Source organism: Paenibacillus wynnii, from assembly GCF_030812855.1.
Taxonomy (GTDB): Bacteria; Bacillota; Bacilli; order Paenibacillales; family Paenibacillaceae; genus Paenibacillus_AQ; species Paenibacillus_AQ wynnii_A.
Genome location: NZ_JAUSTK010000010.1, coordinates 57,672 through 155,773 on the forward strand (window position 1 = coordinate 57,672; position 98,102 = coordinate 155,773).

83 protein-coding genes, 1 pseudogene and 2 riboswitches (1 of these 86 only partly in view) are annotated in these 98,102 nt (G+C 46.6%); of the genes and pseudogenes, 29 read left to right on the top strand and 55 right to left on the bottom strand.

The genetic code is table 11. From position 1 onward, the window contains the following. The 11 genes from thiC to htpG all read right to left on the bottom strand — a co-directional run. Window positions 1-913, bottom strand: the 5' portion of a protein-coding gene (gene thiC, locus J2T20_RS12165) for a phosphomethylpyrimidine synthase ThiC (RefSeq protein ID WP_307588649.1). The gene continues 881 nt to the left of window position 1, outside the view; 913 of the gene's 1,794 nt are visible here — the first part of the coding sequence; it begins with the start codon at window positions 911-913; its stop codon lies off the left edge, out of view. Between the two features lie 108 nt (window positions 914-1,021). Next, window positions 1,022-1,128: riboswitch (TPP riboswitch) on the bottom strand. A 454-nt stretch (window positions 1,129-1,582) separates the two neighbouring features. Continuing rightward, entirely contained in the window at window positions 1,583-3,028 is a 1,446-nt protein-coding gene (locus tag J2T20_RS12170; RefSeq protein ID WP_307588651.1) for an S-layer homology domain-containing protein, read from the bottom strand. Between the two features lie 108 nt (window positions 3,029-3,136). After that, entirely contained in the window at window positions 3,137-3,400 is a 264-nt protein-coding gene (locus tag J2T20_RS12175) for a zinc ribbon domain-containing protein (RefSeq protein ID WP_307588653.1), read from the bottom strand. A 24-nt stretch (window positions 3,401-3,424) separates the two neighbouring features. After that, window positions 3,425-4,132: a DUF554 domain-containing protein gene (locus J2T20_RS12180; protein ID WP_307588655.1), complete on the bottom strand. Its 708-nt coding sequence runs from the start codon at window positions 4,130-4,132 to the stop codon at window positions 3,425-3,427. A 21-nt stretch (window positions 4,133-4,153) separates the two neighbouring features. Further along, a complete protein-coding gene (locus J2T20_RS12185) occupies window positions 4,154-5,563 on the bottom strand; it encodes an NAD-dependent malic enzyme (RefSeq protein WP_307588656.1) in 1,410 nt (469 codons plus the stop codon). 14 nt (window positions 5,564-5,577) lie between these two features. Continuing rightward, on the bottom strand, window positions 5,578-6,516 hold the full coding sequence (locus J2T20_RS12190) for an aminoglycoside phosphotransferase family protein (RefSeq protein ID WP_307588658.1): 939 nt from the start codon (window positions 6,514-6,516) through the stop codon (window positions 5,578-5,580). Further along, window positions 6,513-7,754 (bottom strand): MFS transporter, encoded by a 1,242-nt coding sequence (locus J2T20_RS12195; RefSeq protein ID WP_307588659.1) that lies wholly within the window; start codon window positions 7,752-7,754, stop codon window positions 6,513-6,515. The genes J2T20_RS12190 and J2T20_RS12195 overlap by 4 nt, the downstream gene beginning before the upstream one ends. A gap of 177 nt (window positions 7,755-7,931) precedes the next feature. Then, window positions 7,932-9,050: an ABC transporter permease gene (locus J2T20_RS12200; protein ID WP_307588661.1), complete on the bottom strand. Its 1,119-nt coding sequence runs from the start codon at window positions 9,048-9,050 to the stop codon at window positions 7,932-7,934. Between the two features lie 2 nt (window positions 9,051-9,052). After that, window positions 9,053-9,982: an ABC transporter ATP-binding protein gene (locus J2T20_RS12205; RefSeq protein ID WP_307588663.1), complete on the bottom strand. Its 930-nt coding sequence runs from the start codon at window positions 9,980-9,982 to the stop codon at window positions 9,053-9,055. An 89-nt stretch (window positions 9,983-10,071) separates the two neighbouring features. After that, complete coding sequence (locus tag J2T20_RS12210; protein WP_307588665.1) at window positions 10,072-11,121, bottom strand: DUF116 domain-containing protein; 1,050 nt, start codon at window positions 11,119-11,121, stop codon at window positions 10,072-10,074. 156 nt (window positions 11,122-11,277) lie between these two features. Then, window positions 11,278-13,158 carry a molecular chaperone HtpG gene (htpG, locus tag J2T20_RS12215; protein ID WP_307588666.1) on the bottom strand — a complete coding sequence of 627 codons (1,881 nt, stop codon included), beginning with the start codon at window positions 13,156-13,158 and terminating at the stop codon, window positions 11,278-11,280. Window positions 13,159-13,795: 637 nt separating this feature from the next. On the opposite strand from htpG, the gene J2T20_RS12220 reads away from it, so the two are divergent. Further along, a complete protein-coding gene (locus tag J2T20_RS12220) occupies window positions 13,796-13,936 on the top strand; it encodes a hypothetical protein (RefSeq protein ID WP_307588668.1) in 141 nt (46 codons plus the stop codon). Between the two features lie 162 nt (window positions 13,937-14,098). Here the strand turns inward: J2T20_RS12220 and J2T20_RS12225 are convergent, their stop codons facing one another. Together J2T20_RS12225 and J2T20_RS12230 are read right to left on the bottom strand one after the other, a co-directional pair. Next, on the bottom strand, window positions 14,099-14,551 hold the full coding sequence (locus J2T20_RS12225) for a HEAT repeat domain-containing protein (protein WP_307588670.1): 453 nt from the start codon (window positions 14,549-14,551) through the stop codon (window positions 14,099-14,101). A gap of 196 nt (window positions 14,552-14,747) precedes the next feature. After that, window positions 14,748-17,036: a nitric-oxide reductase large subunit gene (locus J2T20_RS12230; RefSeq protein WP_307588672.1), complete on the bottom strand. Its 2,289-nt coding sequence runs from the start codon at window positions 17,034-17,036 to the stop codon at window positions 14,748-14,750. 428 nt (window positions 17,037-17,464) lie between these two features. On the opposite strand from J2T20_RS12230, the gene J2T20_RS12235 reads away from it, so the two are divergent. Continuing rightward, window positions 17,465-19,186, top strand: a complete 1,722-nt coding sequence (locus tag J2T20_RS12235; protein ID WP_307588673.1) for a cellulase family glycosylhydrolase — start codon at window positions 17,465-17,467, stop codon at window positions 19,184-19,186. A gap of 142 nt (window positions 19,187-19,328) precedes the next feature. After that, window positions 19,329-19,841 (top strand): hypothetical protein, encoded by a 513-nt coding sequence (locus J2T20_RS12240; RefSeq protein ID WP_307588675.1) that lies wholly within the window; start codon window positions 19,329-19,331, stop codon window positions 19,839-19,841. Between the two features lie 51 nt (window positions 19,842-19,892). Here the strand turns inward: J2T20_RS12240 and J2T20_RS12245 are convergent, their stop codons facing one another. The 14 genes from J2T20_RS12245 to J2T20_RS12310 all read right to left on the bottom strand — a co-directional run bounded on the left by J2T20_RS12245 (window position 19,893) and on the right by J2T20_RS12310 (window position 36,452). Beyond that, window positions 19,893-20,690 carry an ABC transporter permease subunit gene (locus J2T20_RS12245; RefSeq protein ID WP_307588676.1) on the bottom strand — a complete coding sequence of 266 codons (798 nt, stop codon included), beginning with the start codon at window positions 20,688-20,690 and terminating at the stop codon, window positions 19,893-19,895. A gap of 15 nt (window positions 20,691-20,705) precedes the next feature. After that, window positions 20,706-21,503, bottom strand: a complete 798-nt coding sequence (locus J2T20_RS12250; RefSeq protein WP_307588678.1) for an ABC transporter permease subunit — start codon at window positions 21,501-21,503, stop codon at window positions 20,706-20,708. A 6-nt stretch (window positions 21,504-21,509) separates the two neighbouring features. Continuing rightward, window positions 21,510-22,397 (bottom strand): ABC transporter ATP-binding protein, encoded by an 888-nt coding sequence (locus J2T20_RS12255; RefSeq protein ID WP_307588680.1) that lies wholly within the window; start codon window positions 22,395-22,397, stop codon window positions 21,510-21,512. 20 nt (window positions 22,398-22,417) lie between these two features. Beyond that, window positions 22,418-23,041, bottom strand: coding sequence for a TetR/AcrR family transcriptional regulator (locus tag J2T20_RS12260; RefSeq protein ID WP_373457789.1), 624 nt, complete (start codon window positions 23,039-23,041; stop codon window positions 22,418-22,420). Window positions 23,042-23,757: 716 nt separating this feature from the next. Further along, window positions 23,758-24,516 (bottom strand): ABC transporter ATP-binding protein, encoded by a 759-nt coding sequence (locus J2T20_RS12265; protein WP_307588684.1) that lies wholly within the window; start codon window positions 24,514-24,516, stop codon window positions 23,758-23,760. A 50-nt stretch (window positions 24,517-24,566) separates the two neighbouring features. Next, a complete protein-coding gene (locus J2T20_RS12270; protein ID WP_307588685.1) occupies window positions 24,567-25,367 on the bottom strand; it encodes an ABC transporter permease in 801 nt (266 codons plus the stop codon). 6 nt (window positions 25,368-25,373) lie between these two features. Then, window positions 25,374-26,387 (bottom strand): ABC transporter substrate-binding protein, encoded by a 1,014-nt coding sequence (locus tag J2T20_RS12275; RefSeq protein ID WP_307588686.1) that lies wholly within the window; start codon window positions 26,385-26,387, stop codon window positions 25,374-25,376. 411 nt (window positions 26,388-26,798) lie between these two features. Continuing rightward, window positions 26,799-28,589: an allophanate hydrolase gene (atzF, locus tag J2T20_RS12280; RefSeq protein WP_307588687.1), complete on the bottom strand. Its 1,791-nt coding sequence runs from the start codon at window positions 28,587-28,589 to the stop codon at window positions 26,799-26,801. Next, the gene (gene uca / locus J2T20_RS12285) at window positions 28,589-32,257 is read right to left on the bottom strand and encodes an urea carboxylase (RefSeq protein WP_307588689.1); all 3,669 of its coding nucleotides are present in this window, start codon (window positions 32,255-32,257) and stop codon (window positions 28,589-28,591) included. The genes atzF and uca overlap by 1 nt, the downstream gene beginning before the upstream one ends. 38 nt (window positions 32,258-32,295) lie before the next feature. After that, window positions 32,296-32,946, bottom strand: coding sequence for an urea amidolyase associated protein UAAP2 (locus J2T20_RS12290; protein WP_307588691.1), 651 nt, complete (start codon window positions 32,944-32,946; stop codon window positions 32,296-32,298). Window positions 32,947-32,976: 30 nt separating this feature from the next. Continuing rightward, complete coding sequence (locus J2T20_RS12295; protein ID WP_307588784.1) at window positions 32,977-33,693, bottom strand: urea amidolyase associated protein UAAP1; 717 nt, start codon at window positions 33,691-33,693, stop codon at window positions 32,977-32,979. Between the two features lie 69 nt (window positions 33,694-33,762). Further along, window positions 33,763-33,916: riboswitch (guanidine-I (ykkC/yxkD leader) on the bottom strand. 130 nt (window positions 33,917-34,046) lie between these two features. Continuing rightward, complete coding sequence (locus tag J2T20_RS12300; protein WP_307588692.1) at window positions 34,047-34,739, bottom strand: aspartate/glutamate racemase family protein; 693 nt, start codon at window positions 34,737-34,739, stop codon at window positions 34,047-34,049. A gap of 475 nt (window positions 34,740-35,214) precedes the next feature. Continuing rightward, window positions 35,215-35,907, bottom strand: a complete 693-nt coding sequence (locus J2T20_RS12305) for a DUF4386 domain-containing protein (protein ID WP_307588695.1) — start codon at window positions 35,905-35,907, stop codon at window positions 35,215-35,217. 29 nt (window positions 35,908-35,936) lie between these two features. Then, window positions 35,937-36,452, bottom strand: coding sequence for a hypothetical protein (locus tag J2T20_RS12310; RefSeq protein WP_307588697.1), 516 nt, complete (start codon window positions 36,450-36,452; stop codon window positions 35,937-35,939). Between the two features lie 215 nt (window positions 36,453-36,667). Between J2T20_RS12310 and J2T20_RS12315 the strand changes: the two genes are divergently transcribed. Together J2T20_RS12315 and J2T20_RS12320 are read left to right on the top strand one after the other, a co-directional pair. Next, the gene (locus J2T20_RS12315; protein WP_307588699.1) at window positions 36,668-37,672 is read left to right on the top strand and encodes an AraC family transcriptional regulator; all 1,005 of its coding nucleotides are present in this window, start codon (window positions 36,668-36,670) and stop codon (window positions 37,670-37,672) included. 121 nt (window positions 37,673-37,793) lie between these two features. Further along, window positions 37,794-38,732 (top strand): NAD-dependent epimerase/dehydratase family protein, encoded by a 939-nt coding sequence (locus J2T20_RS12320; RefSeq protein ID WP_307588786.1) that lies wholly within the window; start codon window positions 37,794-37,796, stop codon window positions 38,730-38,732. 100 nt (window positions 38,733-38,832) lie between these two features. On the opposite strand, the gene J2T20_RS12325 is transcribed toward J2T20_RS12320, so the two are convergent. Beyond that, entirely contained in the window at window positions 38,833-39,486 is a 654-nt protein-coding gene (locus J2T20_RS12325) for a M48 family metallopeptidase (RefSeq protein WP_307588788.1), read from the bottom strand. Between the two features lie 189 nt (window positions 39,487-39,675). Here J2T20_RS12325 and J2T20_RS12330 point away from each other — a divergent pair, with 189 nt between their 5' ends. From J2T20_RS12330 to J2T20_RS12340, 3 genes are all read left to right on the top strand, one after another. After that, window positions 39,676-39,981 carry a hypothetical protein gene (locus tag J2T20_RS12330; protein ID WP_307588702.1) on the top strand — a complete coding sequence of 102 codons (306 nt, stop codon included), beginning with the start codon at window positions 39,676-39,678 and terminating at the stop codon, window positions 39,979-39,981. Further along, window positions 39,941-40,546, top strand: a complete 606-nt coding sequence (locus tag J2T20_RS12335; RefSeq protein ID WP_307588704.1) for a GerAB/ArcD/ProY family transporter — start codon at window positions 39,941-39,943, stop codon at window positions 40,544-40,546. Before J2T20_RS12330 ends, J2T20_RS12335 begins: the two co-directional genes overlap by 41 nt. 66 nt (window positions 40,547-40,612) lie before the next feature. Beyond that, window positions 40,613-41,239 (top strand): LysE family translocator, encoded by a 627-nt coding sequence (locus J2T20_RS12340; protein WP_307588706.1) that lies wholly within the window; start codon window positions 40,613-40,615, stop codon window positions 41,237-41,239. A 59-nt stretch (window positions 41,240-41,298) separates the two neighbouring features. On the opposite strand, the gene J2T20_RS12345 is transcribed toward J2T20_RS12340, so the two are convergent. From J2T20_RS12345 to J2T20_RS12360, 4 genes are all read right to left on the bottom strand, one after another. Then, the gene (locus J2T20_RS12345; protein WP_307588708.1) at window positions 41,299-41,685 is read right to left on the bottom strand and encodes an iron chaperone; all 387 of its coding nucleotides are present in this window, start codon (window positions 41,683-41,685) and stop codon (window positions 41,299-41,301) included. Between the two features lie 14 nt (window positions 41,686-41,699). Next, entirely contained in the window at window positions 41,700-42,356 is a 657-nt protein-coding gene (gene bshB2, locus J2T20_RS12350) for a bacillithiol biosynthesis deacetylase BshB2 (protein ID WP_307588790.1), read from the bottom strand. 23 nt (window positions 42,357-42,379) lie between these two features. Then, a complete protein-coding gene (locus tag J2T20_RS12355; protein WP_307588710.1) occupies window positions 42,380-42,724 on the bottom strand; it encodes a YojF family protein in 345 nt (114 codons plus the stop codon). Between the two features lie 124 nt (window positions 42,725-42,848). After that, on the bottom strand, window positions 42,849-43,253 hold the full coding sequence (locus J2T20_RS12360) for an S-layer homology domain-containing protein (RefSeq protein WP_307588711.1): 405 nt from the start codon (window positions 43,251-43,253) through the stop codon (window positions 42,849-42,851). A gap of 88 nt (window positions 43,254-43,341) precedes the next feature. Between J2T20_RS12360 and J2T20_RS12365 the strand changes: the two genes are divergently transcribed. The 7 genes from J2T20_RS12365 (at window position 43,342) to J2T20_RS12395 (ending at window position 50,261) form a co-directional block, all read left to right on the top strand. Next, window positions 43,342-44,856: a spore germination protein gene (locus tag J2T20_RS12365; RefSeq protein ID WP_307588712.1), complete on the top strand. Its 1,515-nt coding sequence runs from the start codon at window positions 43,342-43,344 to the stop codon at window positions 44,854-44,856. Between the two features lie 5 nt (window positions 44,857-44,861). Continuing rightward, window positions 44,862-46,022, top strand: a complete 1,161-nt coding sequence (locus J2T20_RS12370; RefSeq protein ID WP_307588713.1) for a Ger(x)C family spore germination protein — start codon at window positions 44,862-44,864, stop codon at window positions 46,020-46,022. Between the two features lie 27 nt (window positions 46,023-46,049). Then, complete coding sequence (locus J2T20_RS12375; RefSeq protein WP_307588715.1) at window positions 46,050-46,289, top strand: hypothetical protein; 240 nt, start codon at window positions 46,050-46,052, stop codon at window positions 46,287-46,289. A 10-nt stretch (window positions 46,290-46,299) separates the two neighbouring features. Continuing rightward, window positions 46,300-47,394 carry a GerAB/ArcD/ProY family transporter gene (locus tag J2T20_RS12380; protein ID WP_307588717.1) on the top strand — a complete coding sequence of 365 codons (1,095 nt, stop codon included), beginning with the start codon at window positions 46,300-46,302 and terminating at the stop codon, window positions 47,392-47,394. A gap of 90 nt (window positions 47,395-47,484) precedes the next feature. Continuing rightward, window positions 47,485-49,128, top strand: coding sequence for a GMC oxidoreductase (locus J2T20_RS12385; protein ID WP_307588719.1), 1,644 nt, complete (start codon window positions 47,485-47,487; stop codon window positions 49,126-49,128). Window positions 49,129-49,151: 23 nt separating this feature from the next. Continuing rightward, a complete protein-coding gene (locus J2T20_RS12390; RefSeq protein ID WP_307588720.1) occupies window positions 49,152-49,937 on the top strand; it encodes a sugar phosphate isomerase/epimerase family protein in 786 nt (261 codons plus the stop codon). Window positions 49,938-50,015: 78 nt separating this feature from the next. Further along, complete coding sequence (locus J2T20_RS12395; protein WP_307588722.1) at window positions 50,016-50,261, top strand: hypothetical protein; 246 nt, start codon at window positions 50,016-50,018, stop codon at window positions 50,259-50,261. 59 nt (window positions 50,262-50,320) lie between these two features. Here the strand turns inward: J2T20_RS12395 and J2T20_RS12400 are convergent, their stop codons facing one another. The 4 genes from J2T20_RS12400 to J2T20_RS12415 form a co-directional block, all read right to left on the bottom strand. After that, window positions 50,321-51,040 carry a PIG-L family deacetylase gene (locus tag J2T20_RS12400; RefSeq protein WP_307588724.1) on the bottom strand — a complete coding sequence of 240 codons (720 nt, stop codon included), beginning with the start codon at window positions 51,038-51,040 and terminating at the stop codon, window positions 50,321-50,323. Further along, window positions 51,037-51,348, bottom strand: a complete 312-nt coding sequence (locus J2T20_RS12405) for a DUF1806 family protein (RefSeq protein ID WP_307588726.1) — start codon at window positions 51,346-51,348, stop codon at window positions 51,037-51,039. Before J2T20_RS12405 ends, J2T20_RS12400 begins: the two co-directional genes overlap by 4 nt. Window positions 51,349-51,868: 520 nt before the next feature. Beyond that, the gene (locus J2T20_RS12410) at window positions 51,869-53,017 is read right to left on the bottom strand and encodes an RNA-guided endonuclease InsQ/TnpB family protein (RefSeq protein WP_307588728.1); all 1,149 of its coding nucleotides are present in this window, start codon (window positions 53,015-53,017) and stop codon (window positions 51,869-51,871) included. Window positions 53,018-53,132: 115 nt separating this feature from the next. Beyond that, window positions 53,133-55,187, bottom strand: coding sequence for a GH36-type glycosyl hydrolase domain-containing protein (locus J2T20_RS12415; protein ID WP_307588730.1), 2,055 nt, complete (start codon window positions 55,185-55,187; stop codon window positions 53,133-53,135). A 260-nt stretch (window positions 55,188-55,447) separates the two neighbouring features. On the opposite strand from J2T20_RS12415, the gene J2T20_RS12420 reads away from it, so the two are divergent. Both J2T20_RS12420 and sstT read left to right on the top strand, forming a co-directional pair. Next, window positions 55,448-55,771 carry a LysM peptidoglycan-binding domain-containing protein gene (locus J2T20_RS12420; RefSeq protein WP_307588732.1) on the top strand — a complete coding sequence of 108 codons (324 nt, stop codon included), beginning with the start codon at window positions 55,448-55,450 and terminating at the stop codon, window positions 55,769-55,771. Between the two features lie 772 nt (window positions 55,772-56,543). Further along, window positions 56,544-57,773: a serine/threonine transporter SstT gene (gene sstT / locus J2T20_RS12425; protein ID WP_307588734.1), complete on the top strand. Its 1,230-nt coding sequence runs from the start codon at window positions 56,544-56,546 to the stop codon at window positions 57,771-57,773. A 79-nt stretch (window positions 57,774-57,852) separates the two neighbouring features. Here the strand turns inward: sstT and J2T20_RS12430 are convergent, their stop codons facing one another. Both J2T20_RS12430 and J2T20_RS12435 read right to left on the bottom strand, forming a co-directional pair. Next, the gene (locus tag J2T20_RS12430; protein WP_307588736.1) at window positions 57,853-58,635 is read right to left on the bottom strand and encodes a nucleotidyltransferase domain-containing protein; all 783 of its coding nucleotides are present in this window, start codon (window positions 58,633-58,635) and stop codon (window positions 57,853-57,855) included. Between the two features lie 30 nt (window positions 58,636-58,665). After that, entirely contained in the window at window positions 58,666-60,021 is a 1,356-nt protein-coding gene (locus J2T20_RS12435) for an aminotransferase-like domain-containing protein (protein ID WP_307588737.1), read from the bottom strand. Between the two features lie 173 nt (window positions 60,022-60,194). On the opposite strand from J2T20_RS12435, the gene J2T20_RS12440 reads away from it, so the two are divergent. The 3 genes and pseudogenes from J2T20_RS12440 to J2T20_RS12450 all read left to right on the top strand — a co-directional run bounded on the left by J2T20_RS12440 (window position 60,195) and on the right by J2T20_RS12450 (window position 62,507). Next, window positions 60,195-61,145 carry a DMT family transporter gene (locus J2T20_RS12440; protein ID WP_307588792.1) on the top strand — a complete coding sequence of 317 codons (951 nt, stop codon included), beginning with the start codon at window positions 60,195-60,197 and terminating at the stop codon, window positions 61,143-61,145. A 287-nt stretch (window positions 61,146-61,432) separates the two neighbouring features. Then, a pseudogene (locus J2T20_RS12445) lies at window positions 61,433-61,876 on the top strand (RpiB/LacA/LacB family sugar-phosphate isomerase); the annotation flags it as partial. Window positions 61,877-62,222: 346 nt separating this feature from the next. Then, a complete protein-coding gene (locus J2T20_RS12450; RefSeq protein WP_307588740.1) occupies window positions 62,223-62,507 on the top strand; it encodes a PQ-loop domain-containing transporter in 285 nt (94 codons plus the stop codon). 991 nt (window positions 62,508-63,498) lie between these two features. Here J2T20_RS12450 and J2T20_RS12455 read toward each other — a convergent pair. From J2T20_RS12455 to J2T20_RS12465, 3 genes are all read right to left on the bottom strand, one after another. Then, the gene (locus J2T20_RS12455) at window positions 63,499-64,125 is read right to left on the bottom strand and encodes a type 1 glutamine amidotransferase family protein (RefSeq protein WP_307588742.1); all 627 of its coding nucleotides are present in this window, start codon (window positions 64,123-64,125) and stop codon (window positions 63,499-63,501) included. A 113-nt stretch (window positions 64,126-64,238) separates the two neighbouring features. After that, window positions 64,239-65,201, bottom strand: a complete 963-nt coding sequence (locus J2T20_RS12460) for a helix-turn-helix transcriptional regulator (RefSeq protein ID WP_307588744.1) — start codon at window positions 65,199-65,201, stop codon at window positions 64,239-64,241. A 461-nt stretch (window positions 65,202-65,662) separates the two neighbouring features. Then, window positions 65,663-66,082, bottom strand: a complete 420-nt coding sequence (locus J2T20_RS12465; RefSeq protein WP_307588793.1) for a GNAT family N-acetyltransferase — start codon at window positions 66,080-66,082, stop codon at window positions 65,663-65,665. 392 nt (window positions 66,083-66,474) lie between these two features. Here J2T20_RS12465 and J2T20_RS12470 point away from each other — a divergent pair, with 392 nt between their 5' ends. The 3 genes from J2T20_RS12470 to J2T20_RS12480 all read left to right on the top strand — a co-directional run bounded on the left by J2T20_RS12470 (window position 66,475) and on the right by J2T20_RS12480 (window position 69,850). Beyond that, the gene (locus J2T20_RS12470) at window positions 66,475-67,269 is read left to right on the top strand and encodes a hypothetical protein (RefSeq protein ID WP_307588746.1); all 795 of its coding nucleotides are present in this window, start codon (window positions 66,475-66,477) and stop codon (window positions 67,267-67,269) included. Beyond that, window positions 67,208-69,352, top strand: a complete 2,145-nt coding sequence (locus J2T20_RS12475; protein WP_307588748.1) for a hypothetical protein — start codon at window positions 67,208-67,210, stop codon at window positions 69,350-69,352. The genes J2T20_RS12470 and J2T20_RS12475 overlap by 62 nt, the downstream gene beginning before the upstream one ends. Before the next feature lie 156 nt (window positions 69,353-69,508). Then, on the top strand, window positions 69,509-69,850 hold the full coding sequence (locus tag J2T20_RS12480) for a fibronectin type III domain-containing protein (protein ID WP_307588749.1): 342 nt from the start codon (window positions 69,509-69,511) through the stop codon (window positions 69,848-69,850). 387 nt (window positions 69,851-70,237) lie between these two features. On the opposite strand, the gene J2T20_RS12485 is transcribed toward J2T20_RS12480, so the two are convergent. The 10 genes from J2T20_RS12485 to J2T20_RS12530 form a co-directional block, all read right to left on the bottom strand. Continuing rightward, window positions 70,238-71,236: an HAD family hydrolase gene (locus tag J2T20_RS12485; protein ID WP_307588751.1), complete on the bottom strand. Its 999-nt coding sequence runs from the start codon at window positions 71,234-71,236 to the stop codon at window positions 70,238-70,240. Continuing rightward, complete coding sequence (locus J2T20_RS12490) at window positions 71,229-74,024, bottom strand: glycoside hydrolase family 38 N-terminal domain-containing protein (RefSeq protein ID WP_307588752.1); 2,796 nt, start codon at window positions 74,022-74,024, stop codon at window positions 71,229-71,231. The genes J2T20_RS12485 and J2T20_RS12490 overlap by 8 nt, the downstream gene beginning before the upstream one ends. A 29-nt stretch (window positions 74,025-74,053) precedes the next feature. After that, window positions 74,054-75,742, bottom strand: a complete 1,689-nt coding sequence (locus J2T20_RS12495; protein ID WP_307588753.1) for a hypothetical protein — start codon at window positions 75,740-75,742, stop codon at window positions 74,054-74,056. Continuing rightward, complete coding sequence (locus tag J2T20_RS12500; RefSeq protein ID WP_307588755.1) at window positions 75,739-76,881, bottom strand: glycoside hydrolase family 88/105 protein; 1,143 nt, start codon at window positions 76,879-76,881, stop codon at window positions 75,739-75,741. The genes J2T20_RS12495 and J2T20_RS12500 overlap by 4 nt, the downstream gene beginning before the upstream one ends. A gap of 36 nt (window positions 76,882-76,917) precedes the next feature. Beyond that, window positions 76,918-78,606 (bottom strand): glycoside hydrolase family 3 protein, encoded by a 1,689-nt coding sequence (locus J2T20_RS12505; protein WP_307588757.1) that lies wholly within the window; start codon window positions 78,604-78,606, stop codon window positions 76,918-76,920. A 158-nt stretch (window positions 78,607-78,764) separates the two neighbouring features. Further along, window positions 78,765-82,232: a carbohydrate-binding domain-containing protein gene (locus J2T20_RS12510; RefSeq protein ID WP_307588759.1), complete on the bottom strand. Its 3,468-nt coding sequence runs from the start codon at window positions 82,230-82,232 to the stop codon at window positions 78,765-78,767. Window positions 82,233-82,272: 40 nt separating this feature from the next. Beyond that, window positions 82,273-83,775: an ABC transporter substrate-binding protein gene (locus J2T20_RS12515; RefSeq protein WP_307588761.1), complete on the bottom strand. Its 1,503-nt coding sequence runs from the start codon at window positions 83,773-83,775 to the stop codon at window positions 82,273-82,275. A 53-nt stretch (window positions 83,776-83,828) separates the two neighbouring features. Beyond that, on the bottom strand, window positions 83,829-84,719 hold the full coding sequence (locus tag J2T20_RS12520; protein WP_307588763.1) for a carbohydrate ABC transporter permease: 891 nt from the start codon (window positions 84,717-84,719) through the stop codon (window positions 83,829-83,831). A gap of 12 nt (window positions 84,720-84,731) precedes the next feature. After that, entirely contained in the window at window positions 84,732-85,718 is a 987-nt protein-coding gene (locus tag J2T20_RS12525; protein ID WP_373457790.1) for an ABC transporter permease, read from the bottom strand. A gap of 212 nt (window positions 85,719-85,930) precedes the next feature. After that, on the bottom strand, window positions 85,931-87,367 hold the full coding sequence (locus J2T20_RS12530) for an ABC transporter substrate-binding protein (RefSeq protein WP_307588765.1): 1,437 nt from the start codon (window positions 87,365-87,367) through the stop codon (window positions 85,931-85,933). Window positions 87,368-87,503: 136 nt separating this feature from the next. Between J2T20_RS12530 and J2T20_RS12535 the strand changes: the two genes are divergently transcribed. Together J2T20_RS12535 and J2T20_RS12540 are read left to right on the top strand one after the other, a co-directional pair. Next, window positions 87,504-89,360, top strand: a complete 1,857-nt coding sequence (locus J2T20_RS12535) for a sensor histidine kinase (protein WP_307588766.1) — start codon at window positions 87,504-87,506, stop codon at window positions 89,358-89,360. Beyond that, window positions 89,335-90,963: a response regulator gene (locus J2T20_RS12540; protein WP_307588768.1), complete on the top strand. Its 1,629-nt coding sequence runs from the start codon at window positions 89,335-89,337 to the stop codon at window positions 90,961-90,963. The genes J2T20_RS12535 and J2T20_RS12540 overlap by 26 nt, the downstream gene beginning before the upstream one ends. Before the next feature lie 190 nt (window positions 90,964-91,153). On the opposite strand, the gene J2T20_RS12545 is transcribed toward J2T20_RS12540, so the two are convergent. Continuing rightward, on the bottom strand, window positions 91,154-91,861 hold the full coding sequence (locus J2T20_RS12545) for a DNA alkylation repair protein (RefSeq protein ID WP_307588770.1): 708 nt from the start codon (window positions 91,859-91,861) through the stop codon (window positions 91,154-91,156). A gap of 337 nt (window positions 91,862-92,198) precedes the next feature. On the opposite strand from J2T20_RS12545, the gene J2T20_RS12550 reads away from it, so the two are divergent. Further along, window positions 92,199-92,516: a LysM peptidoglycan-binding domain-containing protein gene (locus J2T20_RS12550; protein WP_307588772.1), complete on the top strand. Its 318-nt coding sequence runs from the start codon at window positions 92,199-92,201 to the stop codon at window positions 92,514-92,516. A 78-nt stretch (window positions 92,517-92,594) separates the two neighbouring features. On the opposite strand, the gene J2T20_RS12555 is transcribed toward J2T20_RS12550, so the two are convergent. After that, window positions 92,595-93,500: a GNAT family N-acetyltransferase gene (locus J2T20_RS12555; protein WP_307588774.1), complete on the bottom strand. Its 906-nt coding sequence runs from the start codon at window positions 93,498-93,500 to the stop codon at window positions 92,595-92,597. A 182-nt stretch (window positions 93,501-93,682) separates the two neighbouring features. On the opposite strand from J2T20_RS12555, the gene J2T20_RS12560 reads away from it, so the two are divergent. The 3 genes from J2T20_RS12560 to J2T20_RS12570 are packed head-to-tail and all read left to right on the top strand — an operon-like array spanning window position 93,683 to window position 95,257. Beyond that, entirely contained in the window at window positions 93,683-94,222 is a 540-nt protein-coding gene (locus J2T20_RS12560) for a ClbS/DfsB family four-helix bundle protein (protein WP_307588775.1), read from the top strand. 46 nt (window positions 94,223-94,268) lie between these two features. Continuing rightward, window positions 94,269-94,811: a DUF4003 family protein gene (locus J2T20_RS12565; protein ID WP_307588777.1), complete on the top strand. Its 543-nt coding sequence runs from the start codon at window positions 94,269-94,271 to the stop codon at window positions 94,809-94,811. Continuing rightward, window positions 94,787-95,257 (top strand): DUF4003 family protein, encoded by a 471-nt coding sequence (locus J2T20_RS12570; RefSeq protein ID WP_307588779.1) that lies wholly within the window; start codon window positions 94,787-94,789, stop codon window positions 95,255-95,257. Before J2T20_RS12565 ends, J2T20_RS12570 begins: the two co-directional genes overlap by 25 nt. A 77-nt stretch (window positions 95,258-95,334) precedes the next feature. Here the strand turns inward: J2T20_RS12570 and J2T20_RS12575 are convergent, their stop codons facing one another. Both J2T20_RS12575 and J2T20_RS12580 read right to left on the bottom strand, forming a co-directional pair. Continuing rightward, a complete protein-coding gene (locus J2T20_RS12575; protein ID WP_307588781.1) occupies window positions 95,335-96,639 on the bottom strand; it encodes an alkaline phosphatase family protein in 1,305 nt (434 codons plus the stop codon). Window positions 96,640-96,643: 4 nt separating this feature from the next. Then, a complete protein-coding gene (locus tag J2T20_RS12580; RefSeq protein ID WP_307588783.1) occupies window positions 96,644-97,867 on the bottom strand; it encodes an MFS transporter in 1,224 nt (407 codons plus the stop codon). Window positions 97,868-98,102: the final 235 nt, after the last annotated feature.

A 98,102-nucleotide genomic window follows, 5' to 3' on the forward strand; every position in this document is an offset into this window, starting at 1 on the left:
TCCGTCCTGCGGTAAGTGGAATATAACGAAGCAGCACTCCGGCATGAATTGTAAAATAGTCTACTCCCTGCTCCGCTTGCTCGATGAGCGTATCCCGGTAAACCTCCCAAGTTAGATCTTCAGCCTTCCCGTTCACCTTTTCTAAAGCCTGATAGATTGGCACCGTTCCGATAGGTACAGGGGAGTTGCGGATAATCCACTCGCGGGTAGTGTGAATATTTTTGCCTGTCGATAGATCCATAATATTATCTGCTCCCCAGCGGGTGGCCCATCTCATCTTCTCTACTTCTTCCTCGATAGACGAGGATACGGCGGAGTTGCCGATATTGGCGTTGATCTTCACCAGAAAATTTCGCCCGATAATCATAGGTTCACTCTCAGGATGATTAATATTGGCTGGAATAATTGCGCGACCGCTGGCTACCTCATCTCTAACAAACTCAGGTGTAACATTCTCACGGATGGCTATAAACTCCATCTCAGACGTAATGATCCCTTGGCGTGCGTAATACAACTGGCTGACATTCCGGCCTTTTTTGGCTCTCAGCGGACGCCGCTGCAATCCCGGAAATATCTCCACATCCGACTTACCTGAGGCAATTCCATTATCCTCCGGTTTGATAGCTCTTCCCTCATAGGCTTCCGCGTCCCCACGACTTCCAATCCATAAAAAACGATGAGGCGTTAAGCCCTGACGGATATCGCTATGTGCTTCGTCGTTAGTATAAGCCCCGCTAGTATCATAGACACGAACAGGAGCATTCTCTTCTTCTCCGGCAGTTCCCGATGTTCGGCTTAACGTAATCTCGCGCATCGGCACTTGAATATCAGGGCGCGATCCCTCCACATACACCTTACGGCTTCCTGGAAAAGCCGATAAATCAACCGTATCCTTCTTCTCTTGGCTAGACATTTACATTCCTCCTAAATGTTGTGTAAGCAATAAATAAGAGTGCGCGCAAAAAAGCCGCTCCACAATGGAGCGGCTTTATCCATAAACGGCCAAGGCCAACAATGAAAAAAGAATCCGACTCCACTTTCCTACGCTGGTATAATCCAGATCAGGTTCAAGGGTCCAGGAATTCAATTTTCCCGTCTCAGCCCATTCAGGCTCCCCTAGTGGTTTCTTATTTAAGTTAGTTATAAGTTACAGAGAAAACCATCATTTGTCAACTTGGGTCTTATCGAATCATCTTGAATTCTTAATTTAAGCAGGTGAGATTATACTTTTAAATTGGGTAGGTAGAAATGAGTTACGGAGGCGAAATAAGTCTCAAAAGTATGGCTGGGCCTGGGGGTGATCTTGATTTAGTTGTACTTTATACATCTACTTGGTGCAAAAACATTTCTCGCAGGACCTTAGTTGTATTAAGTGCAATTAAAATTGGGCAAAGGAGGCATTATCGTGGAGTATCAAAGATATAATTGCACATTGTGCAACTATACTAAGTGATTGGGGTAAGTTAGCTGTTTTAGTTGTACGAAGTACACTTAAACGCTTAAACTGTTCTCTCCGATGAATTGATAATCCTGTATGTCCCACGCCAAAAAAAGCCACTCCTACGGAGCGGCCTTTCACTGCCTAACGATATTCCAATTTAAGCGAAAGCGACATGCCATTATATGAATATGAATAACCGGATAACACTTGGCTCGTGGCCATTGCAGCAGTAAGATCAGCCAGCGCATCTCCCTCGTAAGCAGGTTTGATGTCCAACTCCGTCTCATGGGCTGCAATGGTCTTGGCAATCCTATCCTTTAGCTCCCCGGCGCTGTGCACAGCAAGACCTTTATACTCATAATAATTTTTTGATATCGCCGTTGCTTCAGGCCACTTCGCTGTTTCCCAGATATGATCCTTCATCAGCTCCTTATCCGTAACGTTGAAGTAACTGTATATTAATCTTCCCTTTTCATCTGGAACCGGATCATCCCAAGTAACGTCCAAATTATAATACTCATTGTCAATTTTCACTTTATTCCACGCATGGCTTATACCGTCCGCCGTTCCAATCACAATCTCTGAGTCTATACCGGCCAGCTCCAGCAGCAGATGTGCTGTATAGGCGTAACCTTGGCATACGGCACTTCCGTTGAACAGGACACCATAGGCGCTGAACACGTCGTCCGGCAAGGTATCCTTCAGATAGTTGTCGTAATCGTAAGCGGTGTGAAGAATAATATAGTCATGGATGGCGATCTCCTTCTCCATATCACTCATGCCCGGCTTGATAATATCTGCAGCTACCCGTGCCGATTCCTCATAGATCTTTTTCGTACGGTCATCCTGAAAGAGCAGGGGTTTGACTGATTGCTCGACGGCCTCCAGCAGCTCATGTTCATTTCTGACAAAGACCGGCCCATAGAGATCATAGATCCGAAAAGCCAACACGAAGATTTGCTCACGCGATGCTTTAGCCTTCGGTTGGAACGCTATCCCTCCCTTGGACTCCGTCCCTTGTAAAATACCGCTGGAGGACAGCTTGTTCACAGCACTACCCGCCCAGCTTGCCACAGCACTTGCGTCCGTGAATGCAGGTGGACTGCTACTCTTCAATCTATCAGCTATACCCGCCTTTTGAAGCGTGTTATATAACATGACCGCAATTTGCTCACGGGTGACAGGCTCATTCGGCGCAAAGCTATTGTTGCCCATTCCTCCGACTATGTTAAGCGCGTACGCCTTTAAGACATTGTCATCTTTCGTATCCTTAAACGGATTCGAGGCAGGCATGACTGCCTTGAGTCCCGTCATATTCTCATATAAACGAACAGCAATCTGGCTTAGCTCCGCTCTTGTAATTGCGTTCTGAAAATTACTCATAAGACCATAAGGAACAAGGTTCTGTGCATAGGCTTTGGTAACCTCTTCGGTCGCCCATCCGCTTGGCTCATTTCGACCGGCAGCCGAGGTACTCACAGGATGGATCAGCAATATATTCGAGGAGAGCAGCAGGCCTGCTGTGAAGGCTACCAGCTTATGAAGCTTCGGGTATTTTCTAGCGTTGTCCCTTATCATGAATGTCATATCCCCATTCTCCTATTCCATAGATATTCTGATCATTATATCGACAGAATTTCTAGATTAGTTGAGAGGACACTCGCAGGAACAGGTTCTACCACCTCGTACAAGCAGTTATTTTGTCCACCGCTCAAGCTTTGGAATATTACGTGTAAAGAATCCGGTCATGAACTTAGGAAAACCGAATTCAACCAGTTTCTGCTGAACTCTTGCTTTCATCATTTCCGGGGTAAGATCGGGCTGGGTGAACTCACCACTTTGGTAGCAGTGACTGCAATATTTCTTACTTTTACTGCCATCTTCCTCAGTCCCGCCGCGTTGTTCGTCACGAGCAAGCGGCATGCCGCAGCTCTGGCAATTCTTATATTCTTTTTCCATTTAGACTAAAGCTCCCTTTCGCTTCTATTGTTGGAATGCAAACAGTACAGTAACTAATAATACGGCTATTATTATTCCCGGAAGAAGATTAGCTACTTTGATTTTGGTGATTCCGAGCAAATTCAAGCCTATAGCAGCAATCATGATACCACCGGTAGCCGTCAATTCACTGATACAATTACCCAGTAAAGCCTCGGGAACAAACCGGGTAATCTGTGTGGCTAACATTGCAATAGAGCCCTCATAGACAAGAATAGGAATGGCTGAGAATAACACGCCGACTCCCAAGGTAGTCGTTAATATAATCGCTATGAATCCATCCATAATCGCCTTCGTGTACAGAATGTCATGATTACCTTTGATGCCGCTATCTAAAGCACCCAGAATACCCATCGCCCCTACCACAAAAACCAAGCTGGCGGTTATAAATCCCTGCGAGATACTTCCCGGTTCATTGGAACCGATTCGATTCTCCAGCCACTGACCTGCAGAGGTGAATTTATCCTCTAGAGTAATGAGTTCCCCGATAACAGCACCAATTACCAGACTAAGGATAACAATAAGGAAATTCTCGCTCTTAAAACCCATCTGTATACCTAGAACGACAATGGCTAGGCCGATTCCGTTCATGACCGTTTCTTTCATGCTTTCCGGAATACGGCGCAGCAGCCGTCCTAATAAGGTACCAACAATTACAGTGATTCCATTCACTAACGCCCCTAGCAAAACCATTCCTTCACCCTACATTTCTATCTATGATATTAAATCCTTTGGTATACGCCGTGCCATATCTGTTGCAATCGCCGCTTTAATTACGGCTATTCTTACTTGCTCCACAACCTTCTCGTTAAAAATACTCGGAATGATATACTGCTCATTCAATTCATCCTCATGAACAACTGAAGCAATAGCCTTGGCTGCAGCCAGCTTCATTTCCAGATTCACGGTTCGGGCCCTGCAATCCAGCGCCCCGCGAAAAATCCCCGGGAAACACAGAACATTATTGATCTGATTCGGGAAATCACTTCTGCCGGTCGCCAGAACCCGGACATACGGTTCCGCTAATTCAGGCTCAATCTCCGGATTCGGGTTAGCCATCGCGAACACGATGCTGCCCTTAGCCATACTTTTCACATGATCGACTGTCAGAACACCACCGCCGGATACTCCGATGAACACATCTGCACCCTTGATTGCTTCCGTCAAACCGCCAACCAATCCTTCCGGATTGGTCACCTCTGCCAGCCGAAGCCATTCTGCATGGGAATACTCTACCCCTCGCCGAAGTATGCCTTCCCGATCCACAGCCACGATATGGCTGGCACCCGCCGCCAGCAGCAAATTGCAGATAGACACTCCCGCTGCTCCGATACCGACAACTACAATTCGGACTGTAGCTATAGACTTGCCAACCACCTTAAGGGCATTCAGCAGACCCGCCAAAGCAACGATAGCGGTACCATGCTGGTCGTCATGAAAGACAGGGATGTCCAGCTCAGCGGCAAGCCGCCGTTCAATTTCAAAGCAGCGCGGGGAAGAAATATCCTCCAGGTTAATGCCGCCAAATCCAGGCGAAACAGCTTTAATGATGCTCACAATTTCATCCGGGTCCTTCGTATTCAGGCACAGTGGAAAAGCATCGATGCCTGCCAGTTGTTTGAACAACATCGCCTTTCCCTCCATCACCGGCATCGCCGCCTCCGGTCCGATATCACCCAGACCCAACACGGCCGTACCGTCCGTTACAACCGCTACCGTATTCCGTTTCATGGTCAGCGAGTAGGCTTTGCTCGGGTCCTCAGCGATAGCCGTACAGACACGGGCCACACCAGGCGTATACACCAGGGATAGATCCTCCCGGTTCTTAATCGGCATCTTGGGGGTAACCTCAATCTTGCCGCCGAGATGTGCCAGAAAGGTACGGTCAGAGACGTTAATCACTTTAATCCCGGCCATCTCAGCCAATTCGCTTACCACATCTTCATTCCCCGCATCCAGCACATTCACCGTAATATCCCGAGTCGTCACATCCTTGCCTGCACGAATGACGTCAATGGCCACTATATCTCCGCCGGCGGTGGCAATTTTGGAGGCAACATGCCCGAAGGACGTTATGGATTTGCGTATTTCGAGCCGGATAATTATTGTTGTTGAGATCGACATGATGAACAGCCCCCTTAGTGGTTGTATGGATCCTCTGAACCTTCTGAACCCTCTGCATACCAGCGTGGAATGACTCTTTTAAAATGTTCATAATCTTCAAAGGCTACTTTGCATCTGTCTATCATACCCTCTACTTCAGAAGCTCCGAACGGAATCGCCCATACGATGGAAAAGAGCGAAGCATACGCCACATAAAGCGCTTGTCTGGTCCAGAACTCGTCAGGGGGAGCGCCTTCGAAATACCCGTCGATTTTACCTCTCGCCAAAGGAATACTCCACTCCCGGTCAAAGGACTGCAGCTTATAGAACTCCTCTACATAATCACCACTGTCACAGCGGTTGAAATCAATGACTCCAATTTGCCCTTGATCGGTGTACAGCAAGTTCCCTATGTGGTAATCCCCATGGCGGTAGACCTCCCCCATATGGCTGAGCCGTCCTATATTCTCTTTGACAAAAGCAATGGCAGTCTCATCCCCCGTTACCCGGTACGGACAGCCTTCGTACTCCTCTACACGGGAGAGAACTTTGGTGCGCAATTGCTGCTCCCAACCGGGATTTTTAGCCGGGGTCGGTATGGAATGTATTCGTTTTAAAATCTGACCAGCCTGAATCCCCAACTGATACTGCTCTGTTACAGGTAAGGACAACAGGCATTCCTCTAGCGGAAGTCCTTCTACCCAAGTAAGCAGCATATACGTATTCTTGCCCTCGTTGCATATACCAAAATCAATAGCCCGCGACATCGCAAAATCTAGCTGATTGATAACCTTAACCCTGTTATACTCCGCCTGCTTTGCGTCAAATTGTTCTATGCCGGACAGCCTCAAGAGCAGCCTTTGGCCATCCTCGCTCTCGACATCATATTTCAAATCACTTGACCAGCCTTTAAGCACCGGTTCGAGCTTCTTCCATGTTTCTTGATGGGGAATCCCCGTTACGTGGTTGCTCAAGATTCAGCACCCTCTCTTTCCAGCTTGGAAGCGGGTTTTCCAGCCTCTATAAGTACCTTGCTTCCCAATAGAAAAAATCCTTGTATGAAGAGCAGGGCTCCTGTTCCGATAAGCATCCATTCGATCTTGATAAAGTCGGCCATAGGTCCAAACACCAGCATACCCAGCGGCATCATTGAGCTAGAAATCATCCCTAGCACCCCGAATACTCTGCCCAGAAAGTCAGGATCAACCTTCTCTTGCAGCATAACCGTAGAGGGAGTATTGAACATCGGCATCACCAGACCCACTAAACCCATGACCAACAGATAAATCCAGAAGACAGGAATAAGCCCAAGCGCAAAAGTCCCTGCCCCAATAGCCAGACTGGAAAGTGTCATGGTATGTACTTTATTGCGGAATCCACCCCAAGAGGCCATAATCAGCCCGCCGCTCATCATCCCTATGGAAAAAGCTATCTCAATGGCCGTAAGCCGCCAAATATCATTCCCAAATGATCGTGTAACCTGCAGCGGAGTTAGAAAAGCAACAGGTGCAGCGAGAATAAAGAAAAATGCACAGAAGATAAAGAAGGTTCTGATAAAAGGATGACTCTTAATATAGGCAAAGCCTTGCCGCAGGTCACTTATATAACTTAAAGCCTGCTTCTGAGCTGCCTTAGCATGAACCGGTACATGAAGGAATAATATCAGAGTCACTATGGCAATGATTGCTGTAATCACATCGATAAAAAATATGGCCTCAATGGATGCCACCGTAAGCAATGCGCCGCTCAGCATAGGGGATAACAGCATCACCAACGCCTGAATACTACCGTTGGCACCGCTTACCTTCGTTAGTTTGTCCTCTGGGACAAGCTGCGGAATAAATGCGCCTACAGCCGGCGTTTGGACTCCGGCACCGAGCGCGCGCAAGGCAGAAGCTGCAAAAAGAAGCCACATGGCATCGAAGCCCATGAGGAACAATATCGCCAGAATTAACGTGGAGACGGCAATAATAGAATCCGATAAAATAATGAGCATTTTACGGTTGTAGCGGTCCGCCCAAACTCCCGCAAACGGAGATAGGAAAAACGTCGGTAAAAATCCGCATATAATGGAAATCGTCATCATAACACCGGATTGCGTATTTAAGGTAATATACCAAAGAATGGCATACTGAACCAGCGAGGAGCCAAATAAGGATATCGTCTGGCTGGCGAGAAATAGCACAATGTTCTTTTTCCAATTCGGATTCATGTTCGGACAACCACTCCCTTAACACCGTTTTCAGTATCGTATCACAGATTGAATTGAAATCGGAAACGGAATACTGCTCTATGTACGTCAAAAGACCGCCATCTCATAATAGGTAGCGGTCCCTTCACTCTTCATTCCCCAGTTCATCTAACAATCACTATAACGTCACCTGCAAAATCAACGAGCCTCCACCTTGCCTTTTCGGTAAATAAACGCACCTAGTGCAAAGGCGCCTGCACCCCACAGTGCTAATATTCCCATTCCGCTCCAGAAGGTAGAGGTGAGAAATCCGGATCCGTATACCATTCCGTCCCGCATGCCTTCCACGAAATAGGTAAGCGGAATCACTTGAGTAACAGGCTTGAGCCAATCCGGTAATCCGCTGGTTGCGAAGAAGATCCCGCTTAGGAACATCATCAAAAAGCTAGTGATATTGGCCAGCCCCATGTAGGACTCGATGGATTTACTGAAGGAAGAGAATAAGTACCCCAGTGCATTAAACGCAAGCACCCCTACAAAGAAAGCCACAATTAACGTTGGAAGGTCCATATGCAGGTTCGCTCCGAATCCGAATACCCCAATCAAGCTTAAGAGTACAATTTGTACAAAGCTCAGAATAAAACGGACCATCATCCCTCCAACTCCGTACAGTCCCATGCGCATCGGAGTCAGACGAAGGCGTTTAAGCAGACCCGTTCTGCGCAGCTCAACCATATCAACCATACCGAACAGCCCCGCTTGGGCAACCGACAGGGCAATCATTCCGGTTAATAAAAAGTCTGCGCTGCTTAGGTCCTCATCCCCTCCGGATACTACAGAAGACTGTAGTTGAAAGGCAGGTTCAACCCCTGCGGCAGCAAAGCTGGCTTGCTGGACATATTGCTGCAATATTCCCCTGACGGCCTGAGATGTGGCATTATTCTCATTCTCGGTATTAACGATTAACTGAATATCACCGGCCTCTTCACTCTCAGGAAGAATGATGACAGCATCCACATCTTTATCCTTAATCCATGTATCTGCTTGTTCACTGCTGACGGCTTGCTCCGTCTTCCATTCGAACACGGGTACTTTTCTAAGTCCCGCTTCGAACGAGTCGGCAGCGGCATTCGACTGCGGCTTCACCAACGCCACCTTTGCCTTGAAGTCGCTGCTGTCTCCACCTCCAAAAATAACCATGAATATCACCATCAGAATAACCGGAAAAAATAAATTCCAGAACCAAACCTGCTTCTCCCGAAACATCGTTTTCAATTGTGCCAGGAACAGCTTCATTAGCTGGTTGCCAATCTTCATTCTCAGTCCCTCCATTCTTTGCCTGTAAAGGCAATAAAGACGTCTTCAAGGCTCATCTCGCGAATGGATACATGTTCTACTCGGTAGCCCTGCTCCTTGGTAAACCCGAGTAAATCATATAATGATTGCTCCGGCTTCACCGACCATAACGTCAAATTGGCTCCATCCCGCTCCATACGAACGATATCGGGTTGACTTTGGATAGCCTTCTCGGTTTGGCTGGCTGCTTCCTCTCCATCGTGGAACGACAGCCGCATCTCACGTTCCTGAGTCAATCTACTGATTAAGGCAGCTGGTGTGTCCAGGCTGATAATATGACCTTGGTCTACAATGCAGACGCGATCACTCAGCTTCTCAGCCTCTTCCATGTAATGCGTGGTCAATATAATGGTGGTGCCAAGTGCCTTCAGCTTCATGATGATGTCCCATATATTGCGGCGTGCTTGGGGGTCGAGGCCTGTTGTAGGCTCATCCAGAAAAATAACCCGCGGATCATTAATCATCGCCAGACCAATAGCCAATCGCTGCCGTTGTCCGCCAGAGAGCGACTTCACACGTTTACCGCGATGCTCCGTCAGGTTAATCATCTCCAGCACTTCACTGGTTTTCCTTGACCGAGGATAAAAGGAAGCGAATAAGTCCAGATTTTCTTCAGCGGTCAGCAATTCGAATAATGCGCCCGATTGCGGCTGTACACCAATCAAGGTTTTGATCTCACTCTCATCCTTCTTCCAGGTCAGCCCGTTTATGGAGATAGCACCTGCATCCGGCTCCTGCAATCCTTCAATCATCTCCAGCGTTGTTGTTTTTCCCGCTCCATTCGGCCCAATAATAGTAAAAACCTCTCCAGCTTCTACCGTAAAGTTGATATCCTCCACGGCCTTCACTGTCCCGTACGATTTCCTTAAATTTGTTACTGTTAGCACAGACATAATATCCCTCCCGCACATCCGCTAATTCTTCAAATCTAGCTTCATTATATTCTGAACTGTTGAACAGCCTGAACCGTCTGGAAGCCGATTTAACATCCGCCTTCAGATGTAGATGTTTGATCTGATTGAGAAACTGTAGGGTCAGTCAGTAGCAGAATTTGCAATCGTTCCAGATCAAGACTTGTCACGATCCCTGTCTTATGCCAATGCTTGATGCAGCCTGCATAATTCAGCAGCACACATTGGGGCTCGTAACCTAATTCCTTGGCTTTATAACCTCCGGAGATCAGATTCAGCACACAAGCAACCCCAATAATCCCTACCTCTCCGTCTGCCATATGCTGCTGTCCAAACGCCGTGGAAGCATGCGGAATGATCAATACTTTATAACCCTGTTCCCTCCCCATTTTCGTGATCGTGTTCACCTGACAGTCATTCGAACAGCCTCTGCATACAAGGCCTTGCTCCATCGGAACAGCTCTGCAGGCTTCATTAGATTTCAGTCTCATACAAATCGGAAGAAACACTCTTTTTTCCTTGGTTTCTAAAAATGCGCTCCTGAACGTCCGATTCATGATCTCTGCACCCACCATATTTAAATGATATTCGACCCGCTCGCGCGTGCAGAAAATCAGGTTTTTCTTCCCTGTCAGGCTTAGGCGATGGCTATCAATAAACGAATTCACATGGAGCGTGTAACGGCCTATTGTCTCCTCGCTTCTCTTATCGAACCAGTTCGCCAGCTTCATTGCTTTTGACAGTCTGTGTTCAACTTCTCTCCGAGGCTTGCCTTTCAAAAAATCATACCAGATCGTCATTCTTTGACTCTCTTGCTCGAACTCCCCGGAGGCCCGTAGCCATCCGATCAGCTTCCCAAATGAGTCCAGATTAAATTCGATGTTGCCATAGACCCTCCACAACACACCGATCATTAATAACTCCAACTTATATATTTCGGCTCCCATAGGCTTCAGATTTCTGTCAGCCATATAACGGCTAAATTCTTCGATCCCATCTTCTTCGCTCATTTGATTCAATACTTCTTCAGTAAATGCGGCTGCATCGTCATAATATCTATGGCTGTCTGGGCTATCTCCATATAAGGAGTAGGTTACCGTCTCCATTCCACCAGTCTCCATCCCACCAATCCACCTCCCACACTTTACCAGTAAGGTATCATATCCTTATCTGGGTGGCAGTGACCTTTTATTACGGATTTACAAAAAAACAAATAACCCGCATGGGCACGAGGCCATACGGGTTATTTATGCTTGCGATCTTTTCGCTAGTTTAGTTTACACCATGATTTTGCAAATATCATTCGTGAATTCTACAGGATCGCCTACAGGCAAGCCTTCGATCAGGAGCGCCTGATTGTACAACAGGTTCGTGTACAAGCCCAACTTTTCTTTATCGTTCGCTTGTGCATTTTTCAGGGACTGGAACACCTCATGATTAATGTTGATTTCCAGCACCTTATCCGCTTTTACATCCTGAGCGTTAGGCATAGCCTTGAGGATTTTCTCCATCTCGATGGACAGCTCACCCTCAGTGGAGAGGCATACCGGATGGGTTTTCAGGCGTTTAGATGCCTTAACGTTCGTCACCTTGCCGGACAGGATGCTTTTCATGGATTCAAAAAGATCCTTGTTCTCATTTTCTTCCGCTTCAGTAGGCTTATCCTTCTCATCGGTTTCAATGCCAAGGTCGCCGCTGGATACGGATTTGAACTCTTTTTCCTTATAATTCATGATGATGTTGATCGCGAATTCGTCGATATCGTCCGTGAAGTACAGAATCTCAAATCCTTTATCCAACACCATTTCGGTCTGCGGTAGCTTCTCGATTCTTTCGATTGACTCCCCGGATGCATAGTAGATATACTTCTGATCTTCCGGCATTCTTGATACGTATTCGTCCAAAGTAACCAGTTTCTTCTCCTTGGATGAATAGAACATCAGCAAATCCTGCAGAGTTTCTTTATTAACGCCATAGTCGCTATACACGCCAAATTTCAACTGTCTGCCGAAGGATTTATAGAATTGCTCGTATTTCTCTCTCTCATCCTTCAACAAGCTTTGCAATTGACCTTTAACCTTGTTCTTGATGTTCTTGGCGATCAACGTTAATTGTCTGTCATGCTGGAGCATCTCACGCGAGATATTCAGGGACAGATCCTCGGAATCCACCATACCTTTAACAAAGCTGAAGTAATCAGGCAGTAGGTCGGAACATTTGTCCATGATGAGCACACCGTTGGAGTACAACTCTAGCCCTTTTTCGTATTCCTTTGTGTAATAATCGTATGGAGTATTCTCCGGGATGAACAGGATTGCATTGTAAACTACGGCACCATCAGCACTGATATGAATATGCTTAAGTGGCTTGTCGAAGCCGTAACGCTTCTCCATATAGAAGTTATTGTAGTCTTCGGGAGTCAGCTCACTTTTATTTTTACGCCAGATCGGCACCATGCTGTTGACGGTTTGTTCTTCGGTAACTTCTACGAATTCATCTTCGCTGCCTTCTTTCGGCTGCTGGCTTTTTACGTCCATTTTGATCGGGAAGCGGATGAAATCGGAGTATTTTTTGATAATCGACTTCAGGCGGTATTCTTCGAGGTACTCATCATATTGATCGTCTTCGGTGTTTTCCTTGATTGTCAGTACGATCTCGGTTCCCACGGAAGCTTTCTCAGTCGGCTCAATGGTGTAACCGTCTGCACCTTGGGATTCCCATTTGAAGGCCTCATCACTACCCAAAGCTTTACTTGTTACAGTAACGGTGTCCGCCACCATAAAAGCAGCATAAAAACCCACTCCGAATTGACCAATGATATTATGTCCGTCTTTGGCTTCATTTTCTTTCTTGAAGGCCAGGGAGCCGCTCTTGGCGATAATTCCGAGGTTATTGTCCAGATCTTCCTTAGTCATCCCGATACCTGTGTCGGAGATTGTTAAAGTTCTGTTGGCCTTATCTACAGTGACTTTAATGTAATAATCCTCTTTATTGAACACCAGTTGCTCATCGGATAATGCCTTGTAGTAGATTTTGTCGATGGCATCGCTGGCATTGGAAATAAGCTCTCTCAGGAAAATCTCCTTATGGGTATAGATGGAGTTAATCATCATTTCCAGCATTCGTTTCGATTCGGCTTTGAACTCTTTTTTTACCATGGATCGGTTAATTCTCCTTTCAATATAGGGAAATAAGATGGTGGCTGAGAAAAAGTTATGTAGCTGCGCTTATTAGGCAGCTTGTCCAGGAATTAGCACTCAAGTAATCAGAGTGCTAATTCCTCTTTTTATATAACATATACAGAATTGGGAGTCAAGATTTCGATGGAAAAAGGTGGGGAATTCGGCGCAAGGTAGCGTATGTTGGCTCGTATAGAATCTAGCCTCGTTGCTGCAATTACGACTATTCTGATGCCTTACGAGGCTACCTACGTATGCCGCCAACACGCCAATTTAGTGGGAAAACTTCCCTCTAATTCATCGATTTAGCCTCTTTCATGAGGATTAGAGGGAAAAATTCCCTCTAATTTCTTTCAAAACCTACTATTCTGGTACCTTACGCCGATTTAGTGGGAGTATTTCCCTCAAAATCATCAATGTGGCCTCTTTCGTGAGGATTAGAGGGAGAAAATCCCTCTAATTTCTATAGATCATCTATTTGGGTACCATACGCAACTACAACGCCAATCAAATGAAAAATTCTAATTAAATCGATGGCCACGGGACGACCTGCGGTGGTCATTGGACAGTAGTTGGTTGGGGCGGTTGGGGCGGTAATTAGGTGTTGATATGCTAGTTGCGTGGGGGACTTCGGACAGCGGTTGGGCTGGAAATGTTGGCGGTTGTTGACATTTTTGTAGAGACGTTTGTTCAGAAGGTTATTGAGTTGGTTGAATATTTGAAATGCTTGTTTCCCGGCGGTTGGGGCGGTGATTGAAACACTTGTTTCATCGGTGATTCAGTCGGTGGTTCGGGCGGTGGTTGTAGCGGTTATTCTTTACTGTAACCAGCAAAAAAACCTCTCTAGTTAAAGAGAGGTTCTAATTGCTTCACATGCCATCCAGCATTTGTGATCTCTAATTACTTGGCTGATCTGGATTTATCTTCTGCCGGTTGCCGGAGCGTCTTCCCAGATCTTTTGCAGCCACTTGTCAAAATCAGCGCCCTTTTCGCCTTCGTAGATGTCGTATACGTCCACACGCATCTTCTTCAGCTTCTCTTTGAACTCTTCATACGTATGATCTTTTGGGAGACTCTTCTTAATTCTCAATACGATTTTGGATACGCCTTTAACCAATTCAGGTTTGTTCTTCGACGGTGCTGCGATCTCTTCGCCAAATGCTTTCAGCTTAAGGTACGCTGCCTCTTGAACGGTATATACAGGATCGCTCGTCACTAAGCGCGTCAGGATATCAATAGTTTGTTTGTTCTTCCACTGGCCCAACTCTTCAACTGCAGCCAAACGTGCTTTCCAATCCGCAGTGCGGTTGGCGGCTTTTTTTAGTTCCTCATAATTTTCCGGCAGTTCGTATCTTGATTCTTCGTTTTCCATTCTTTTCAATCCCCTTCTATTTCACATCCAATACCTAACAGTAACAGTATAACCCTCAGTTGCGCAAGTGATAAGGTAGAAATTATAGTAGTTTAGGCCCGGCGTTTCTTGATTCGGAGACTGCTTATCGGCATAGACTGAAACCCAAGAGAAAAGAAGCAGGGTTACTTTCCGCCTACTTCTTATTTTTCGAACTCTATTGTCTATTCTTATGAACGGAGTCCGAAGGAGTATCCTTAACATACGATTTCCCTGTCTTCAGCCCAATGATGAACCAGACTAAACCGGCAACGCCTACTGAGAAAATCGTATCCCCAATCACACGCATCCAGACGAGCTTCTGCATATAGCCAAGATGAAGGAACTCTGTCGAACGAGCATACCACATGCCATGTTCCATACTTGCTAAAGTCTGCAGTATTCCAACAGGCAGCAGGCTTAGCAAGCCCATGGTTAACAAACCAATATTTAAAGACCAGAAGGAAAAGCTAAGCAGCTTTGTTTTCCAAGGTTTTGTCCCGGTTAAACCTCGCAGACAGAACAGCAGCAATCCTATACCCAGCATACCGTACACTCCGAAAAGTGCCATGTGTGCATGTAACGCGGTTAAGTTCAGTCCTTGCATATAGTAAAGAGCAATAGGCGGGTTGATTAAAAATCCGAAAATGCCCGCACCTAACAGGTTCCAAAAAGATACTGCAACGAAGAAATATATGGGCCACTTGTAACGTGCAACCCATACTCTGGCTCGTCCCAGCTTCAAGTTCTCATAAGCCTCCATGCCGATCAACAATAGCGGCACAACCTCCAGCGCGCTGAAAACAGCCCCGAATGCAAGTACGCCCTCCGGTGTACCCGCAAAGTAAAGGTGATGAAATGTGCCAATAATACCTCCCGCTAAATAAATAACAGTCGAGAATAAAACAGTTGAGGTAGCTGTTGAGGTACGAATAAGACCCATTCTCGAGAATAAGAAGGAAATGACAACGGCAGCGAATACTTCAAAGAATCCTTCCACCCAAAGATGAACGACCCACCATTGCCAATAACTCACAATACTCATGTGCGTGTTCTGTCCCCACATTAAACCCGGCATATAAAAGATAGGTATGGCTACGGAAGCAATGAGGAATAAACCCAGCATATGTCTGTCTTCACTTTTTTTCCGGATCGCAGGCCAAATGGCTCTCGCTATAAGAATGAACCAGAGGAATAATCCGACGGCTAAGAAGATCTGCCATACTCTACCTAAATCTATATATTCATACCCCTGATGCCCAAAATAGAAGTTATGCGATAAGCTGCCGATATACCCTTTTACAGCTAACCATTCACCAGCCATGGAACCAACAACAATGATCAATAAACAAACGAACAAGAAATTCACACCAAAACGTTGATATTTGGGTTCATAGCCTGAAATGGCTGGGCCGATATAAAGACCTGTAGCAAGCCATGCCGTAGCAATCCAGAAAATCCCCAGCTGCTGATGCCACGTCCGAGTAACCGCATAAGGGAACCACTCTGCTATAGGAATTCCATAAAAGGAACCTCCTTCTACCGCATAATGTGCAGTAATGATTCCTAAGCCGACCTGGACAACGATGAGCGCAGCAACTACCCAGAAATACTTAAGTGTAGCTCTCATAGATGGAGTAGATTTAATATTTAATAAAGGATCCTTCTCGGGGGCAATCCCCTCATCCTCATGATTTTCTTTACCACGCAGCGCGGCATAATACCAGACCATTCCACCAACACCCGCAAGAAGCAGAATCACACTTAAGATCGACCAAATAAGCAGTGAATGGGAGGGTTCGTTATCGATTAACTCTTCTCCCGGCCAATTGTTCGTATAGGTGACATCCATTCCTTCCCGATTCGTTGATGTTGACCAAGTTGCCCAAAAGAAAAAAGCTGCAATTTTGCGGCGATCTTCCAGACTTTCTATAGAATTCGCCGGCAGAGCGATTTGTTCTCGATAAGTCGCTAGACTAGGGTCATCGCCAAAAACTTTGTTATAATGGTCACTAACGTTATTTATCGCTTCCGCTCGGGTGGCGGAAACTACAATTTCATCCTTTGATTTATCGTATGTGTTGGTACGGATTTCTTTCTTCAACTGCAGTTTAAGCAATAGCTGCTGTTCTTCGGATATTTTGTCATACACAGCGCCATACTTCTCCATAGCCCATTTATCCAAAATAAATACCAGTTCACGATGAAGACCATCCGCAGTCCAGTCAGGTGCAACATAAGCGCCATGCCCCCATACACTCCCGACCTCTTGACCGCCCATTCGCTTCCAGATATTCTGCCCTTCCTGGATATCACTCTTGGTATAAATCACCTCTCCGGCATCCGTAACGATTTGAGTCGGAATGGGCGGCTTTTCCTGGTAGATACGTCCCCCAAAATATAAAAGTACCGCGAAAGAACCGATAAAGACAACTGCTAACCAAGCCCACAGCTTTTTATATTGCATGTGTTCACCTTCCCCCTCAGGTTTCTATTTCTCGACAAAAAAAGAGCGCCGCTATGTTTGGTAAGAGGAATTTTTCAAAAAATTCAACACCAATCCAAAGAGACGCCCTATCAAGACAAATTTAAAAATCAAACTACAAAAATTACCATGTCACCTATTACCCTCTAGTAAGAAACTCCAAACTTTCAATATCACATTTTAATTAAAATCACTGATTTATACCTGTTTTTCCCACCAATTTTTAAGGTATTCTCCATCAAAAACCTATGTTAGCCTATATTAGGAAAGCGCTTTCAACTCAAGGGATGCGGGAGGTGAACACGTAAAGCAAGTAAGCCGTACACAATTTGTACTGCATTATATCACTGTGGAACGGCTCAGCATTCGCAAGGTTTTAGTATTCAAAACTACCCAAAAAGGAGAATACAATGACTAAGCGTACAACCAAATCTTTTATACTTACTGTAGTTACCACCCTTCTTCTCTCTCTGTTCTCAACCGTTGCCTCAGCCGCTCCAGGAGACGATCAAAAAGCCAGCAGCACTCCACAAAGCAAACTTCAATCCTATGTGGACGACATGCAACCAGGTTGGAATCTTGGGAATACTTTGGACGCCGTAGGAGCAGATGAAACCGCCTGGGGAAATCCACGGGTAACCAAAGAGTTGATCCAACAGATCGCCAAACAAGGCTACAAGAGTATTCGAATTCCAATCACTTGGGATCAACATATAGGCCCTGCCCCTGGCTACACCATTGACCCCGCCTACCTCGACCGTGTACAGGAAGTTGTCGGCTGGGCGCTCGATTCCAATCTTTACGTAATGATCAATCTCCACCATGACTCCTGGTTGTGGGTAAGCTCCATGGAGAAGAATCACGACATCGTATTTGCGCGTTATAAATCAGCCTGGACCCAGATTGCCGACCGCTTCAAGAATTACCCCGACAAGCTAATGTTCGAGAGCATTAACGAGCCTCGCTTCAGTGAAGGCGGAACCGTTGATGAATCCAAGATGACCCAGATGCTGGGGGAGCTTAATGTTTCTTTTCATGAAATCGTTAGAAAATCGGGTGGATTAAATGCGGTTCGGCCGTTAGTCCTCCCAACGTTATATACATCTCCTGAACAAGCCAGATTAGATGAGCTTTACAAAAGCATAACCATGCTGAACGATCCGAATCTGATTGCCACTGTGCATTATTACGGCTTCTGGCCTTTTAGTGTGAATATTGCCGGCTACACCACGTTTGAAAAAGACACCAAAAACGATATCATTCAAACGTTCGATAAGGTCTACAATACTTTTGTCGCTAGAGGAATTCCAGTTATCGTGGGTGAATACGGCTTACTTGGATTCGACAGAAATACCGGGGTTATTGAACAAGGAGAAAAGCTGAAATTTTTCGAGTTCTTATCCCAATACCTTGAATCGAAGGACATTACCTCCATGCTGTGGGATAACGGCCAGCACTTTAACCGGACCACCTACAAGTGGTCTGACCCAGAGTTGTACAATGTTCTGATGGCAAGCTTGAAAGGCCGTTCGGCAAACGCAGAATCCGATCTCATCTACCTGACTAAAGGAGCAGAGATACAGAATACTAACGTCAATCTAAACCTGAATGGCAATAAGCTGACCGTCCTTCGATTGAAAGATGGAAAGACTCTTCATAAGGGCAAAGACTATGAATTGAACGGTGAGGTTCTGACCCTCAAGGCGAGTCTGCTTAACCAACTTACTACATCAGGTCAACTAGGCGTGAATGCCGTATTAACTGCCGAATTCAATAAGGGTACGGACTGGAACTTCAAAGTCATCGTATCAGATACACCTGCGATGAGTAACACAACAGGCACAACTGCTTCCTTCGCGGTTCCAACGACCTTTAACGGAGATCAGCTCGCCACTATGGAGGCTGTATATGCATCGGGAGGAAATGCGGGTCCACAAAACTGGACGGCCTTTAAGGAATTCGGGTACACCTTCGAGCCTTCCTATGCTACGAATGAAATCAAACTGTTTCCAAACTTCTGGAGCGAGGTTCACGACGGTGAAGTCATTCTGAAGTTCCATTTCTGGAGCGGTAAGGTTGTAACGTATTCCATTACGAAGAGCGGTACAAGTATTGTGGGTAAAGCTTTGTAATAATTTCGCAGCATAAAAAGCGTTCTTTTGAGGCCCCCACCTTGAAAGAGCGCTTTTTTCGATATTCGCCAAAGCACATACATTCCACACAATTAACTTATAAAATATATTTATAGATGACCTAAAGGAGCTAATAACACATATGAAAAACATGATTTACAAGTATTTGGTCTATGTAATCTACTTTTTAGGAATTGGGATGACCTCCAGCGGAATTGTACTGATGCCTTTTAACGCCGTAAGATATTCCATTATTCTGATCATTGGTTTAAGTTTGTTTCTAGCAGGGTCCATATTTAATGAAATTGTTATTAATCACCACAAAATGAACGCGGCTGAAAGCGTTAAGCTTATTACCTTATCTCTCACTCTAGCACTGGGGATAGGGATGATCAGCGGAGGCATATCACATTTTAAAGAAAGTCCAATGTATGTAGCTTATCTAATCCCGATGGGTATCGTGATTTCATTTATTAGTTTTATCCTCAAAAATAATCTCAAGCTGCCTAAAAAGGAACAAATGTTGATGTATTCAGGAGTAGTTGCAGTAGCATCGGTTCTCTTTATCATCCTGTTTTTTTCAGCCAGCAGTTCAAGTATGAATATGACCCCAGGCGGAGATATCTTCAAAAAAATGGATATGGGACAACATTAGAAATACGAAAGGGTGCATTCCCCTCACCGGGACAGGCACCCTGTTTTTTATTTACACATTCAAATCTCTTTTTTTGAAGAACACATAGGTTACAAAGAAAAGTGCCACAATCATCCCTACCGACAACACAACGAATACAGGATCCAGCCCTCCGCCATACATCACATTTTTAGGTTCAAAGTATTTGAACGGCGTGATGTACTTCAGACCTTCAATCTGCTCATTTAAATCAATGGCCACCGATAGGATAAACGTAAGCAGAAGAATCCCCGTTGATAACGATCCCGCTGTTTTCGGTTTTCTTTTAACCGCGGCAATACCAGTCCCGATACTCATGAATAAAAGCTGGGAGAGGAACAGTCCGACCATTGTAATGGCAATATCCCCGTTAATTGCTTCCCCTTTACTGTACTGCCCGACTATGAGGATGGATGAAATGAGCGTCACCAAATTAAAAATAACGATATTCGTAAGTGCCGCAAGTAGCTTGGAGGTTATGATGCTATTTCTGGAGACCGGCTTTACAAATAAAAACTCCGAGGTTTTATCTCTCTCTTCCTTAGAAATGATATTGGCTCCCAGCATAGCCGCATGAATCGTAGCCATTAACAACAAATAAAGATACAGCAGCCCATAGTAACCGCTAGCCGAATTTAAATCCAAGTCTCCAACGCCCACTATGGCTTTCAAGGCTTTAGGCATATCTGCCATCAAATCATTCATGGATTGACCTGATGACGACAAACCCGCATATTTACTCATCCCGGAGACAACCATTAACAATATACCTATACTCCAAAAGATCAGAGATTTTCGGTACGTTTTCATTTCTTTCCAATATATATTCACGAACGAACCCCTCCTTTACACTGCATGGATATCCTTTTTGGAATACACGTAATAACTAGTACCGATCGCAACTGCAATAAGAACAGCACCCACAATCAAATACGAGACCTCATACCCTGAATTCTTAAGGATATAAGCTGTATCCACATATTTAAAAGGTGAGAAATAGCGTATGGTTTGTTCGTCGGCAATTCCCCCAAGCGTCCCAATGAAATAGAAGGAGAAAACCGTCGCAAGGGACACCGTCAACACCGATTTGATTTTGCGAGCCATTACTGAGATTACGATTCCCAAGGCCAAGAACATCAGTTGAACTATAAATAACGTAAGACTAAGCAATAGAAACGTGGTTACATTGAAATCTTCTACCTGAACCTGCGTCGCCATCATAACTGCTGCTGCACCATAAATGATATTCGTAAGAAGCAATGATGCGAACGCGGCCGCGAGCTTTGCACTTACAATTGCCGTGCGGGTAACAGGCTTTGTTAATAAAAAATCGGCTGTTTTCTCACGCACCTCTTTTGACACAATCGAAACCCCAATATTCATGGCCTGAATGGCCCCTGCCAGCACAATAAAACTCAAAGCATAGCTATAAAATCCTAGAATCGTGAAGAAATTGGCTAAATCAAGGGAAAGAGCTTTTCGGAGGGCCTCGGGGTACCCTTTAAGCAATGTTGTCATTTGCTCAGCATCTTTAGAGAAAGAAGGGAACATCGACATGAACATGACCATAATGGCAGTCAAAGAGACTAACCAAATCATTGTAGACTTTCGGTAGGCCTTCAATTCGTGCAGAAATATATTCATAACGTTCTAGGCCTCCTTTACATAATAGTGCATAAAGATCTCCTCAAGATCCGGCTCATCGATCCACACATTCGCAATTTCGACGTCTGAAATCTTCTTCATCACGGAATTGAGATTGCCTCTAAATAGGAAGCTGACCGTATCGTTGTTGACGACTAAATTGCTTACACCCGCCAAATTAAAATAATCCGCATCCAAATTAGCTTTCGTATGAATTTTGAATTTCTTATAGTTGTTTTCCTGCAAGGTGCTGATCTTCTCTACTGCAACGATCTCCCCTTCTTTAATGATCGCCACCCGGTCACATAAGCGCTGAACCTCAGTGAGAATATGCGATGAGAAGAGTACCGTTGCTCCTTTTTTATGCTCTGCTTCAAGCAGTTCAAAGAATCTTTGCTGCATAAGCGGGTCTAATCCGCTGGTAGGTTCATCGAGGATAATCAACTTGGGCTCATGAAGGAGACCTTGAACAATCCCTACCTTCTTTTTATTGCCCAGCGATAAATCATCAATTTTCTTCGTGAGATCCAAATCCATGATTTCTGCGAGTTCCTTGATTCTTTTCGTGCAATCTTTTTTATAGAAGCTGGCTGAATACTTTAAAAGCTCGATCACCTTCATATTGTCGTAATAGAACACCTCGGAAGGTAAATAGCCGATCTCTTTCTTGATTTCAGGAGCAAACTCAATACAATCCTTGCCAAAGATCTTGGCACTTCCGCTAGTCGGGTAAATCAATGACAATAACGTTCTGATGGTAGTGGACTTTCCCGCACCATTTGGGCCAATAAAGCCGAAAATCTCTCCCTCTTCCACATTAAAGCTAATGTTCGTAATCCCTCTAGCCTTACCGTAGGTTTTGGTTAAATGATCGATTTCTATTACATTCTTCATGATAAAACCTCCCTTTGTCTCTACTTATAAAAGCCTTGTCTGAGGACCTCACTATACATGTCTAATTCCGCTAGTAATTCCTCTATGTTGATTTGTTCCAGCTGGATATCTGTCACCTTATCTTGGTACCGATAAGCAAATCCCTCCATGGTCCAAAAGATAATGTTTTTTGTTTTTTCAACATCGATTCCCTCTTTAAATTTAGAAAGATCAACATCGCCAAATAAATCCTTGTAGCCCTCACTAAGGATCTCCTTTTTCCTGCGCTCTAACTCTGACCTCACATCATTGGAGTCTTCCGAATAGACAGCTCTAATGAAGTTAAACATTTCGGGATACTTTTGATATAACTCGAACTTCAACCGGGCGATATTTCGATATCGATCAAAAATATCTTTTTCATTCCAGGCGACCTTCGCATGTATCTCCTCCAAAAAAATGTCCATGAAATGATCATGCAGAAATAGGTACAAATCCTTTTTATTATTAAAATAGTGAAACAATAAGCCTTTGGAGATCTCCGCTTCTTTAACGATTTCGTTGGTAGAGGCATTCTGATAACCCTTTTGCGCGAACTCTTTCAGGGCGGCATTTAGGACTCGATCCTGCTTCTCCGGATTCAGATTTAGAAACTTCGCAAACAAGACATTCACCCCGCGATATATAGATTGACTACTTTGGTCAATCTCATTGTAGGCCTATTGACCAGGGTAGTCAATAATTAAAATAATAACTATATAGACTTAGAATAAAGAAGAAACTAAACGAGATGTTTGAAGCACGGTACCCGGTGCAGGAAGGGCAGGAAGGGCAAGAAACACCTAATTCCCTTATAGTTAGGGCCGGATTCCCCCGCCCCTAACTACAACCACACCTACAAATAACGCCTGAGAAACTACTTTTTACTCTCTTATACAAACTTCTTGACGCTACCGAAAACTCGGAGGTAGTCAGTGAAATAGATGTATTTTATACATTTATTTCTAGCCTTTAGCGATCTGATGTATGGATAGATGTACTCTGTGCAACTAAAAACACGAATATGCCGGTTAAACCCCGGAATACCCAAAAATAAGTGTATAAAGTGCAATTAAACACCCTAAAGTGTGCTAAGGGAGAAATATAAGTGTATTTTGTGCAACTATATATAATGAAACCCATGTAGGTAGGCAGATGATTTGCCGTATTTGTCGCGGATACCCGAGGAGATACTTCTACTCTCATACACAAACTTCTTGACGCTACCAATATAGATAATTTCATTAAATTTATAGAGGGTTTTTCTCTATATATGTTGATTAAACCAAAGAATGCTCCGCAAGCCAAATGACTCGCGGAGCATTCTTGTAAGCAGTCTAGCTCAATGTTTCAACAGCTGCACAATCTCATGCTTAAGGGCCAGGAAGTCCGGATGCTCACGCACCTCAGACGTTCTTTCCGCAGGCAAGGATACCTCGAACTGCTGCAGGAAGCGACCTGGTGCCGCTCCCATAACAATAATGCGCTGGGATAGAAAGATAGCTTCATCAATATCATGGGTTATGAACATGACGGTTGTCTTTTCCCGCTCCCATACCTCCAACAGCATTTCCTGCATTTCCAACTTCGTCTGCGCATCCAAGGCGCCAAAGGGCTCATCCATGAGCAGCACCTTAGGCCGATTGGCTAAGGCCCGGGCAATGGCCACGCGCTGCTTCATTCCGCCGGACAACTGCTTGGGGTAGGATTTGGCGAAGCTCTCCAGACGAATAACCTTCAGAAAGTGATTGGAGATCCGGCGCCGCTCCAGAATAGGCACCCCCTTAAGCTTAGGGCCATATTCAATATTTTCACGCACCGTAAGCCACGGGAAAAGGGTATAACCCTGAAATACCATCCCCCTATCCGCTCCAGGGCCAATAATCTCCTCACCATCAACAGAGAGGACTCCACCAGAGGGATCCTCAAGGCCGGCAACGATTCGCAGCAGCGTGGATTTACCACAACCGGAAGGCCCTATAATGGTCAGGAACTCATTCTCGCTCACTGTTAGATCAATATTGCGCAGTGCCTCAAAGGTTTTATTGTTCGACTCGTAGACTTTATTCAGCTCTTTAACCTCAATGATTCCCCGGCTCATCTTCATCCCCCCAATGTACACTTCTCTTATCTACTCTGTCCGTTCAGCCCTTAAGCCCATGGAAACCATCTGCGGTTCAGAAAAGCGAATATGCGGTCGCTGATCAAGCCCAACATGCCGATAACAATAATTCCTACAAAGATCTGGTCAGTATTCAAAAAGCGCTGTGCCTTCATAATGGCATACCCAAGACCGCTATTAACAGCAACCAGCTCAGCCACAACAAGATAGGTCCAAGCCCATCCAAGGATGAGACGAAGCGTATTCATCAGCTGCGGCTTGATTGCCGGAATAAGTACCGTTTCTATCGCTTTCCAACGACTTGCACCCAGCGTGAAGGACGCCTGAACGAGATCCAACGATACGCGTCTGGTATTATCAGCTACCATCAGTACCAGCTGGAAGAAGCAGCCGATGAAGATCAGGAGGATTTTGGCCCACTCGCCAATCCCTGCCCACAGCATAATCAAAGGAATGAAAGCAACAGCAGGCATATAACGAATGAATTCCATTGGCGGCTCGATAAGAGCCTCTCCATACTTGAACGTACCTGCAAAAATACCTAACGGAATTCCAATCACACAGGCAAGCACAAACCCGGCACTTACCCGAAACACGCTAATCCCAATATGATGCCAATATTCACCTGTACCCAGCAGCCTGAAGAGCTCGAACAATACTTGATGCGGTGTTGGTAGGAATGTCCGGCTGACCGCTTCGCTGTAACTCAGCACCGACCATACGGCTAAAAGCACTAGAAAACCACAAGCCGCCGTTAAGGTGAAAGACCGGGGACCGATCTCTTTAAAGATTTGCAATCTCTGAGGCTTACGTCGTTTCTCCGGCTTCATGCTTCATCACTTCCCCGCTGCTTTTTGTACGAATTGCGGATCAAATAGAATAGTTACATCATCAATGGAATCAACCATATCAAGGCCTTGAAGGAACTTTGCTGTTTTTTCTGCAGTGAATTTCAATGAGGTATAATCGCTGCCCGCCGTAAAAGCCTGAACATTCTCCTCGGGGGTAAAGAGCTTGATGCTATCCATGCCCAACTTGAAATCCTCCGGTGTCGTTTCCGCTTGTTTTGCCAGCAGTTCTATCGCTTCCTCCGGATGATTCTGGAAGTAGGTTAGAGCTTCAAACCAAGCATCCACAATCTTTTGTATATCCTCGGGGCGATCCTTTACAACACTTTCCTTAAACACCAGCAGATCCGGGATCAGCCCCGGTGTATCTTTTGAGGAGAAGAGCACTTTCCCTTTACCTTCCTTAACCGCTTTGGTCTGGAATGGCTCCCACAGCACCGAAGCGTCACTTTGTCCGCCGATAAAGGCGGGGCCTGCATCATTCACCGTCATATTGACGTAATTTATATCGCTCTCTTTCATGCCATTCTCAGCTAATGCCGTCAACAGAAGCAAGTGGTCTACGGTTCCCAGCTCGGTCGCAACGGTCTTGCCCTTTAAATCCTTAACACTCGCAATATCCATTTTACTGACAATGGCATCGCCGCCAAAAGAGTTATCGTTGACCAGTACGGCCTTTAATTTAATGCCTTTGGAGAGAGGAGCCAGCGTATCGCTGAGTGTCTGGCTGTTCGCATCCACTTTGCCGGTTGCAAGAGCCTGTAGCGAATCACTGTACACGGGGAAAAACTGTAGTTTGACATCGACTCCGTGTTTTTCAAAGAACCCCTTTTCCTCTACCAGATACCACATATACCAACCCGGCCAAGGACTGAGAGCAATGGTAACAGGATCCTTTTTTCCGTCCCCCGCAGCAGAGCTACTATTGTCCCCACAGCCTGCAAGGGCAATTAACGGCATCAGCATGAGCACGGTCAAACACATTTTCATAAACTTAGTCATAATCTCCCACTCCTGTCCTTAAGCTCCAAAGGCGTCATCCTTATGGGCATTTTAATACTTTCTTCAAAAAAAAGAAGGACAAAAGCCAAGGAGAGTATCTCCCTGGCTTTTATCCTTCCGTGTTATACAAAGACGTGCAACACTTCCGCAGCCTTCATACGCTAGTCTCTCGGACCAGACTTGAACCTTGATCTTGGTCGGTAATAAGCGACGAAGATAGGAACAACGGAACCCTAGACAGCTGGTTGTTCCCAGTGATGAGGCTACGGGAACCGCTATTCACTTGTTATAATACCTAACATTTATCCGTAGTATAAAGGGTATTGTGCGGAATTGTCAATCCTATTTGTAATATAATCTGACATGAAGATCAACGGACAGGCTAAAAGCATATATTCTCTCCACCCAACTCTAACCTCGTACCGCTTGCCGCCAGCCTCCCGAAGACGTGATATCTTCAGCACTTTCAGCTGCATAAGACTCACATAGGAACCCAGATACTTCAGACCCATCCATTAGCGTGATCCTCCCTATTCCGAGCGGCGCTGGAATCGAAGCTACGAATGTACCAAAGCTCGTAGAAGGCATGGTCCATACCTCCAAGGACAGGGAGTCCCCGCCACGAAGCACCTTTAGCAGCCCCGGCTTCGGAGTTGCTCCCTCAAGCCTAACCATCCTATATTGAGCTGCCGTTGTAACCTCGCGCAGGAAAGAAGCTCCACAGGAGAGCATCTGTGCCTCCAGCGGGAAACCTCGCATATGCAGGCCACACACGGCTAACAGCACGTTACCTTCTCCCACAGTTTGATTAGACGGAGGAGGAGCAGGAGCAGGAACAGAAGCTGGCTGTGTAGATTTAGGGTTCAGCAGTTCAGCCGCACCGCAGATCAGCTCTTCACTGTCAGCAAGGGCGAAGAAGGTAATACCAAACGGAAGGTCGGACCCCGCCTCTCCAGCCGGAACCGCCACCGCGCTCAAGTCGAGCAGGTTGCAGTGGTTCGTATATCGACCCATGTCGCTGTTAGTAGCAATGGGGTTCTCACGGACCTGATCACGACTCCATGTTCCACCACAGGTTGGCATGACTAGTACCGCATTCTTCATCAACCCACCCACTTCAAGCTTCAATTGTTGAAGCTTATGCATCGCTTGAAACACGGAGCTTGCAGTATATTTGGGCGAAGCCCCGGATCGCAGAATAGTCTCCGTCACCGGAAATACCGTGTCCGGATGGGACTCCACAAATCCTCCCAAATCAGCCCAGCGCTCCGCTACCATAGGTCCGTCATACAGAACCGCAGCAGCTTCAGCAAAAAGGGTTGTATCGATATATCTCACTGGGATACCCAGCTTCTCTAAGGAAAAAACAGCCTTCTTCCAAGCCTGTTCATATAGATCTGCATAAGGACCGTAAAATTCCGGAGTCCGTTTGGGAAGAAGCAGGGCCTCCGGGAGCCTATTATTCGAACGTTGAATATCGCGGGACCACGGATCTTCATAATCTATCCCTCTAGCTACACGATCCACCGCCAGCGCATCTTCAAGTCCGGTTGCAAACACCGTGACGCAATCCAGACTTGCACAGGCTGGGACTACTCCACGTGTAGGCCAAGCGCCCAGACTCGGCTTATAGCCAACCAGCCGATTGAGCGCTGCAGGCACACGACCTGAGCCTGCCGTATCCGTGCCCAGCGAAAAAGCCGCCTGACCACGGGCAACTGCCACCGCCGAACCACCGCTTGAACCGCCGCTAATCAGTTCTGGCTTCAGTGAATTATGTGTCTCCCCATGAGGGCTGCGCGTACCTACTAGACCCGTGGCAAACTGGTCTAGGTTGCTTTTACCAACAGGGATGCCTCCAGCCGCTATCAACCTCCCTACGACAGATGCATGCTCATCGGGGGTATAGGCATATTCTGGACACGCGGCTGTAGTTGGAGTCCCAGCCAAGTCTATATTATCCTTGATCGCAAAGGGCACCCCCCAGAGCGGAGCCTGCTCTGGGTCAAGACTTTGCAGCCCCTCTAGGTAAGGCTCCAGCCATTCGATGGACGGCGGCGTAATCCAAATATTCATGTCTGTATCACGAGCAGAACGACGTATGATTTCTTCTATGACTTCCCGCGGCGTTAGTCGATTGCTGCGATATTGTTCTCCCAGCCAGGCTATAGACAATCTTTCCGGAAAAATAACTTCACTCATCAAGAAGCCACCTCACTTTGTTCAGATATAATAATGCCTGCAATCAATTGTCCGGCATGGACAGCATCGCCCGGACTCACATGAATGGATGCCACAGTCCCATCACAGGTCGCATACTGGGGAAACTCCATCTTCATACTCTCTTCGATGGCAATAACTTCTCCCTTTTTGACTGTTTGACCTACCTCTGCAAGCACTTTCCACACACTGCCCGGCATGGAGCAACGTACAGCTTCCGTACCCGGAGGCAGCTCTTCTTCCTGCACTGTCGGCCCTTGGTCCCCTTCGGATACATACTCCGCCAGACCCAGCTCCCTCCAGCTCTCCCGTTCTGCACGGAACGCCTGCTGCTGCTTGCTGCGGAATTCCTCCGCACTATCCTTAATAGAATCAAGGAAACTCAGATATTCGCCTAAATCAAAGGTCGTCTCCGTAATGTCGGCTTCAAAACGCCCCCGCAGGAAGTCCTCCCGCAGTTCCAATAACTCATCCGCTTCCACCGGATAGAATTGAATCTGGTCGAAGAAGCGCAGCAGCCACGGCTTTCCTGGCTGGAAGCTCTCCGTAGACCTCAGCCGATTCCACATTTGGATCGTCCGGCCCACAAACTGATAACCACCCGGCCCTTCCATACCGTACACACACATATAAGCACCGCCTATTCCAACGGCATTCTCAGGCGTCCAAGTCCGGGCCGGATTATACTTGGTGGTTACCAATCGGTGCCGGGGATCCGTAGGTGTTGCTACGGGTGCACCCAGATACACATCCCCCAGACCAAGCACGAGATAATTGGCATCAAAGACAATGCGCCGCACCTCTTCAATATCTTCCAATCCATTGACCCGCCGGATAAATTCCAGATTGCTCGGACACCACGGCGCATCTGGGCGAACCGTTTGTTGGTAACGCTGGATGGCAAGCTGCGTAGCAGGATCATCCCACGATAGCGGAAGCCTGACGATCCGCGAAGGTACTGTTATGGATGCTAACGGCGGAAGATTTCGATCAAGCTCCAGAATTCTGTGACTGGCCTCAGCCACCGTAATTCGTGACCGGTCCAGATGCACTTGCAGAGAACGGATACCCGGCGTCAAGTCTAGTACGGGAATGCCGCCATCCTTGATAGCTTGCATCAGCGCATGAACCTGAAAACGGAGTGTTAAATCCAGTTCCATATCCCCGTATTCAACCAGCAAATTCTCATCACCCGCGCAACGGATAACAATCCGAAAGCGCCGCTCCCCGGCTTCAGATACCAACAGGGGATAATCCGGTGTCACTTCTTTTTCTTCGGAAGAAAGGGTATAGACAGCCAATATCGCAGAATCGTCCAGCTCCGACGACATATCCATTAGTCGGCTTTCCTGTGCCGCACGGATCTCATCAGCCCCTTCTAGCGTTAGCAACTTGAAGGAAACGGTGTCCCCAGGCCGAAGCTGGCCCAGCTTCCAGAATTCCGCCGATGCCGTAGTTACCGGACAGACGAAGCCACCTAGGCTAGGACCATCAGGCCCGAGCAGAATGGGCATATCTCCTGTCAAATCCAAGGTCCCTACTGCATAGGCGTTATCATGGATGTTGGAAGGATGCAGCCCCGCTTCACCACCGTCCTCACGACTCCATATCGGAGCAGGCCCAATCAGCCGGACGCCTGTTCGCGAGCTGTTGAAGTGAACCTCCCAAGATGTATCGGTCAGTTGATCTAAGTATTCAGGGCGAAGAAATTCTCCGGTGCAATGTGGACCCGGTATCACGCCAATGCTCCACTCCCGCGTCATGATCCGGCTCAGCTCCGGCACCAAAGCATCCAAGCTAGGCTCCATCTTATTAAGATGAACACCTACACTTCCACCCCTTGGCGAATTTACAGAGATGACATCACCCACGCGCAGCGCCCTACCCCCATGACCCCCGAAGCCGCCCAGCGTAAAGGTAGCTGCACTACCCAGAATTGTCGGGACATCAAAACCACCCGCAACCGTTATATAAGTTCTCATGCCCGCAACGGCTTCGTTGAAGCTTAGAATTTGTCCCGCAGTTGCCGAAACCGGCTCATACATCGGCACCTTTAAACCATCCAGCTCCGCATTCATATCCGCACCCGTCAGGCAAAAGATCATCCCGGCGCGAAAGCGGTAGGAACCGCCCCGCAGCGTTAGTTCTAGGCCAGAAGCGTTATCCTCGTTACCCAACCGCTTGTTCCCTATACGGAACGAAAGGGGATCCATCGGCCCGCAAGGGGGAACACCTACATCCCAGTGGCCCGTGCGGCCCGGCCAGTCCTGAATGGTGGTCTGAACTCCTCCGTCGATAACCTCCAGCGCATATTCCTCAGGGTTAAATCCCTCCAGCATCCGGGTATGGACGCGGCCCTCGCGACATTCCTTTTCCTTCAGCAAAGCCTGTAAATAGAGCAGGTTCGTCGTAATTCCGTAGAAGCGCGTCTCTTCAAGGGCGGATATCAGCTTATCCATAGCCTCCTCTCGGTCACGACCATGTACGATTATTTTGGCTAGCATCGGATCATACAGCGTCGTCACCTCAAGGCCATCTCTAACCCACGTTTCAACCCTCGCTTGTTCGGAAAATATAGCCTTGTCTAGCTGACCCGCACTGGGTCTGAACTGTTGCAGACAATCTTCGGCATAGATTCGAGCCTGCATACTGTGCCCTTGGGGCGTGCTCACTAATGAACTCAAATCCCGCAGCTCATCAGCCGCTTCAAGCACCATCCACTTCACAAGATCAATGCCGAGAACCTCTTCCGTCACCCCATGTTCTACTTGAAGACGAGTATTAACCTCTAGAAAGTAAAACTTCAACTCATCGGAATCATATAAAAACTCAACGGTTCCTGCACTGCGGTACCCAGCTTCGGAGGCTAGATTTACAGCCGCCTCGAACATGGCTTTTCGCACATGATCAGGGAGATCAGGAGCCGGACTTTCCTCAATTACCTTTTGGTTGCGCCGCTGAATGGAGCAGTCTCGTTCGCCGAGTGCAATGACCTCACCGAATTGATTTCCGAAGATTTGCACCTCTACGTGGCGTGCTTTGGCAATGTATTTCTCAAGAAATAAGCCCGCATTCTTGAAGTTAGTTTCCGCCAAATGCCGCACAGAATCAAAAGCAGCCCCAAGCGCTTCTTCATCCGCGCAGACACGCATGCCGATACCACCGCCTCCGGCCGTGCTTTTAAGAATAACCGGATAGCCGATTACAGCCGCCTGTTCTAATGCTTCTTCCACCTTTGAGATCAGCGCCGTTCCCGGCAGCAGCGGAACACCGGCCTTAAGTGCAATTTCACGAGCCGAATGCTTAAGTCCGAACAACTCCATCTGCTCCGGTGTAGGTCCAATGAAGGCAATCCCCCGATCACGGCAAGCTCGGGCAAAATCAGCATTTTCGCTCAGGAAGCCGTAACCTGGATGTATCGCCTGCGCCCCCGCGGCAATAGCGGTATCTAGAATCAACTCCGAGTTCAGATAACTTTCCTTGGCAGCCCCTTCCCCGATCAGCACCGCTTCATCCCCTTGATCCACATGCAGACTATCCTGGTCGGCGCGGGTATAGACCGCAACAGACGGTATCCCCATTTCGCGCAGCGTTCTTTCAATGCGGACAGCAATAGCGCCGCGGTTGGCAATCAGTATTTTATCGAACATGAGGACCCCTCCCAAAGGTGTAAGAACTTATCTATCGTCTACTGCTCCCAGATTAGAACACGAACCGGCGTCGGATTATAGGCATTGCATGGATTGTTCAATTGCGGACAATTACTAATTAGCGCCAACGTCCGTCTCAGCGACTTCATTTCCACATAGGCCCCCGGAAAAGATACCCCATCGGCAAATTGCAGCCCACCCTCAGGTGTAACCGGAACATTCATGAAAAAATTAATATTCGGAGCCAGATCACGTTTGCTGAAATCCCCCTGCCATTTGGACAACTGAAGCATAAAAGTATCCCGACAGTTGTGCATATGCAGCTTATCGTGGCTGTAACGAACCGTATTGCTCTCCGCCGAACAGGACCCCCCCACCGTATCATGGCGCCCGCAGGTGTCTGCAACAATCTCCAACAGCTCCGCACCCGACTCCGAACGAAGCACCGAACCTGTCGACAAATAAATATTGCCCTGAGCAGCTATTGTCGCTACCGCACTATAGTGGTCCTCAGGCCGATCTGCATCATAGAAAAGCGTATCCGCCGCCTGATTCCCCGCCACATCCACAATCCTCAGCACCTGCCCCGGAAGCAGTTCATGTATCCACCCATCTCCAGCCAGAATCGTTTGATCATAGATCGCTTCTTCCACATTTCGATTACTTTCTACCTTTATAAATGCCGCCATATAAGCCCCTCCTTTTAATAAGCCGTCCTTTTATCCAAGCAAGACGTAATAATTCCATGTATTCTCAAAAGCGCGCCGGTTCTCCGCTCGAAAATTCACACAATAATCCAGACTGTCAACCGCAGCCGCGGGCAGAACCTCCAGCTTCACCGGAACAGAAGGATACGTTGAACCCGGATGCAGCGGATTGGGAGTATTAGAGAGAACAACCAGCACATCCATTTCTGTACGCAGTGTAACTGTAGAGCCAGCCGCACAATGATCCTCGCAGTACACCATATCTCCATCCTCGTTGCAGAAGACTTTCGAGAACAAGTTGACCACCGGCGATAAATCTCTGGCTTCCAACCCATTGCGGGTAAGCTCAACAGCGAGATTCTCTTCACCGCTGCGCAGCCAGTCATTTCGTTGCTCCTGATAATTTGTTGCTCCATATTTGGCATCTGTTGCCGCGCGGGTTGTATATCCACTGATGGCATCATGCCATCCCAGACTATCCTCTACGAAGCTAGCAAGCACACGCCCATTGTCACTCATGAGCACATTGCCCCGTGTCAAATGCGAGGTATACTGAGCCTTCAGCGAATCCGGCATGTTATAACGTTCCGTTAGATCCTTAGCGTTGTAGAGAAGAAGCGCTATATTCGCCCCTTTCTCCAGTGCCGTAAAACGCAGGTATTTCCCTTTACCCACCACGCCCGACCATTTGGTTCCAGAGATAAGAGTGGTACTCCATAGGCTGTTCATCATAAGTCCCTCCACATCGTCATTAGTTCGTCATTAGGTATAAAAAAAAGGATAAAAACCCGGGAGAAATTCTCCCAGGCTTTTATCCTTCCGTGCTGCAGTTGAAGGGTTAAGCTCCTACTGCATCCTGTCTCTCGGACCTGCCCCAACATCAGGAAGGTTAACGGCCGGTTTATCCCGGTCAGTCACCCCCTTAATTGGCGGAACCCTAGACAGCATTTTCGTTCGCGATCCAAATGGATGAGAACCTTTATTTTGTTGTCATATTAACTAACATCTAACCAAATTATAGAGGGGATTTCGGAGAGTGTCAATCTATATGTTAGATAAATTAACATCAATTAATAAATAATTTATCTTTCAAGTGCTTTATTAACAGATTCAGTAGCATGGATCACGGTTGTATCAAACAAGGGGACTTCTGAATCCTTTTGCTTTACTAGTAACCCAATTTCTGTGCAGCCCAATATTATTCCTTCTGCTCCTTCATCCACTAACCGCTGGATAACCTTTTGGTAATACTGCTTTGATGATTCCCGGATTTCCCCTAAACATAATTCCTCATAAATCACATTATTTATTACTTCCCTATCCTCAGCATTAGGGATCAAGACCTTAATCCTCTTAGACTCTATTCGTGATTTATAGAAATCTTGCTCCATCGTATATCTAGTGCCCAGCAGCCCTACCGTGTTAATGTTGGCCTTTTGAATCTGGACTGCTGTTGCATCAGCAATATGGATAACAGGCAAGTTTACTTTTTCCTCAATAAATCCAATCACTTTGTGCATGGTATTGGTACACAGCACTATAATTTCTGCCCCTGCTTTTTCTAAAGATTGCGCCGCTTCTCCTAATCGTTCACCAGCACTTTCCCAATTTCCTTCTACTTGATAGCGTTCGATCTCTTCAAAGTCCACACTATATAAAATACATTTGGCTGAATGCAATCCGCCCAATTGGTTCTTCACTTCTTCATTGATAATCCGATAATATTCTAACGATGACTCCCAGCTCATTCCACCAATAAGACCGATCGTTTTCATAAATGACCCCCTGCGATTTGAAATATACTATTTAATCATATAATTCTGGCTCAACACTAAAATCAGTTCTTGACAGGTGACGAGAAAGACAGAAATCCGTTACGCCCAATAGAGGAATTTTCTCCCTCTATTTCTGCTCACGGTACCCCGTTTGGGCAATTAGAGGAAATTTCGCCCGCTAATTTTGAGGATATACCTCTTTGGGACGTTATGGGTAAGATTATAGGGGTATTTTCCCTTTAATCTCATATTCATGGCGTTTCGGTCGGTATTAGCAGGCATTTTCCCCTCTAATTCACCGAAGGACGGGTCCGCAACCCGGATTCGCTACCTGTAAGACGTAGTTGCCCCAAACCCGGTGAAACATCAGGCGAAGTTAAATCGAAATCGTTCCCGGCACAGTGACGTAAACAGAAAATCAAGCACTGATTTCGAGAAAGAGCCATAATTCTTAGTACATTTTATATATGTTTATTTACTTTTTTCGTATGAGAGTGAATCCCAGTGCGATCATCCAAAGGAGCCACAGTGTGCTGCCAATTGGAGCTGCCCATCCGATTACAGGGAATGTTGGTATGACTGTGGCAAATAATTCAGTTTGTCCTAAGAGATAAATCAAAGAAGAGATGATTCCGAACCAACCGATGAAGGGATTAAGGGTTTTTGATTTGAGAAAATGGTGGCAAACAATCAACGTCCATATAATAGAGAATAGTTGGCCCAGATGCTCTCCAAGAATTACTCCACCGTATTGGTGAACCACCTGAAATAGAATAGAAACGGTCTCTTGGGACGTGTCAGGATGTTCAGCATAATAGTTAGATAGCACCGGCACAACGAAAACCCATCTTAATAATCCTACAATCTGTGTTATCCCTCCAATGATCATAAAGGTTGTTGCTACTTTTACATTTTGGTATTCTTCCCCAATGATCTTTCTTAAAAAAATGGCAGCCCAAAGAAGTGGCAGTCCAGCTAGTGAAAACACCCACCAAACTAGGATTAACAAAGTTCCTCCGTCATGAAAACTTGTTAAAATATGATCTACGGGCATTCTTAAAATATCAGGATAATCAAAAATATAAATAAGCGTAATGTACGGAATAAAGAGTAATAAAGATCCTAATATAAACAATTGACCTGCTTGACGGTGCAAATTAGTTTTCATTTATACAACTTCCCTTCTTCTGGACAATTCTAAATTTTGACACGGTGTATATAACGTAGGACCAAATAAGTAAGTATCGTAAATACTATGGCACCTGAAGCCCCAAAAACGGCCCATCCTTTACTTAGATCAATTCCGACTTCTTTAGTTGTAAACCAACCTAACGCCCAAAATATAGGAATCGCGATTATCCATACTCCGGAAAACCTAACATGCTGTTTAAGAAGGAACCATTGCATCATCCCAAGACAAAATCCTGTAATGCCCCCACGTAGAATTAATTCAGAACTATCGATGCCCGTTCCGATAATTACCGTTCCAAGATATAGACCGAGCGCAACTCCAACCCCACTATTTAGTATCCACCAATAAGAAAGGGGGATTGCTTTCCGCAACACAAACCACTGGGCAGCACCAACAACCAACCCAACAATAAGGCCCGAAAGAGCAGATGAACGTACATCCATAACTGAACCAACTATAAGATAAGAAATGAGACCCCCTAAAGGGAACCCAAAGAAAGTTAACATCCATTTATAAACCATAAGAAACTACCTCCAATTTTAAGATGTCATTAATGAATACAAGGGGCACGCATTAAAACTGTGATATACTGCTTCTAACTTCAATACTCCCTCCAATATTTCGCCTCTAACTTGGTATAAGCATATAGCAATACAATAAAGTCCATTATAATCAAACATGCAATAAAGCTAACAAAATACGCACAAATACATATAAGTTAAGGAGTGAACTCGAGATGCATCAGATGTCTGTGATGTTAGGTATACCTATTGTCCATTCCATAGAAAGTAGAGGTCACTCCATCGTATCTTTGTATAAAGACCTTCAAATCCATGAGGATCTTATGACTAATCCAGACAACTATATTGATTCGGACAAATATGACCGTTTGTTGGAAAGTGCAGCTCATATTTGTAAAGATCCATATTTCGGCTTACTTTTAGGTTCGGGATTTTCATTAGACAACTTGGGTTTGATTGGATATATCTTGCTCAATTCCAACACACTGAAACAAGCGTTCGAAAATTACCAACGTTATAATATCCTCTTATGTAGTGGGGTCGTTTATGATCTACAGATTATTAATGGTGAGGCTAAATTTAGCTTTTGGGTAAGTGATTCTTCAAGAAATCCAACCTACCATCTTATGGATTCAATCCTCTCTTCGACTTATAAAATTATTCAAAAGCTAACGGGTGATCCCCTTCCACTAAATATGGTTCTATTTACACACAATGCTCCCTCAGATATACAGCCATACGCCAATCTTTTTGGCACGAAGCTTGTTTTCAATCAAAAGGAAAATGCACTTATATTCGATGCAAAAATACTAGATTTGCCTGTCTTGTATCGTAATCAACAACTGTTAGAAATCGTGGAGAACCATGCCATTCAGATGATACGTGCTTTGAAATTGGAACAGACCTTCTCAGAAATTGTTAGCCTTGCTATTATCAAAAGGTTCGATGGGTCTATCCCTAGAATCCAAGACATCGCTAGAGGTCTAGGATTTAGCGTCCGCTCCATTCAGCTTCAATTGAAAAAAGATAATACTACGTTCAAGGATTTACTCACCCTTATTCGAAAAAACATGGCGGAAAGGTATTTAAAAGACCCTTCATTTTCGATCAGTGATATTTCATATGCTCTTGGATTTTCAGAACCCGTATCCTTCCATCTCGCCTTTAAGAAGTGGACAGGGCAAACGCCAGGGGGTTACCGGAAACAAAACATCGGATAATACTAAGGTTTGCACCTTTCATTAATTCCTTTGCGCTTTTGATAATCGCCGTAGTCTCCATCCTTTTATATGATAATCTCATGGATTCTTAATATAAGAGGGAGTTGGAGAACTAGTGGAAATGGTTAATCAGAAGGAGTTACATGTCATCTTCGGGACAGGACCTTTAGGAAAATGGACCATGCGGGAACTGCTTAAACTAAATAAAAAAGTGCGTCTTGTTAATCGATCAGGTAATAAAAAAGGCTTTCCAGACGAAGTGGAAGTGGTTGCTGGAAATGCATTTGATACAAAGAAAGTAGTCGAACTAACGAAAGGTGCTACAGCAGTTTATCAATGCGCACAGCCCGCTTATCACGATTGGGTAAAATCTTTTCTATCCATGCAGCAATCCATTGTTGAAGGAACTGCAGCTAATGAAGCTCGTTTAATTGTTGCAGAAAATTTATATATGTATGGCATGCCAACTAACGTACCGTTTATTGAAACTACAACTTATAATGCACATACCCGTAAGGGGCAAGTACGTCAGGACATGACCGAAGCCCTTGAACTTGCACACAATGCAGGGAAGCTGTCTATAGCCCGCGTTCGTGGGTCAGACTTCTGGGGTCCAGACGACTTTTCAGCAACTCCATTCATATTCGGTTCAGCATTAACCGGTAAGCGCGCATCTATTTTAGGAAACAAGCATAAACCCCATACGTTTACCTATGCTCCTGACTTTGGCAAAGCGTTAGCGATAGCCGGTACAAACGATATTGCTCTAGGGCAAATTTGGCATGTTCCAAGCAATCCCCCGATCACACAAATCCAACTTATGAATTTGATTGCTGCTGAACTGGATATACACGTAAAAACTAGAGTAGCCAGCACACGGCTCATTCGCTTGCTTGGACTGTTTAACCCCGTTATGCGTGAGATGGTTGAAATGATGTATCAATGGAATCATCCGTTTGTAATGGATAGCAGTAAATTCGAAAAGACATTTGGTATGAAAGCCACTTCTGTTAACGAAGCTATAAATAACACATTAAGTTGGTATAGAGAACATATGTGACAACAAAGTTAAAACCGGATAAGTAGCTATAAAATAAAAGCCTGGGAGAAAATCTCCCAGGCTTATTTTTCCGTCTTCAGTTGAAGGTTTGACTCCCCTTTTACAGCGTCATAGACTGCCCATACCTCGCTAGATAATCCTGCTTCTCTTTGTAATCCGGCATAATACTTCCGACACGTCTCCAAAAGGACCGATCATGATTCATATGAAGCAGATGACAGAGTTCATGGATGATCACATAATCTATAACCTCAATGGGAGCCATGGCTAGACGGTAATTAAAGGTCAGCTTTTTATCCGAGCTGCAGCTCCCCCACTTAGTTCTAGACTCTACGATGTCAATCGTTTTGGGTTTTACTCTCAGTTCTGTTTGATATCTAGTTATTCGTTCTCCCACAATCTTCTTGCAGCTTGCGAAATAGAATTTTTTGAGATTTTTCTTAAGCTCTTCTTCCATTAACTCACCAGTCTCTATTAATTCGTGCAAAAAATACTCTTTTCCAAGATGAAGGAATTTGCCCTCCTCTTGATACTCCCTGGTCTTAGGAATTTCTTGGGCCTTTGCAATGGCTTGTAATTTCTCCATGATCAACTTACCATGCTGTTCCATAGCGCTTATGATAATCTCTTCACTTGTATCTTTGGGAGCTTTAACTGTTATGTGCCCAATCGAATCTATATGAAGTGATATCTTCTTTCTCTTCCCATATTGAACATTGAACTCTATGATGTTATTTTCAAATTCGATTTTCATACCCACCATCGTTTCTATAAGCATTCTCATTCTTCGTCATTTTCTTTCCCCATTTTAACACAACATTCAGTCTGTTTTTGCTTTGATTATGTTTGCCTTGCAGTGTCTGAATAATAATTCTAACGAATAGATATTAGTATGCGGAATTATACCATCTGCAAAATCTGATTATAAAAGGGGAGAAACCTCATGCATCCGGCTCAAACCTATGCCGTAACCGTCGATGTACATATTCTTGAGACGTTTCGGGCGCTTGTCGAAGCGATCATTCCGAATACGCCGGCGCTTTCCGTTTACGGGGCAGAGTCATCGGCAGGTGCCGTTGACTTGTGTATTCACGAGTATATGATCTGGGAATTGGATCACAATCTTTCGCTGGTACTAGGATTCTATTTGACCGTTATTCCACTATCTGCGTCTACCGCCACGTTGCTCAATGCAGGTGCCGTGCAATATGTCGCCTCGGGACAGGCGCAGTGTGCTCCTAACTGCTAGCGAAATAGCGGGAATACTAGGCGGTGCGCTGGCCCCCGCGTCTTACCTCGGCCATTCCGTAGAATATCTCATGTTCGCGTCATTTATGAGTCAGCCGCGCAAAGGAGCGCCTTACGCGTTCGGAGCGGCCATGACCGCGGCTTTCTTTGTACTGATGACCACAATGATGATCATCTTCACCATAGGTGTCAATCTTTCCACTAAGTTGTGGTACCCTTTTTTCGAAATGACCAAAAAAATCTCACTGTTCGGTTTTATAGATAATTTCGACGCGATTCCGGTCGTGATATGGATCACCAGCGTGTTCGTCAAGTTGTCCGTACTTCTCTTCCTGATGAGCTATGGAACCGCACAATTCTTGCATGTTCGTAAGTGGAGGATCATGATCTGGTTCATTGCCCCGGTTATTTTTGTTTTTGCGTTAATTCCCCAAGATGTTACGGAGGCGACAGGGCATTATTTGAACCATTACTGGGTGCCGGTCGTGCTTCCTGTCAACATGCTCGGTCTTCCCCTGCTCTTGCTTATCGCCGGAAAATGGAGACAAAGAAATAAACCAGCTTAGCCCAACCACACTCTTTTTAGTTGAAACTCCGATTGATTTCTCTTATGTTTATATGGGGTGAGCTATATGCTTGTAAACGGGTTTAAATTTGGGATTCTGCTGCAATTTGCAGTAGACCCCGTGTGTCTATACATATTTCAAACAGCATCATTGCAGGGATTTGCCGCAGCAGAGGCAGGGGCACTCGGTGTGGGACTTATCGACGGGCTTTATATTCTGGCCGCCATTCTTGGAATGACTTCGATAATTCAACAAATGAATATCAACCAAGGCTTGAAAATATTTGGCGCTGCCACTTTGTTTATTTTCGGATTGAACATGATTATTGGCTTGTTCGATAAGAGTCTTCTGCCCAGCTTAAACATTGCGGACTTATCTGGCATAAACAATGCTTTTGTGTACGCACTGATACTGACAGCTTCCAGCCCCCTTACGATCCTTTTTTGGGCGGGCGTATTCTCCACAAAGATTGCCCAAGAACATTTAGATCGGAAGCAAATTTACTTATTCGGCTTAGGCGCCTTATTGTCTACTATACTCTTTTTGACTCTAATCGCCTTCATTGGCAGCTTGACTCAAGCGTTCGTTACACCGTTAATAATTCAGGTAATGAATCTTGCAGTAGGCCTTATATTCATCTATTTTGCCATCAAAATGATTATGAAAAAAACGGCGACTGAAAAAACGCATTGAAGCACGATAAAAAGACGCTTTGGCAGGAGCACAAGACGTCTTCTTATTATGAGATGAGATTATTTCTTCTTTTTTATTTTTTCTTCCGCCTTCTTAATATTCTCAGCCACTCTAAACTTAACAATCTTGCTTATTAATTCATAAGGCAGCGGCTTTCCGATAGGAAACTGTACAGATCCCTTTGCCCCTTTATATTCCGATAATTCCTCTTTAAAAGCCTCGATTCCTCTAGGCGCTGGATAAAATCCGATATGATTCTTAAAGGCCGCGAAATGCACCAGATTGCCATTCAGCTCAAAGGTAGGCATCTGATAGCTTATCTTCTCTTTTGCATCCGGTGCAGAGTCCTGAATAACTTTTCTTAACGTCTTTAGGATCTCCTGAACCTCCGGAGTAAATTGCGCAATGTAATCGTCGATGGAATTGAAAGTTATTTTATCGTCCACGCTTGTTTCTTCCTTCACTTAAATGAATAAGTCCAGAAACGTTCTGTTCCAAAACGATCTTGAATTTCTCTTGGTTTTAATTTTTTGCTTCCTAATAATTCAGCCGCTTGGAACTGGGAGCGGTGTGCCTCAATGGATGACATCTTTTGCTTCAGAAAGTCTCTGACATTATTGATAATATCCGGATTCCCGATCGATTGCTCCAGATTCTTGGCAAAAGCTATGCAGTGTACTAGAGGTCTTTCTTTCTCGGATAGCCTTCCTACCGTTCGAATGACGGCAGCTCCACAGGCATCATGATCGGGATGAACGCTGTAACCAGGGTAGAAGGTAATAACTAACGACGGGCGAAGCTCTTGAAGAAGAGCATCAATCCGTTCATCCAGCAGTTCTTGCAGCTCGAATTCAATTGTTTTATCATGAAAGCCTAGCATTCTTAGATCTTGTATTCCAATAGCGCGGCAGGAGGCTTCCAGCTCCTTCTTGCGTATTTCCGGAAGGGTTACCCGATTAGCAAACGGCGGGATCCCCATATTCCGGCCCATTTCTCCCAAGGTTAGGCATGCATAGGTGACTTTGGCTCCATTCTGCACATGCATAGCAAGTGTACCTGAGACTCCGAAGGCCTCGTCATCTGGATGCGGCAGCACAACAAGAATATTATTCTCCACTAAAGTCTTCATCTCCTCTTCCATTAGAAGGGCTCCCGGCTTAATTGCAAAGATACGATCAGTTTGCCCTGACTGTCATGTCCTGCCATGATCAATCGGCTAGTCTCAGTCTCTTCAAAGTGAGTCAGCCCCTCCGAATACACCCATCCCTGCTGCATTTTTAGTCCGACCCGGTAAGGTCCGTTCCCGGAAATCGATCCGTGGGAATATCGAATTCTAGCATTGGTAATGAACGTTGCGGCTGGATGCTTGGAACTATCTAAATGGGACGCGTAGGCTCCCGTGGTCATTTCAAGATGAATATAAAGATCCTGATCTTTTAGTATGTCGATCCTATATAGAATTTCCGATTGTTTAATAAGCTGCAATTCCATCCCCCCAAATCACATTTCTCATAAAGTATACCCTTCAAATCTTAGTAACTCAAATGGAAGAGAACAATAAGGAGCCAAGCTCAAGCTGGATTTCAGCAGGTGCCTGGCTCCTCTATTGTTACTTGTTCTTTTGGACCAGCATATTCAGCAGGACCGTTACAGCCTCAGCCCTTGTTGCAGGGTCTTGAGGAACGAATTGGTTATTGCTTTTTCCTTGAACGATGCCCGCTTGCTTTACAAAAGCAATGCCGCCTTTCGCCCACACCGGAATATCATTGTCATCAGCGAAACCGGTCGAAGTATTGGCCTCTATAGACTGACCTAGAGCTTTAGCGATGATTACGGCCATCTCTGCGCGTGTAAGTTCTGCATCCGGACGGAAGGTGCCATCCTCATATCCTTTTATAAAACCTGATTGTACCGCTTGTGCTACTGCTGCACTCGCCCATGCTCCGATTTTCGCCGAATCATTCTTTCCGCCTCTGGTTTTCGTTCCCTTTCTATATGATGTATAAATTACCATTCCAGGAGAATAATAAAAACTACCGATTTAACAGAAGCCTATCGTTCAATCGGAAATCGGATCACCATGACAAGGGGAATTCATGGATATGGCATTAACACAAACGGAAGGCAGTGCAACACACCCCATAGCGACCAAATTGGCGGACAATCAGGAGCAGCTAAAGGAAACATTCTCAAACTGCAGCGATATGGCGTACTTGCCGTGGAATTACGGACCAGGCCTTGAGCATGAGGCGCTATCCGTTTATTTTCGCACACTGATTCAAAACAAGCAGTTAAATTATATGAAGGAATCACTGCAGGATCTCGTCATGCATGAGATCGGGCCGGCAACGGCAGTCTCTCCCGAAGATGTCATACAATTTTTCGAAAATAATGGAGTATCCGCTCAGTCGGCACAAGTGCTGGACACCTTCGATTCCGCCGTGCAGCACGTCTTGGAAGGGTATATCGTCATCTTTTTCGATTGTTGGAACAAAGCGCTCGCTTACAACGCCTTAGGCTTGGAGTCGCGGCAAATCAGCGAACCCGTTACAGAGCCGGTAGTGCAAGGGCCCCATAACAGTACTGTTGAGGAGCTTGCTAAAAACATCGGCTTATTAAGGACGCTGCTCAAGTCCCCTCGGTTCAAATTCGAACAGTTTACGGCCGGGGAAGAGAGCCGGAGAGACATCGCTTATGGTTATTTGGATGGTGCCGTAAATCCCGAAACGTTAGCGGAATTCAAGCGGAAAATTTCCGCCATCGATAAAGAAGAAATAATGGAAACGTCCTATTTGGAGGAGTGGATCAGCGGGTATGCTTACTCTCCGTTCCCCCTGGTCCGTTATACAGAACGGCCGGATACCGCAGTTGCCGCATTGCTGGACGGGAAAATCATTGCAATGGTAAGCGGCACACCAACGGTACTCATCTGTCCAGGTCTCTTTTTCGAGTTTCTTTCGTCAAGCGAAGACTATTACCAAAAACCAGTTTTTTCGTCGCTAGTCCGCATTTTAAGGGTATTCTCCTTTCTCATCTCTCTATTACTTCCGAGCACCTATATCGCCTTATCGACTTTTCACTCCGAGCTGATACCGACGGTCCTGCTGCTGGCGATTCTCGATTCGAGAGAAGGAATTCCATTCCCTGCTTTTGTTGAAGCGTTAATTATGGAATTTTTCTTTGAAGTGCTGCGCGAAGCGGGCATTCGGCTTCCCCGTCCGGTTGGTTCCGCTGTAAGCATAGTCGGAGCGCTTGTCATCGGCCAAGCGGCGATACAAGCCAAAATCGCATCGCCTGTTATGATCATTGTTGTCGCCTTGACCGGCATAGCCTCCTTCGCGCTTCCTCAATACAACATGGCGACCGGCATCCGCGTATTAAGGTTTCCATATATGATTCTCGCGGCGTCGTTCGGGGGGCTCGGTATTATGTTCGGCTTCCTGCTAACCCTCCTGCATCTGTCTTGCCTTCGCCCGCTGGGCCAGCCTTACCTCAGTCCGGGAGCGCCGCTTGATATTAAGCAGTTCAGGGACATCATCATTGCCGTTCCGCGGAAAATACTGCTGCATTCGCCGCGCAACCGGCATCTTCATCGAATGACTAGAGAAAGGAAATAAGCGCTATGCGAATTCGACCTGCGGCCTCCTTCTTGCCCCTGCTTCTTTGTCTTCTCATAACTGGCTGCTGGGACAAGGGAGAATTGAGCGAATTCGGCTATGTCCAGGCTATTGCGATCGACAAGAACGATGAAGGAGCAATAGAGCTTACAACTCACTTCTATACGCCTTCAAGCGGCGGAGAAATGTCGGGATCTTCTAAAGAAGGATCAAAAGGATTTAGTATTAGCACGTCCGCCGATACCGTCTTCGAGGCCATTCGGGATATTCCGATTCATCTCGGGCGCAAAGCAAGGTGGGATCATATTCGCGTTATTCTTATCGGAGAAGAAATCACGAAGGAACAAAGTATCGCAGATGTGCTTGAGTTTTTCTCCAGAGACCAGGAACCTCGCGGCACCGTCTATATACTCATCGCTTCAGGCGAAGCTAGCCCGTTTTTAAATGTAAAACCGTTTATCGAAAACACAATCGCTCAACAATTAAGAGAGATCCAAGAGGCTACCGTGAGATATTCGGGCAAAACCGAAAAACTTTCCATGATTAACCTGGCCATACAATTGAAAAGCGAGACAGGCGTCACGGTCGTCCCCCGCATCCAAAGCGGCACTTCCAGCAAGAGCGCGGTAATTGCCGGAGTTTACCTGCTGCAGGACGGTAAAATGAAAACCACGCTGCTGTCAAAGGAGACGGAGAGCCTGCTTATGCTTCGCAATGAATATCAGGGCGGAATTATCGAATATCCCTGCACTGAACAATCGGGGGATAAGAAGAAGAAGGAGGCGTTCGAAGTGATCAACTTGCACACGAAACTGCGCACTTCCATCATCAACGAAGAGGTGACCGTTCACGTAGACACCAAAGTTGAAGGTTCGATTGGCGAATTGCACTGTTCATCCTTAAAAAATAGTGAGGATGAAACGCGGCTTAAGAACACCATCGAACAACAAATCGAACAAGATATGCAAGACACGCTTGCACGGCTGCAACAAAACCGAATCGATGCGCTCGGTATAGGCAATCAAATTTACCGTAAAAACCATACCCTCTGGAAAAAGTGGAAGCCCACTTGGGGTGAGCGTTTCTCGAATGTCCGCTTCGAGATCAAAATCGACGTTACAGACATGAATTCAGGACTGAACGCAGCCTCTCCTATTACCAAATAGAGAAAATTGATTGGAGGAGGATGCCGCATGGCCGGGAAAATAGTTTATATGTTTCTTATTTACGCTGCCGTGCTCGCCTACGACCTTCCGGCATGGAGGCGGGCGAGCAAGAAGGGACGTCTCGTCTATAGCCTATTACTGGCGTTTTCGGCCTATCTTTGCATTATTTATGCAGCCGATCTTGTCTGGCCGAATGTTGACCAGCTCTTTCATCTGTTGTTCGCGGAGCCGTCCAAGCTCTTTATTAAGTCGCTAAAAGGTTTGTAGGGAGGATATCATGAATAACAAGGAGAGCATCAGCTCTTTCCAACTGTCGATGCTGTTCTTGGCGTATATAACAGGTTCAGCTGTAATTATCATCCCCTCTCCGCTTGCGGCCGCAGCCGGTAACGGCGCCTGGATCTCCGAGCTCCTCGCGCTGTGCAGCGGCGTAATCGTCTTGGCCTGCATCCTCTATTTGTATCGACACTTACCGGGCCCTACCTATATCGAGTTCAGCAAACAGCTGTTTGGGAAATGGCTGGGCTGGACGATTGCGCTTCCGGCCCTATTGCTCCTTTTCCTGCAGCTGAGCAACATCGTTATTGACATCGGAGATTTTTTCAAAAGCACAATGATGAAACAAACGCCTGCACCCATCTTTCATTTCATGTTTATTATTCTGTCTGCCTTAACCGCCCGCGCAGGCATCGAAGTGATGGCCAGAATGTTCGTCTTGCTGCTATTCTCTATGTTTGGCTCCATCATACTCGTTTGGATAATGGTGTCGCCCTACTATCACCTTGAATATTTATTTCCGATTATGCCGGATGGCATCGGGCCAATCCTTCATGGGGCTTACATCGCAAACGGATTTCCTTATGCGGAAATCGGCTTTTTTACCATGCTACTTCCTTATGTCCGCAAAAAAGACGATGCCCGGTACGGAAAATCCCTGTTTTGGGCATTGCTCGTCAACGGCATTACAATAGTCATCTCGGTCATTAGTGCGATTATGGTGACGGGTCCTCTGGCCGGCTTTTACAAATATACGTTGTATCAGCTTGCGCGATTGATCACTTTTCAAGAGATTGTGGAACGGGTGGAATCTGTCATAGGATTTTCATTAATCGTAGGCTCCTACATGAAGGCGAGCCTATCCTTGTATATCTTAAATGCCGTGGTGTCTCGGCTATTCAAAGTCAAGGACAACCGTTTTTTGTTATTCCCCCTGTCCATCATCTGCTTCCTGCTGTCGAATACGTTGTATACGACTGAACTTGAATTCGTGGAGGCCGTTAACGTCATTTGGCCTCTCGCGATTAATTGCCTGCTTATTTTGCCGCTTCTTGTGATGACCGCCATTGTTATGATAAAACAGAGTTTAAAATGACACTCTGACCGGCTTCTGAAGTTAAAATTGTTCTGACTCATAGCTTCCCCCTTGCCGCATATACATCTAGAAAGATGAATGAGGGAAAGGATGCGAACGATGAGGATTTATATTGCTGATCATACCGATAATCTCCGAACGGCAGCGCTTAAAAACAAGGTCGGGGTTGATGACCTGATCTTCCTAAATCCTCATATCACCGACCCTTTATCGAATATTGCGGGCCAACAGGTTAAGCTTCCGCCTCTCGAAGCCTTGCCGGATAAGCTCCCTTATGTCCCTCCATGCACCTTTCAGCTTATTAATCCGAAGGCCCGCGAGCAATGGATTCCTTTAACCTCGCTGGACGATATGCTGCACAAAGAATACGATGTGCTTATTGTCGGCACAGGGGCCGGAGGAGGCGCCGTTCTATGGCGTCTGATGCAGCAATTGGCAAACAGCGGAAAACGGATTGGCGTTCTCGAAAGAGGTGGACTGCTAATTCCAACGCATGCGCAAAATATCGAAACGATGAATCAGCGCCGGGTATTTGATTATTACGCCAGCACAGCTCATTTTATCGGCAATTATTTATCCGGCCAAACCTATGCCCTCGGGGGCAGAACCTTGTTCTGGTCCACAACCAGTCCGCGCATGCCTATCTCCGAAATTTTGCGTTGGCCCGTATCGCTCCCTGAGATGGAACAATATTACGCCCTCGCCGAAAATGCTTTGAGCGTCACTCAAAACTTCACGAAAGGCGCTCCTCTCATGCAAGTGCTGCTCAATCGGCTGCAGCGGAACGGTTATCCGGATGCCGCTCCTGAACCGCTCGCCGTTAATCTAGAACCGCCCAATAAATTCGGCGTCATGAACTCGAACCCGTTTTTCAGCTCTATTCATTTTTTGGCGCAGGCTCTGAACCGCCCTTATGACTTGGCGATCCATGCCCGAGCCGTTAAAGTGTTGACGGAAAAGAACAGCTGCGTCGGCATCGAGGTTATTTCTTCGGATAACAAAAAATACGTTTTAAACGCAAAAAACGTCGTTCTGTCGGCAGGCACATTCGGAAGCGCGCAAATCTTGTTGAATTCGGACATTTACGGAAGAGCCGTCGGCCATTATATGACCAACCACTCCAGGATGATAGGCTTCGGCCGTGTAAACCGCAACGAGTTTCCGGAAGTGCTCGGTCCGCTTCGCATTTTATTACCGGGACAGGTTGGCCGGTCTTATCAAATTCAAATTGTCGGGCCAGGCGATTATGCGTGGGTGCAATATGCCGAACAGCCATTGCAGGAAAATTGGAATTTAGTTTTAGGTGCGCTCGGCCAGGTTGAATCGCGTTATGACAATTACGTCTCACTTGATCCGGCCAAGCGGGATGAAGACGGCGTGCCGGAGCTTAACATTCACTTTTCGTATAGCGAACGGGACGAAGAGGTCATCCGGCAAATGGATGAAGGCGTAAAGAAAGCGGCAGCCGCGATGAATATCTCTCTGGTATCAGACATCGGTCCCGCCGTATGCCGGCTGCCTACCGGCTCGGATATCCATGAAATGGGCACCTGTCGAATGGGTGAAGATCCCTTAACTTCGGCAACTAACCGATTCGGACAGATTCATGGCGTCAACGGACTTTACGTGGCCGACAACAGCGTCATTCCGACGAGCGGCACAGCCAATCCGACATTGACGACCGTTGCCCTCGCTTTTCGCACGGCGGATGAAATTGCAAGGCATTTGAAATAAGCACAGCCGCGGGAGGGAAAGAAATGAAATTTATAAAATCCGGTGCGCATCTAAGGGAGCTGACCGCAATCCCTCCGGGGCTCCAGCTTTATACGCTCCGCAACGAACTGGAGAAGGATTACTTCGGGACGCTAAAAAAAGTGGCGGATATGGGCTACAAGCTGGTAGAGTTGTTCAGTTGGGGATATGCCGGAATTCCAGCCGATCGGATGAAAGCGGAGTTGCAACGTCTTGGTTTAAGAAGCGTGTCTGCTCACGTCTACCCGCTAACACTGGAAAACCTGCAGAGCCAGCTCGATTATGCCCAAACCCTCGGCATCCATTACATCGTGACCTACTTATTTAAGGAGAGTTATGCTGATGAGATGTCGCTTAAAGCGTCTATCGCTTCGCTACGAAAACTCGGTCTGGAAATCAAGCGCCGCGGCATGCAGCTTCTGTACCATCCCCACGCGGAAGAATTTGAAATACGGAACGGCAAAAGAATTATCGACCGCTTGCTTGCGGGTGTCGGCACCGATGTGATGCAGCTTGAGCTCGATATGTATTGGGCGAAGAAAGCGGGGCTGGATCCTTATTCCACCTTGCTCACTTATAGAGGCTTGTCACCTCTTATTCACGTGAAGGACATGGATGAGCGCGGGAGTTTTACGGAGGTCGGGCGAGGTACGATTGATTGGGCTCCTATTTTCAGCAGCTTCAATGAAGCAGGCGTAAACTATTATTTCGTTGAGCAGGACGAAAGCCCGCATCCGCTCCAAAGCATCAAAACAAGCCTCGATTACTTGAGATCGAGGCTTGTTGGATAGATATCCATTCGCAATTTTATTGGACCGTTACGGAAGCTTTAATCCGGTCCAGTGTGCCCTTAGGAATCGAGCGGGTTTATGCTATATCCCAAGGGGAAATATCAAAAACTGTACATTCAAGTAGCGGCTGTAGGTAAAGACATCGATACCTTCTTCGTTCAGGATCAGGATGATGTTAAGCTTAAGATTGATTCCATTGATGTAGCTGAAGGATTGAAGACATTCGAGATTGACATCAGCGGCGCTGATTCGCTCTTTGTTCATTCAGAATTGAAAGACGGCGGTAGCATATTCATTCCGCTGACGACATCCTACTACAAATAAGCAGTCCAAAAATAATACGGCAGGCTGACGAACGAAGCTCCTTCGCCGTCAGCTTGTTTTCATTTTACTAGAAATAAGTCGCTTCGTTGCTGTCCCACAACCTCTGGACTGCCTTTCAAAAAATACTCATAACTACCGAATCTAGCCAAAGCTTTCTGGTCTTCTTCCCATACCCACTCATCAATTTCAGTCTGACAACGATGATCCCGAAACGCAGCAAGCTTCGCCTCCAGATGGGCCTGGACATCAATTTCAACGACATCCTTCGGAGTATAACCGTACCTTTCCGGTTGCTTCATCATGTCGCCAAAGCTAATGAAATACAAAGACCCTTTATGTTCGGTTTGTTTAAAAGCGGCAGTTGTTGCTTTTCCGATAGCACAATGATCCGGGTGTCCACCCAATTTCTCGTGAAAGGTAAGGACAACGTCAGGATCCACTTCATGGATCATATCCGCAATGGAGCCAATTAGGCGGTTCTGGTCGACAAACTCCACTGTTTTATCACGGATATCAAAAAAAGTAAGGTGCCGGATGCCCAAAGTGTCACAGGCACGGCGCAGCTCCATTTCGCGAATGGCTGGCATCGTTTCTCGGTTGATGTAAGGTGGATTGCCCATCCGACGCCCCATTTCACCTCGTGTGGCGCTTACCAGTGTAATCTCGACACCTTCGCTTGCATATTTTGCAAGAGTGCCTCCGCAGATAAAAGTCTCGTCATCAGGGTGAGCAAAGACTGCCAGCAGTTTTTTCGATGGTGCTTTATGTAGTTCGTTCATTCCGGAAAAGGCTCCTTTCCTAAGTGAAGGGCGACATTCATTCGTCCCTTGTCATCATAACCGGCCAGCAGAAGACGGGCATTCCCCTCCCTCTCAGCATGCGTGAGTGCCTCCATCCGCAGCCAGCCGTGCCCATCGAATTGGAGTGCAACCCGATAGGAACCTTCTCCGGCGATAAAGGCAGCCGTTACTTTTACCTTGAAATTGCGAACGAAGACAAACGAAGTAGCCTCACTGTGAATATAGATTTCCTCACCAACGAAGCTCTGAAGTTCAGTCTCTACTTGGTTCCTGATTATTGGGTTCATCGCGTTCAACCTGCCTCTCTATGCTCTAATACTATGCAACGAAAAAAGCCGGTGGATATCGCATCCAGCCAACTCTTTTCGAGTCTATTTCTTCTAGGACGGAATTTTCACCAACACTGTATATTCAGCATCTGATTTCAAATCCTTAATGATCCCATCTTCAATATAATTCCCATTGACGTACACTTCTGCAGTTGTAACGCCAGAATCCCGCTTCATATCAATATGCAGTTCTGCGCCTCTAAATATACGTTTAACCTTAGCCTCTTGCCAATCCGAAGGAAGCTGCGGCTTGACTTGAAGTCCTTCCTTAGTCCCTTGTACTCCGAATAGGCCGTCAATCAGACAGCGGTATACCCACGGAACCGTGCCTGTAGTGAACCTCCCGCCACTTAAACCTATGGTTTAGAAGTGTGGGCTTCCTGGTTCAACGTTATTGCCTTTAGTATTCCTAAAGGTCTTACATAACTCCCCAGGCGTAAATTCGGACGGGACCTCGCCCTACGTATAATCAAACAAATTAGGAGGCTAAAGGAGATACTTGTTTTAGCCCTTCTTTTTCAATATTAATAGCTGCATTATGGTCACGGTCAAGAATAGTTCTGCACTTGGAACAGATGTGAGTGCGAACGGATAGTGATTTTTTGACCATATTGCCGCAGTTAGAGCATTTTTGAGAGGTGAAATGAGGTTTAACTTTAACCAGTAAACCACCGTTCTTTTCACATTTATAATTGAGGAAACTACGGAACATTCCCCAACCGGCATCTGCGATGGATTTTGCGAGATGCCGGTTTTTTATCATGTTCTTGATTTTAAGGTCTTCCACGCAAATAACGGAATAGGTTCGAGCAAGGTTGAAACTTTGTTTGTGAAGGAAATCTTTTCGTTGGTTTGCCACCTTCGTATGAATCTTTTGTACCTTCACCAGTTGTTTCTTCCAGTTTTTCGAGCCTTTTTTTCGTCTCGAGAGGCGACGTTGTTGACGTTTCAGTTTCTTTTCGGATTTACGTAAAAATTTTGGATTTTCGATTTCTTCGCCGTTCGAGAGAACCGCGAATTTCTTAATTCCAACATCAATACCTGTTGTTTTGCTTACATCCAATTCAGTATTCGAAACGTTCCGTTTCTCCACAGAAAAAATAACATACCAACGTGTTCCTTGGCGTTTAATGATACATTGTTTCACTTTTCCATCGAGTTTGCGATGCCAGTTTACTGAAATGAGCCCCAAACCAGAGATTTGGAGCAAACCTTTACAACCTAAAGACGCAGCGCGTCTAACGGTGCGTGTCTTGTTATATTTTTTATCGTGTTGTTTAGCCATGCCAAATTGAGTAAAAGTAAGCGAACAATAATCCTTCGAACTCTTGATTTTCGGATATTTCGCTTCTTTTTTGAAGAACTTTTCCAATGCTTTTTCAAGACGAAAAAAAACTTCTTGAAGAGGTTGAGAAGGCATCTCCTTTAGAAATGCATACTTCTTTTTATCTTCAACCTGCATTTTTTGCAGTTCTTGACGGGAAAGAATTTTCTTTGTTCCTTTATACCGGTTACTTTTATCTAACAACGCACTGTTGTAGGTTTGACGACACCATGCAAGCCATAAATTCAACATTTCTTGTTGTTCAATAGTTAGAAAAATCTCGTATTTATAATTAAGCAACATGTATTGCCACCTCCAGAACGTATGTTTGTAATCTAAGTATATCAAAATCATACATACTTTTTCCATTACTTTCTTTTATTTTTCCGTTCTGGAACAAAAAAAAGCCATTCATCCCCTACCTAGATGCTGCGCATTTTGAGGAAGGGGACTTCTGGATAAAGTTCGTTAAATAAATGACTGGAGAGTCCGGCCCCGGAAGCATCTTCCGAAGTAACCGATAAGCATTCTCCTTCTCTCCCACGGAGTAAAGGCCATAGATATAAAAGGCTGCAGCATGATTATACACGGCCCCGTTCTCAGCGGTTCCCGGATGTTTCTGCGTTACTCTGCCTACATCCTCCCGCATAGATGTGAAGGATGGCGCCAGCTTTTCAACACCGTACGGGGTTTCTAATTGTTCCTCAACCGCTTGGATCAGTTTCTGTTGTTTCTCTTCATCTGCAACTCCGCTCAGTAGTGCCCACCCTTGTGGATTAATGAATATCCGACCTTCTTGATCCTTACTAATACCAAAGACCACATTATCATCCGTTATTCCCCGTGCATACCAATCGCCGTCCCACAAATATTGATTGACTACGGCATTCGTTTCATCCGCCGCTAAGCGGAATTCCCCGCTTATATTCAGCCGATCACTCTTTTCGCATATATCCGCCCATATCATAAAAGCATACGCGGTTGCTATCGTCAGCCACCCGGAAACGCCTTTTCCCTTGTAGCCAACCATATTCATCGGGTCACACCAATCGCCTTGATTAATGAAATTCAAACCCCGCTCATCCCTATCCTTCATAAGCCAGTGCATCGCCCGATTGATATGTTCGAAGACAGATTCCAATTCCTCACTATCCGCAAAAGAAACCCTCTCGTCCAATATTGTAAAGTCGTTCGTCTCATCTAAGTAAGTGCTTAAGCAAATGGGCAGCCATACACAATGGTCCGTGTGAGGGACTTGATTAATGTATTTCAGCTCCGCATCTTTATGCAAAATAATCCCGTCCGGCATGGCTCCGCTAGCTTCTTGCTGGCTTAACGCCGTAAGAAAAGCAGCTCTGGCAACCTCCGGTTTAATATAGCTCATCCCCATATTGTCCTGCAGGTAGTTCCGGGTCTGAGGGTCTGTTGTAAGACGGTTCGTCTGTCCATGATAATACATCTGCCGCGGCAGCCAGTGATTCACAAAATTATCGAGATCCGCATCCGGTGTCTGAATTTCAATACAGCCTCTGCCTTCACTTACGTAATCAGCATATTCCTGTTCAGCTAGAGCAAAACCATCCTGACCTCCGGCATTCGTATCTCTGAAATATTGGCGGCGAATTTGATCGATCTCTTCCTCATCATGGGCCGGACCAAAGATAAACCGATAATCCCTCTCTTCACCCGGTTCCATTTCGCTTCTATATTGGAGGACAGCAACCGGCGATTCGTACCGCGACTCCCCTTTGGTCAATATTTCGCCTCGGATCGCTGACGGTGATGGAATACCGCCCTCTCCTTCAAAAGCTTCCTGATTCACTTCCCATGCGGAAGGCTCCTGATCTGCCAGCAAAAATGTTTTGTCTTTCAGGTTCTTGATTTTCTCATAATCCTGATACTTCTGATAAGGCGTAATCGCAGACCAAACAATCCCTTGTAAATCTTCCTTATACTCCCCGGATTGATTCATCCAAGACATATAACCTACCGTAAAATAAGGATAAATACTTAACTTCCGTTTCTTTGTTGAGAGATTCGTCACCTTCACCCACCAAAGCTCCATTGGATCATTTTTAGGCAAACTCAGACACATTTCTATTAAAAGTTCATTATGTTCAATCTTCCATACAATATTATGTTTTCCTACAGAGAACGTATACTTATCGGGAAGTACGCGAACAGGCTCATAAGGCGCTGAGAAAATCTCCCCACTCACTTCATCCTTCACATACACAAAACGGCCGGGATGATGGGCATAATAAGGCTGCTCCGGTTGCATAAAGGTCTTGGCTTCCAGATTCGGCGCATAAGAGTATTTTCCAGGCTCCGGCTGCATGAACTGCGCTACAGCATAGCCACGACAGTTCATATGAATCATCATCTTTTCATTCCATAAAAACCCTGAAGCCTTCGGAAGAATCGTCGGACTCGTCAGTTCATAATATTCATTATCTTCAGATGCTCTTATCATAATTGTGCCTCTCTTTCGGATGATCATAGTTTTGGTTCCGCTTCCATAAGTCGTTATCCCAAATTATACCTTGTTTCATGTAGTGTTGCATCTTTCACATAACGAACGAATAAACCATGAATCCAACCTACCTCGGGTAGGGCATCATGGTTATTTATCAATTATTTCAGCGGCCTCGAATATAGGCATTTGTACCTGACGATCCGCCTATTCTAGGCATATATATGGGGTAGGAAAGTTACTTTAGAGGAGATGTGTATATGAATCACATTGTTCAACCCGGCGACACCCTTTGGTCCATTGCTGCCCGTTACGGCGTTACCGTGGATGCGATATTGCGAGCAAACAATTTGACCAATCAAAATTATATTTATTTGGGCCAGAGCTTGATTATCCCCACACCTGGCGGATATCCGTTTCCGATACCGATTCCAGGCCCTGGCCCCTCACCGCAACCCGGTGCAGGCTTGGCCCAGCGTGTCGAGCGGTTGGAACGTCAATATAGAGTAATTGAGGCTGAATTGGATCGTCAAATTCAACGCATTAACAGGCTGGAGCAAAGGGTTAGACGCTTAGAGGATTAAAGGGGCACTACCAAAGTTCAGGCTGCTATCAAACGGGATTGATCCAAAAGCCATGAAATGGCTACTTGGGTCAATCCTTATTTTATTTGAGTAGGATTAACGTTTAGCTTGGTGAGGACGCTCCGCGAACGGACCGTTGTTTAAGTGGGGAATTTTTCTACAATTTTTTCTAAAATCACAAAAAAAACGCCATCTTTGAATCTGCCTATCCCGGCGGTGGCCGGGACAGCTCTAATAGAGGAATACCGTGAAAGAGCAGGCTAATTCTGAAATTATACTTACAAATGAAATAGCTACGCCAACCAACGGCGAACGTTTAGACTTCGAGCCGAGAGCAGCCATACGAAAATAATTAGGTGTTCATGTAGGACAACCGTGGGAAATAAAGTTTAGAGGGAAAATTTACCTATAAATCATAAATATAACCTTATAATCAACATTTAGAGGGAAATACTCCCGCTAAATAACTCGATAAGTGGTTCAATCCTTAAATTAGTAGGAAAAATTCCTTCTAAATTTAGACTGAACTAATGAAGCACCTGGTTGTTGTTCATACGTGTTTCACAGAAGTTTTCATCACAGTTCAGTCTATATAGCTTTAATTATAAAAGTGAATAATTATGTACAGATTTTGGCACTCTCACACAACCGACAATTTTCGTGCTAAACTTACATAAATATAAACTTGCCAACATAGTAAAGCGTTTATGCCTTATCAGTTTAAAGCGCTGGGCTTAAGTTATATTTCCATATTGAAACCGGGGGAAAATCATTGAAAACATTACTACTCAAGTGGAACCAAGTAAGCTTAGTACGACGAATTCTTGTGGGGATTATAGTTGGTATAATATTGGCTTTAGTTATTCCTAATGCAACGGGAATCACCATTTTCGGTTCCTTGTTTGTATCCTCATTAAAGGCGGTTGCGCCTGTATTGGTCTTGCTCATCGTAATGTCAGCCATATCCCAACATAAACAAGGCCAACAAACGAATATGAAATCGATTATTCTTTTGTATGGTTTAAGTACATTTTTGGCGGGACTAATAGCCGTTATTGCAAGTTTTATCTTCCCGGTAAACTTATCCCTTGTAACGGGTGCCAGCGACCTGACTCCACCTGATGGGATTGTAGAAGTACTTAAGACTTTGCTATTTAAGGTTGTGGACAACCCAGTAAACGCCCTAATGAATGCCAACTATATTGGTATCCTGACTTGGGCTATTCTTCTGGGTGTCGCATTAAAAAATGCCAATGATTCTACAAAAAACATGCTTACTAATTTTTCAGATGCTGTTTCACATATCGTTAAATGGGTGATCAACTTAGCACCACTAGGTATCATGGGACTTGTTTTTGATTCCATCACAGCCAATGGACTTTCCTCTTTGCTCGATTACGGTAAACTACTTATTGTTCTTATTGGATGTATGCTATTTATGGCACTTGTTGTTAATCCATTGATTGTTTATGTGAATATTCGCAGAAATCCTTACCCGCTTGTTTTTCATTGCCTGAAGGAAAGTGGGATTACCGCATTCTTTACCCGCAGCTCAGCTGCAAACATTCCAGTCAACATGAGCTTATGTGAAGAAATGGAGTTGGATCCGGATACGTATTCGGTGTCTATTCCATTAGGTGCTACCATTAACATGGCAGGTGCAGCCGTAACGATTTCAGTCTTGACTCTCGCTGCTGTTCATACGGTTGGCATTGAAGTAGATTTTGGCACGGCACTTATTCTTAGCGTCCTATCCGCTGTATCTGCTGCTGGGGCCTCAGGTGTTGCGGGCGGCTCGCTTTTATTGATTCCTCTAGCGTGCAGCATCTTCGGCATTTCAAATGATGTGGCAATTCAAGTCGTTGGTGTTGGTTTCATAATTGGCGTTCTTCAGGACTCCTTTGAAACAGCCCTTAACTCATCCTCTGACTTACTCTTTACCGCAACCGCTGAATATGCAAAGAAACGTAAAGAAGGCACGGACTTTGTGATTAAGACGTAGGGAAAAATGATAAAAAGCAGAGGCTTAGGCCTCTGCTTTTTTTTGTTGCCAGTTGGAGGCGTGCCCAAACTCTAAGCCCCTATCCCCATACTTCCCTTAATGCTGAACGGAACAAAACATCGAGCTCCTGATCCTGTACAGCCTCTGCCGTAAGCATACCTACAGCCGTCTTTTCGTAGTAAGCTATTCTCTCTTCTAAAAAAAGGTTGATCGGGTTGATTCTTGGTTCATAATCCATTTCATCCCCCGCTATTTTGCGAGCTAATAAATCCAGAATAACCGCCTTTAACTCACTACCCGCTGGCACTAATACGTCAATCAGTGATTGAAACTCGATAGGGGGCATCGTATTATACTGCTGGATCCACTCACAGGCCAAGATGGGACGAAGTACATAGAAATACTTTTTGATTTTGACTTGATCACCTTGCAGATAATCCCGATAGTTCCCCTTTGCCATGTGCAGGTAGTGATACATGCATGATTTGGGAGAGAATGTGAAGGGGGAAATGCCCCGGATTTGCTCCGCTACCGAATACTGTTCCATGTAATGAATCGGAGATTGCAGCCACTCCAGCAGCGGAGGGTTTGATTTCCGAAACAAATTCAGGGCTTTTTTCAAATCCCAGCCGCTAATGTCAAGTTGATCACTGATAGGCCGCTCGATCACATCCCGTTTCTCAAAGATCGATAAATACCACTCCACGGGCCGGATATATATAAATCTCACATCATAGTCACTGTCTTTGGACGGGAAGCCCCACGCACGACTTCCCGATTCGCAAGCATACAAGATCCGAACCCCTTCGTCCCTTTCGATCCGGTGTAACTCCTCCAAGATTTGCTCCCGAACATCGGACATAAGACTCTACCTCCCTTTGTTTATTAATTATCATATTATTGAGTTATATCCTTTCATCCCCCTCACTTCTTCGGTAATCGCCCTAACTCCCTCCTCAATTTGCTCCGGCTGCGCTTGGGAAATGCTGATCCGCAAGAACTTTTCCCGATCCAGGTAGCCGGATAAATAGAATCCTTTTCCAGATACGACATTGACATTTCTAGCCGTAAGTCTCTTTATCAATTGCTCCAAATTAACCGTTTGCGGGAGCTTAAATTGCACAAAAATTCCTGAGTTAACCCCAGAACTCTCTATTAATCCTGCATCGTTATACCGCTCTAATGCCTCATTCAGCGTGCGAATCCTGGCTGCGTATTGGTTGCATATTTTCTGTTTGTGCCGTTCGTACATATCATTGTTAATGTATACTTCGAGGGCCGCCTGAGACAGCAGCGAGGTGTCGCCATATCTTTTATAGGAATGAAACGTCTCCAGTAGAGACTCCGGCAAAATGACGGCCCCCAACCGCAAACCGGGGAATATAATCTTCGAAAAGCTTTTTAAATAAACGACATGAGAAGTTCTGTTGTACGCGTAAATCGGATCAAATCCCCGTTCTTCACCCAAATCAGCCATATAGTCGTCTTCAACAATATAGACATTGTATTTGCTAGCCAAACTGGCAATCGCTTCCCTAACCTCCGCACTATAAGAAGTGCCCAGCGGATTGTGGTACCTTGACATCGTATAAAAAAATTTAATGTCGCCGGATTTGAACCTCTCCTTTAATTCCCTCAGATCGATACCTGCTGCCGTGCGGGCAATGCCGCTAACCGGTATGCCTTCTGCCTCAAGAAACCGCAAATAGATATCGTAGCTCGGCTGTTCGACTAGGATGACTGACTTCCCATTGGGGAATGGCATTTTCGCCAATATCTCCAACGCCGGCTGCACACCCGAAGTCACTATTATCCGCTCCGCATTCGTAAATACTTGATCTCCTGCAAGATGGGAGGCCAGGGTATGACGAAGCTTCTCCAGTCCTCTTGAATCTCCGTAGGTAAACAGCTGGTGCTTATATTTATCAATCGCCTTGTTCAAGCAATGCTGGAAATCCAAATACGGGAACACGTTCACATCGGGCAGCACGGAAGCGAAATCTATGATTTTGCTGGGTTTGTCGTTAGTCTCATCTCCCGATTTCTCGACTACATAATGGCCGCTTTGCGAGATTGAATAAATGGCGTGCCGCTTCTCCAGCTCTGCGTATGCCCGTATAACCGTGCTCATGCTGCACCCATATTGCTCCGAGGTACTGCGAATGGAAGGCAGCTTTTGGCCTGGACGATATTGTCCCTCTAAGATTTTCTGCTCTAGTTCGGACAGAATAACCAGATACTTTTTCATGCCGCTCCCCCTCACCTATCTCTATCCAGTATACAAGAATCAATAAACTGTATCGATACAGTTATGATAATACGTTATTGTTCAGGTCATGATTTCCCTCTACAATTTTGAGTAACGGATAGCTGTTCGCGAACATGATCCCAGCTGTTTAAAAGAGGAGGAGACACACCATCATAGACCACCAAGGAACGAAACTTGCTTATTTATCAGCGCTATTGAACGCAGTGATCATCGGATTCTCGTTCTTGTTTACCAAAATGGCGCTTGATTATGCTGACCCTATCGATACGCTAACGTACCGTTTTGCACTCTCTTTTATAGTGATGTCGATTCCGGTTATGTTCGGCCGAGTAACACTGAACTACCGCAACAAACCGTTAGGCAAACTGCTGCTTCTGGCATCGATGTACCCTCTTGGCTTCTTCACGCTTCAAACGTTCGGGCTGCAGCAGGCCACCTCTTCCGAGGGAGGCATCTTGTATGCCACCACACCGATCTTGACGATGGTTTTAGCCTCCGTATTTTTGAAGGAAACCACAACTGTCCTGCAGAAGCTTTCGATCTTCTTATCGGTATTCGGCGTGGTGTTCATCTTTATGATGAAGGGCACTGGCATCGACTTGACGAACATACAGGGTATTTCCCTATTATTCTTATCGTGTCTGGCTTTCGCCGGATATGGCGTTATGGCCCGCTCGCTGCTCAGAACCTTCAGCCCTGCGGAGATCAGCTATTTGATGTTTGGAATTGGCTTTGTTACTTTCCTGATCATTTCACTAACAGATCATGTTGCCGCCGGGACGCTCGATCGCTTCATCGCACCGCTCGCCAGCAGCACATTTATCGTATCGATTCTGTACCTCGGAGTGATATCTTCACTCCTAACCTCACTGATGGCAAACTATGCCTTGTCCCGAATAGAGGCCTCAAAAATGAGTGTATTCTCAAATCTGTCGACGATCGTCTCGATCACAGCCGGTTCACTATTCCTCAGAGAAGAGATTACGAAGTATTCGATGATCGGTTCATTGATGATTATAGCGGGAGTTGTGGGAACGATTTTTTTGGGGCAAAAAAAGACTAAGAAACCAATTATGAATTCCGACCTCGTTGAAGTTCGGTGAGGATCTTATACAAAATTAGGAGCTGATTGCACAAGGCTAACTCATACCCCAACCAATTTTTCACTAAATATAAAACGTGCGGCTGAAATGTTTAGTTGCAGAGATTGGTAAAAATTTATTATTCCGAACGTAAGGAAACACAAAAAAATCCCTAGGGACATGATACCGTGTTCATGATCATTATCAAAATGGCTGCTAGTGAACTATATTTGGAATTGGCTAATATTAATCTATAGGAGTGTACCTATTATGAAAATTGCGATGGCAAGCGATCACGCGCATCATTAGCTGTCGCAGAAGCTAAAGCGGACCGGGGGATCTTTATTGATGGAGTTGGATATGGCAGCGCACTTATCGCAAATAAAATATACGGACTTAATGCCGCCGTTTGTCAGGATCCATTCTGCGCCGGGCTGGCCCGTTCCCATTCGAACACAAATATTCTATGTATTGGTGCTAAAATAATAGGTTCTGCCCTCGCTCTTGAAACGGTCAAGGCATGGATGACAACCGACTTTCTTGCAGATATCGATAAATATAAAACCGGGCGATATCTGGAGTTTATGACCAGACCTCGCTCGGTTTATTTGTCGGTAGCATCCTCGCGCATCAACATATCCCCAGTTCAATTGTCCTTCCGCATTGACAGTGGACAGCACTCCACATGTGTCGAGGTGACAGGGAGTACAGGCTTTTATACTAATGGAATGGCATTTGCCCACGACTTCTAGGCGCCCTAAAAAGCGTCTTTTCTTTTGCGCGGGAAAATACCCGAAACGTTATACTCGCCAATTCCGGGAGTCTGACGGCATAAAAAAGACCGAGGCGAATTGTCCCCGGCTTAGTTCAGTACCGAAACGCGATCTTTATTTACTTTTTCGAGCTTGTCCTGCGACGTGCGGAAGGCGATCTTTACGCTATCATTCCCGGTCACTAGTTCTACGCGCTTAATATGACGTTCCAGTAACACGAATATAGCAATAGGATTCGATTTTTACATTAAAGGGGGTGTGACGTTTAGTTTCATAAAATATTAGATTTTGCATATAAATTCCAGAAGAAGGGCGGTGGACTTGAATGGTTTTTGAACTTTTACAATTGATTGGCGGGTTCATATTAGCGTCAGGTTGGGTTCCGCAAATATTAAAAATAGTAAAAACCAAATCAGTAACAGATTTAAGCGCAAAAAGCTTTTGGTTAGTATTCATTGGGATTGCTTTTATGGAAATTTATGCTGTTAATTTAGTGGTACAGGGTGTTGGAATTGCATTTTTAATAACGAACACTTTGTCTTTATTACTTATCGGACTTATTTTAACCTTTATATACTTATTCAAGAATAAGAACCCCGAACGCGAATAACAAGGGAAAAGCGCCGGGGGTAAATCGTCGTCTTTCCGATTCCGATCGAAAAGGCGATATGCCGGTTATAAACGATTATTGTTAGATTGTGGAACCCGACATTTCGAAAAATTGCGCATAAATTTTAGACGGCTTTTGTGTCGGCAATGATACCCCCGCTCGTCCCCAATTTTGTCAGGTTAAGCAGCTATAGCCCTCGTCGCTTGGTCTTTGTGAACCTATTGGCTTTGGTCTATTTGTCTCGCATGAAAGAACGGTTCTTCACCACAGGGACAATGTTGCGCTGAAGCTCTTCGAGAAATTGGGCATGAAGGAGATCCTGCTTCGCCTCGTCTTCTTCTAAAACCATGGCGATCAGCCGGTCATCAATTAAAACCTCGGAACCCCTACAAAGTAAGGGTTCCGAGGTTTTTGAGGTATGGTGCGGTCGGCGGGATTTGAACCCGCACACCCTATGGGCACTACCCCCTCAATGTCGCCCAACACTTTCCGCTGTTTCCCAAAATGTCCTAGAGCCTACTCCTATAAGGCTTTCGGGTATCTTATCTCTCCGCTAGTTCCCTATGATTTACGTATGTATTTTCTCTTTTACTCAATTATTACTCATCATTTGCTCACCTTTTGCTTCAAGTTTCTTAACTAAATCTACATGTACTGTATGGGGTCTGTAAGATTCTTGATCTAACAAGCTTTTCGCAAATGAATTCCGTTTCTGACGTCTCATTTCCGCTCAATTATGATGATGTTTTACATTAATTTTACTTTTGAATATATATGTTCCTATTTGTCCCCAGATTGTCCCTATAAACGGAAACTTGATCCTATTGATAACCCAAATTAGTGCCTCCGATAGCCATCACATATACCATTGTCTGCTAATATTATGTCATTAGTGCATTTGTGATATCAAAAACAGCCTTAATAGACGTTTCAATATCCGAATCCCCAAGGTTGTAAAAATGAATGTTGGTAAACTCCGCAAAATAATTTTTTATTGGATTGAATTCATCAACTCATAGAAATATTTGGATTCATGAGTCTTATTAAGACTATACCAGGCATCTAATGTTTTTGAAGAAAACACACCCAGAGCTTTCAAGACGTGTACAGAAAATTCCAACGGAGCTATTCCAGATGCAGTGATCAGTTTTCCATCAGTTACAGCAGACTCCATTTTGTAATACTTTTCGCCCGTGTAAGTGGGACAGATCATTTTAAGGTATTCCAGATCATTGCTTGTATGCCAACGTGAATTCAGCAATCCTGTCTGGGCAAGTCCCATTGTAGCACCACAAATCGCTGCAACCAATACACCTTCCTTTAAACACTTCTCAACGATTTTTAAGATGGCTTGGTGAATTGTTTCTGTCCATGTATCTCCACCGGGCAAAATCAATGTATCTGTGCTTTCAATGCTGCACTCATCCAGTTTGATGTCAGGCAGTATTTTCAATCCGCCCATTGTAGTCACAGGAGTTTTTTCAATTCCCACGGTAACTATTTTTGATGGGGCCAGCCCCTTTTTATAATATCTTCCCGAGTTCAGTTCGGCAGTTAAGTAACCTATTTCCCAGTCTGACATTGTGTCAAACACATAAAGATATACCGTATTATTCATTTGCAAGTTCTCCTTATTTTACAATTCATCAAGTGATACCAACCATCCATAGGTAATCAATGATTATCATCATTATAAAATAGCTTCACTGACATCTGCTGTCAGTGAAGCTATTAAAGTTGATAGTATTCCATTAACTCCGACGCAACTGCAACAAGTTTTTCCTTCAAACTCTGTGGTTCGATTACTTGAATGGATTTACCGTAGGATAGGAGAAGATGAGGTACATATCTATGAATTGATTCTTCCTCAAGTAAAAAGATTGCTTGATTGGATGTCCGCTCTTTCAGATGATGCCCCAAAAACCAATGCAGGCATAAGTCATCCAATGCCTCTGACCTGCCTCCGATAATTAAAGAAATTAACCCGTCCTTGCCCACTAAATCAGGTAACAGATTTTTCATAAAAAATTCACGGGCCGAAAAAGCTTCGGAACGCTTAAATATGTTTTGAGTACGCTTGATTTGTAGAATCCGTTCTGCCCGAAAGCTGCGGATCTCATTTCTTAGGTGGCAAAATGCAACAGTATACCATTTATTGTTCCAGTAAACCATTCCATAGGGGTCTATCACCCTATTCTTGGGTTGTTCTTCATGGCTTGTGCGATAATCAATTTCTACAGAGAATTCGTTTGCTACAGCCTGCTCCAATTCCGCCAATACCGGCTGAACAGAAGGGTCTCCCATGCGGTTTATAACTTCAAATCCGGCTAAATGACGGCTAAGTATACTTTCCTGCTCCTGATTCGAATACATTTTCAATTTTGATGTCGCATTGCCTAATGCCTCACTCAAAGGGTATCCGGCTTCTTTTGCAAAAACAGCAGCATGAAGGAGTGCCTTTTTTTCTTCAATATCAAATAGCAGAGGTGCTCTGATAAAATTATTCAGCAAGCTATACCCGCCATTATGACCTGTGTCGGATATTATAGGCACTCCGCTGGCACATAGTGCATCAATATACCGATAAACTGTCCTTATATTTATTTCTAACTTTTCGGATATTTGTTTTGCAGTCATTTTTACGCCAGAATTCAGCATCCATAGAATTGCCAGCATATTATCGTTTTTTGGCATAACATGAACCCTCATCTTTTATTAAACCTCAATATTTTATAAATATCTTTTTTATCTTCTCAAGGATCGCACTAAATTATTAGCTTTGCGAATCGCCTGCATCCCTTTATTCATCAATCTTTCAGCCTTTCAATCCTCACGCAGCATTCAACGTGACTCGTCTACCTATCTTTCAACTTCCTTGAGCGATACTGTCACATCTCTTTTCGTACCATCAATATTAGACACTCCACATGTATGGAGTTCTTAATATTGATAAAATAGAAAGGAACTGGCCTTCAATCCCGATCCTTTTCACCTAACATTCACTGATACCAAGTCAAATTTTGAATCAAGCAGTAGACTGCGGCCAAATCCTCCACTTGCTTGTGTAATTAACCTGCTGCTTTTGCAATGACGACAAGATGTTCCCCGACGCATGAACGCTTATATTCGTATTCGCCAGCGCTCAATTAATTATTTTATTCATATACCATAACCCAATATTTTTCTTCTAGTTTACCTTCTTCAACAACTTTCTTCCAACCATTATTCTCATAAAACTTAATCGCTTTTTGATTTTCGGATACACATTTCAATCTTATTGGTTTATTCATTTTTTCTATGGAGGCATTAAGCAATTGACCACCAACACCCTTACCTGAGAAATCAGGGTGAACAAATAAATTATGAATAAAATCATCTGGCAAGTACAAAGAAGCAAATCCAAGGATATGAGTATCTTCCTCTGCTAAAATTATATACTCTCCTTCAGTATGCTTATCAAAGTCTTCTAAAATCATTTCTTCATTATCTGCCCAATGAAAACTTTTACGACGAGATTCTAGATATATAAGTCTTAAATCAGGGTAGTCTAATTCACTTGCTACTCTAATATTTATATTTTCACCCTCATTTTCTTTTATATAAATAATGACATATTTTTTAATCTATATATTTTAGGTTTAAATCTAAGTTTTCCTTCTTACACTAACCTGCCCGTTTAACAACAGAATTTAAGTGTACACCATCTTAAAAACCAATGCATTTGAGCAATACTGTCACATCTCACTTATTCTTTTAGGCATCATCAATATTAAGCACTCCACATGTGCTGAGAACACAACATAGATGCACATTAAAAACTCTGGGTGTCTATCAAATCGGGGTAGTGAACTAATTCTCATGCATGATGATACATGCACAAACCCTAGTTTACCTAATGAACACTATATAGCGAATAAGGATTTTTGATAGCATTGCTGCACAAATATATTTATGAGGAGACAGAAAAATGCAGACGAAAAAGTCTTTAGATCGGACGGCTCTCGTGCCCGATCCGAATACTGGATATCTGATTCCGGACTATTTCGGTACCGCCAACTGGGCCTATAGTCCGCCGCTGAGAAAATTCCTTGATTCAATGCCAGGGCTGGGATCTAGCAGCACAAATGCTTTAGGTCAGTACATCCCGATTGCTGTCGCCGATACGACGACTTATTCAGGTTCTGACTACTACGAAATCGCCGTGGTTGAGTTTAAAGAACAGATGCACTCGGATCTGCCACCCACCACGCTCCGAGGCTATGTGCAATTGTCTACAACAGTCGTTCCCGGTGCGCATATTGCTTTGACCCATAATGGTGTGCCGATTTTAAAAGGTGATGGCACTCAGGCTTACGGAGTGGATGCGCCCCATTATATGGGACCTGCTATTATCACCACCCGTGACGTACCGGTGCGCATCAAGTTCTATAATCTGCTTCCTACCGGCGCTTGCGGCAATCTATTCGTCCCGGTAGATACAACTGTTATGGGAGCTGGGCATGGACCGCTAGGACATGATGCCATGCCTATGCATTACACACAAAACCGCGCCAACATCCATCTTCATGGTAATAATACCATCTGGATTAGCGATGGGACACCTCATCAGTGGATTACCCCGGCGGGAGAAGACACTCCCTATCCTCAGGGTGTCAGTGTAGTGAACGTCCCTGATATGGAGAATGTAGACGACCCCCGCGATGGTATACAGACCTTGTACTACACCCAATGCACAAAGTGCAAGGCTGATGTTCTATCATGATCACTCATTTGGTATCACTCGCCTTAATGTCTATGTCGGAGAAGCTGCAGCTTATCTATTGACTGACCGGGTTGAACAGGATCTCATCAATGGCACCAACAAATCCGGGGTTAATCCAGGCTTGAAAAAGATTCTTCCCGAACTTGGGATTCCCCTGGTTATCCCAGACAAAACTTTCGTTGATACCAACACCATCCTGGGTACGGATCCCACTTGGGCATGGGGAACAACGCCAGGTACACCCAATACCGGCGACCTTTGGTATCCTCATGTCTATAGTCCAGCCCAGAATCCCTGGGATCCCAGCGGGGCAAACCCGTTTGGCCGATGGATGTATGGCCCGTGGTTCTGGCCGCCTACAACGAATATAGAGCACGGGCCGGTTCCGAACCCTTACTACGATCCCGTAAATGCGCCCGAGCAACCGCCAATGATGCCTGCTACGCCTAACCCCTCGATGCCGGGTGAAGCGTTTATGGACACCCCTGTTGTCAATGGTACTGCCTACCCCTACCTGGAAGTAGAGCCCAAGGCTTACCGTTTCCGCATCCTAAATGCTGCCGATGACCGTTTCTTTAATTTGCAAATGTATGTAGCTGATCCTTCTGGCTATGTCTCACCTGACACGGGATATGCTACAGAAGTCAAGATGGTACCCGCTTGTGGAACACCGGGTATTCCTGCAGACTGGCCAAGTGGCGTGCCCGATCCTGCCTTAAAAGGACCAGACTGGATTCAAATCGGCACCGAGAGCGGCTTCCTGCCGGCACCTGTAGTGATCCCTAGCCAGCCGATCACATGGAACCTGAATGCGACAAACTTCAACTTCGGAAATGTCGATCAGCACTCGCTCCTGTTGGGAACCGCAGAAAGAGCGGATGTCATCGTTGACTTTTCCCAGTATGCCGGGAAGACTCTCATTCTTTATAACGATGCTCCCGCAGCTTTCCCAGCTTCCGACCCACGCTATGACTATTACACGGGCAATCCGGACCTAACTGCTGAGGGTGGCGCGCCGTCCACGCAACCTGGATACGGTCCCAATACCCGCACGATTATGCAGATCAGAGTGGCAGCTTCTGCTCCCGCACCTGCGTATGACATTACTGTGTTAGAAGCTGCGTTTTCTAAAACAGACACAAAAAGAGGTGTCTTTGAAGCGACCCATGATCCGATCATAATCCCACAGGCTGCTTACAACTCCGCCTATAACGTTACTAATTTGCCTGCTAACGCTTCCAGCGCCTACGTACAACTTCAAGAGTTCTCCAAAACCTTTAGTCCGATAGACGCGAGCGGAGTTCTTCAGCCGCCTGTTACCCTGCAGATCGAACCGAAGGCTTTACAAGATGAAATGGGTGAAGTCTACGACACCGGGTATGGACGGATGAGTGGTATGCTTGGACTAGAATTCCCTGTCACGAGTTCTAACTTCAATCAATTTGTAGTCTACGGCTATGCCAGTCCACCCGTTGAAATTATCAAAGGTACAGCAAATCTTAATGCGACTCCGATTGGCTCTCTTGATGATGGAACTCAGATCTGGAAGATCACTCACAACGGTGTGGATACTCATACCATTCACACCCACCTGTTCTCTGCACAGCTCATTAACCGGGTTGCCTGGGACGGAGCTATGCTACCGCCGGATCCTAATGAACTGGGCTGGAAGGAAACCTTCAGGGTAAACCCGCTCGAGCACACCATCATTGCGCTGAGACCCAATATTCCTGCCCCTGAACAGGTACCATTCGAGGTGCCAAACAGTGTTCGCCTGATCGACCCAACAATGCCCGAGGGTGCTGTACTAACACCGCCACCACCTGTAGGATGGTTCGATCCGCTCGGAAATCCAATTAACCAAGTTACCAACCATTATGTGAACTTTGGTTGGGAATACGTGTATCACTGCCATATTTTAGCTCACGAAGAGATGGATATGATGCATGCTATGGCGTATGTCGTTCCACCAAAAGCGCCTTCCAGTCTCGTTGCGAATCTTATCATTTTCTTCTTCGAGAGACGTGTAGTTTTAACCTGGACGAACAATTCCATTAACGAGACCAGCTTCACTGTCCAGTGAGCAGTCAATAGTTTTGGCCCGTGGACTAATATAGCAACGCTGCCAGCCGGTTCAACTTCATACACCGATCCAGTCAGCATTTTTATCAACGCTTACTACTACCGGGTGGTTGCCTCCAACACTGTCGGCGACACCGCCACTCCTGGCTTTCCAACGATGACAGTTGACTCTGACTTTTCCAATGTCGTGAAGGTTGATCCAAATCAAGTTCAACTGCCAGCGGCTCCAACTAATTTGACTGCAATACGACAAGGCGGACGACAAGTTCGTCTGACCTGGAGGGACAATGCCTGGAATGAGACTGGTTTTGTGATCGAACGCTCTATTAATGGTGGAGCCTATTTCGCGCTCGTCACAATTGGACCGAGATTTTTAACGGGTAATGTCAACTTCACTGATAGAACTGTAATTCGTGAAAATCGCTACACCTACCGGGTAGCGGCTATAAATGCGACTGGAATGTCGGCTTACTCGAACACGGCAACCGTGAATCTGTAACCTGCGGCATCATTTCATGGGATGGCAAGTCCGCTTGGGTGAATGCTCAACCATTCTTCATCATTACACCGCAAATCATTAACAAGTGGCTGGATAATCTGGAGGGAGCTTAGGCTCCCTCCAGATTATTTTCATGCCTTCAGAGTTACCCTTTAGTTGATGACGGCAGCCGTGCAGAACATGAAGAAGATGGCGATCCACCTGGATCGCCTGGAGAAACGAGGGTAACCCCCTCGATTTCTCGATTTTACATATGCCAAAACAAAAAGAGAAACCCAAGGTCATGGAAATGACCGGGTTTCTCGACAAGCTGAAAGAAACCTGCCAATTTGGGTAGGTTTCTTTGTGTCCTCTTGGCCCGGCGGTCAAAGGGACAGCCCGACCCATTTATATCCTTTTCCGCCCGGACAGCAGCGGCAGCAGTTCATCCAGAGAACTGAATTCCCCGGCCAACAGCGGCCTTATGCCGCTCCGCGTAATATTGCCCCCGGAGATGCCGAAGGCGGGGAACCCGGCGAGACGAATGGACAGCACGCCTGCCGAGGAATCTTCAATGCCCACAACCCGGCTGCCCGGCTCAAGTCCCAGCCCCACTTTGGCTGTTTCAGCATACAGCCACGGGTGCGGCTTCGGTGCCAATTCTCCCAGCGTTCCCGCTTGCCCTGGGCGGAGCGATTGGCCCGCCGTAATTACCGCATCGTAAACGTCAAAGGGATGACCCAGGTTCAGCGTCCGAAAAGCCGAAACCAGCTCGGGCCATGCTTTTTCATATAAACCTGAGGTAACCAGCCCCAGCTTGATCCCGTTTGATTTTAAGGTGAGCAGAAATTCCTTCAGCCCAGGCGCAGGCACAAATGCATCCCGTTTTCCCCTGCCTTGCATAATTTCGTTCATTTCATATTGTGTAATCTCGAAATAATGCCGCCTTGCTTCCTCAACTGTAGCCTCGGGGCAATATTTGGATATACAATACTGCAAATGCTCAGACACGGAATGGCCGGACACATGCGGCTCATCCTCGGCCTCAAACCGAAAAAAGGTCTGCCTTTTCAATCTTGAGACAGTTTGCTCAATAATCCATATCCAGAACGGTTCGCTATGCACACTGGTTCCGTCGAGATCCATGAGCACGGCATCGGCAGAGCCTGTAAATTCAGCCTCCCGCAAAGGATAAATCGCAGGGTATCCCATGGCAGATTTGACATAACATAAGGTTTTGTCCTCGAATACGATAAAATCGCTTTTACGATCCCTTGGCGTTAAAATGTCCAGAACGCCGTCTCTTCCCCGGCGAAACAACCCATCGCCGCCCGCCTCCTCCCTGCTAAAGTCAGGCAGCAAATCGGATAACCTTTTGCTAAAGCCCGGCAGCCTCTTCTCACTCATGGCCTTCACGCTCCGTGCGTATCTTCAGGGTGATGATCTTTTTCGGACCGATTTGCATAACAAGCTCTTCCAATTGGGCTTTGAAGTCCAGTGTACCTACCATCTGCTCATCCATGGTGCATTGCAGCACCTCAACCGGAGTTATTCCGAAGCGGAGTCTGGCCTCCTGTCGGGAAGCAGAAGCATTGAACAAACGGATAATCAGTCCGCTGCCATCCTCGGCCTGCTTCACACATGTTACGTGCAGGGCCCGGTTATGAAGTGTGAACAAGCCGGCTTCCGCTGGCAGACTTCCCTGCCCGCGCCCTGCAGCGGCGGCACGCACCGGCACTCCATACCTGGCGGCGGCTCCCAGCAAATCCCCTTGCTTCCAATCGCCTTCATGAACATGGATCGCATATTCAAAGCTTCGCTCACCCGGACATTGAATGCCCTGATCCGGCAGCTCGGTCAGCTTCTCTTCGCTGACGGCAAGTTTGATGCGGCAAGCGCGAATCAGGGTCAGTGCCAGTGTTCTTTGCTCATCGTCGAAGGCCTCGTATTCGTACAGCCCTTTTGGCAACAGAGCAATTCCGTCCTGACCGTCCGTCAGACCCACGAAAGTCCGCAGTGGATGTGTGCCCTCGGCCTGCTCCACCCAATCCGAGCTGTCAGGCAGTGTGATGGGCCGCGATACTACATCATAATGGCTGTCCGCCCAGGTAACATCGCTTTCAAGCCCTGTTGGCAGGCAGGCCCGCAGCCAGTGATCCTTGGCCCGGTTGTTTACCGTGAGCTTCACTTTCACGGCCCGAGCCCCTTTCTCGAGGGTGTACGCCACCTTCACATCAAGATCTGTCAAGATGTCATTCCGCGAATGTGCCCCCCCGTAATCAATCGGCACTGCCAGCTTATACCCGGCTTCAATCGTACTCGACAAGCTTCCGTTGACCGTGACGGCAATATTGGCCTGCATGCCCAGGCTGTTATAAATGCGGTCATGACGCGGAGCTACATGCTTCCATGCGTTCCCGCATTCGCCTTGATCTCTCAAATAATTAAGCTCACGATAGATTCTGCCGGTCTGCTTGTTATGAATATCCACCGTTCCGTTAGTGTTCACTTTTACTTTCAGAAATTCATTTTCCATGGAAACTGGGCTGCGGACAAGGGTTCCTTGATTCCTTAAATCCTGATGCTCCGGCTGAACACGATACACCCTGTATCCGAGACCCGGTAAATGGGAGAGCTCGGCCAACAAGCTGATCCGGCTGGAATCCAATATCGTAGGAACATCCCAGATGCTGTCCATGAAGACACTGGATGTCTCACTGAACACCGCTTGGCACTGGACCTCACGGTCATGCTCCGATACAAAACGCACCGATCCGGCTGCAAAAGAACGGGGCAGTTCCAGGTCCAGCTTCACAATCTCCGTCCGCTCCACCGGAAGGGGATTATATACAATAAGTTGAAGCGCATCCTGTTCCAAGCCTTCCGGTGACAAATGGGCGGCGATATAAGCCATTGCATCCTCGGATACAATATCTCCAATGTCACCCGCTTTGCGGTATCGGTATTCCATATCCGCACAGACGGCATCTGGCGCACAGCCGCCATTCGCATCATGTGTATGATTGGAGAGCAGATATTTCCAGCCGCGTTCCATATACCGTGCAGGATATTCCGCGCCAAGTGCCGCAGCTAATGAGGCCAGCGGCTCGGCATAATATACCATTGCGTTGCTGGCCGTGTAATCCATCTGCTTCAGATAAGTTCTCGCGCTAATGGTTCCCGGGAATAGAAACGTCCACATGCCTGTTTTAAGATAGGCTCTCCGCTCACCACTCAGTACAGGCAGGCTTTCCCGGTTCAAATGCTTGACGGCTTCATTCCAAAAACCCTCCAGGTCGGTGTGCTCAATGGTATAAGTGTCTCCAAGCAGTTCTGCCGCATCGGCAATCATTTGCGATTCCAAGGGGTGAGCCACCGAAATATCATGTCCGTGCATGGCCAGAAACACCTCAGTTGTGAAATGCCTGCCTTCCCGCTGCACCATCTGCTCGATTGCCTGCTTTAGCTGCCGCTTGTCGTAATGAACGGCAGGAGCTTTAATGTCATAGGCCTGGTCTTCGCCTGATAACGTGTCCGAAAGGCGGAAAGGAATCTCATCATATTGTCCCCAGGCATAACTCTTGTCGAATACCGTACCTCGGGTGACTGCACGGTGCACCTGATAATACCAGTTATAGCGGGCATACAGCGCAAATCGGCTGGCCAGCACCTCTGTTCCGTCAGGGGCGCTCCAGATCCATTCGGCATCGGCTTCATGATGGGAAATTCCGCGATAGAACATCATCTTATCGAGGCCAAATTCCCGTAGAATCTGCGGAAGCTGGCCTGTTTGTCCCCAGGATGAGGGCGTGTAGGCGACCGTGCCTGTTTTCCCTCCGTATCGTTCCAACGTTTTTCGTCCAAACATCAGGTTTCTGACCAGCGCTTCATGGGTGATGCTGAATTCCTCAGCTAATGTATAATAAGGCCCCGCGATTAATCGGCCGCTCTGGATCAGGCGTTTGATCTGCGCTTTCCGCTCCGGCCGCAGCTCCAAATAATCTTCCAGCATTATAGTATGGCCATCCAGTGTAAATGAAGCATAAGCCGGATCCGCCTCTAATATATCCAATGTCGTATCCAGCATCGTTAACAGATTGCGCCGCGTGCGTTCAAAGGATCTGCGGAACTCCCGGTCCCAATGGGTGTTAGATACCACTTTAATTTGCCTGATATGCGAGCTATCCGGTTTCATAGGCATTAATCTCCTTCTTATATCATCTGTTATATCTCTGCGGGCCGCAGATTAAGATATAAAGGCTGCTGCTCCGCGATGTCCCCGTGAGCAACCTTAACACGGTTGTCTTCCATCTCAATTACAGGCGCCGGCCCGTGTGCCTCCGGTTCCATCCCTAACGTCAGGGACAAGACCAGCAATGCCTGATTCATCCCGGCAAAATCAAATGGCTTCTGTGGGCCTGAATACAACACCAGATCAACGGCAGCCCCCGACTCGGTCTCGGCAATCTCCCACCCAAAGGAATTCCCGGAACCCGTCGTCTCCGCAAACAGGATCAACCACGACTTGAGGCTGACGAACAGCCCGCCGATTTCGATTACAGCGCCATCCCTAACCTGAGTGATGCTCACCCCCTCAAGATTACCGCCAAGCTCCAGGCGCAATCGCAGGTCGGATGCCTGAATGGAGCCGCAAATTTTATCCAGATTAATGTGAGTGTCACCGCCATTGCTGACAAAATCAATGCCGAACCAGACCCGATCCCGCTGTTGCCGGCTTTTGAAATAAGCAGAGCAGTAATCATAGCCGTCATGCAAAAAGCGGAGCCGTAAATAAGCCGGTTGTCCACCATTGTTAACGTAGGCCAACAACACCCTTCTTTGATTCCAGAAATCCATATGGTCAAAAGTGCCAAGACTATACTGCTGAGTAATGTAAGTAGTGGCCCATCTTGCGGTAGAGGATGCCATGTCGCCCTGGTACCACTGAGTAACCAGCCTCGTATCCAATGCCGAAAAGGCTTCAAGGTATTGCGGTGAACAGACCATCCCGCTGAGATACCACTCCTCCTCATAAGGCAGGTCTGCCCAGGGAAAAAACATCGCCTCGCCCTGTGTCGCTATCTGCAGAAACGCCTTGCTCTGATCGTTCAGCAGCGTTTCATAGCAGCGGGCGTGCGGGCCGGACCATTGTTTTGTATCGACATGATAATGTCCGGCTACCGTTTTCCAGGTCATGTCGAGCAGCTTGTTGCACAACCCCCGGGCTTCGGCGTTCCGTGTCATCCCGCGCAGCTTGGATAGCTCAAGGATCGCAATATAGGTGTATACAGGGCTGTTATATTCCTCAAAAACCTCCCGCCGTGAAGTATACTCATACAACCGGGTCAGGCGATCCAGACCATAGGCCGCAAATTCTCCGTGACCGAATCGTTCACCGTAGATCAAGGTCACGAAGGCGCCCAGGATGGCAATATTGGTATAATCGGGGCCTACATTGCGCTTTTGTATCGCCTCGCAGGCATAGCTTACCGAACTGATTACAGCCTGACGCAGTTTCTCCGGGAACCGGTGCCCATGACGGCAAAGCGCAGTAAGCAACTTGCTGCCGCAAAAGTCGGCCCAGTTCCAATCCGGGGGGGCCATCTGCTTCAGCGGTTCCTCGTAAAACCACGACCAAATGCCAAACGTGTCGTGGCTGCGGTCTGTATCCTGCAAGGCGGCCACCCTGGATATGACCTCCAAAGCCCGCTGTTCATATTGCTTAAGCTCCGTATCGAGCAAACCAAGCGCGTAGTTAAGCGAATCCCGGGTAGAATGCACCCATTCCCTTTCGGTCAATGTCGTATGATAACCCGGGCTGCTGAACCGGGATCGCAGCAAGTGAAGCTGCGGATTGTAGCGGGATTCCATGGACCGGATTTTGGAAATCAGTAATTGCTTCTCTTCCATCATTGCAATCTCCCCTTATCAAAACCATCGGCGGCTGCGGCAATTTCATTGGACTGCGCATTCGCTGTACCCGTATTGCGCAACATTCCTTCAGCCTCAGGTTCCAGCGACCGCCACTCAGTCAGCAATTGCAAGACCAGCCCTTGTCCATACAAAGTCGGATAGAGCGGGACTTCGTTATAGGCGGAAACGGAACCCAGCACGGGTGTGCCGCCTGAAACCATGGTCACCTCGCCGGCTGCCGTAATCAGGGGATGAATCCCCAGAACAGTAAGCCGGGCGGTATCCAGATAGCTGTCATCCAGCAGACCCTGCTTGACCGCCTTGAAGAAGCCGCAGGCAATTCCCGCACTGCCTGAGCTTTCTTTATAGAAATCGCTTCGGTCCAGCACCGTATGCCATAACCCGTCCCCGGCCTGGACAGCTCTCAGCCCTGAGGCCAGGTCACGGTAACGGCTGACCAGTTCCTCCGGAATATCAGCAAGTCCCTGAATCCCTTTCACAATATCGGGAATCGCAAGAGTCAGCCAGGCGTTGGCACGCGCCCATTGGGCGCCGGACATATGGCCTCCCCGAATGCAATCCCAGCCGTGGAACAGCAAGCCGGTGTCCGTATTCTGGAGCAGCCGCAGATGTAGAATTGTCTGCTGTAAAGCTTCCTGCGCCAGCCGACGTTCTCCCGTCGCATGAGCCAAGCGGGCCAAAAATAGGACGGCCATATACACCGTATCGGCCCAGACTTGCTCAGGAAAGTCAACAGCCTCGGTTACGGTATGCTCCAATGCCCCTTCGCGGGTACGTGGCGCTTCCTCCAGCATCCAATGGGCAATTTCCTGTGATTTGCGCAGGTAATCCTCCCGTCCGCTCAAACGATACAGCTCCGGAAATAAAGCGTATGGCGCCAGCGAATTGATCACCTTCGCTCCGTCAGCCTGCCCCCGGTTTCGCTCCACCCATTCCGTTACATAATCAAGAGCGGCCTGCTGCCCATCGGTTATCCCGTAATCCAGCAAGGAAATAAGGCCCACGCCGGGAACCCAATCCCAATGCTCTATATCCATCCCCCAATGGTCCCTGCCGCCTGCTGTCATGTAGGAACATAATTTTCCGCAAATCTCGCTTAAATTCACTTGTGTGTTCACCTGAATCTCCCTCCGTACCGCTGTAAACTGTTCCGGCTACTTCAATCCTTCCGTCCTCACCGGGGATTTTCCCTCAAAAGGAATCTCGCCAAACATCGCTTTTATCGTAAATTCCATCGTCTCCTCATGCAGTGAATAGGCATGCACCAGCGTGTCAAGAAAAGGAATGTCCTGCAATAGATACGGCGTCGAGAACGAGACTCCGATCGGGCGGATCGTCTCGGCTTGCTGCATCGCCCAGATCGCCTTCGCAGCATCGCCCACCGGTCTAGCCGTATTCATCATCCCGTGCAAAGGCATAAAATAGGGCAAGAACGCCACATCCCATCTTTTTCCGGCCTGCTCCCATTTCCAAATCGTATCCAAAGGCTCAAACTGATCCAGAATATCGACCTCAATACCCCGGGCTGCCAGCAATTCAACAAACCTTCCCATCCGCTTAAATTGCCGCCCCTCGGTGACCTTATTCAGCATAATGACCAAAACTTTGGCCACGGCATCCGCTTGTAAAGGCAGCACCTCCGCACGATTGCGAATTAATGTTACACAACGCCTTGCCGCTTCTTTGCTAATCTTCTGCGCAGCCTCAGTCTGCTCTGGCGGCAGGCGGTCTCCATGCAGCTTTACCGCCAGCGTGTCTGTGCCCATATTGTCCAAATGCTGAACTCCCAGTCGTGCCTTCATTTCCAATATCCGCCGGACGCTCTGATCCAGACGCTCCATGGAAACGGCGCCTTCTTCAATCGCCTGCTCCATGACTTGAAAGTAGCGGCTGCCCGGCCAGAGCAATACGTCCGTTCCGGCGGAGAAGCAATCCAGGGTGCGCTTGCGGTAATCACCCCATCCCAGAAAACCGCCCATATCCAGCGCATCGGACAAGACAATTCCCTCAAAGCCAAAACGTCCGCGTAAAAGATCATGAGTAATCTTGGAAGATACGGTCGCGGGAACAGGCGCCCTTCCAGGCTTGCCTCCCTCCATCCAGGGCAAAGCGATATGGCCGGTCATGATCGACATCACGCCCTGCTTAATCACCTGCTGTGTTACCTGGCCATAGGTTGCAAACCATTCTTCTTCAGACAGGTCATTTACGGTTGTCGTAATGTGCTGATCCCTGTAATCCACTCCGTCTCCCGGAAAATGCTTGGCGCAAGCGGCGAGGCCGTAGTCCTGCATCCCCCGAATGACCGCCGCAGACAGCCTGCCGACCCGCCGGGGATCATCTCCGAGACAACGGGTCGTAATCACCGGATTCATCCAGTTTAGAAGGATGTCCATGCCCGGAGCGAGCGCCCATGTAAAGCCTGCCGCCCGTCCTTCCAGCGCTGTATATTTGCCGTACTCATAGGCCAGCGACTCATCATCCGCCGCGGCCAGAGCCAATAACGGCGGAAAGGCAGTCAGGCTTCCGACGGCGGAGCCTGCGCCAAATTCAAGGTCCCCGGAGAATAACAAAGGATGCTTGCTCGCCTTCTGGAACGTCTCGATCCATTTGCGGTAATCCCCTGCTTTGCCTGCCGCCTTGAGAATGATCTCCCCTCCGATGAAAAAGCTCCCCACCGGATACTGCTCTAAATAAGACCCAATAGTCTCCTCATTCATCTCTTTAAACGGTAGTCTGCCGGCATGATCCTGCATCGTCTGCCCAATCTTTTCCTTCAGGCTTAACCCTTTCAAAGTACGTTCTACCCAGTGCCGTTCCTCATCGCTCAGTGCCTTAAGCATGATCCCGAAATTCCTCCTTGTCGTTGGTAACAGAGCTATTAAATAAGTTCAAAATTCTATAATGATTGCCCAGTAAAACTACACAACCCCTGATCCGGATGTGTCCGGGGAATTCAGGGGTTGTCACGATGCCAAGGAACTCCCGGGACGATTAGTGGTCAGGGCCCGACATGAAGGGTTGCTGTCAAGGTGTTATTATCCCGGCTCATCTCCGGATATCTTTTAATATCATTAACAAGGAAGCTGACATTAAAGTCGCCGTTCACCGGGACAATCCACTGCGGGGTTGCCTGGGCGCTGCCATTCGCTGTTAAAATCACTTCTTCCCCAGGCGCAATCACTCCCGTATACGTATCGGACCAGGATACAACGCCGCCATTGACAGAGAAGGCTCCGCCCGTAATCATTCCCGCTCCGGTGGATGCATTGATCGGGGTTGGCAGGGCACCTGTATTTTTCACCTTGGCCCAGAAGATCAGGGCATCACCAATCTGCGGGATATCATGCCCGGCGGGCTGACCGGTGCCGGTGACAATATTCCAGCCGACCTCAGTCACTGTCATATCCGCAAGCGGTGTGGGCAAGGCGGCCTCAAAGCCCTCAAATTCAAACCCGTGCACCATTACCATGCCCTCTTTGACGACGATGTCGATCCGGTGCAGGCCCTTCTCAAGTCCGGTGAGATGGAAGACCTCCTTGTCTTCTCCTTCCAGACCGGCCTGGGCGATGTTCACCGTCCCGATGAGCTCGCCATCCACTAGGACATCCGCGCTGCCCATATCGGCACGGATATCCGATCTCCAGCGAATTCCCGTGCCATTAAAATACAATACGGCGGTTGAGCCCGGCGTGCTGGAAATGTGGGACACCCCATTGGCCGCCGTCTCAAACCCGAAGTACAGGATCTCCTTGCGATCATGTTCCGCTGGATACCACTCGGCATGTTCCTCGTATGCCCCCTCCTCCAGCCGGAAGTAATCGATGTTGCTCCCGCCCCCGGCATTATTGAGGGCAATATTGTTGTAGCCTGGCTGAAGCTGAATCGTGTACTTCTTCTCCATGAATTGGTTGGTCCAACTGCCTGTGGCCGGCAGTGTAATCGTAGCTGTCTTGATGCCGTTGACGATGATATTTTTTTTGGATTCCTCCTTGGAGGTATATGCAACAGTGAAGGTATAGGGTCCTCCGCTGGCAGTCTGGTATCCCAAAATCGTCAATCCGCCGCGTTGAGTCTGCTCAACGACCTTTCCGCCGGAAGCGCCTGACCGGTTTACAGCCACCACAGGCGCGGAGAATTGCGTATCCTCGGCCTCGAATTTCGTGGGATCCCCTTCTGCATGCGGTGTAACAGGTAGTACAAGCGTGGTGGCGGATACTGGCTCAGATAATGGCGAACCCTCACCGAATTCATTAACAGCCTCCAGCCTGTAGCTGTATTCAGTATCCGGCTCCACAGCATAGTCGTTAAAGAAATGCAGGATCCCGGGAACGGTCATGATCGGACTTGCTTCCCCGTTCCGATATACCCGAACCTCCGCTACTTTGGGGTCCGCAGCCGGCGCATCCCAGGTCAGGCCAATCTTGTTATAACTTAATCCCGTTGCCACGGCATTAGCGGGTACCGCAGGAAGCGCGCTCTCATATTTATCCAGAATATACTGCGCCGTCTCCCCGGCCCCAAGAGTTACTTCCAATTCCAGATCCGGTGTTGCGGTCAGATTCACCAATGAATGGGCCTCGGCATAAGTTTCTCCCGGTCCAAATCGTTCCCCGGCATATTGTCCCGGCGAAGGCATAGTGACCGAGACTTTCATAGTGAGCGGCGTATTCTCAAAGTTCACGAAATTCAGCAGCACCTTATCCGAGCTGGCTCCCACAGTGGATGTCCCCAGCGCAGAGGTGTCTACTGCGCGGAAATAAGCCCTTTTCCCGGTGAGCGCTTTCCCGTTAATCACTCTGTAAGTTAACGGACTGCCGTGTGTAGCGTAGGCTGCCGCCAACCGGCGGAAGGTTTTGAGCCGGGTTTCACCAGGTTCACCACTGTTCGCAGGGACAGCCCGGCTATCCTCATACCGATGCATATTCCAGTTCACATGGCTGTCAAACAGCCCGTAATCGGTTTTGTCATAAAAAAATGCGGCGTGCTGCATAATGTGGTCCGCATAACCGATATCGCCACGCATTTCCCGGTCAAAAGCCGAGGCGAAACGAAACGCATAGGTGCCATATTTCGTGTTATCTGCGTGGTTGTCATTGCTGCCGGTTTCACTCATCGCCATTTCCTTGCCGAAACCTTCGTCCTGATCGGGGTAGACACGCAAGTTCTCATAGAGTGCGCCGCCGGGAACGGGCTGAACCCCTGTTCCTCCATAGCTGTGTCCGTTCGTAATATCGGCTATTTCCTCGATTGGCCTACGCTGCTCCGCATCTCTTTCCCAGCCGTCGGGAGTTCCGTTATACGGCCAGTAAGCCCAGCCGGGAGCCACGATTTTTAAATAGGGTTGATTGTTCGTCAACCGCTCCTCCGCCAGCAGCTGAGAGGCGGTTAATACCGATTTTTGCGGCCAGCCAAACAGCCCCGGCTCATTATTTACCTCCATATATTCGTAGAGGTCGCCGAATTTCTCTACAAAGTTCCTGTAATACGTCCTTAATGCGGGACTGACAATGCCTTGCGCAAGGCTGGTGTCATTTCTCCAGTTGCCGCCCAGGAAGTCCATCATCGGCTGCAGGTTAAGCTCACGCATCGTCAGCAAATAATTGCGTCCCTGGGGGTCCCACTCCGGCACGGTGTCGGACCAGTAGGCGACGCGCATCCAATTGCCGCTGTAAGCCACACCCATCCATTTGGTCAGCGCTGCCAAATGGCGGATGGAATTCTCGTCATATTTGAAGGTGGTATTCATGAAGGTGGTGCCGAGATGCACATACCTTCCGTGAACTGGCTCCGATGCGGGCGCCGTAAGCGCCTCCAGCTTGACATGATCCCATTCAAACCACAAATATTTATCCCCGTCGTAGCCCGGGGAAGCTGCGTCGGCATATAATCCCCGGTCCAGCTTCAATTGCAGGACGTTATTCCCATGCTTCAACTGTTCCTTGGGAATATATAATTGATAAGTCTGTTTCCATTTGTTGACCAGCGTGACTTCCCCATTGTTCAGGCCTGTAATCTGGATTAGCCCGCTCATCTGCCCATTGGAAAATACAGCAAGCTGAGGAATCGCAGTGCTGGCATCCAGTACTTTAAAACTGAGCAGCACCCCATATCTGGGGATTTTCTTCAGTACGTAGGAAATGTTAAAGGTTGGGTTAGCATCCCCTTTCATACCTTTGGATATGCCACTCCATTCCTTGGGAACAGCAGGAATGCGAACGCTCTCAATTTCACTCTTATAATCATCGCCAAACTCAGCGGAACTGTTATCACTGTTGCCAACCTGCCAGAGTAAGGGCACGGGCGCTCCCGCTTCCGCTTCCACATCCACTTCTACTTCCGCACCGCCCGTGAAGGGCTCAGTGGAAGCGCCGCTTGCTGCTGCCAATACATTTTGCTGGGTAAGCACTATACACATTACGAATATCACGGCTATCATCAATCCGCTATAACGCAGATATTTTCGCATTGTTCAGTTCACCTTTTCATTTGTATTGTACAACCTGACCTTATTTTTTCTGGAAAGCATCCAACTGGGACTGGAGTTCATTGATTACCGCATCAACGCCGGCGGCCTTCAGCTTCTGATTCATTTCCTTCAGAGTCGGCTCGGGGTCCCTTTGCCCGGTGAACAGCGTATTTTTATATTGCTTGACAATATTCGTCAATGCCCCGATTTGTGATTGAACCTTGGAGGAATCGAAGACAAAACCAAGCACCGGAGAAATGGTGGAATTTTCATTCCATTTTTTATACAACTCTACCCGGGTCGGGTCTTCATCCTTGTTGATGTAGCTGAGCAGCACGTTGCCAATCATCCATTGCGAGACGGAGCTGTACCCGCTGTCGGGAACAAATTCGACCGTGTTGTTGTCCAGTTTCTTGTAATGCTTCCCTTCGATTCCGAAAGTCAGCATGTTGTACAGCACGGGATCGGTATGAATGAGATTGATGAACATCATGGACCGCTCCGGATTTTTGGACGTTCTTGAAACGGCCAGCATGGAGCCCTGCAGGCTCTTTGTGCCTACTCTTACCGGCAGCAGCGTTTTGATCTGCATCGGTCTGCCGGCCAGCTTCGACCAGTCATTGGTGGAGGTCGGATTCATGTTGCCGTAGGTGAACCAGGCTTTGCCGTTCTTCACCGCATCCTTCAGCTCCGTCTTGTCGGTCGCTCCGTTTTTGTTGATATATCCGGCCTCATACCATTTATGGATCAGCTTCAGCCGTTCCAGCATCTCCGGCGTATCGTATTCGTTGAATACTTTCATGCTGTCATAATCCAGCATCGTCGGAATGTCATTGCTGCCGTCGATATCCTCCGCATTCGGATAGACCGGGAACCAGAACAAAGTATCGGTGTGGTTCATGAACAACGGGGTCATTCCCGGTTCTTTGTCCTTGATCGTTTGCAGCATCGGCTCAATATCCTCCAGCTTCTTCAAGGAGTCGACATCGAATTTATACTTATCCACGACCGCTTTGTCAAAGGCAAAACCAACCGACTGCCCCAATTCCTTCTCTGTCGGAACGGCGAACAAATGCCCATTCACTGTTGCTGCTTGCAAATAGGCCGGATTAATCTGCTCCTTCGTCTCCTTAGCATACTGATCCAGCAGATCCTCCAATGGATGATATGCCCCTTTGGCCGCATTGCTCAAAAAGTCCCAGGTGAACGTCATATCGAATACTTCGCCCGACTGTATCATCAAGTTCACCTTATCCGCCGGTTTATCCCAGCTCAATTGGTTGATCTTGAGGGTGGCATTAATTTTATCCTTCAAATAAGCGTTAATTTCTTTCTCTACCGACTCCACATCTTTATCCGGACCTCCCGGCAAGTAGAGCGACAGCTCCACCGGCTCAAGACCATTCTTGGCCTCTTCCCCCTGAGCGGCGGGTGCATTGCCGTTCACACCATTGCCGTCCTTGCCGCCCCCGCATCCGCTTAATACGATTCCGGTAAGCAGTACCAGAGTGAGCATAAGCCCCGTAAATTTCTTTTTTCTCATGTTCGTATTCCTCCCTTTGATGAAGCATGTATATGCTATCCGGATATCCGGTTTTAGCCTTTAATCGAACCGAGCGTCAGGCCTTTTATGAAATAGCGCTGAAAAAATGGATAAGCCAGCACGATGGGGCCTATTCCTATTAACGCCATAGCCATACGGATCGTCTCGCCCGGCAGTTTGGCCAGCTCGGTCACCGAGCCTTGAATCAGGCTGCTGTTCCGGCTTAAGTAGTCCGCCTGCGAGATCATTTTGTACATCAGATATTGCAGCGAATACAGCTTGGTATCGGTAATAAAGATCATGCTGTTGAACCAGTCATTCCAATAGTGAAGCGTGTTGAACAGCCCGATGGTGGCAAATACCGGCAGGGACAACGGGAATACGATCCTGATGAAAATACGCAGCTCCCCCGCGCCGTCGATCTTGGAAGCTTCAATCAGCGCCGGCGGAACGGTCATTTGAAAGTAAGTTTTCATAATAAGCACGTTAAAGGGGGAAAGCAGCATCGGGAAGATCAACGCCCATATCGAATTTTTCAGATCCAGCACCTGCGTATACACGATATACCATGGCACCAGCCCCCCGCCGAACAGCATCGTAAAGAAAATCAGAAACGCAAAGCCATTGCGGTACTTAAAGTCCCCACGGGAGAGTGGATAAGCATACAACGAGGAAATCAGCACACTGATCAATGTCCCGATAACTGTAACAAAAATGGAAATTCCATAGGCTCTGGCCACCACACCATAATCTTTAAATATGTAGCTGTAAGCCTCCAGACTGAACTTATCCGGAAAAAACTGATATCCATGCTTCACTATCGAGTCATAATCCGTTATGGAAATTATAAAGACAAGAACAATCGGCAGCACGCAAAGGATGGAAACGATAATAAAAATAATATTGAGAACCAGATTGGCTGTTTTTGATATTTCGTTATTCATACAATTTTCCTCCTAGAATACAGCCTGATCTTTGTCAATTTTACGTACTACCCAATTCGAGCCAAGGACCAGGAAGAAACCTACCACCGCCTGATATAACCCTGCCGCCGAGGACATCCCCAGGTTGCCCATGTTAATCAAGGCGTTGTACACGTAAGTATCAATGACCAGAGTAGTCGGATACAGAGCTCCCGAGTTGAGGGTAGTCTGATAGAACAATCCGAAATCGGAACGGAAGATGCCCCCGATCGCAAGGATCGTTGTAATAATGATTACGGGACGGATCAGAGGAATCGTAATATATACAATCTGTTTCCACTTGCTTGCGCCGTCGATCAGCGCGGCCTCGTAATATTCAGAGTCAATCCCGATGATCGCCGAGAGATAAATGACACAACCATACCCCACGCCTTTCCAAATGTTGATCAGCGGCAGAATGAACGGCCAATATTTCGGTTCCGAATACCAGTTCACCTCATCCAGTCCAAATAAGGCGAATACTCCCTTGTTAATGAACCCGTATTCAACGTTAAGGAAGGCAAAGACGAGATAGCTGACAACAACCATAGACAAGAAGTAAGGGAAAAACATAACACTCTGATAAAACTTGGCCGCCAGCTTGTTTTTCAATTCATTTAACGCGATGGCGACGGCCACGGCGATTACAAGGTTAAGCAGGATAAAGACAAAATTGTACAATACCGTGTTGCGTGTGATGATCCAAGCATCCTCGGTCGCGAATAAAAATTTGAAATTGTCGAAGCCGACCCAAGGACTTCCCATAATGCCGTCAACGTAGTTGATATTTTTGAACGCGATCACGATGCCGAACATCGGCAAATAGTTGTTGATAAGGAGAAATATCACCCCCGGCAGTAGCATAAGCAGCAATACTTTATTTTTCCTAAATTCTTTAAAAGCTGTGGGTAACCGCTTTTTTTTTTTGGGCGGCAGACCGGCTTCCAGCGCGGCTCCATTCCCTTGTTGCCGAGTAATCACTACTCCACCTCCTAATGACCAGAAATTTTTATGTCTAAGGTAAGTTTACTTAGGGACGTCCGAAATCAAAATAAGCGTATCTATAATAAAAGTTCGATATCCTACAGTCTTTTAAAAGCCGCAGATCCATCCGTAAATTGAGCCGCAATTACAAAAACCCCCCGCAAACTGCGGAAGGCTCTCTGTATAAAGAATATTTGATTTTCTACAGCTCAAGGGAGAGGATGAAGAGGATCAAAGTCCCGAATAATATAGTCCTCCAGATTAAAAAAAGCTCCTGTAGCCGCAATGTCCAGCATCTGATTCAGGCGTTCCGTCTCCCCCTGCAGCGCTTGATCCATCGGCTGCTCTTGGTCGGTTATGAGCTGCAAATATAACTCCATTCTGGGACGGTCCCCTGAATTGCGGGGGCCCGAAGCTACGGTATTGGGATCATATTGATCCATGATTTGTGGAGATAACGGATAAATGGCATCATTCTCCGTAGGGTAAAAGTCTTTAAAATGCCCATATTGAGGCTGGAGATACGAATGATCCATAATCCCGTCAACCAGAGGTAAAGCCAGCGCCTGCTGAAACAAAACGGTTTGAAAAGCCGGGGATTGCAGGAAGCTCCATACCTTCACTGCCGCCGTCTTCTCCCCTGCACTGGAATTTACAACCAGAGGAGACTGCGGCAGCATCATCAACGCCCCGGCCCCCCTGGACTTTTCATTGATCGCCGGCGGCATCGCCACTCCCCAATCGCCCCGGGTCATATATTCATGCAGCTTGACATAATCTTTGCTTGTTACGTACATCATCCCGATATTTCCTTCCGCAAACTGCTTCAACGCATTCTCGCGCTTGAGCAGGGATTCTCCGGGATACATGCTCCCCTGATGTTTTATCTCTCTCATGGTTCTCAACCAAGGCAAATATACGCTGATGTCGTATCTCCCTGTCCGGTAATCATAGTAGTTCAGTCCGCTATAAGTGTTCGACATTTCCAAGTCCACCTGGAAGCTGTGCTGGTTATCTCCAGCAGGCAGAGCGAACCCGTATTTCTGCACGCCTACTCCGGTGTCCGTAATTTGCTTGGCGGCATTTTTCAACTCGGCGAATGTAGCTGGAGGACGCTCGGGATCAAGTCCGGCCCGCCGGAATAAGTCTTTTCTGTAAATCAGCCGGATCGTTTCCACGCTTGTTGGGACAAAATAAATGCCGCCTTTAAATAAAGACCTCCGCGCATAATCGAGACTCCACTGCGGATATCGCTTCATTTCGCTCTGACTCAAATACGGGGCCAGATTTTCCAGATATTTTTTATTGACGTACGAAGCCAGCCAGGCTTGGTCAACTATAAACACATCCGGCCCTTCTCCCGAGGTCATGAGCATGTTCAACGTGTCGTTATAGTCATCTCTGGAAATATCCATAATAACGATTTCAATATAATCCGGATTACTTTCGTTATATTGTTTGATAACATTCTGAACCTCCAGGTTATGAGTCCAATCATACAAAGCAAGCTTTACTTGTGTCTTTGCTGTAGACTCCACCTCATGTTCTTTATCCAAATCTGTAAAAAACAGACGGCTAAAAACAACCATTCCGATGACCAGAATACCAGCTAACAGACAAATGACCAGCAGCCATCCCCGTTTCATGGTTTAACCTCCTACGTTGACATAACCGGTATATCAATCTTACAATTAACCCGTTGTCTTGCCTGATTCCATATTCCGACAAATCCCCGTATTTGGCAAGTGCAATTTATTTCAAATCCGCCAGAGGAGAAGTCCAATGAAACAGTGGTTTGATACTTTGTCCAAGTATTTATTTCTGTACAATTTTAGTATCAGAAGCCGGCTTATTTTATATTTTTTGTTTCTTGTTCTCCTTCCCACCACCATTATCTCAATTACAATTTATAATAAATCGGCCTATATCATCACCCGGAATATGAATACGTCCATCAAAAACAACTTGAATCTTGTACAGGACCATCTCATGCAAAAATTCAATAACGCTGACGACGCGATGATCTCCCTGTATCTTAACTCGGAGTTTGCCGATTTGATCTCATCCGATCGGGCTACGGACAGCACCGGAATTATTAACGAGCTGAATGAGCTGAACAAAATATTGGAGAGTTTTCCTGCCAGCGGAACAACAGGCGCCCGGTTTGTGCCCATGCTTTACATGGTGAACCGTCCGGAATATACACAATTCAATTTTTCCCGAAGAGTATTTAACATCGACCTGATTTCACTGAAGCCCTGGTACCTGAATATCCCAGCTAAATCAGATTTCAGCGTGATCGGGTTAAGCTCTCTCGATTCCCAGTACACATTGAAGTTCGCCAAGCGCTTGTTTGGAATCCGGCATACCCAGCTTCCTTATGTCGGCATTCTGACTCTGGACATTCCGATCAGCGATTTCAGCACCACCATGGAGCATTACAAGCCTACACCCAATAGCAAGGTTTATATCGTGGATCAGAACAACAGAATTGCACTCAGCCCCGATTCCGATTTGATTGGGAAAAATCTGAGCACGCAGCAATATTTTCAGAGTATGATAATGTCCGGGACGGATCAAGACTTCCACTCTTTTCGTTATGAGCTTGGCAGCAAAAAAATGCTGATAACTTACAAGGAAATTCTCCCCTATGGCTGGAAGGTCATTGCCTTGTCACCCGTCAGTGAGCTGAATGGGGAGCTTTTCTCCTTTCAGCGGGTTATGTATATTGTCATTGCGATATGTATGTTTGTTTCTTTCATGATGGCCCTGCTCCTGTCCGAAAACATATCCGCCCCGATCCGCAAATTCGTTCATTCGATGTCCCATGCGGAGAGCGGAAATTTCAACATCAAAATACTGTACAAACGAAAAGACGAGTTTGCGTATCTGTTTCAGCGCTACAATACGATGATGCAGCAAATCAGAGCGCTGATTGATAAATTATACGTCACCGAGCTGCGCAAAAAAGAAGCCGAGCTGAAGTCACTCCAGGCACAGATCAATCCTCATTTCCTGTACAATACGCTGGACTCGATCAACTGGATTGCGATACAGCATAATATACCAGAGATCAGCAGCATGGTGACCTCGCTGGCCGATTTTTTCCGCTATAGTCTCAGCAAAGGCAACAATGTCATTCCTCTGCGGGATGAACTCCGGCAAGTGGAGAGCTATCTTGCGATTCAGCATTTCCGCTTTCAAGACAAATTGGAATATGAACTGGAGGAAGTGGATGAGGATCTGCTGGAATGCTGCCTGATCGTCAAGCTGACTCTCCAGCCTCTGGTCGAAAATGCCATCATCCACGGTATCCAGAAAAAGCGCGGCAAAGGCACCATCCGGATACGCGTACAGATAGAATACGATAACCTGCTCACGATTTCTATATTTGACAACGGTGCAGGCGCTGACCCGGGGCAGTTGAATGCTCTGTTGAACAATCAGTCGCACAACAGTACCTCATATGGTGTCCGCAACGTACACATGAGAATACAGCAATTTTTCGGGGAGCAATACGGCATCAAATATTATCACAACCATGAAGACCGTCAGGGTCTGCTTGTCATTATAAGCTGTCCTGTCGTTACCACTTGGAATGAGGTGAATACAGATGATAACGATGATTATAGCGGATGATGAGCCATTTATTCGCAGCAGTCTGAAAAAAGCTTTTAACTGGGAAGAAGAGTTTGGCATTACGATTATCGGTGAAGCGGAGGACGGACAGGAAGCCTATGAACTGTGTCTTGCCCATCAGCCTGAAATTTTATTTACGGATATTATGATGCCGTTATGGGACGGTTTGCAGGTCGCCGAGAAATTGAAAGAAGCACGCTGTCCTACCAAAATCATTATCATCAGCGGCGTCCAGGACTTCTCCTACGCCCAAAATGCGCTAATGGTGAATGCGGAGGGTTACATTCTTAAGCCCGTTAAATTACATGAGGTCCAGGATGTCTTCAGAAAAGTGGTTGGCAGCATTCAGGAAGACCGAGCCGCTCAGGTAAATCTGGATCACCTGAAAAAACAACTGCAGGAGAACACGCCCTTGATCCGCGATAAATTCCTGCAAAACATGATTGCGGGCCTCTACCCTGATTCACCGGAAATATGGGAGAAGCTCCGTTTTTTCGAGATTCCTTTGTGCCCCGGCAATCACTTTACCGTTGCTGTGCTACAACTCGACGATTACCAAACAGCACTTGAGAAATATTCCGAGGAATACAAGCAACTGCTCTATTTCTCCATTCAAAATATTATCAATGAGATCCTTGAGGCGCGGCATGCCGGTCTCAGCTTTGTTGCCCATGAAAATGAATTTATCCTTCTATTCTACTCTCCCGATAATGTGAACTCGGAGGAGACAAGCAGAATCTGCGAGGAATTAATTCAAAACATAGGACGGTTTTTAAAGCTGTCTGTATCGATCGGCATCGGCAGCGCCTGCTTACAGATTCACAAAGTGGCGGAATCCTATAAGGAAGCACTGACCGCATTAATATACAAATTCTATACCGGACAGCACTCGATTATCCATATTAACGATATTCAGCCCGGCACGGAAACGCTGCAAAGCACCTATTTCTATAAATTTCACGCCGGCTTGATGAATGCGCTGAAGGTTGGCAATACCGACAAGGTCGTCTCCTTGCTGGAGGAGCTTTTTCAACTGTTGAGCGAACCGAAGCTGCAAATCGATTATGTGCAAAATATATGCTCTGAGATTATATTCACCTCCGCCAGAACCCTATATGAACTGGATGAAAATATAGAGTATGTGCTGAAGGACAGAATGACAATCATGAATGATCTATACAATAAAATGAATATCCAACAGTTAAAGGACTATATGCTTCAGCTTTTTACGGACTTAACCCGCTATCTTGAAAATAAAAACACAACCAAAAATAGCAAAACCATTAACAAAATCAAAGAAATTATCCATGAGGGCTACTCGCAGGAACTGTCGATCTCGAAAATTGCCGAACAGGTCTTTCTAACCCCCAATTATATCAGCCTAATCTTCAAACAGGGAACGAAGGAGACAATCACGGATTACATCACTAAAGTGCGTATAGAGCATGCCAAGAAGCTGCTGCACAATACCGACCTTAAGGTAAGGGAAATCGCTGAGCAGGTAGGATACGAGAATCCCCACTACTTCAGCACCGTCTTCAAAAAAACGGCCGGGTCCCATCCACTGAAATACCGTACGGATATTACCCATCAAAGCCATTAGGGAAGATGCAAAGCGTTGCAAGCCTGCCCAGGTGCCGGTATTTCGCTCATTTCAACATGTAACGGACAATACTGTAGTTGGCGACATCATCGTCATACGGTCTGACTCACCGCAACCCTGGGTCACAGTTCAGTTCCAAGGAACTTTTTATAATGTACGTTCTATAAATCTAGATGGCAAATTAGATACCTTAACACCTTACATGTTTTCGTTTGAAACCAAGTTGATCTTTATCTACTGCCTTTTGAATATTTCCGGAAGGATTTAGGAAGCTGCTTTTGTTCTTATCCCGTTTGACTTCTACCGGGCCTATTGCTTTTGCGGTTTCGACTGCCTTATCATGGAGCGGCAAATAGGATACCCCCACTGTGTAAATAAAATTACTCATAGCGTATTTGGTTCGTTCGGGAGAATCGCGAATCGTATTTTCCACAATTTCAAGCATATTGGCAATTTTACTTTCGGAAAATTCACTGTCCCGGCGATTACCTAAGAGCCAGCAGTAACAACTCCAGCCCGCTGACATCCTCAGCTCTTCACCGCTTGCGATCCATTTGTCGGCAACTTCTTGTGCAATATCTGCTTCTGCCAAGGTTACTGCAACCACAAAATCGGACAACATATAAAAATAAGCCCCATCCATCCAACGATCAAAATCCGCTTCAGTCATTGCCTTTGGGTCTGCAATTATGCCCGCAAAGTACATTGCGTCATAATTCCCTGTGGCGTAAAGCTCCTCAGCCAAAGGCTGATTGATTTTAATTTTCTTAAAGATGGGCTTCATACTGCCTGTGGCCACACCAAAAAGCGGTTCGTGCGCGCCATTGGATAAGTACATTTTCTTGGTTCGTTCCTTGCCGAGAGCTTCAAGCTCCTGCATCACCATTTCTAAATTCATTGCTAACACTTCCTTCCTTAAGCATGTTATGGCTCCATTTTAGTATACAATTATATAACTTCATTTATTGCAGAGATTACAACAAATTCTCGTATCAATAGACAATCCTCTTAATCCCATAAGCGCGCCCATACGCCGGCCGCCGCCTCCTTCATTGCTGATGCCTTACGGTCAACCTGGTAGGTCCCTTCCGCCCAAGTCCAAATGATCTTCTTATAATAATTTCCTCCAGCTCGCCCATCCAGTACACAGCCTATAAATAGGCACTTATCCCTGACGAACCGCCCAGCATAGGCATATATATGGGTTAGGAAATGTACCTTGAGAAGATGAGGATATGAATCATATTGTTCAACCCGGCGACACGATGTGGTCGATTGCCGCCCGTTACGGTGTAACCGTGGATTCGATATTGCGGGCCAACAATCTAACCAATCCGAATTATATCTATTTGGGGCAAAACTTAATCATCCCCACACCAGGCGGCTTTCCGTTGCCGCTTCCAATCCCTTCTCCCGGGCCGCAGCCCGGTGCAGGCTTGGTCCGGCGCGTTGAACGGTTGGAACGCCAATACACAGTAATCGAGGCTGAATTGGACCGTCAAATACAGCGCATCAACCGGCTGGAGCAAAGAGTTAGACGATTGGAACAATAAGATCGACTGGTGCTGCCGAAAGTTATCTGATCCCAAAGAAAAAGGCTCCTGCTTGAATTATGCAAGAGCCTTTTTCCTCTAATCTATTTCATAGCCAATCGTCAGTCTAAACCCGTACAATTCGTAGCCGATCTGCGTATACAGGCGAATGGCCTTCCGGTTGCTTCCATGAGTGCCCAAGGTGGCGATAGTCTTACCCTGCTTTTTCAGATCCTTCAGCGCTGTACAGATGATGCTTCGGGCGACGCCTTTTTTCTGCCAATCCGGAATAACAAACACGTTCTCCGTTGCACTTCTCTCCTCTGTGATTCTCCACGTTGAAGTATTGCCAATGAATTGGCTATCATGGAACGCACAATAGTTGACCATTTCCTGCGCCCCCTGCATCCACCTCAGATGATTCATGCTCCACGCCACCCCATCGAAAGAAGCGAGCTCAGCTTGATGATATTTTTCCAAAGCCTCGCTGTTATCCAGTGCAAAAGGTAGCACCCGCACCTCATCCGGTAAAGGATAGCAGGGAATGTCCCGGCTAAGGTCAAATTTAAAGACGACAATCGTATCGTAGATGGTAAATCCGCGTGAAAGCAGATAGCTCAGATCTTTGAGATTATCCGTGTCCATATATTGGGCCATCACAATACGCTTGTCTGGATGTTCTGCTTTGATTTCTCTGGATCGTCTGAGCAATGCTTCCGTCAGAGCATCTTTGACACGTTCATCCTCCATATGGGCCGCAAATGTGATCTCAAAAGTAAGATATCGGATGAAATTCAGGTCGTCATCAGGACGGATTGCCTGAAATGTATCATGCTCCATCAGATGGGCAACCGCTACAATCTCATCTTCTCCACTGACTGCGCAGAACATATTTTTCTTATTTAGATCATCATGATACAGGTATAGCAATTTTAGAACAAAATCCAGTCTTTCCATTTGCTCCACATCTTCATCTTTCGGATTCCGGATAATAAACTCCTTCATGAGTGAACATCGTCTCCATTCCTGTCTTCTTCTCATTTAAAATGATGGATGAGTTAAGGAAAATGAGCAAGGGAGACTTTAAATATAGACATCTTTACCGTGTAAATGACATGCTGAGCGAATATGACATACCCCTGTCACTTCTCTATGATATAACTAAAGTAAAAACGAGGTGCGCTGCCATGGCAAGCTATGAGTATTCTTCCAAAGCCGAATTAATGGAGACCATCCACACCAAGTATCTGCTTCTGGACGCAGAGTTTGAGGACATACATAACAATCAAAAAGATGTAAGAATACCCGGGGTGGATAAAACGCCTGCGGAGATCATCGCCTACCAGCTTGGCTGGCTTCATCTTGTGATGAAATGGGATAAGGATGAACGTGAAGGCCGTGATGTTGTTATGCCGTCTCCGGGCTACAAATGGAACCAGCTTGGCGGACTGTACCAGTCTTTTTACGAGAAATACGCCGAAGCTTCCATTTCCAAACTGCGGGACTTATTCCGGCAGACCGAACGGGAGTGGCTGAATTGGGTCAGCACATTAACTGAAGAAGAGCTTTTTACACAGGGCATCCGCAAATGGACAGGCAGTAAGGAGAACTGGCCGATGGCCAGGTGGATTCATATCAATTCTGCGGCTCCGTTCACCACCTTCCGGGCAAAAACCAGAAAGTGGAAGAAATATAGTATTCAGGAAAACTCTAGCACTGTAGAATGAATATAGGTCTATGAATTAAAACAAAACTAGGCAAGAGGTGTATCCGATGAAGGAGCAGTATACAGCAAGGCTTGAATTGTTTGCTGATAACGCGCAGAGGGTTAAAAAGGCGTTTGCCTGGCAAAATGCCATGGTCAACCGATTGGCTGCATTACTGTACACGGCAGAAAATAAAATAGCGGATGATGGCGCGATTCGCGAGAGCTTTGAGCTTATTAAAGAGAATACCGGACTCTTTTCTTCCTTCAGGGGTACTTCGGCAATCAGCATCGCTGCCCTGCTTTCTCTGTCTACGGATAGACAAACGCAGCTTGCACACACGCTTGCCGTTTATGACATGATGAAGAACGCCAAATTCAGAGCCTCAGATTATCTCGTCGTTGCCGCCTATCAGATCGCCGCTAATACTACATCAGATCAATACCTGCGCACCGTAGAGCGGGTAAAAGCATTCTACGACGGCATGAAAGCACACCACCGCTTCCTTACGGGACAGGACGACTATATCTTTGCCGCAATGCTCGGCCTTTCCGATATCGCGACATTCCAAGCGGTGTGGCGAGCATGGAGCAGCTCTATGCTGCTCTGAAGCCCGAGTTTCTATCCGGGAACAGCGTGCAAGCCCTGACACAGGTATTGATTCTTGGAGATGAAGCGCCAGAAGCAACGGTCCGTGTACTTGCCTTACGCGATGCCTTCCGTTCACGAGGTATCCGACTGGACAAAGAATATACCCTTTCTTCGCTAGGCGTACTATCGTTACTCCCCTGTGACAGGGAAGCTATCGTTAGCGATGTCTCGGATACATACGAATTTTTGCGTACGAAAAAAAGCTTCGGGAATTGGTCCATTAGCAAGCAGGAATTGCTGCTGCTGTCGTCTGCGCTGGTAGCCTTCAAATCTGTAGATGATGTCAAAAGCGGCATTCTAACCACAACCCTCTCCACCAGCATTACTAATATTGTAATTGCGCAGCAGACCGCGATTGCCGCAGCTGCTGCTGCATCGGCTGCCGCTGCTTCCTCTTCGAGTTAGCAACAAAAGGGAATGGATGCGAGGTGCCGGGGTTCCCCGTTCTCCATCATCCATTCCCCATTGTGCTCACACTTGCTTCAATCCATGAAAATATCATCCAAAGCTCTTCCGTCACAAGGATTGAACTCAATCCCTAGAATCTTGGCCATCGTAGGGGCGATGTCAACCATTTCGATATCACCAATGTTGTAGTCTTTTTTAATTTTATCTCCCGAGACAACGAGATTACATCTATAATCACTCTTTTCAGGAGAATAACCATGCGTTGCATATCTAACCCCTTGTTCTTCCAAATCTACTATAGTCGGCTCTTCCAGGCTTTCATCGAAACAATAACCTATCTTGGCTTCAAGCATAACCCTTGTAGATTGGTCCACATGAAGACGATCTAACGCCTCTCTACCATATACACTCTCAATACCTGTGGAGTCATCCTTCATATAATCTTCAACAGCCGCCAATGCTATTTGTTCAGCTTGCCTGTCACCCGGTTGGATATGCAGATAAGCAGACCCGCCCCCGCATTGAAAATAAGCCCGCCATCTCATCTCGCCATTCTCTTCAAAGATCAGACCTTTTTCCTGCAAAAGGTTGTTCAGATGCACTTTGTATCTGACGTTGAACTGTCCATGGTCACCCAATACCAGGAATATCGTATCATTCTTCATCCCGGCGTCATCCACGGCCTGCATAATATCGCCCAGCCTGTTATCCATACGCTCTATTACCTGCTTCACTTCATCGCTGTCCGTTCCATACACATGTTTGGCATCATCCAGATCAATCAAATGCATCATGAGCAGGTTAGGCTTTTTTCGCTTAATCGTGTCTACGGCACACTTTGTTGTAAAATCATCCAGATAGGGCTGCTTAATCCCTTGTCTGACCCGTCTATGTTTCATCTCCATCTGGAGGCAGTATAGGGGGCTCCCGCTTCGCAACACCTTAAGGGCCTGGTTCTCGTTGTTGATAGCTCTGATTTCAGGAATATTATATCGGATAGAGGATTTGCCGGATACCGGCCATAGAATGGCGGCAGTATTCATCCGGTGTTCGCGCACAGCATCATAAATGGTGGGTACCTTGATCGCATTCCGAAACCAGAACCAGCTTTGCTGCTCTTCCTTAACAAACGGTTGAAAAGGATTATTGTGATGGACGCCATGCTTATCCGGATAGACACCGGTGGCTATTGTAGTATGTACCACATAAGTGAGTGTGGGATATACGCTCCGTAATCTATTGCTGTGGGCTCCGCCCTTCATTAATTTCGACAGGTTTGGCATACGGCTGGCCATTTCCCAATTGTCCTCTGAGAAGGCATCGTATGAGATAACAATCAGATGTTTGGCCATTGCTGCTTGTACTGGTTTTGGTTTCATATCATTACCCCTTAGGTAAAGTTATAAATATGAAGACTCCAATCAGAAATAGTGGAATAATCGCTAAAATACTAAGCTGTGCGTTGCCCGTTAAGGTTGTTGTCAAAGACATCACCGCAGGACCGATAATCGCCGCGAACTTGCCGAAGATATTGTAGAAACCAAAGAATTCATTAGAATTTTCCTTCGGAATAATCTTCGCATAATAAGACCGGCTAAGCGCCTGGATTCCGCCCTGGGCCGAGCCGATCAACGCACCCAGAATAAAAATATGCCACACTGATGTTATAAAGAAAGCCGCGATGCAGGAGATGATATAGGTGAAAATCCCAACAATAATCATCGTCCGAGCGGAGTATTTTTTGGCCAGATTGCCGTAGAGAATTGCACATGGAAACGCGATGATTTGGATAACCAATAGAATCCCCAGTAAGGTGAAAGTGTCGAAGGCATCCGCACCCAGAACTGACGTGGCATAGGGCACCACCATTTTAATAATGGTATCTACTCCGTCAATATAGAAAAAGTAAGCAATTAAGAACACAAATACAATTTTGTGCTGCCGGATATTCTTAAAGGTGGCTGCCAGTCTTCGGAAGCTGCTCGCAATCGGTCTGGGTTCAGGTTCAATATAGTGTCTCTGCTTCACGTCCCTGATCATAGGAACAGTCAACAGCCCCCACCACAGGGCAGTAATGATAAACCCAATCTGATAACCGATGGACTTATCCATACCCATAACAAAGATCAATACAAGGCTGATCCCAAATGGAATGACGCTGGAGATATATCCAAAAGCAAATCCTCTCGTAGATACCTTATCCATCCGTTCATCCTTCGTAACATCTACCAAAAAGGAGTCATAGAAAATATTAGCTCCGGCAAAACCTATGGCTGACAGGATATAAAAAACTATCAATACCTGCCACTGTCCGCTCGAAGGTGCCACGAAAGCCAGTGAAGCTGTAGCTATCACACCGACCAAGGCAAAAAATACAAAGAAGCGCTTCTTCGTATCCTTGTAATCTGCGATCGTCCCCAAAATCGGGCTGAGAATTGCCACCAGAATACTTGCAATGGAATTAAAATACCCCAAATCCATACTGCTGTTCACATTCGTGAACATCCCAAATACAATGGGCAGCAGTGCAGTAGTAACGGCCATCGAATAGGCTGAATTGCCGCAGTCATACAGAATCCATGATTTCTCCTCTTTGGTTAACTTCATATAACACCCGCCTTTTAAAAGATTGAAGTCCTTGAGGAAAGGGCCGCCGCAACTGCGGTGAATGTTTGGACTTCCGGCCGCTGTTGTCTCCCGATTTCTTGATTTATACCGCTCTTCGCGGTTGAAATCGGGAGACAGCGTACTAGAGTAAAGGACTGGTGTGTGGCCAGCCCCTCCTCATCAAACCGTACGTGAGGTTTTCCCTCATACGGCTTTCCGATGTTCGTCACTCATG

Bases quoted from the DNA above. Each gene is read 5' to 3' on its own strand.
- J2T20_RS12195 (WP_307588659.1), bottom strand. From the start codon at position 7,754: ATGAATCCGAATTGGAAAAAGAACATTGTGCTATTTCTCGCCAGCCAG.
- J2T20_RS12435 (WP_307588737.1), bottom strand. From the start codon at position 60,021: ATGAAAAAGTATCTGGTTATTCTGTCCGAACTAGAGCAGAAAATCTTA.
- htpG (WP_307588666.1), bottom strand. From the start codon at position 13,158: ATGGTAAAAAAAGAGTTCAAAGCCGAATCGAAACGAATGCTGGAAATG.
- J2T20_RS12485 (WP_307588751.1), bottom strand. From the start codon at position 71,236: ATGAGTGAGAAGAGGCTGCCGGGCTTTAGCAAAAGGTTATCCGATTTG.
- atzF (WP_307588687.1), bottom strand. From the start codon at position 28,589: ATGAGTGAAGTTATTTTTCCGGAAAGATTGTCTATAGCCTGGCTGGGA.
- J2T20_RS12455 (WP_307588742.1), bottom strand. From the start codon at position 64,125: ATGAATAATACGGTATATCTTTATGTGTTTGACACAATGTCAGACTGG.
- J2T20_RS12235 (WP_307588673.1), top strand. From the start codon at position 17,465: ATGACTAAGCGTACAACCAAATCTTTTATACTTACTGTAGTTACCACC.
- J2T20_RS12375 (WP_307588715.1), top strand. From the start codon at position 46,050: ATGGCCGGGAAAATAGTTTATATGTTTCTTATTTACGCTGCCGTGCTC.
- J2T20_RS12200 (WP_307588661.1), bottom strand. From the start codon at position 9,050: ATGAAGATTGGCAACCAGCTAATGAAGCTGTTCCTGGCACAATTGAAA.
- J2T20_RS12420 (WP_307588732.1), top strand. From the start codon at position 55,448: ATGAATCACATTGTTCAACCCGGCGACACCCTTTGGTCCATTGCTGCC.
- J2T20_RS12390 (WP_307588720.1), top strand. From the start codon at position 49,152: ATGAAATTTATAAAATCCGGTGCGCATCTAAGGGAGCTGACCGCAATC.
- J2T20_RS12530 (WP_307588765.1), bottom strand. From the start codon at position 87,367: ATGAAACGGGGATGGCTGCTGGTCATTTGTCTGTTAGCTGGTATTCTG.
- J2T20_RS12295 (WP_307588784.1), bottom strand. From the start codon at position 33,693: ATGAACAGCCTATGGAGTACCACTCTTATCTCTGGAACCAAATGGTCG.
- J2T20_RS12325 (WP_307588788.1), bottom strand. From the start codon at position 39,486: ATGAAAATCGAATTTGAAAATAACATCATAGAGTTCAATGTTCAATAT.
- J2T20_RS12310 (WP_307588697.1), bottom strand. From the start codon at position 36,452: ATGGTTTATAAATGGATGTTAACTTTCTTTGGGTTCCCTTTAGGGGGT.
- J2T20_RS12505 (WP_307588757.1), bottom strand. From the start codon at position 78,606: ATGCTTAAGGCACTGAGCGATGAGGAACGGCACTGGGTAGAACGTACT.
- J2T20_RS12380 (WP_307588717.1), top strand. From the start codon at position 46,300: ATGAATAACAAGGAGAGCATCAGCTCTTTCCAACTGTCGATGCTGTTC.
- J2T20_RS12460 (WP_307588744.1), bottom strand. From the start codon at position 65,201: ATGCCAAAAAACGATAATATGCTGGCAATTCTATGGATGCTGAATTCT.
- J2T20_RS12450 (WP_307588740.1), top strand. From the start codon at position 62,223: ATGGTTTTTGAACTTTTACAATTGATTGGCGGGTTCATATTAGCGTCA.
- J2T20_RS12395 (WP_307588722.1), top strand. From the start codon at position 50,016: ATGCTATATCCCAAGGGGAAATATCAAAAACTGTACATTCAAGTAGCG.
- J2T20_RS12535 (WP_307588766.1), top strand. From the start codon at position 87,504: ATGAAACAGTGGTTTGATACTTTGTCCAAGTATTTATTTCTGTACAAT.
- J2T20_RS12205 (WP_307588663.1), bottom strand. From the start codon at position 9,982: ATGTCTGTGCTAACAGTAACAAATTTAAGGAAATCGTACGGGACAGTG.
- J2T20_RS12385 (WP_307588719.1), top strand. From the start codon at position 47,485: ATGCGAACGATGAGGATTTATATTGCTGATCATACCGATAATCTCCGA.
- J2T20_RS12340 (WP_307588706.1), top strand. From the start codon at position 40,613: ATGCTTGTAAACGGGTTTAAATTTGGGATTCTGCTGCAATTTGCAGTA.
- J2T20_RS12255 (WP_307588680.1), bottom strand. From the start codon at position 22,397: ATGAAGAATGTAATAGAAATCGATCATTTAACCAAAACCTACGGTAAG.
- J2T20_RS12475 (WP_307588748.1), top strand. From the start codon at position 67,208: ATGGTATACAGACCTTGTACTACACCCAATGCACAAAGTGCAAGGCTG.
- J2T20_RS12275 (WP_307588686.1), bottom strand. From the start codon at position 26,387: ATGACTAAGTTTATGAAAATGTGTTTGACCGTGCTCATGCTGATGCCG.
- J2T20_RS12320 (WP_307588786.1), top strand. From the start codon at position 37,794: ATGGTTAATCAGAAGGAGTTACATGTCATCTTCGGGACAGGACCTTTA.
- J2T20_RS12370 (WP_307588713.1), top strand. From the start codon at position 44,862: ATGCGAATTCGACCTGCGGCCTCCTTCTTGCCCCTGCTTCTTTGTCTT.
- J2T20_RS12565 (WP_307588777.1), top strand. From the start codon at position 94,269: ATGAAGGAGCAGTATACAGCAAGGCTTGAATTGTTTGCTGATAACGCG.
- J2T20_RS12575 (WP_307588781.1), bottom strand. From the start codon at position 96,639: ATGAAACCAAAACCAGTACAAGCAGCAATGGCCAAACATCTGATTGTT.
- J2T20_RS12430 (WP_307588736.1), bottom strand. From the start codon at position 58,635: ATGTCCGATGTTCGGGAGCAAATCTTGGAGGAGTTACACCGGATCGAA.
- J2T20_RS12250 (WP_307588678.1), bottom strand. From the start codon at position 21,503: ATGAATATATTTCTGCACGAATTGAAGGCCTACCGAAAGTCTACAATG.
- J2T20_RS12540 (WP_307588768.1), top strand. From the start codon at position 89,335: ATGATAACGATGATTATAGCGGATGATGAGCCATTTATTCGCAGCAGT.
- J2T20_RS12515 (WP_307588761.1), bottom strand. From the start codon at position 83,775: ATGAGAAAAAAGAAATTTACGGGGCTTATGCTCACTCTGGTACTGCTT.
- J2T20_RS12550 (WP_307588772.1), top strand. From the start codon at position 92,199: ATGAATCATATTGTTCAACCCGGCGACACGATGTGGTCGATTGCCGCC.
- J2T20_RS12470 (WP_307588746.1), top strand. From the start codon at position 66,475: ATGCAGACGAAAAAGTCTTTAGATCGGACGGCTCTCGTGCCCGATCCG.
- J2T20_RS12365 (WP_307588712.1), top strand. From the start codon at position 43,342: ATGGCATTAACACAAACGGAAGGCAGTGCAACACACCCCATAGCGACC.
- J2T20_RS12510 (WP_307588759.1), bottom strand. From the start codon at position 82,232: ATGCGAAAATATCTGCGTTATAGCGGATTGATGATAGCCGTGATATTC.
- J2T20_RS12335 (WP_307588704.1), top strand. From the start codon at position 39,941: ATGTCGCCTCGGGACAGGCGCAGTGTGCTCCTAACTGCTAGCGAAATA.
- J2T20_RS12405 (WP_307588726.1), bottom strand. From the start codon at position 51,348: ATGAACCCAATAATCAGGAACCAAGTAGAGACTGAACTTCAGAGCTTC.
- J2T20_RS12170 (WP_307588651.1), bottom strand. From the start codon at position 3,028: ATGACATTCATGATAAGGGACAACGCTAGAAAATACCCGAAGCTTCAT.
- J2T20_RS12570 (WP_307588779.1), top strand. From the start codon at position 94,787: ATGGAGCAGCTCTATGCTGCTCTGAAGCCCGAGTTTCTATCCGGGAAC.
- J2T20_RS12270 (WP_307588685.1), bottom strand. From the start codon at position 25,367: ATGAAGCCGGAGAAACGACGTAAGCCTCAGAGATTGCAAATCTTTAAA.
- J2T20_RS12305 (WP_307588695.1), bottom strand. From the start codon at position 35,907: ATGAAAACTAATTTGCACCGTCAAGCAGGTCAATTGTTTATATTAGGA.
- J2T20_RS12555 (WP_307588774.1), bottom strand. From the start codon at position 93,500: ATGAAGGAGTTTATTATCCGGAATCCGAAAGATGAAGATGTGGAGCAA.
- J2T20_RS12290 (WP_307588691.1), bottom strand. From the start codon at position 32,946: ATGGCGGCATTTATAAAGGTAGAAAGTAATCGAAATGTGGAAGAAGCG.
- J2T20_RS12180 (WP_307588655.1), bottom strand. From the start codon at position 4,132: ATGGTTTTGCTAGGGGCGTTAGTGAATGGAATCACTGTAATTGTTGGT.
- J2T20_RS12545 (WP_307588770.1), bottom strand. From the start codon at position 91,861: ATGAATTTAGAAATGGTGATGCAGGAGCTTGAAGCTCTCGGCAAGGAA.
- J2T20_RS12230 (WP_307588672.1), bottom strand. From the start codon at position 17,036: ATGCAATATAAAAAGCTGTGGGCTTGGTTAGCAGTTGTCTTTATCGGT.
- J2T20_RS12415 (WP_307588730.1), bottom strand. From the start codon at position 55,187: ATGATAAGAGCATCTGAAGATAATGAATATTATGAACTGACGAGTCCG.
- J2T20_RS12315 (WP_307588699.1), top strand. From the start codon at position 36,668: ATGCATCAGATGTCTGTGATGTTAGGTATACCTATTGTCCATTCCATA.
- uca (WP_307588689.1), bottom strand. From the start codon at position 32,257: ATGTTCGATAAAATACTGATTGCCAACCGCGGCGCTATTGCTGTCCGC.
- J2T20_RS12210 (WP_307588665.1), bottom strand. From the start codon at position 11,121: ATGGAGACTGGTGGAATGGAGACGGTAACCTACTCCTTATATGGAGAT.
- J2T20_RS12330 (WP_307588702.1), top strand. From the start codon at position 39,676: ATGCATCCGGCTCAAACCTATGCCGTAACCGTCGATGTACATATTCTT.
- J2T20_RS12400 (WP_307588724.1), bottom strand. From the start codon at position 51,040: ATGAACGAACTACATAAAGCACCATCGAAAAAACTGCTGGCAGTCTTT.
- J2T20_RS12495 (WP_307588753.1), bottom strand. From the start codon at position 75,742: ATGATGGAAGAGAAGCAATTACTGATTTCCAAAATCCGGTCCATGGAA.
- J2T20_RS12240 (WP_307588675.1), top strand. From the start codon at position 19,329: ATGAAAAACATGATTTACAAGTATTTGGTCTATGTAATCTACTTTTTA.
- J2T20_RS12185 (WP_307588656.1), bottom strand. From the start codon at position 5,563: ATGTCGATCTCAACAACAATAATTATCCGGCTCGAAATACGCAAATCC.
- J2T20_RS12300 (WP_307588692.1), bottom strand. From the start codon at position 34,739: ATGAAAACGATCGGTCTTATTGGTGGAATGAGCTGGGAGTCATCGTTA.
- J2T20_RS12580 (WP_307588783.1), bottom strand. From the start codon at position 97,867: ATGAAGTTAACCAAAGAGGAGAAATCATGGATTCTGTATGACTGCGGC.
- J2T20_RS12360 (WP_307588711.1), bottom strand. From the start codon at position 43,253: ATGGTAATTTATACATCATATAGAAAGGGAACGAAAACCAGAGGCGGA.
- J2T20_RS12265 (WP_307588684.1), bottom strand. From the start codon at position 24,516: ATGAGCCGGGGAATCATTGAGGTTAAAGAGCTGAATAAAGTCTACGAG.
- J2T20_RS12560 (WP_307588775.1), top strand. From the start codon at position 93,683: ATGGCAAGCTATGAGTATTCTTCCAAAGCCGAATTAATGGAGACCATC.
- J2T20_RS12480 (WP_307588749.1), top strand. From the start codon at position 69,509: ATGACAGTTGACTCTGACTTTTCCAATGTCGTGAAGGTTGATCCAAAT.
- J2T20_RS12520 (WP_307588763.1), bottom strand. From the start codon at position 84,719: ATGAATAACGAAATATCAAAAACAGCCAATCTGGTTCTCAATATTATT.
- J2T20_RS12225 (WP_307588670.1), bottom strand. From the start codon at position 14,551: ATGGAAAACGAAGAATCAAGATACGAACTGCCGGAAAATTATGAGGAA.
- J2T20_RS12490 (WP_307588752.1), bottom strand. From the start codon at position 74,024: ATGAAACCGGATAGCTCGCATATCAGGCAAATTAAAGTGGTATCTAAC.
- J2T20_RS12175 (WP_307588653.1), bottom strand. From the start codon at position 3,400: ATGGAAAAAGAATATAAGAATTGCCAGAGCTGCGGCATGCCGCTTGCT.
- J2T20_RS12410 (WP_307588728.1), bottom strand. From the start codon at position 53,017: ATGTTGCTTAATTATAAATACGAGATTTTTCTAACTATTGAACAACAA.